Source organism: Henriciella litoralis (assembly GCF_002088935.1).
Classification (GTDB): Bacteria; Pseudomonadota; Alphaproteobacteria; order Caulobacterales; family Hyphomonadaceae; genus Henriciella; species Henriciella litoralis.
In genome coordinates, this window is record NZ_NCSS01000006.1 from 1 (window position 1) to 112,756 (window position 112,756).

Annotated in this window: 108 protein-coding genes, 3 tRNA genes and 1 pseudogene (1 of these 112 cut by a window edge); 66 read left to right on the top strand and 46 right to left on the bottom strand. The window is 59.0% G+C overall.

The window, feature by feature from the left end; genetic code table 11:
* The first annotated feature begins 2 nt into the window (after positions 1 to 2).
* Complete coding sequence (tuf, locus tag B8783_RS03620; protein WP_084417748.1) at positions 3 to 1,193, top strand: elongation factor Tu; 1,191 nt, start codon at positions 3 to 5, stop codon at positions 1,191 to 1,193.
* 127 nt (positions 1,194 to 1,320) lie between these two features.
* Here the strand turns inward: tuf and B8783_RS03625 are convergent, their stop codons facing one another.
* Positions 1,321 to 2,112, bottom strand: coding sequence for an SEL1-like repeat protein (locus B8783_RS03625; protein ID WP_084418432.1), 792 nt, complete (start codon positions 2,110 to 2,112; stop codon positions 1,321 to 1,323).
* 204 nt (positions 2,113 to 2,316) lie between these two features.
* Here B8783_RS03625 and B8783_RS03630 point away from each other — a divergent pair, with 204 nt between their 5' ends.
* The 6 genes from B8783_RS03630 (at position 2,317) to acs (ending at position 9,599) form a co-directional block, all read left to right on the top strand.
* Positions 2,317 to 4,002, top strand: coding sequence for an alpha/beta fold hydrolase (locus B8783_RS03630; RefSeq protein ID WP_139792233.1), 1,686 nt, complete (start codon positions 2,317 to 2,319; stop codon positions 4,000 to 4,002).
* A gap of 138 nt (positions 4,003 to 4,140) precedes the next feature.
* Positions 4,141 to 4,216, top strand: a tRNA-Trp gene (locus B8783_RS03635).
* 79 nt (positions 4,217 to 4,295) lie between these two features.
* The gene (locus tag B8783_RS03640) at positions 4,296 to 4,730 is read left to right on the top strand and encodes a hypothetical protein (RefSeq protein WP_084418434.1); all 435 of its coding nucleotides are present in this window, start codon (positions 4,296 to 4,298) and stop codon (positions 4,728 to 4,730) included.
* An 86-nt stretch (positions 4,731 to 4,816) separates the two neighbouring features.
* Positions 4,817 to 6,673, top strand: coding sequence for a copper resistance system multicopper oxidase (locus tag B8783_RS03645; RefSeq protein ID WP_084418435.1), 1,857 nt, complete (start codon positions 4,817 to 4,819; stop codon positions 6,671 to 6,673).
* A complete protein-coding gene (locus B8783_RS03650) occupies positions 6,673 to 7,467 on the top strand; it encodes a copper resistance protein B (RefSeq protein WP_084418436.1) in 795 nt (264 codons plus the stop codon). The genes B8783_RS03645 and B8783_RS03650 overlap by 1 nt, the downstream gene beginning before the upstream one ends.
* Positions 7,468 to 7,658: 191 nt before the next feature.
* The gene (gene acs, locus B8783_RS03655) at positions 7,659 to 9,599 is read left to right on the top strand and encodes an acetate--CoA ligase (RefSeq protein ID WP_233355662.1); all 1,941 of its coding nucleotides are present in this window, start codon (positions 7,659 to 7,661) and stop codon (positions 9,597 to 9,599) included.
* Between the two features lie 82 nt (positions 9,600 to 9,681).
* Here acs and B8783_RS18450 read toward each other — a convergent pair whose 3' ends face one another.
* Positions 9,682 to 9,828 carry a hypothetical protein gene (locus B8783_RS18450; RefSeq protein ID WP_169711695.1) on the bottom strand — a complete coding sequence of 49 codons (147 nt, stop codon included), beginning with the start codon at positions 9,826 to 9,828 and terminating at the stop codon, positions 9,682 to 9,684.
* 166 nt (positions 9,829 to 9,994) lie between these two features.
* Here B8783_RS18450 and B8783_RS03660 point away from each other — a divergent pair, with 166 nt between their 5' ends.
* The gene (locus B8783_RS03660) at positions 9,995 to 10,378 is read left to right on the top strand and encodes an Hpt domain-containing protein (protein ID WP_084418437.1); all 384 of its coding nucleotides are present in this window, start codon (positions 9,995 to 9,997) and stop codon (positions 10,376 to 10,378) included.
* Here the strand turns inward: B8783_RS03660 and B8783_RS03665 are convergent.
* The 3 genes from B8783_RS03665 to B8783_RS03675 all read right to left on the bottom strand — a co-directional run bounded on the left by B8783_RS03665 (position 10,327) and on the right by B8783_RS03675 (position 12,763).
* On the bottom strand, positions 10,327 to 10,671 hold the full coding sequence (locus B8783_RS03665) for a chorismate mutase (protein WP_084418438.1): 345 nt from the start codon (positions 10,669 to 10,671) through the stop codon (positions 10,327 to 10,329). The two genes, B8783_RS03660 and B8783_RS03665, sit on opposite strands and share 52 nt — an antisense overlap.
* Positions 10,672 to 10,786: 115 nt before the next feature.
* The gene (sppA, locus tag B8783_RS03670) at positions 10,787 to 12,568 is read right to left on the bottom strand and encodes a signal peptide peptidase SppA (RefSeq protein WP_139792234.1); all 1,782 of its coding nucleotides are present in this window, start codon (positions 12,566 to 12,568) and stop codon (positions 10,787 to 10,789) included.
* 118 nt (positions 12,569 to 12,686) lie between these two features.
* A tRNA-Pro gene (locus B8783_RS03675) sits at positions 12,687 to 12,763 on the bottom strand.
* A gap of 149 nt (positions 12,764 to 12,912) precedes the next feature.
* Between B8783_RS03675 and B8783_RS03680 the strand changes: the two genes are divergently transcribed.
* From B8783_RS03680 to B8783_RS03725, 10 genes are all read left to right on the top strand, one after another.
* Positions 12,913 to 12,987: transfer RNA gene (locus B8783_RS03680), tRNA-Gln, on the top strand.
* Positions 12,988 to 13,465: 478 nt separating this feature from the next.
* Positions 13,466 to 14,245, top strand: a complete 780-nt coding sequence (locus tag B8783_RS03685) for a DUF3450 domain-containing protein (RefSeq protein WP_084418439.1) — start codon at positions 13,466 to 13,468, stop codon at positions 14,243 to 14,245.
* A gap of 31 nt (positions 14,246 to 14,276) precedes the next feature.
* The gene (locus tag B8783_RS03690) at positions 14,277 to 15,677 is read left to right on the top strand and encodes a MotA/TolQ/ExbB proton channel family protein (protein WP_084418440.1); all 1,401 of its coding nucleotides are present in this window, start codon (positions 14,277 to 14,279) and stop codon (positions 15,675 to 15,677) included.
* 30 nt (positions 15,678 to 15,707) lie between these two features.
* Complete coding sequence (locus B8783_RS03695) at positions 15,708 to 16,223, top strand: MotA/TolQ/ExbB proton channel family protein (protein ID WP_084418441.1); 516 nt, start codon at positions 15,708 to 15,710, stop codon at positions 16,221 to 16,223.
* Positions 16,223 to 16,630 carry an ExbD/TolR family protein gene (locus B8783_RS03700; RefSeq protein ID WP_084418442.1) on the top strand — a complete coding sequence of 136 codons (408 nt, stop codon included), beginning with the start codon at positions 16,223 to 16,225 and terminating at the stop codon, positions 16,628 to 16,630. The genes B8783_RS03695 and B8783_RS03700 overlap by 1 nt, the downstream gene beginning before the upstream one ends.
* Positions 16,631 to 16,639: 9 nt before the next feature.
* Positions 16,640 to 17,056 carry an ExbD/TolR family protein gene (locus B8783_RS03705; RefSeq protein ID WP_084418443.1) on the top strand — a complete coding sequence of 139 codons (417 nt, stop codon included), beginning with the start codon at positions 16,640 to 16,642 and terminating at the stop codon, positions 17,054 to 17,056.
* Positions 17,057 to 17,065: 9 nt separating this feature from the next.
* Positions 17,066 to 17,692, top strand: a complete 627-nt coding sequence (locus B8783_RS03710; protein WP_084418444.1) for an energy transducer TonB — start codon at positions 17,066 to 17,068, stop codon at positions 17,690 to 17,692.
* Positions 17,693 to 17,811: 119 nt separating this feature from the next.
* Positions 17,812 to 18,435 carry a TonB family protein gene (locus tag B8783_RS03715; protein ID WP_084418445.1) on the top strand — a complete coding sequence of 208 codons (624 nt, stop codon included), beginning with the start codon at positions 17,812 to 17,814 and terminating at the stop codon, positions 18,433 to 18,435.
* A 199-nt stretch (positions 18,436 to 18,634) separates the two neighbouring features.
* The gene (locus tag B8783_RS03720; RefSeq protein WP_233355663.1) at positions 18,635 to 20,023 is read left to right on the top strand and encodes a tetratricopeptide repeat protein; all 1,389 of its coding nucleotides are present in this window, start codon (positions 18,635 to 18,637) and stop codon (positions 20,021 to 20,023) included.
* A gap of 137 nt (positions 20,024 to 20,160) precedes the next feature.
* Complete coding sequence (locus tag B8783_RS03725; protein WP_084418446.1) at positions 20,161 to 21,450, top strand: cystathionine gamma-synthase family protein; 1,290 nt, start codon at positions 20,161 to 20,163, stop codon at positions 21,448 to 21,450.
* Here B8783_RS03725 and B8783_RS03730 read toward each other — a convergent pair.
* Positions 21,447 to 22,196 carry a DUF481 domain-containing protein gene (locus B8783_RS03730; RefSeq protein WP_084418447.1) on the bottom strand — a complete coding sequence of 250 codons (750 nt, stop codon included), beginning with the start codon at positions 22,194 to 22,196 and terminating at the stop codon, positions 21,447 to 21,449. The genes B8783_RS03725 and B8783_RS03730 overlap by 4 nt on opposite strands.
* Positions 22,197 to 22,341: 145 nt before the next feature.
* Between B8783_RS03730 and B8783_RS03735 the strand changes: the two genes are divergently transcribed.
* From B8783_RS03735 to astD, 3 genes are read left to right on the top strand one after another with little or no spacing between them, the layout of a single operon-like run.
* Positions 22,342 to 23,598, top strand: a complete 1,257-nt coding sequence (locus B8783_RS03735) for a hydrolase (RefSeq protein WP_084418448.1) — start codon at positions 22,342 to 22,344, stop codon at positions 23,596 to 23,598.
* Entirely contained in the window at positions 23,595 to 24,617 is a 1,023-nt protein-coding gene (locus tag B8783_RS03740; RefSeq protein WP_084418449.1) for an arginine N-succinyltransferase, read from the top strand. Before B8783_RS03735 ends, B8783_RS03740 begins: the two co-directional genes overlap by 4 nt.
* 3 nt (positions 24,618 to 24,620) lie before the next feature.
* Positions 24,621 to 26,081: a succinylglutamate-semialdehyde dehydrogenase gene (gene astD, locus B8783_RS03745; RefSeq protein ID WP_084418450.1), complete on the top strand. Its 1,461-nt coding sequence runs from the start codon at positions 24,621 to 24,623 to the stop codon at positions 26,079 to 26,081.
* Here the strand turns inward: astD and B8783_RS03750 are convergent.
* A complete protein-coding gene (locus B8783_RS03750) occupies positions 26,078 to 26,614 on the bottom strand; it encodes a DsrE family protein (RefSeq protein ID WP_233355664.1) in 537 nt (178 codons plus the stop codon). The two genes, astD and B8783_RS03750, sit on opposite strands and share 4 nt — an antisense overlap.
* Before the next feature lie 98 nt (positions 26,615 to 26,712).
* On the opposite strand from B8783_RS03750, the gene astB reads away from it, so the two are divergent.
* Positions 26,713 to 28,035, top strand: coding sequence for an N-succinylarginine dihydrolase (gene astB / locus B8783_RS03755; protein WP_084418451.1), 1,323 nt, complete (start codon positions 26,713 to 26,715; stop codon positions 28,033 to 28,035).
* On the opposite strand, the gene B8783_RS03760 is transcribed toward astB, so the two are convergent.
* Complete coding sequence (locus B8783_RS03760; RefSeq protein WP_407646330.1) at positions 28,032 to 28,331, bottom strand: hypothetical protein; 300 nt, start codon at positions 28,329 to 28,331, stop codon at positions 28,032 to 28,034. The genes astB and B8783_RS03760 overlap by 4 nt on opposite strands.
* Positions 28,332 to 28,345: 14 nt before the next feature.
* Complete coding sequence (gene phhA / locus B8783_RS03765) at positions 28,346 to 29,227, bottom strand: phenylalanine 4-monooxygenase (RefSeq protein ID WP_084421864.1); 882 nt, start codon at positions 29,225 to 29,227, stop codon at positions 28,346 to 28,348.
* Between the two features lie 109 nt (positions 29,228 to 29,336).
* On the opposite strand from phhA, the gene B8783_RS03770 reads away from it, so the two are divergent.
* Complete coding sequence (locus tag B8783_RS03770) at positions 29,337 to 30,344, top strand: fumarylacetoacetate hydrolase family protein (RefSeq protein WP_084418453.1); 1,008 nt, start codon at positions 29,337 to 29,339, stop codon at positions 30,342 to 30,344.
* Positions 30,341 to 30,988: a maleylacetoacetate isomerase gene (gene maiA / locus B8783_RS03775; RefSeq protein ID WP_084418454.1), complete on the top strand. Its 648-nt coding sequence runs from the start codon at positions 30,341 to 30,343 to the stop codon at positions 30,986 to 30,988. The genes B8783_RS03770 and maiA overlap by 4 nt, the downstream gene beginning before the upstream one ends.
* Before the next feature lie 3 nt (positions 30,989 to 30,991).
* Here maiA and hspQ read toward each other — a convergent pair whose 3' ends face one another.
* On the bottom strand, positions 30,992 to 31,369 hold the full coding sequence (hspQ, locus tag B8783_RS03780; RefSeq protein WP_139792235.1) for a heat shock protein HspQ: 378 nt from the start codon (positions 31,367 to 31,369) through the stop codon (positions 30,992 to 30,994).
* A 168-nt stretch (positions 31,370 to 31,537) separates the two neighbouring features.
* On the opposite strand from hspQ, the gene B8783_RS03785 reads away from it, so the two are divergent.
* From B8783_RS03785 to B8783_RS03800, 4 genes are read left to right on the top strand one after another with little or no spacing between them, the layout of a single operon-like run.
* Positions 31,538 to 32,650, top strand: a complete 1,113-nt coding sequence (locus tag B8783_RS03785) for a Ppx/GppA phosphatase family protein (RefSeq protein ID WP_084418455.1) — start codon at positions 31,538 to 31,540, stop codon at positions 32,648 to 32,650.
* Entirely contained in the window at positions 32,647 to 33,360 is a 714-nt protein-coding gene (locus B8783_RS03790) for an RlmE family RNA methyltransferase (protein ID WP_084418456.1), read from the top strand. Before B8783_RS03785 ends, B8783_RS03790 begins: the two co-directional genes overlap by 4 nt.
* Positions 33,357 to 34,415 (top strand): ribonuclease E/G, encoded by a 1,059-nt coding sequence (locus B8783_RS03795; RefSeq protein WP_084418457.1) that lies wholly within the window; start codon positions 33,357 to 33,359, stop codon positions 34,413 to 34,415. Before B8783_RS03790 ends, B8783_RS03795 begins: the two co-directional genes overlap by 4 nt.
* Positions 34,412 to 34,597: a DNA gyrase inhibitor YacG gene (locus tag B8783_RS03800; protein ID WP_084418458.1), complete on the top strand. Its 186-nt coding sequence runs from the start codon at positions 34,412 to 34,414 to the stop codon at positions 34,595 to 34,597. Before B8783_RS03795 ends, B8783_RS03800 begins: the two co-directional genes overlap by 4 nt.
* 68 nt (positions 34,598 to 34,665) lie before the next feature.
* Here the strand turns inward: B8783_RS03800 and B8783_RS03805 are convergent, their stop codons facing one another.
* The gene (locus B8783_RS03805; RefSeq protein WP_084418459.1) at positions 34,666 to 35,289 is read right to left on the bottom strand and encodes a hypothetical protein; all 624 of its coding nucleotides are present in this window, start codon (positions 35,287 to 35,289) and stop codon (positions 34,666 to 34,668) included.
* Between the two features lie 115 nt (positions 35,290 to 35,404).
* Here B8783_RS03805 and B8783_RS03810 point away from each other — a divergent pair, with 115 nt between their 5' ends.
* On the top strand, positions 35,405 to 35,824 hold the full coding sequence (locus B8783_RS03810) for a hypothetical protein (RefSeq protein WP_084418460.1): 420 nt from the start codon (positions 35,405 to 35,407) through the stop codon (positions 35,822 to 35,824).
* A 7-nt stretch (positions 35,825 to 35,831) separates the two neighbouring features.
* Here the strand turns inward: B8783_RS03810 and B8783_RS03815 are convergent, their stop codons facing one another.
* The 4 genes from B8783_RS03815 to B8783_RS03830 all read right to left on the bottom strand — a co-directional run bounded on the left by B8783_RS03815 (position 35,832) and on the right by B8783_RS03830 (position 40,306).
* The gene (locus tag B8783_RS03815) at positions 35,832 to 36,947 is read right to left on the bottom strand and encodes a DNA cytosine methyltransferase (RefSeq protein ID WP_084418461.1); all 1,116 of its coding nucleotides are present in this window, start codon (positions 36,945 to 36,947) and stop codon (positions 35,832 to 35,834) included.
* Between the two features lie 19 nt (positions 36,948 to 36,966).
* Positions 36,967 to 37,911 carry an O-methyltransferase gene (locus B8783_RS03820; protein WP_139792236.1) on the bottom strand — a complete coding sequence of 315 codons (945 nt, stop codon included), beginning with the start codon at positions 37,909 to 37,911 and terminating at the stop codon, positions 36,967 to 36,969.
* 1 nt (position 37,912) lies between these two features.
* Positions 37,913 to 39,271, bottom strand: a complete 1,359-nt coding sequence (locus tag B8783_RS03825) for an ATP-binding protein (protein WP_084418463.1) — start codon at positions 39,269 to 39,271, stop codon at positions 37,913 to 37,915.
* Positions 39,272 to 39,460: 189 nt separating this feature from the next.
* Entirely contained in the window at positions 39,461 to 40,306 is an 846-nt protein-coding gene (locus B8783_RS03830) for an enoyl-CoA hydratase (protein ID WP_084418464.1), read from the bottom strand.
* A gap of 175 nt (positions 40,307 to 40,481) precedes the next feature.
* Here B8783_RS03830 and B8783_RS03835 point away from each other — a divergent pair, with 175 nt between their 5' ends.
* The 5 genes from B8783_RS03835 (at position 40,482) to B8783_RS03855 (ending at position 45,147) form a co-directional block, all read left to right on the top strand.
* A complete protein-coding gene (locus tag B8783_RS03835; protein ID WP_084418465.1) occupies positions 40,482 to 41,186 on the top strand; it encodes a hypothetical protein in 705 nt (234 codons plus the stop codon).
* A 56-nt stretch (positions 41,187 to 41,242) separates the two neighbouring features.
* Positions 41,243 to 41,521, top strand: coding sequence for a hypothetical protein (locus tag B8783_RS03840; protein ID WP_084418466.1), 279 nt, complete (start codon positions 41,243 to 41,245; stop codon positions 41,519 to 41,521).
* 101 nt (positions 41,522 to 41,622) lie between these two features.
* Positions 41,623 to 43,794 (top strand): TonB-dependent receptor, encoded by a 2,172-nt coding sequence (locus tag B8783_RS03845; RefSeq protein ID WP_084418467.1) that lies wholly within the window; start codon positions 41,623 to 41,625, stop codon positions 43,792 to 43,794.
* A 19-nt stretch (positions 43,795 to 43,813) separates the two neighbouring features.
* The gene (locus tag B8783_RS03850) at positions 43,814 to 44,950 is read left to right on the top strand and encodes a PepSY-associated TM helix domain-containing protein (RefSeq protein WP_084418468.1); all 1,137 of its coding nucleotides are present in this window, start codon (positions 43,814 to 43,816) and stop codon (positions 44,948 to 44,950) included.
* Entirely contained in the window at positions 44,947 to 45,147 is a 201-nt protein-coding gene (locus B8783_RS03855; RefSeq protein ID WP_084418469.1) for a hypothetical protein, read from the top strand. Before B8783_RS03850 ends, B8783_RS03855 begins: the two co-directional genes overlap by 4 nt.
* A 5-nt stretch (positions 45,148 to 45,152) precedes the next feature.
* On the opposite strand, the gene B8783_RS03860 is transcribed toward B8783_RS03855, so the two are convergent.
* Together B8783_RS03860 and B8783_RS03865 are read right to left on the bottom strand one after the other, a co-directional pair.
* Complete coding sequence (locus B8783_RS03860) at positions 45,153 to 46,901, bottom strand: putative bifunctional diguanylate cyclase/phosphodiesterase (RefSeq protein ID WP_169711696.1); 1,749 nt, start codon at positions 46,899 to 46,901, stop codon at positions 45,153 to 45,155.
* A 179-nt stretch (positions 46,902 to 47,080) separates the two neighbouring features.
* A complete protein-coding gene (locus tag B8783_RS03865) occupies positions 47,081 to 48,277 on the bottom strand; it encodes a PrnB family protein (RefSeq protein WP_084418471.1) in 1,197 nt (398 codons plus the stop codon).
* A 145-nt stretch (positions 48,278 to 48,422) separates the two neighbouring features.
* On the opposite strand from B8783_RS03865, the gene guaB reads away from it, so the two are divergent.
* The 3 genes from guaB (at position 48,423) to B8783_RS03880 (ending at position 51,064) form a co-directional block, all read left to right on the top strand.
* Positions 48,423 to 49,877 (top strand): IMP dehydrogenase, encoded by a 1,455-nt coding sequence (guaB, locus tag B8783_RS03870; RefSeq protein ID WP_084418472.1) that lies wholly within the window; start codon positions 48,423 to 48,425, stop codon positions 49,875 to 49,877.
* 27 nt (positions 49,878 to 49,904) lie between these two features.
* Positions 49,905 to 50,369, top strand: coding sequence for a hypothetical protein (locus B8783_RS03875; RefSeq protein ID WP_084418473.1), 465 nt, complete (start codon positions 49,905 to 49,907; stop codon positions 50,367 to 50,369).
* A 77-nt stretch (positions 50,370 to 50,446) separates the two neighbouring features.
* Entirely contained in the window at positions 50,447 to 51,064 is a 618-nt protein-coding gene (locus B8783_RS03880; protein WP_084418474.1) for a hypothetical protein, read from the top strand.
* A 31-nt stretch (positions 51,065 to 51,095) separates the two neighbouring features.
* On the opposite strand, the gene B8783_RS03885 is transcribed toward B8783_RS03880, so the two are convergent.
* The 4 genes from B8783_RS03885 to B8783_RS03900 form a co-directional block, all read right to left on the bottom strand.
* Entirely contained in the window at positions 51,096 to 51,713 is a 618-nt protein-coding gene (locus B8783_RS03885) for a hypothetical protein (protein ID WP_084418475.1), read from the bottom strand.
* Entirely contained in the window at positions 51,710 to 52,318 is a 609-nt protein-coding gene (locus B8783_RS03890) for a GNAT family N-acetyltransferase (RefSeq protein ID WP_084418476.1), read from the bottom strand. The genes B8783_RS03885 and B8783_RS03890 overlap by 4 nt, the downstream gene beginning before the upstream one ends.
* 70 nt (positions 52,319 to 52,388) lie before the next feature.
* Positions 52,389 to 52,682 carry a DUF1330 domain-containing protein gene (locus B8783_RS03895; protein ID WP_084418477.1) on the bottom strand — a complete coding sequence of 98 codons (294 nt, stop codon included), beginning with the start codon at positions 52,680 to 52,682 and terminating at the stop codon, positions 52,389 to 52,391.
* 85 nt (positions 52,683 to 52,767) lie between these two features.
* A complete protein-coding gene (locus tag B8783_RS03900) occupies positions 52,768 to 53,280 on the bottom strand; it encodes a hypothetical protein (RefSeq protein WP_084418478.1) in 513 nt (170 codons plus the stop codon).
* 56 nt (positions 53,281 to 53,336) lie between these two features.
* Between B8783_RS03900 and B8783_RS03905 the strand changes: the two genes are divergently transcribed.
* Positions 53,337 to 54,644 carry an RsmB/NOP family class I SAM-dependent RNA methyltransferase gene (locus tag B8783_RS03905; protein WP_084418479.1) on the top strand — a complete coding sequence of 436 codons (1,308 nt, stop codon included), beginning with the start codon at positions 53,337 to 53,339 and terminating at the stop codon, positions 54,642 to 54,644.
* A 57-nt stretch (positions 54,645 to 54,701) separates the two neighbouring features.
* Complete coding sequence (locus B8783_RS03910) at positions 54,702 to 55,136, top strand: hypothetical protein (protein ID WP_084418480.1); 435 nt, start codon at positions 54,702 to 54,704, stop codon at positions 55,134 to 55,136.
* Between the two features lie 25 nt (positions 55,137 to 55,161).
* Here the strand turns inward: B8783_RS03910 and B8783_RS03915 are convergent, their stop codons facing one another.
* A complete protein-coding gene (locus B8783_RS03915; RefSeq protein WP_084418481.1) occupies positions 55,162 to 56,157 on the bottom strand; it encodes a PilZ domain-containing protein in 996 nt (331 codons plus the stop codon).
* A 207-nt stretch (positions 56,158 to 56,364) separates the two neighbouring features.
* Between B8783_RS03915 and guaA the strand changes: the two genes are divergently transcribed.
* The gene (gene guaA, locus B8783_RS03920; RefSeq protein WP_084418482.1) at positions 56,365 to 57,945 is read left to right on the top strand and encodes a glutamine-hydrolyzing GMP synthase; all 1,581 of its coding nucleotides are present in this window, start codon (positions 56,365 to 56,367) and stop codon (positions 57,943 to 57,945) included.
* 241 nt (positions 57,946 to 58,186) lie between these two features.
* Positions 58,187 to 58,540 carry a hypothetical protein gene (locus B8783_RS03925; RefSeq protein ID WP_084418483.1) on the top strand — a complete coding sequence of 118 codons (354 nt, stop codon included), beginning with the start codon at positions 58,187 to 58,189 and terminating at the stop codon, positions 58,538 to 58,540.
* Positions 58,541 to 58,676: 136 nt separating this feature from the next.
* On the opposite strand, the pseudogene B8783_RS18835 reads toward B8783_RS03925, so the two are convergent.
* From B8783_RS18835 to B8783_RS03960, 7 genes and pseudogenes are all read right to left on the bottom strand, one after another.
* Positions 58,677 to 58,947, bottom strand: a pseudogene (locus B8783_RS18835) (IS6 family transposase); the annotation flags it as partial.
* Positions 58,948 to 59,075: 128 nt separating this feature from the next.
* The gene (locus B8783_RS03935; RefSeq protein WP_084418484.1) at positions 59,076 to 60,389 is read right to left on the bottom strand and encodes an MFS transporter; all 1,314 of its coding nucleotides are present in this window, start codon (positions 60,387 to 60,389) and stop codon (positions 59,076 to 59,078) included.
* Complete coding sequence (locus B8783_RS03940; protein WP_084418485.1) at positions 60,379 to 60,879, bottom strand: VOC family protein; 501 nt, start codon at positions 60,877 to 60,879, stop codon at positions 60,379 to 60,381. Before B8783_RS03940 ends, B8783_RS03935 begins: the two co-directional genes overlap by 11 nt.
* A gap of 19 nt (positions 60,880 to 60,898) precedes the next feature.
* A complete protein-coding gene (locus B8783_RS03945; RefSeq protein WP_084418486.1) occupies positions 60,899 to 61,537 on the bottom strand; it encodes a 3-oxoacid CoA-transferase subunit B in 639 nt (212 codons plus the stop codon).
* Positions 61,534 to 62,238: a 3-oxoacid CoA-transferase subunit A gene (locus B8783_RS03950; RefSeq protein ID WP_084418487.1), complete on the bottom strand. Its 705-nt coding sequence runs from the start codon at positions 62,236 to 62,238 to the stop codon at positions 61,534 to 61,536. The genes B8783_RS03945 and B8783_RS03950 overlap by 4 nt, the downstream gene beginning before the upstream one ends.
* The gene (locus B8783_RS03955; RefSeq protein WP_084418488.1) at positions 62,235 to 65,600 is read right to left on the bottom strand and encodes an indolepyruvate ferredoxin oxidoreductase family protein; all 3,366 of its coding nucleotides are present in this window, start codon (positions 65,598 to 65,600) and stop codon (positions 62,235 to 62,237) included. The genes B8783_RS03950 and B8783_RS03955 overlap by 4 nt, the downstream gene beginning before the upstream one ends.
* A 2-nt stretch (positions 65,601 to 65,602) precedes the next feature.
* Positions 65,603 to 66,619: an NADP-dependent oxidoreductase gene (locus B8783_RS03960; protein WP_084418489.1), complete on the bottom strand. Its 1,017-nt coding sequence runs from the start codon at positions 66,617 to 66,619 to the stop codon at positions 65,603 to 65,605.
* Positions 66,620 to 66,906: 287 nt separating this feature from the next.
* Here B8783_RS03960 and B8783_RS03965 point away from each other — a divergent pair, with 287 nt between their 5' ends.
* The 5 genes from B8783_RS03965 to B8783_RS03985 all read left to right on the top strand — a co-directional run bounded on the left by B8783_RS03965 (position 66,907) and on the right by B8783_RS03985 (position 72,930).
* Positions 66,907 to 67,341, top strand: coding sequence for a nuclear transport factor 2 family protein (locus B8783_RS03965; protein WP_169711697.1), 435 nt, complete (start codon positions 66,907 to 66,909; stop codon positions 67,339 to 67,341).
* Positions 67,342 to 67,343: 2 nt separating this feature from the next.
* Complete coding sequence (locus tag B8783_RS03970; RefSeq protein WP_084418491.1) at positions 67,344 to 68,189, top strand: fumarylacetoacetate hydrolase family protein; 846 nt, start codon at positions 67,344 to 67,346, stop codon at positions 68,187 to 68,189.
* 3 nt (positions 68,190 to 68,192) lie between these two features.
* Positions 68,193 to 69,905 carry an FAD-dependent monooxygenase gene (locus tag B8783_RS03975; protein ID WP_084418492.1) on the top strand — a complete coding sequence of 571 codons (1,713 nt, stop codon included), beginning with the start codon at positions 68,193 to 68,195 and terminating at the stop codon, positions 69,903 to 69,905.
* The gene (locus B8783_RS03980; RefSeq protein WP_084418493.1) at positions 69,886 to 70,413 is read left to right on the top strand and encodes a carboxymuconolactone decarboxylase family protein; all 528 of its coding nucleotides are present in this window, start codon (positions 69,886 to 69,888) and stop codon (positions 70,411 to 70,413) included. The genes B8783_RS03975 and B8783_RS03980 overlap by 20 nt, the downstream gene beginning before the upstream one ends.
* A gap of 486 nt (positions 70,414 to 70,899) precedes the next feature.
* Positions 70,900 to 72,930, top strand: a complete 2,031-nt coding sequence (locus tag B8783_RS03985; RefSeq protein WP_267889642.1) for a TonB-dependent receptor — start codon at positions 70,900 to 70,902, stop codon at positions 72,928 to 72,930.
* A gap of 150 nt (positions 72,931 to 73,080) precedes the next feature.
* On the opposite strand, the gene B8783_RS03990 is transcribed toward B8783_RS03985, so the two are convergent.
* The gene (locus tag B8783_RS03990) at positions 73,081 to 73,950 is read right to left on the bottom strand and encodes a glutathione S-transferase family protein (RefSeq protein WP_139792238.1); all 870 of its coding nucleotides are present in this window, start codon (positions 73,948 to 73,950) and stop codon (positions 73,081 to 73,083) included.
* An 84-nt stretch (positions 73,951 to 74,034) separates the two neighbouring features.
* Between B8783_RS03990 and B8783_RS03995 the strand changes: the two genes are divergently transcribed.
* Positions 74,035 to 74,643 (top strand): nuclear transport factor 2 family protein, encoded by a 609-nt coding sequence (locus tag B8783_RS03995; protein ID WP_139792239.1) that lies wholly within the window; start codon positions 74,035 to 74,037, stop codon positions 74,641 to 74,643.
* 86 nt (positions 74,644 to 74,729) lie between these two features.
* Here the strand turns inward: B8783_RS03995 and B8783_RS04000 are convergent, their stop codons facing one another.
* Positions 74,730 to 75,527: an SUMF1/EgtB/PvdO family nonheme iron enzyme gene (locus B8783_RS04000; RefSeq protein ID WP_139792420.1), complete on the bottom strand. Its 798-nt coding sequence runs from the start codon at positions 75,525 to 75,527 to the stop codon at positions 74,730 to 74,732.
* A gap of 145 nt (positions 75,528 to 75,672) precedes the next feature.
* A complete protein-coding gene (locus B8783_RS04005) occupies positions 75,673 to 76,404 on the bottom strand; it encodes a GntR family transcriptional regulator (RefSeq protein WP_169711698.1) in 732 nt (243 codons plus the stop codon).
* 368 nt (positions 76,405 to 76,772) lie between these two features.
* On the opposite strand from B8783_RS04005, the gene B8783_RS04010 reads away from it, so the two are divergent.
* The 4 genes from B8783_RS04010 to B8783_RS04025 all read left to right on the top strand — a co-directional run bounded on the left by B8783_RS04010 (position 76,773) and on the right by B8783_RS04025 (position 82,619).
* Positions 76,773 to 78,530 carry an FAD-dependent monooxygenase gene (locus B8783_RS04010; protein WP_169711699.1) on the top strand — a complete coding sequence of 586 codons (1,758 nt, stop codon included), beginning with the start codon at positions 76,773 to 76,775 and terminating at the stop codon, positions 78,528 to 78,530.
* A 229-nt stretch (positions 78,531 to 78,759) separates the two neighbouring features.
* Positions 78,760 to 80,259, top strand: a complete 1,500-nt coding sequence (locus tag B8783_RS04015; protein WP_169711700.1) for a sulfatase-like hydrolase/transferase — start codon at positions 78,760 to 78,762, stop codon at positions 80,257 to 80,259.
* Between the two features lie 66 nt (positions 80,260 to 80,325).
* Positions 80,326 to 80,985 carry a VOC family protein gene (locus B8783_RS04020; RefSeq protein ID WP_084418500.1) on the top strand — a complete coding sequence of 220 codons (660 nt, stop codon included), beginning with the start codon at positions 80,326 to 80,328 and terminating at the stop codon, positions 80,983 to 80,985.
* 44 nt (positions 80,986 to 81,029) lie between these two features.
* Positions 81,030 to 82,619 carry an AMP-binding protein gene (locus B8783_RS04025; protein ID WP_084418501.1) on the top strand — a complete coding sequence of 530 codons (1,590 nt, stop codon included), beginning with the start codon at positions 81,030 to 81,032 and terminating at the stop codon, positions 82,617 to 82,619.
* Positions 82,620 to 82,846: 227 nt separating this feature from the next.
* Here B8783_RS04025 and B8783_RS04030 read toward each other — a convergent pair whose 3' ends face one another.
* Positions 82,847 to 83,716, bottom strand: a complete 870-nt coding sequence (locus B8783_RS04030; protein ID WP_084418502.1) for a LysR family transcriptional regulator — start codon at positions 83,714 to 83,716, stop codon at positions 82,847 to 82,849.
* 114 nt (positions 83,717 to 83,830) lie between these two features.
* Between B8783_RS04030 and B8783_RS04035 the strand changes: the two genes are divergently transcribed.
* From B8783_RS04035 to mmsB, 5 genes are all read left to right on the top strand, one after another.
* Positions 83,831 to 85,327: a CoA-acylating methylmalonate-semialdehyde dehydrogenase gene (locus B8783_RS04035; protein ID WP_084418503.1), complete on the top strand. Its 1,497-nt coding sequence runs from the start codon at positions 83,831 to 83,833 to the stop codon at positions 85,325 to 85,327.
* Between the two features lie 5 nt (positions 85,328 to 85,332).
* Positions 85,333 to 86,109, top strand: coding sequence for an enoyl-CoA hydratase-related protein (locus B8783_RS04040; RefSeq protein ID WP_084418504.1), 777 nt, complete (start codon positions 85,333 to 85,335; stop codon positions 86,107 to 86,109).
* 62 nt (positions 86,110 to 86,171) lie between these two features.
* Positions 86,172 to 87,311, top strand: a complete 1,140-nt coding sequence (locus B8783_RS04045) for an acyl-CoA dehydrogenase family protein (protein WP_084418505.1) — start codon at positions 86,172 to 86,174, stop codon at positions 87,309 to 87,311.
* Complete coding sequence (locus tag B8783_RS04050) at positions 87,308 to 88,333, top strand: enoyl-CoA hydratase/isomerase family protein (protein ID WP_084418506.1); 1,026 nt, start codon at positions 87,308 to 87,310, stop codon at positions 88,331 to 88,333. Before B8783_RS04045 ends, B8783_RS04050 begins: the two co-directional genes overlap by 4 nt.
* A gap of 12 nt (positions 88,334 to 88,345) precedes the next feature.
* Positions 88,346 to 89,236 carry a 3-hydroxyisobutyrate dehydrogenase gene (gene mmsB, locus B8783_RS04055; RefSeq protein WP_084418507.1) on the top strand — a complete coding sequence of 297 codons (891 nt, stop codon included), beginning with the start codon at positions 88,346 to 88,348 and terminating at the stop codon, positions 89,234 to 89,236.
* An 82-nt stretch (positions 89,237 to 89,318) separates the two neighbouring features.
* Here mmsB and B8783_RS04060 read toward each other — a convergent pair whose 3' ends face one another.
* Positions 89,319 to 90,977 carry a SulP family inorganic anion transporter gene (locus tag B8783_RS04060; protein ID WP_233355668.1) on the bottom strand — a complete coding sequence of 553 codons (1,659 nt, stop codon included), beginning with the start codon at positions 90,975 to 90,977 and terminating at the stop codon, positions 89,319 to 89,321.
* Positions 90,978 to 91,004: 27 nt separating this feature from the next.
* Positions 91,005 to 91,673 carry a carbonic anhydrase gene (locus B8783_RS04065; protein WP_084418508.1) on the bottom strand — a complete coding sequence of 223 codons (669 nt, stop codon included), beginning with the start codon at positions 91,671 to 91,673 and terminating at the stop codon, positions 91,005 to 91,007.
* A gap of 378 nt (positions 91,674 to 92,051) precedes the next feature.
* Between B8783_RS04065 and B8783_RS04070 the strand changes: the two genes are divergently transcribed.
* Positions 92,052 to 92,978, top strand: a complete 927-nt coding sequence (locus tag B8783_RS04070) for a hydrogen peroxide-inducible genes activator (RefSeq protein WP_084418509.1) — start codon at positions 92,052 to 92,054, stop codon at positions 92,976 to 92,978.
* Here the strand turns inward: B8783_RS04070 and B8783_RS04075 are convergent.
* A complete protein-coding gene (locus B8783_RS04075; protein ID WP_084418510.1) occupies positions 92,975 to 93,523 on the bottom strand; it encodes a prepilin peptidase in 549 nt (182 codons plus the stop codon). The two genes, B8783_RS04070 and B8783_RS04075, sit on opposite strands and share 4 nt — an antisense overlap.
* A 122-nt stretch (positions 93,524 to 93,645) precedes the next feature.
* On the opposite strand from B8783_RS04075, the gene B8783_RS04080 reads away from it, so the two are divergent.
* Positions 93,646 to 94,644, top strand: a complete 999-nt coding sequence (locus tag B8783_RS04080) for an NADPH:quinone oxidoreductase family protein (RefSeq protein ID WP_084418511.1) — start codon at positions 93,646 to 93,648, stop codon at positions 94,642 to 94,644.
* On the opposite strand, the gene B8783_RS04085 is transcribed toward B8783_RS04080, so the two are convergent.
* The gene (locus B8783_RS04085; RefSeq protein ID WP_233355670.1) at positions 94,625 to 95,818 is read right to left on the bottom strand and encodes an FAD-dependent monooxygenase; all 1,194 of its coding nucleotides are present in this window, start codon (positions 95,816 to 95,818) and stop codon (positions 94,625 to 94,627) included. The two genes, B8783_RS04080 and B8783_RS04085, sit on opposite strands and share 20 nt — an antisense overlap.
* 115 nt (positions 95,819 to 95,933) lie before the next feature.
* Here B8783_RS04085 and B8783_RS04090 point away from each other — a divergent pair, with 115 nt between their 5' ends.
* The 5 genes from B8783_RS04090 (at position 95,934) to der (ending at position 101,257) form a co-directional block, all read left to right on the top strand.
* A complete protein-coding gene (locus B8783_RS04090; RefSeq protein WP_084421871.1) occupies positions 95,934 to 96,521 on the top strand; it encodes an NnrU family protein in 588 nt (195 codons plus the stop codon).
* 82 nt (positions 96,522 to 96,603) lie between these two features.
* A complete protein-coding gene (gene panB / locus B8783_RS04095; protein WP_084418513.1) occupies positions 96,604 to 97,470 on the top strand; it encodes a 3-methyl-2-oxobutanoate hydroxymethyltransferase in 867 nt (288 codons plus the stop codon).
* A 44-nt stretch (positions 97,471 to 97,514) separates the two neighbouring features.
* Positions 97,515 to 98,279: a hypothetical protein gene (locus B8783_RS04100; RefSeq protein WP_084418514.1), complete on the top strand. Its 765-nt coding sequence runs from the start codon at positions 97,515 to 97,517 to the stop codon at positions 98,277 to 98,279.
* The gene (locus B8783_RS04105; RefSeq protein WP_084418515.1) at positions 98,276 to 99,619 is read left to right on the top strand and encodes an outer membrane protein assembly factor BamB family protein; all 1,344 of its coding nucleotides are present in this window, start codon (positions 98,276 to 98,278) and stop codon (positions 99,617 to 99,619) included. Before B8783_RS04100 ends, B8783_RS04105 begins: the two co-directional genes overlap by 4 nt.
* Before the next feature lie 57 nt (positions 99,620 to 99,676).
* Positions 99,677 to 101,257, top strand: a complete 1,581-nt coding sequence (gene der / locus B8783_RS04110; RefSeq protein WP_084418516.1) for a ribosome biogenesis GTPase Der — start codon at positions 99,677 to 99,679, stop codon at positions 101,255 to 101,257.
* Positions 101,258 to 101,292: 35 nt separating this feature from the next.
* Here der and B8783_RS04115 read toward each other — a convergent pair whose 3' ends face one another.
* Genes B8783_RS04115 through radA form a run of 4 tightly spaced genes read right to left on the bottom strand, consistent with a single transcriptional unit; the run spans position 101,293 to position 105,414 of the window.
* Positions 101,293 to 101,991 carry an SDR family NAD(P)-dependent oxidoreductase gene (locus tag B8783_RS04115; protein ID WP_084418517.1) on the bottom strand — a complete coding sequence of 233 codons (699 nt, stop codon included), beginning with the start codon at positions 101,989 to 101,991 and terminating at the stop codon, positions 101,293 to 101,295.
* A gap of 27 nt (positions 101,992 to 102,018) precedes the next feature.
* Complete coding sequence (gene purF, locus B8783_RS04120) at positions 102,019 to 103,458, bottom strand: amidophosphoribosyltransferase (RefSeq protein ID WP_084418518.1); 1,440 nt, start codon at positions 103,456 to 103,458, stop codon at positions 102,019 to 102,021.
* A gap of 43 nt (positions 103,459 to 103,501) precedes the next feature.
* A complete protein-coding gene (locus tag B8783_RS04125) occupies positions 103,502 to 104,038 on the bottom strand; it encodes a CvpA family protein (RefSeq protein WP_233355671.1) in 537 nt (178 codons plus the stop codon).
* The gene (gene radA, locus B8783_RS04130) at positions 104,035 to 105,414 is read right to left on the bottom strand and encodes a DNA repair protein RadA (RefSeq protein WP_084418519.1); all 1,380 of its coding nucleotides are present in this window, start codon (positions 105,412 to 105,414) and stop codon (positions 104,035 to 104,037) included. Before radA ends, B8783_RS04125 begins: the two co-directional genes overlap by 4 nt.
* A gap of 157 nt (positions 105,415 to 105,571) precedes the next feature.
* Between radA and B8783_RS04135 the strand changes: the two genes are divergently transcribed.
* The gene (locus tag B8783_RS04135; protein ID WP_169711701.1) at positions 105,572 to 105,901 is read left to right on the top strand and encodes a UrcA family protein; all 330 of its coding nucleotides are present in this window, start codon (positions 105,572 to 105,574) and stop codon (positions 105,899 to 105,901) included.
* Between the two features lie 257 nt (positions 105,902 to 106,158).
* The gene (locus tag B8783_RS04140) at positions 106,159 to 107,355 is read left to right on the top strand and encodes a TIGR03862 family flavoprotein (RefSeq protein WP_084418521.1); all 1,197 of its coding nucleotides are present in this window, start codon (positions 106,159 to 106,161) and stop codon (positions 107,353 to 107,355) included.
* Positions 107,356 to 107,514: 159 nt separating this feature from the next.
* Here B8783_RS04140 and B8783_RS04145 read toward each other — a convergent pair whose 3' ends face one another.
* The 4 genes from B8783_RS04145 to B8783_RS04160 all read right to left on the bottom strand — a co-directional run bounded on the left by B8783_RS04145 (position 107,515) and on the right by B8783_RS04160 (position 111,037).
* Positions 107,515 to 108,285: an ABC transporter ATP-binding protein gene (locus tag B8783_RS04145; RefSeq protein WP_084418522.1), complete on the bottom strand. Its 771-nt coding sequence runs from the start codon at positions 108,283 to 108,285 to the stop codon at positions 107,515 to 107,517.
* Between the two features lie 4 nt (positions 108,286 to 108,289).
* On the bottom strand, positions 108,290 to 109,105 hold the full coding sequence (locus B8783_RS04150; RefSeq protein ID WP_084418523.1) for an MlaE family ABC transporter permease: 816 nt from the start codon (positions 109,103 to 109,105) through the stop codon (positions 108,290 to 108,292).
* On the bottom strand, positions 109,083 to 110,144 hold the full coding sequence (alr, locus tag B8783_RS04155; protein ID WP_084418524.1) for an alanine racemase: 1,062 nt from the start codon (positions 110,142 to 110,144) through the stop codon (positions 109,083 to 109,085). The genes B8783_RS04150 and alr overlap by 23 nt, the downstream gene beginning before the upstream one ends.
* A 101-nt stretch (positions 110,145 to 110,245) precedes the next feature.
* Positions 110,246 to 111,037, bottom strand: a complete 792-nt coding sequence (locus B8783_RS04160) for a response regulator (RefSeq protein ID WP_084418525.1) — start codon at positions 111,035 to 111,037, stop codon at positions 110,246 to 110,248.
* Between the two features lie 363 nt (positions 111,038 to 111,400).
* Here B8783_RS04160 and B8783_RS04165 point away from each other — a divergent pair, with 363 nt between their 5' ends.
* Positions 111,401 to 112,531: a sensor histidine kinase gene (locus tag B8783_RS04165; RefSeq protein ID WP_169711702.1), complete on the top strand. Its 1,131-nt coding sequence runs from the start codon at positions 111,401 to 111,403 to the stop codon at positions 112,529 to 112,531.
* Between the two features lie 55 nt (positions 112,532 to 112,586).
* Here the strand turns inward: B8783_RS04165 and B8783_RS04170 are convergent, their stop codons facing one another.
* A protein-coding gene (locus tag B8783_RS04170; RefSeq protein ID WP_084418527.1) for a replicative DNA helicase crosses the window boundary here: on the bottom strand, positions 112,587 to 112,756 show its 3' end. 1,318 nt of this gene lie beyond the right edge of the window; the window shows 170 of its 1,488 coding nt (coding positions 1,319-1,488); its start codon lies beyond the right edge, outside the window; the stop codon is at positions 112,587 to 112,589.

A 112,756-nucleotide genomic window follows, 5' to 3' on the forward strand; every position in this document is an offset into this window, starting at 1 on the left:
CCATGGGCAAGGCAAAGTTTGAGCGGAACAAGCCGCACGTAAACATCGGCACGATTGGTCACGTTGACCACGGCAAGACGACGCTGACAGCAGCGATCACGATGACGCTTGCAGAAGTTTATGGCGGCGCGGCGAAGTCCTATGCGGACATCGACAACGCCCCTGAAGAAAAAGCACGCGGCATCACCATCAACACCGCACACGTTGAGTATGAGACGGAAAACCGTCACTACGCTCACGTCGACTGCCCGGGTCACGCTGACTATGTGAAGAACATGATCACCGGTGCGGCTCAGATGGACGGCGCGATCCTGGTTGTGAACGCAGCTGACGGCCCAATGCCGCAGACCCGCGAGCACATCCTGCTGGCCAAGCAGGTCGGTGTGCCTGCGATGGTTGTCTTCATGAACAAGGTCGACCAGGTTGACGACGAGGAGCTTCTTGAGCTCGTCGAGATGGAAGTTCGTGAACTTCTGTCGTCCTACGACTTCCCGGGCGACGAGATTCCGATCATTTCCGGCTCTGCACTCGCTGCTGTTGAAGGCCGCGACGAGAAGATCGGCAAGGAGAAGATCCTCGAGCTGATGAAAGCTGTCGACGAGTACATCCCGACCCCTGAGCGTCCACTGGACAAGCCATTCCTGATGCCGGTTGAGGACGTGTTCTCGATCTCCGGCCGTGGTACGGTTGTGACCGGCCGCGTCGAGACGGGCGTCATCAAGGTTGGTGAAGAAGTCGAGATCGTTGGTATCCGCGACACGCAGAAGACGACCGTTACGGGCGTTGAAATGTTCCGCAAGCTGCTCGACCAGGGCCAGGCTGGCGACAACATCGGCGCGCTGATCCGCGGTATCGACCGTGAGGGTGTTGAGCGCGGCCAGGTTCTCTGTAAGCCAGGCTCGATCACGCCGCACACGACGTTCGAAGCTGAAGCCTACATCCTGACCAAGGAAGAGGGTGGCCGTCACACGCCATTCTTCACCAACTACCGTCCACAGTTCTACTTCCGTACGACGGACGTGACGGGTGTTGTCCAGCTTCCAGCGGACAAGGAAATGGTTCTTCCAGGCGACAACGTCAAAATGGACGTTGAGCTGATCGCGCCAATCGCGATGGACCAGGGCCTGCGCTTCGCCATCCGCGAAGGCGGCCGCACCGTCGGTGCCGGCGTCGTCTCTTCGGTCAAGAAGTAAGACTTTTAACGGTAAGGGGCTGCGGACCTCGCAGCCCTGAACCCGATCCATCGCGATAAGCGGGGATCAAAAACATCAAGGGCCGCTCCTGACGGGGCGGCCCTTTTTCTATGGGGTCAAAAAAAGTCTAGTTTCGGAGGCTATCAAACAGGGTACAGGCATCCGGCCAGCCGAGTTCGCAACCTTTTTTCGAGTATTCCAGCGCGAGAGCAGGGTCTTTCTCCCCGGCGGCCCCACTGGCATAGAGTGTCGCACGGCGATGGCAGCCATAAGCATCCGGATAGGTCGCATCGCAGCCAGCTTTCAGGCCGGAGAGCAGCGCCCGTTTGTCGAATTTGTTGTCATTGAAATCGCCGAGGAAAGTGCAAGCAAATCCGGAGCCGTCGGCGCACAGTTTCATCAGGTCTTCCAGGCTATCGGATTTTTCCGAGAAGCTTCCCATCAGCACGCGGCGACGAGCTGAGATGACCTCGCTCAGCATGTCCTGTTCGCGCGATCCGGCATCGGTGCGCTCGAGCGCCAGGCCGTATGTACGTCTGCAAGCCTCAAGGTTTGGAAAGTCTGCCCGGCAGCCCTCGGAGTAGAGCAGCTCGGCAGTTTCAGGTTCAGGGCTTTCATACACATCGCCAAGCATGAAACAGGCCGTGCCAAGTCCACGGGAAATGCAGGCATCAAAAATGGTGTCGACGCCCATGCTTTGCTGGTTTTCGTCATTCGACTTCAGGAAGCCGTCGAACACGATAAGGGCCGAAACACTCAGCTCTCGTTCCATTGGGGTCGCGAACGGTTCAATTTCAGCCAGGCCAGGCGGGTCATCTGCAGATGCGGAAAACGAGGATGAAAAGCCTATGCAGGTCAGCACGGCCAGTGCCGCGGCTCTGCTGGTAGAGCGGGCTGCTGCCCGCACTGATTGATCCATTCTTTTCAACCCTCTTTGTCTTCTACAATGCCAGATCCCCACCCAGCCTGCAGAAAGCAAATCCAATTTACGCAGTTCAAACGAACCGCACATCACCCCGCGGGGGGATGACGCTTGAAATCTATCACCCTTGGCTAACGTCTTCTGGTGTGGGATTTACAGATCGTGCGATTTGCACGGATTGTTTTTGCTCTTGGCCAGGTGATGTCTCACTCGCAACGTTACTTCGAAATGTTGGGCGCCGCCTATGAGGTTCCATCCGGACCCGACAGGTTCGACGCGTTCCTCGCTGCGGCCATGGCGTATTTCTTTGAAGATGAGGCGGAAGGTCTGCTCGCCGGCGACGTGCCGCGCTATAAGGGCGATGACAAAACGCTCGATACGCATGGCCAGCGGATCGGCGCCCTGATCGAAGAAGCATCCCGGCGGGGCAGCGAAAAATCAGAGCGTTTTCACGCGGTCCTCGATATCTCGGCTCGCTCAGAACTTGTCACCGGCAATACCGCTGCGGCTCACCTGACCGATCGCGACTTCCCCTGTCACCTCTGCGATCTTCCGCTCGACCCGGAGGCGATCTCCGAAATCCGTAAATCCCTGCGCTCTGGTGAGCATCAGCCGCAGGACCGGATCATCCTGGCCAGTGTCGGCGAGCGGCAGGTCCAGGCCTGCCTCGCCCTCATCCAGCGGCCAAAGGACATCGCCGACCGGGTGCAGGTCTCGCTGTCCTATATCGACTGGTCGGATGCCTTGATGACCCGCCTCGGGGAGGCCTTTGGTCTGACGCACAGCGAAACGGAAATCCTTGAGGGTTACCTCGCCAATCTCAGCCAGAAAGAGATCGCGCAGCAGCGCGACAGGTCTCTGGAAACGATCAAGGGCCAGTCCAAGGCGATCCTTCGAAAGACAGGATGTGCGCGCATGTCGGACGTGGTGCAGCTCTGCGCCAGTATCGCTTTCCTGATGCGCCAGCTGCCGGAGCAGGAGACCCCGCCGAGCGCCGAGACCTGGATGACCCCGAAGGAGAATTTGTCGCTCCTGCCACGCCTCAAAGGCCGCAAGCTGGCCTGGTACACGGCCGGTGACGGCGAAAAGCCTGTTCTTTTCATTCATGGCTACCTGCAGGGGCCGTTCTTCACCCCGGCCTTCCGGCGCGCCCTGGCACAAATAAATGTCCGGCTGATCGCCCCCTCAAGGCCGGGCTTTGGCTATACAAGCCCAAGCCCGTCTGACAGTGACTTCAACGAGACGGTGGTCAGGGATGCGCTGGCGCTGGTTGATCATCTTGGCCTGGAGAAAATCAGCCTCTGCGTCCATCAGGGCGGCACGTCGCATGGTTTTCGCATTGCGCGGGCGCTCGGTCGCCGCATGGGCGACATGCTTGTCATCGGGGGCGGCATCCCGATCGATGAGAAGGTGCATCTTTCCCATATGGACCGGCAGACCCGCTTTGCCGCCATGGCAACGCGACATGCGCCCTCGGTGATGAAGATGGTGACGTCGATCGGCTTGCCAGTTTACAGGCGACGCGGCACGCGCGCCTTTCTCGAAAAACAGTTCTCGAAGTCCCCCGCAGATCTCGCAACGCTCTCCAATTCGACCTTGATGAAGGTGCAGGCCGAAGGGCTCTACCATGCCGTAGAGCAGGGGGCTGGCGCCTGGGTGAGGGATGGGGCAGCCGCGATGGCAGACTGGACAGACGATCTGGAGGCGGTCGACTGCCGCCAGATCTGGTTGCAGGCCAATGATGACTCGATCATTTCGGCGCAGGACGTTGCCGCTTGCATTACAAAGCGGACGAATGCCGAGTTTCATATCCTCGACGGGCACGGCACCAATATTCTGCATACCGCTGTTGAAGACATCACGGACGCTTTAGCCCGCCTTCAATGACCCCATCGGTGTGTCGTTCGCTTCGCTGCCAGAGGGGCAGGGACAGGGCTCCAAGCCGCTTGTGAACTGATCTGCAGCGCGATGGCCGGGGACTGTTGCACTTCCCGCCTGTTTCGGGCATTACGGCGCTTCGCCTGAGCGGGTATAGCTCAGTTGGTAGAGCATCGGTCTCCAAAACCGAGGGTCCTGGGTTCAAGTCCTAGTGCCCGTGCCAGGCGGACTTTACCTTCCTCGACATCACGGGCCGCTTTCGCGCCATTGATTGCGCGAGCGAAGCGTCTATTTTCCAGTCCATGATGCAGTCCGTACGCCTTGCTGTTCTCGGCCTTCTGGCGAGCCTGTTCTGTGCGGGACTGATTGGCTGTTCGACAGCGTCTGCGGCAGCATCCGTGCAGCCGGTTCACAAGCCGGCCATGGCGATGGCCGACCATGGCGCGCATTCCGGCCATGCAGGGCATCACGAGCACACGGCGCCCCCGGCGCACCAGCATCATGATGGGCCGTCCAGCTGTGACGCCTGCGCGCAAAGCCTTGTTCAGCGGGTTGCGGCTGCGCCGACGCCTGTTGTCGACCTTGGTCTGGTTGAATACCCGCCCATCCTATCTGTGCAGTCGACGAGCATGTTGCCACTCGCGGAAATTCCGCGTGATGTCGGCTGGCGACGAAGTCCCGGCATCGCCAGGCCTCGCCTGACCCTTACACAGGACCGAATCCGTCTTCTGATCTGATTGATGAGAGCGACTGAAGGTGTTTTCGCGCCAAGCGCGGACACTTTAATTCTGCTTTTAAATCAATTCGATGAGATGGATTATTCATGTTCAATAGACGACATTTTCTCGGCGCGGGTCTTGGCGTGGGCGCGGCATTTGGAGCTGCTGGTTTGCTTCCCGCATGGGCGCGCACCTCAGCCTACGGCAATACAGGCCTTCAGACGCTCACGGGGACGAATTTCGACCTCGATATCACCCAGTTTCCCGTCCGCATTGGTGGCCGGGCGGGCCTCGCGACCGGCGTCAACGGGACGCTGCCCGCGCCGCTGATCCGCTTTCGCGAGGGCGACGAGATCACGATCAATGTCCATAACGGGCTGGAGGTGGATACGTCCATTCACTGGCACGGCCTTCTGGTGCCATTCTACATGGACGGCGTTCCGGGCGTGTCCTTTCCCGGCATTCGCCCAAGAGAGACGTTCCAGTACAAATTCGCCGTCCCGCAGAACGGCACTTATTGGTACCACTCCCATTCAGGGCTGCAGGAGCAGGTCGGACATTACGGGCCGCTGATCATCGATCCGAAGGGCGCCGATCCGGTTAAGGCAGACCGCGAATATGTGCTCGTCCTGTCGGACTGGAGCTTTGAGAACCCGCACCGCATTTTCCAGAAGCTGAAAGCGTCTGCCGAGACGTATAATTTCAATCAGCGCACGCTCGGCGATTTTGCCGACGATGCCGCTGAGCAGGGCCTTGGCGAGGCGTTTGCAGACCGCGCCATGTGGGGGCAGATGCGCATGAGCCCGCGTGATCTGGCGGATGTCACAGGCGCCACCTACACCTACCTCATCAATGGTCACTCCACGGAAGATAACTGGAACGGTCAGTTTGAACCCGGCGAGCGCGTGCGGCTGCGCATCATCAATGCGTCGGCCATGTCGATCTTCAATTTCCGGATTCCCGGTCTGCCGATGACCGTCGTGTCGTCAGATGGTCTGAATGTCAGGCCGATCGAGACCGACGAGTTCCAGATTGGCGTTGCAGAGACCTATGACGTGATTGTTGAGCCGACTGATGCGCGCGCTTATGCGCTGGTCGCTGAATCGATCGATCGGTCGGGGCAGGCGGTCGCAACGCTTGGGCCAAAGCCCGGCATGCGGGCTGTGGCTCCCGAGATGCGCCCAGTGCCCACGCTCAGCATGAAAGACATGGCGATGGACCACAGCGATGCGGATATGGACCATTCCGGGCACGACATGTCCGGCATGGACCACAGCCAGCATGACATGTCCGGCATGGACCATGGCGCCAACAAGCCTGCGCCGGATGGCGGTATGCAGGTGCATGACCACAAACAGGGGCCGGGCGTTGCCAATGTCGCCATGATGCCGGTCAGTCGGCTTGATGAGCCCGGCATCGGCCTTGAGAACGTCGCGCACCGCGTCCTCACCTATGCCGACCTTCGCGCCCTCGAGCCCAATGCCGATACGCGGCCACCCGAACGCGAGCTGCAGATCCACCTGACCTCCAATATGGAGCGGTACATGTGGTCGTTTAACGGCGTGAAGTTTTCCGAGGTCAGGGAAGCCATTCGCCTGAACGAAGGCGAGCGGGTGCGGTTTAACCTCGTCAACGACACGATGATGCCGCATCCGATCCACCTACACGGCATGTTCTTCGAGCTCGAAAATGGCGGCGGCGGTCACCGGCCGCGAAAGCACACCGTAATCGTCAAGCCGGGGGAAAAAGTCGCCTTTGATGTCTCGTCTGAACATGTCGGAGACTGGGCGTTCCACTGCCATCTGCTTTACCACATGCATGCGGGCATGATGAACGTCGTCTCGGTCATCCCGCATGAAGGCAATGTCGAACCCGATCATTCCGGCCACCATGGCATGGACCATAGCGAGAAAGCCGACCCCCATGCCGGGCACGATATGAGCAAGGGAGGGCATCACTGATGAGACACGCATTCAGACTGATCGCGCTCACCGCTGCTATGGCCGGCATCGCAAACGTTTCGCTGGCAGAGCAGGGCGGCGCCCCCTGGTCCATGGCCGACGACTATTACGATGCAACAGAGATGCAGGCGGCCCGAGAGCATCTCCAGCACAGCCATGGCGATATGCGCTCCACCTATTTTCAGGCCGAACGCTTCGAATGGCAGAGCTTCGATGATGAGGAGGTCATCCTGCTCGATGCCAATGCGTGGATCGGCGGCGACATCGACAAGCTCTGGTTCAAGTCCGAGCTGGAATATTTGCCAGATGAAGGTGAGTTTGAGGAGGCTGAGCTTCAGGTCCTCTGGTCGCGCGCCATTTCTCCCTACTTCGATTTCCAGGCCGGGCTGAGACAGGATTTTGAACCCGATGGCCTGACGCATCTCGTCGCCGGGTTTCAGGGGCTCGCGCCCTACCTTTTCGAGCTGGATGCCGCGTCCTTTCTGTCGACGGATGGTGACCTCACTGCGCGGATGGAGGCCGAGTATGAGTTGCTGCTGACGCAGCGCCTTATCCTGCAACCGCGCGCCGAGCTGTCCTTTTCCGCGCAGGACATTCCAGAGCTTGGAAAAGGGGCTGGCCTCACATCACTCAATGCGGGCCTGCGTCTGCGTTACGAGATAGAACGGGAGTTTGCGCCCTATATCGGTGTCGAGTGGCAAAACCGTTTTGGAAAGACGGCCGACTTCGCAGAGGCTGCTGGTGGAGACGCCGGAGAGACCGTCTTTCTGCTCGGAATTCGAGCCTGGTACTAGTCGGTGAGTGAAATCAGACTTTTCTGAGAGCGAACTGTCTTGCGTTTGAGACAGGATGTCATCGATTTGACGATGCGGCCGGGGTTCACAAGGGCCCAAACTGTGCGCATGTTGGCGTCATAGAACGACGTGTGGCCTGCGCGGTCCGCGCCAAAACAGTAAAGGGAGCAATGCCGACCATGAGTCACCACATGTCCAAACATCCGGTCCCCGAGGCTTTTGCGAAGCAAGCCAATCTGACGCCTGAAAAATATCGAGAGATGTACAAGGCTTCAATTGAGGATCCTGAGAGCTTCTGGGCTGAGCACGGCAAGCGCATCAAATGGATGAAGCCATTTACCAAGGTCAAGGACACGTCGTGGGACAAGGATGATGTGCATGTGCGCTGGTTTGCGGATGGCACGCTGAACGTGACCGAAAGCTGCCTCGACCGACAGCTGGAAACACGGGCCGATAAAGCCGCGATCATCTGGGAAGGCGACGAGCCGGAAGACAGCTACACGCTGACCTATCGCCAGCTTTATCACTCGGTCTGCCGCTTCGCGAACGTGCTGAAGGAAATGGGCGTCAAGAAAGGCGACCGCGTCACCATCTACATGCCGATGATCGCCGAAGCTGCGATGGCCATGCTGGCCTGTGCCCGTGTGGGCGCTGTTCACTCGGTGGTATTTGGCGGGTTTTCGCCCGAAGCACTCTCCGGCCGGATCCTCGATTGCGAGTCGGAATTTGTGATTACCGCCGACGAAGGTGTGCGCGGTGGCCGCAAGGTGCCGCTCAAGCAAAATTGCGACCGCGCGTGCGAGCTAGCCAAGGGAATGGTCAAGAAAGTGCTCGTGGTTGAGCGCACGGGCGTTGGCGTGGACATGAAGGAAGGCCGCGACCTGTGGCTGCATGAAGTCGGCGCGGATGTTGCCGACACGTGCCCTGCCGAACCGATGAACGCCGAAGACCCGCTTTTCATCCTCTACACGTCCGGCTCAACCGGCAAACCAAAGGGTGTCCTGCACACCTGCGGCGGCTATCTCGTCTGGGCGTCGATGACGCATGAATACGTCTTCGACCTGAAAGAGGATGATGTTTTCTGGTGCTCGGCCGATGTCGGCTGGGTTACGGGCCATACCTACATTGTCTATGGCCCGCTCGCGAATGGCGCGACGTCCGTCATGTTCGAGGGGGTGCCAACCTATCCAACGGCGTCGCGCTTCTGGGAAGCCTGCGACAAGCATGGCGTGACCATCTTTTATACCGCGCCGACGGCGATTCGCGCGCTGATGCGTGAAGGTGACGGACCGGTGAAATCGACGGACCGGAGCTCAATCCGCCTGCTCGGAACAGTTGGCGAGCCGATCAACCCGGAGGCCTGGGAATGGTATTTCAAAACGGTCGGCGAAGAACGCTGTCCGATCGTGGATACCTGGTGGCAGACAGAGACAGGCGGCACGATGATCGTACCGCTGCCAGGCACGACCGATATGAAGCCGGGCGCAGGCTCCCATCCATTCTTTGGCGTGAAGCCGGAACTGGTCGATGCAGAGGGTGATCTTCTTACCGGTGCGACTGAGGGTAATCTCATTATCACTGATAGCTGGCCGGGCCAGATGCGGACCGTTTATGGAGACCATCAGCGATTCGTAGAGACGTATTTCTCCGCCTATCCCGGCAACTACTTCACCGGCGATGGCTGCCGGCGCGACGAGGACGGCTTCTACTGGATCACCGGCCGCGTGGATGATGTGATCAATGTTTCGGGTCACCGCATGGGCACGGCCGAGGTCGAGAGCGCGCTTGTCTCACACGACGCCGTGGCTGAAGCTGCGGTTGTTGGATATCCTCATGATATCAAGGGGCAGGGCATATATGCTTATGTGACCACCGTTTCGGACGTTGAGCCGAGCGAAGAGCTGAAAGCCGAACTCAAGCTGCATGTGAGGTCCGAAATCGGCCCCATCGCATGCCCGGACCTGGTCCAGTTCGCTCCGGGCCTGCCGAAGACCCGGTCTGGCAAGATCATGCGACGAATTCTGCGCAAGATCGCCGAGGATAGCTTTGATAATCTCGGCGACACCTCGACCCTGGCAGAGCCGGAAGTCGTGGATCAGCTGATTGATGGTCGGCAGAATCGCGCCGACTGATCACGCAAACGCAAAGAAGCGCAGGTTTCGCACCTGCGCTTCTTTCGATAACTTTTGATGATCTTGCCAGCCTGGACGGGGACTAGCGCAGCAGGGCAATCGCCGCAGATTGCGTTGTGGGCGTAGCATCTGTTTGCGCCTGCGTGTCCGTTGGCTCCGAGACAACGCCCAGCCAGCTGATCAATATTGCTACGATAAAATCCCGAAGGGCGACAAGTACGCCAATCATGATCATCCCCTATGCTTACATCTGGCCCCATTTATATGCCGAATTGGGTCTGCGCGCAATCGTCAGAGGTGCGAGAGCCAGCGCGCTGTGTCTTTAACGTCAGCCTAAGCTATGGGCGTGTAGATGATCGGGCGCGCGCCAACTGCGCTTTGCGAAGGATATTACCATGGCGACTGTCGAACTCGATCTTGAGCACCTGCTATCGATGACAGGCGGCGACGTCGATCTGGCCGACGAGGTGATCGGCATATTTCGCCAGCAGGCCGAGATCTGGTCGCGTCTTCTCGATCCCCGCGCGAGTTCGAATCAGTGGGCCGATGCAGCTCATACACTCAAGGGCGCAGCTCTAAGCATTGGCGCTGTGCAATTGGCGGAGACCTGCGCACGGGCAGAGACGGCCGGTCGCGAGAGTCAGCCCAGCCCAGCCGGGGCGGCCCTTATTCTCAATGAAGTGAAAGATGATCTGGCGCAGACGATCGACGCCTGCAGCCGCGCCAGCTATGCCTTGTCGAGACCCGGCTTGAGAGCGTCGAAAGCTTCGAATTCATAAGCGATGCAGCGATCAATCAGCGTGCGCCAGACCGGTTCCGCGATGGAGGGTGACAGACCCTGTTTGCGCGCTTCTGCCAACACTTTGTCCACGACATCTTCAATGCGGGCACGGTCATGCACGACCTTACGCTCACCCTTGATGCGTGCCGCGGCATCCATGAAAGACTGACGTTCTTCCAGAAGTTTGACCAGGGCGCGATCCAGGCGGTCGATCTCATAGCGGACATCCGCCATGGTCTCGGCAGTTTTCCACGTGTGAAGGCGTGTGTCGGGGTCGGCCGTATCGGTCATCAGAGTACCAGTCCTGTTGTCTTGTCTGGCGGATATAGGGCGCCGCTTGGCCGATCAAGTATGTGACGGCTCGACGCACAGCTTGAACTGCACATCGAGCCGCATCTGATTCGTCCTATTTCTCGATAATCATCGGGCCGCGGGCCTGAACCGGCGAGCGGTCGAAGACGCTGCCCTGTTCGATCAGCGCCTGAATACGCTCATCTTCCAGGATCTCTGCGATGCTCGCCAAGCTACCAAGATCGCCGGCAGAGGCTTCGGCAAGCGGGCCAAACCCGGGAATTCCGCCTTGCGGGGCAGGGTAGAATTTCAGGCGCGTGTCTTCATCGGACGCGATGTCTGCAAGTTCACGGGCTTTCGTAATGGCATCCGTCAGTCCGCCAATCTCATCGACCAGACCAACGGCCAGGGCGTCTTCGCCTGACCAGACGCGTCCGCGTGCGATTTCGTTGACTTCCGCTACGGTCTTGCCTCGGCCTTCTGCGACCAGCTCAAGGAAACGGTCATAGCCGCGCTCAAGCCAGGCGTGCAGCAGCTCCTGCTGCTCAGGTGTAAAGCCATCGATTGTAGACAACGCGCCTGCGAAAGGACCGCCGACGGAGATCGCTTCGGCATTGACACCAAACTCACGAAGGCCATCCGCAATGGCGAGCTTGCCGCCAAAAATCCCGATCGAGCCCGTGATGGTTGAGCGGCTGGCCATGATCCAGTCAGCGCCGGTCGAGACATAGTAGCCACCCGAAGCAGCAACAGAGCCCATGGAGACCACGACGGGCTTGTCCAGTTCCTGCACGCGCTTGATGGCGCGCCAGATCTGATCAGAAGCGGTGGGAGACCCGCCGGGGCTGTCGACGCGGAAGACAATGGCTTCCACGTTTTCATCGCGTCCGGCCTCGAGGATCGCGCCTGCTACCATGTCGGACGCAAAGGCGTTCCCGCCATTAAACAGGTCGCCGCCAGGGCCACCGGTCACAATCGGGCCTTCGCCGCCAACGATGGCAATCACCTTGGCGCCGAGCGGGGCCGACTTTGGCTTGTAGGAGAGAATATCCACCAGCTCGCTGCCTTCGCCGGCACGTTCGATGACGGCATCCATGGCATCTTCGGGCCAGCCAAGTTTGTCAGCAAGGCCGGCATCAATCATGACGGCGGGGCTAAGCGGCGCTGTATCAAGCGTGGTACGCACGGCGGACGCGTTCAGGCCGCGGTCTGCCGCAATGTCCTCAATCGATGTCGTCCAGATCGAGTCGGCCAGGACGGTCATCGCTTCTCTGTGCGCGTCTGTGTAGCCGCTTTCCTTGTAGACGTTTGGTGCGTTCTTGTACTCGTAGAACTGGTCAATCTCGGCCCGAACATTGAGTCGGTCCAGCAGATCCTTGAAGAACAATGTCTCGAATGTGATGCCCCCAGGCAGGAAGTCCCCGCCGGGTTGAATCCAGATTTCATCAGCCGCAGCGATTGCCCGAAGGGAGGACGGCCCGCCCGAATAAGTGCCCTGTGAGGAGGCGACAACGAACTTTCCGGAGTCCTTGAGACGATTGATCGCCTCACGCAGCTCTTCGGCGCGTGATGAGCCGACAGACATTTCGCTGGCGCGAATAAAGACGCCTTTGACGCGCTCATCGGTCCGCGCAGCATCAAGCCGCGTCAGGACGTCGATAAAACCTTTCTGGCCGAATATGGCGCCGATCCCGGATGTTGCGGGCTGATCGGCCAGATTCTCGCGCATATCAATCGACAGCACCATGGAGTCTGGATTGGCTTCGCCGCCCGCCAGTGAGGCCGTCGCAGAGTTCACGACGCTGCCGACAATCGCGGAAGCGATGAAGAAAAGCAGGACGGCACCGAGCAGGGTGCCAAGAATTGCGCCGCCGAGCGCTGTGAAAAAGGTTTTCAAGAAAAGACCTCCGAACCGGGAATTTTATCATTAAACGATATGTAGCTTATCGTTTAAAAGTAAAGACCAGATGTGAGTCGATGATCAAATCGAATTTGGAGGGTGCGACATATGGAAGTGGTCGGAACAGGAGGATTCGAACCTCCGACCCCCGCCTCCCGAAGACGGTGCTCTACCAGGCTGAGCTATGTTCCGATCCGAGGGGCGCCGCTATATCGCAATCGCGGTTTGCGTGACAAGCGGGGCCTGAAAAATCAGCTGTAGTCCCCCTCAACTGAAATTGCCTGAGATGGGGAGTTGCATGCCAAGATCGGATTGAGTATGTCCCTGCCTTCGCCAAGAGTTGGGGTGTCGCCAAGTGGTAAGGCATCGGTTTTTGGTATCGACATTCCCAGGTTCGAATCCTGGCACCCCAGCCACTCTTCTCCCGCGCCCGATCGCTGTCAGTGTTACAGTACGTGACTATTGATCGGGCACGAACAGGCTTCGGGATGGCACAATGCGCCCCCGTCACAAAAATTACTTCCAAAAAATACTAAGATTGGCTTGCACTGTGATGCGAGATTGTGCTTGCGGTGCAATTCGGTAAGTTTTTTAAACGGTTAGTGAACACCCATTGATCGCGGGCCTTCGTATTGATAGCGTCCGGCCCGATGGCCTGATCATAAGCTGACGGCTCTTGCCGAAATGGCGAATAAGAGAAGAGTGCAGATAAAAGCACTCCGTACAAAAAGGGGAGATGATGGATGTTTCCAGCATTCACCTCCAAACTGCGGGCTTGTGTGTGTCCGGTTAAGTTAGAGAGTTGCGGCCGCCTGTTCAGGGGGCATGGGCCGCATTGAAGTTTCACCGTGCAGACTGTCTGCACGACCATTCGGAGAGTGAGAGGCAAACCTCATGAAAAAAGTACTGACACCGGCGCGAGGTGCCATTGCGGCGGCACTATTAGTCGGATTGGCATTGCCACCTATGGCGCAGGGCCAGTTGCGCCAGGCGCTGGATACCGGTGAGCAGGCAACGCGCAAGGCTGAGCAGGTACAGGAGCAGATCAACCAGCTGGATGATCAGCGCTCTGATGCGGTAAGCGAATTCCGCACGCTCCTGCAACGCACCCAGGCTGCACAGCTTTATGCGCGCCAGCAGGAAAAAGTCGTTGAGAGCCAGCGCCGCGAACTCGAATCACTGACTGAGCAGCTTGGCCGCGTTGATGAGATCACCGCTCAGACGACGCCAATGCTTCTCGATATGATTTCTGATCTCGAAGCTTTCGTTCAGGCCGACCTTCCATTCCGCATCGACGACCGTACCCAGCGCATTGCTGACCTTCGCGCCGCGATGGAAAATGCGCAGGTGCCAATCGTTGAGCAGTATCGCCTGATCATCGAGGCTTATAAGTCCGAGATGGAATATGGCCGCACGATCGACACATGGCCGGAAGATATCGATGTGGACGGCAAGACCGTCACTGTCGACATGTTCCTCTTTGGTCGCGTCGCACTCGTCTATATGTCGCCAGACCGCAAATACGCTGCCCGTTGGGACCGCGAACAAGCTCAGTGGGTTCCTGTCGAGAGCAAGTTCAAGGAAGATATCGCCCAGGCCATCAAGGTGGCCAAGGGTACGACGACGCCAAGCGTGCTTTACGCACCGGCTACCCGTCTTGATGTCGAGCTTTAAGCAGCGCCAGAGAATCAGAGGATCGAATTAGATGAAAACCATCAATAAAACTCTGCAGACCCTTGGCGCAGCCGCGCTTGTCATGGGATCTGCTATCACTTTCACCGCGCCGGCTGTCGCGCAGAATAATGTGTCGCTGAGCGACATTCTGAACCGCGTTCAGCAGGACTCTCAGCAAATGTCTGCTGAAGATTCGCGCCGCCTGCAGGAGTTCCGTCAGGAAGCTGCCGAGCAGGAGCGTCTGATGGCTGGAGCACGTTCGGATCTGAACGCAGCCGAGGCCCGTGGCCGCGCCCTGTCTTCAGAATTTGACGCGAATGAGCGTCAACTTGGTGAGCTTCAGGCAGAGCTTGAAACCCAGGCCGGCGATTTCGGCGAACTTCTTGGCCAGTTCCGCACCGCGGCTGGTGAGACGATGCCGATCATTCGCGAGTCGCTTGCGAACTTCGAATATGGTGGCCGTGCCGAAAAGCTGGCTGAAGTGTCCGAAGCCCGTTCGCTTCCAAGCCGCGAAGACCTTGATGCACTGCCAAAAGCGATGCTTCAGGAAATGATCGCACAATCCGAGGTGAAAGCCTTCACGACGCCAGTTTCTGGTGCAGGTCCGGAAGGCGAAGTCGTTGATACTGAGCTTATGCGCGTTGGTGTCTTTACCGCAGCGACGACAGATGATGTTCGCTTCGTTGAGGTCATGACCGACGGCGACTCCCCATATCTGCGCGTTCTGAAAGCCCAGCCAGGCGGCAGCTTCCGCTCTGCCATGCAGAAACTGATCAATGCTGATGAGGGCGAAGTCGTCATCACGCCGGTTGACCCGACCAAAGGTCAGCTGTTTGCTGTTGAAGGCGAAATGCCAGGTATTGGCGAACGCATCAATCAGGGCGGTACGGTCGGTTATGTGATCCTTGTCCTGCTTGCGATCGGTATTGCTTTCGCTCTGTTCAAGATCGTTACGCTGTTCCTCATGGGCGCTTCCATGCGCAAGACGGCCAAAACGCGTCAAGCCGGAACCGGCAACCCGCTGGCTCGCGTCTTCGAAGCTTATGAGAACAACAAGCATCAGGATCTGGAATCGCTCGAACTCAAGCTGGACGAACAAATCCTGCGCGAGTCGCCGAAGATCGAACGCTTCAACGATGTGGTCAAAGTGCTTGCAGCTGTTGCACCACTTCTCGGCCTGCTCGGTACGGTTATCGGTATGATCATCACCTTTACCGCCATCACCAACTTCGGTGCCGGCGATCCAAAGCTGATGGCTGGCGGTATCTCGGTGGCCCTGATGACGACCGTTCTTGGTCTCGTCGCTGCCATCCCGCTGCTTCTGCTCCACGCTATCGCGTCGTCCATGGCACGTGGCAACCAGCAGATCCTCGATGAGCAAGCCGCCGGCCTCGTTGCCGAGCGTGCAGAGTCCAACACGGTGACGGCATAATTGCCGTCACCTCCTTCGGGAGGTACCCTTATGGGACTAGGACTGAATGAACTCGAAGACTTCCTGGCGCGTGGCGGACCCGTCCTGCTCGTGATCATGGTGGCCACATTTGTGATGTGGGCGCTGATCCTGGAACGTCTTTTCTACTTTCGATTCGCTCACAAGGCTGTTGCTGAGGAAGCGGTGTCGGAGTGGAATGCCAGATCAGACCGCAAGTCGGTTCTGGCACACTGGGTCCGTGACAAGCTGGTATCGGAAGTGCGTCTCAAAGCTGAGGCAAACGTCCAGATGACCAAGGCCATGGTGGCGCTCGCGCCACTGCTCGGCCTGCTTGGTACGGTGACCGGCATGGTCGCAGTGTTTGACGTCATGGCGATTACGGATGGTGCCGATGCCAAGGCCATGTCAGGGGGCGTGTCGCAAGCCACAATCCCGACCATGGCAGGCATGGTGGCCTCCATTTCTGGGATCCTCTTCACCTCCGGTATGGACCGTAAGGTCAACCGTCTGGTGCAGGGTGTCGAAGACGAAATGGAGATCAGCTAATGCGCGGAAGACAAACCAAAGCTGCCGATGAGGCGAGTGTTGACCTGACGCCGATGCTGGATGTTGTTTTCATCCTGCTCATCTTCTTCATCGTCACCTCGACCTTTATCCAGGAGCGGGCGCTTGGCCTTGAGCCACCGCCACCTCCAAGCCCGGATACTGATCAGCAGCAGAACCAGGCGATCCTTATCTATGTCGGTGAGGATAACCTGATCCAGGTCAACGGTCGTTTCACCGATATTTCGGGTGTTCGTGCGAACATGGAGCGTCTGCGGGCCGAGAACCCTGAAAGTGCCCTGATTATTCAGGCGCACCCACGGGCCCGGACCGGGACAATCGTGAAAATCCGCGACGAGGCATATAATGCCAAAATGGACCGGGTGAACATCGTGCAGAGCGAGGAGTAGGAGACACATATGGCGCGTAGAAAACGAATAAGTGCCGCCGACGCTTCTGGTGATGATGATGTAAACCTCACGCCAATGCTGGATGTCGTGTTTATCCTGCTTATTTTCTTCATCGTGACGGCACAGTTCATCAAGGAACCTGGCGTCACGATCGACAGAACAGAAGTGGATAACCTCGAACGTCAGAACCCTCTTGGTATCCTGATCGCTATCGATGAAAACAGTGACATCTATATCGATAAGGAGAAGGTCCCGCTGCCGGAAGTCAGCTTCCGCGTGAAGGAGCTTCGGGAAGATAACAAGAAGGGCAAGCTGGTCGTCCAGGCTGATCGGGACTCTGAGGCTGGAACGCTGATCTCGCTGATGGAAATCATCAATGAGACGGATGGATCCACCGCCATTCAGGTTTCGGTCGAGGAGGAGTAGGAGAGAAATATGTTTTCAAATCCAATTATCCGGCTGCTCATAGGCATTCCGCTCGCTGTTATCGTCGTCTTCGGTCTGTTCACCTTCATGTACAAGATGATCAACCGTGACTACAAACAGCCGAATGCTGAAGAGCAGCGTGTCCTGGAGCGGATCACGCCTTCGGAAGACGATACAGAGGTGCGCACGCGTAGCCGCAGCAAACCCAAGCGTATCGACTCCGCTGACAAGCCACCGCCACCGCCGAAAATGTCGGCATCGCGGTCGGACATTGATCTGCCAACGCCGAGCATTCAGGGGTCAGCACCAACAGAGCTGAACATTGAGCGTCTGGATTCGCTTGCAATCGATCCGGTTGCAATCTCGGACCGCGACGCCCAGCCAATCCGCCCGCCTGTGCCGACTTATCCGAGCCGCGCTGCTGAGCGGGGCACGGAAGGAAGCTGCGATGTTCGCTTTGACGTGGACACACGTGGTCGCCCTTACAACGTCCAGGCAAATTGCACCGACAGCGTCTTCAAACGTGAAGCTGAACGTGCCGTGAGCCGTGTGGAATTCGCGCCGAAGATCGTTCGTGGTCAACCGGCGGAGCGCCGCAACGTGGTGTACCCATTGGAATTCAGGCTCGACGACTAGGTCGTTTACCAGAGCATATTTGTTGAAAGAGGCCTCATTCGAGGCCTCTTTTTTTTGTCTTCATTGACGTTACGTAATCTAAAGTGTAATGTTGTCACATAACACAAGGGAGAAACGTAATGTTTGAGAATTCTGTCATCCGGCCGATGGTCGGCCTGCCGCTTGCGGCGGTTATCGTATTCGGCCTTTTCACATTCATGTACCGGATGGTTGAAACGGACTTCGTGCCCCCTGAAGAAAGTCCGGTTCGCGTTCTCGAAGCGTTTGTCTATGAAGAGCCGCCAACCGTGCCAGAGCCCACGTCGGAGCCAGGATTTGTGGACGACGCGGTCCAGCCTCCGCCGCCTCCGCCCAAATATGCGGTGTCAGCAACAGACATCGTCTTGCCTGCCCCCACCATCGAAGGCACAGCGCCAAGCACGCTCCCGCTCAACCCTCTAAAGGGGCTCAAGCTCGACGTGGTTGTGATCAGCAACAAGGATGTACAACCCATTCGTCCACCGAGCGTCGTCTATCCAGATGCGATGATGCGCCGTGGGATCGAGGGCGATTGCAACGTCTATCTGGATGTTGACCCGCGTGGCCGGCCTTACAACGTCAAGGCAGAGTGTACTGATCCCGGTTTTCGTAAGGAGGCTGAACGCGCCATCAGCAAGGTGGAATTTGCCCCGCGCGTGCACAGAGGACAGGCTGTTGTGCGTGAAGGTGTCGTTTATCCGATCGAATTCCGGATCAGTCGTTGAGTCCTGCACAAGCTGTTGCGCAAAACGTTGACGTGGCCGCGCTAACCAATCATATCTTAATCAAACCGAAATTTCAGAATGCGCCGACGATAAACATAATAAATCGCCCGACGGATCGTTCAGAGTATCGCGAACGTATTTACAGCTTAGCGTTCGCATCAGAAAATCCGCCTGCAAAGGCGCAAAGGAGTGAGACACCATGAATTTCAGGCATATTCTCAAAGGCGCAGTCATCGCTGGTGCGGTGTCCTGTTTGGGCGCCGGTGCCGCCTTGGCCCAGGCCGGTTGTGAAGCAAATGAGTTCGGCGCCAAGACCGGCGAGATCTATCTCAAGGCTGAGAGCGAACTGCTGCAAAACAAGAACCCGTCTGCAGCACTGACTGAGATCAACAAGCTCAAAAGCCAGGAGCTGAACTGCTACGAGCAGGGCGCCGTTCTGAAGCTTGGCGCAGCCATCAAGATCCAGACGGGCGACTATACGGGCGCTGTTCGCGATCTCGAATCAGCTCTGAACCAAGGCTACATTCCTGCGTCTGAAACCAAGAATACCTATTACAACATCTTCCAGATCTATCTGAACCAGAATGATCTGAACAAGGCGATCGAATATTCTCGCAAGTGGATGAACGCTGGTGGCACGCCAGACCGTGACGGCATGTGGCAGCTGGCCGTGATCAACCAGAAGCTCGAGAACAATCAGGAAGCCCTGAAATGGGCGGAGCGCGTGTTCCAGAAAGACGGCTCGAATGCTGACCGTCAGGTCTACGACTTCCTGATCTATCTCTATGATGCAACGGGCCAGCGCGCGAAGAAAGCTCAACTTCTTGAGCAGCTGCTCGCCAAGAACCCGAACGAGCGCAAACTCTGGGACGCTATCGCGGGTGACTATTTCGCCGGTGATCAGGAGCGCAAGGCGTTCGAGGTCCAGAAAGCCATGTATCTCGGCGGTATCCTCACCAAAGAGGATGAGCTGATGCGGATCGTCAATTTCTACAACCGCTTCAATGCGCCGTATCAGGCGGCCCGCGTCCTTGAAAAAGAGATGAATGCTGGCCGAATCAGCAAAACCTACGAGCACATGGAGCTTCTCGCGAACCTCTATCAGGTTGCTCGCGAGTTCGATAAAGCCATCCCGGTCATTGAAGAAGCTGCCCGCATGAACAATAGCGGCGCGATGTATGAGCGCCTCGGTCGTTCCTATGCCGAGCTTCAGGAGTGGGGCAAAGCTGAAGACGCGCTGACCAAGGCGCTGAACGCTGGTGGCATCAAGGACCGCGGTCTCGCCTGGGTGCTGATTGGCCAGTCCCGCTATGAGCGCGACGACCGGTCCGGTGCACGCGAAGCTTTCAACAACGCAAACAATCGCGCTGGGCGCGGTTGGCTCGACTTCATGCGCTCTGAAGAGCAGACAGAAGTTGCCCTTGTCCGCTTCGAAGCCCAAAGCCTCGTGCAGGACCTGGAAAACGAGCAAAAGCGCTGTAAGCAGCTTGCCGTTCTTGGTGAAGAAAACGCACCAGAAGCTTGCGCGACGGTCGAAGAGCGTCTCGCAGACGCCCAGGCCAAATTTGAAGCGCTTGGCAGCACCTAAGTCCGGCTTCACGATTTGAATTGTTCAACCCCGGTCTCTCGTAGAGGCCGGGGTTTTTCATTGAGGGCCGCCCTGCATGCCTTGAACAGGACGGTTAAACAGTTTCAATTGAAATCAAATGATTGAAAGGCGAATCCATGAGCAAGCCAGAAAAAACCTATCGCAAACGCAAGATTGGCGATCACGTCCTGAAACCGGAATCCCTCGTCATGGGCTACGGCTTCGACCCGTCCATGTCGGAAGGCTCGATCAAGCCGCCAATCTTCATGACGTCGACATTCGCGTTCAAGTCGGCCCGAGACGGCGAGGCTCTCTTCCGCCAGCTCGCTGGCAAGCGTGAGGATGGTGACCCGGAAGAGGCGGACCTCATCTATACCCGCTTCAACAATCCAAACATGGAAGTTCTGGAAGACCGGCTGACGCTTTATGATGCCGGTGATCATGCGCTGGTGTTCTCATCGGGCATGGGCGCGATCACAACCGCGCTGCTGGCCTGCGCTGGCGCCGGGACGACGATCCTTCATTCCAGCCCGCTTTATGGCGGGACGGAAGTCTTCATGCGAACCTTCATGCCGGACTTCGGCGTCACGCCGTTCGAGATGGATGCCTGGGCCACTGAAGATGAAATCCTGGCACGCGCCCGCGAAGCGGCAAAAAAAGGCCCGCTGAGCGTCATCTTCACCGAATCGCCAGCCAATCCAACCTGTGCGCTGGTCGATATCGAAGCTTGCGCCCGTGTTGCAGACAAAATTGAGGAAGAGACAGGCCACCGCCCGATCATCATGTGCGACAACACGATGATGGGCCCGATCGGTCATGTCCCCCTGAAGCATGGCGCCGATGTCGCGCTGTACTCGCTGACCAAATATATTGGCGGCCATTCCGACCTCGTCGCCGGCGCTGCGATCGGGAATGAAGAGGCGATCGCGAAGATCCGCCGTGTGCGGAACTATCTCGGCACGACGCTGGATGCCCACACCTGCTGGCTGGTAACACGCTCGCTTGAAACGGTTCAGCTTCGCATGGAAAAGGCGTTCGCGAATGCGCGCGTTTGTGCGGAGTTCCTGCGCGACCACCCAAAGGTCGGCAAGGTGATGTATCCAGCTTTCCTTGAAGAGGGTGACCCTCAGCGCAAGGTCTATGAAGAGCAATGCGAGGCGGCTGGATCGACCTTCTCATTCGATGTGAACGGCGGCAAGGAAGCGGCCTTCCGTCTGCTCGATTCGCTTCAACTCGTGAAACTTGCCGTGAGCCTTGGCGGGACGGAAAGCCTGATGTGCCATCCCGGCTCGACGACGCATTCTGGTGTGGATGAGGCCATCCGCAAACGTATCGGCTTCACCGATGGCCTGATCCGCTTTTCGGTAGGGATTGAGGCCGCCGACGACTTGATCGCCGACCTCACCCAGGCGCTCGATAAGGTTTAGCCGCCAAACCCGTAGACAAGCGATATCCGTGTCGCCGTATCCGTCGCCTCAAATCCAGGCGGCGGATTGGTGTCGTGGCGCACATCGATTGAGAAGCGGGCCGAGAATTTATCGGTCAGCGCGGCCGTCAGGGCGAGAACATTGCCGATCTGCGTCGATTCCTGCGCATAGATAAAGTCGGTCGTGTTTGTGAGCGAAACCGCGTCATTGAAAGCGTGCGCAAACTCCGATTTGCCGACGAAAGCAAAGGACTCTTCGGTCGTGGCGGGCGTTGTGACGGGCGCGCCATTGACCAGCGTCGTTGTCGCGCGCACTTCATCAATCTTGATGCCGGGGCCACCCTGGACCGACCAGTTCGTCGGCTCACCTTCGAGGATAAGATAGCCAAGCCCGCCGCCCACAAAGAGACGCGAGTCAAAACCGGAAAACTCATCTTTCTCGTAGGAGGTACGGCCGAAGGCGAACAGCTTGTCGCCAATCTGCCGGTCGACCTCACCGGCGAGGAAATATCGGTTCTTGGTCTCGACAGAGTCCGTTTCACCATAATCCGCAGCCGCTTCGCCAGAATAGGTCCAGAAGCCCGACTTGCGGTTTAGCTTGAGGGAGAGGCCGAGATCGGCCGTTTCTGTGTTGCCCGTTGTGTAGCCAGCGCTGAACGCGCCTTCGCCGGTCCAGCCATCCTGCGCGACCGCGATCGGGGCCAGCAGGCAGCTTGCAGCAAGAATTGATGTAATCCGGTATCTCATGGGCTGTCGCTCCTTATTTTTCCGGCCTCCTCCTCTCAAACAGACACGAACAAGGCGTTAACCATGCTGGGGCAGGGCGATGGCGATATGAGGTTCAGCCCCCGGCCGGGCTTGCAGGAATTGATTTCTCATGAAACCAAGGGGCATGACTGATTTGGCAATAAAGACCTCTGACGATGAGGCCGTCTGCGCGCGAATTGCAGACGCTGAAAACGACATCAAGCAGCGTATGCTTGACTGGTCCGCAATCAACACAGGCAGCTGGAACCGCGAAGGTCTGGAGAGGCTCGCGCCGAAGCTTGCAGATGCATTCTCGGCGCTGGATGCCGAGGTCAAACTGCAACCTTCCCTGCCGTTCGAAAAAGTCGACGACAAGGGAAAGGCCGTGGATTTCCAGACCGCGCCAATCCTCCGGGTCAATTCACGCCCCGAGGCGCCGGTTCAGATCATTATGAGCGGGCATTACGACACTGTCTTTCCGCCAGGCACCTTTACTGAGATCACCGAGATGGATGACGGGCGTCTGAACGGGCCGGGTCTGGCCGATATGAAGGGCGGACTGTCCGTCATGCTCGAGGCATTGAAAGCCTTTGAGGCGGGCCCTTTAAAGGACAAGCTTGGCTATCAGATCGTCGTCTCTCCGGATGAGGAGATCGGTAATTTTGCGAGCTCTGGCGCTTTGAAAGAGGCGGCTCAGTCCGGCGCCATGGTCGGGATGACCTATGAGCCATGCATGGAAACGGGCGCGATGTCCGGCGGCCGCAAAGGCTCTGCCGTGTTCGACATCGTCCTGCATGGCCGCTCGGCCCATGCGGGCCGCTCAAAGGAAGATGGCCGTAGCGCCCTCGAGGCCGCTGCCCATATGGTCGTGGACATTGAAGCACTGAACAATCGCCGCGAAGGCGTCTCGTTCAACGTCGGCAGTATCGACGGCGGCAATGCCGTAAATATCGTGCCGGATCTTGCAATTGTCCGCTTCGGGGCCCGCGCGCCCGATGCCGATGCGGCCCAGTGGGCAACATGGGAAGTTGAGCGTCTCTTCAAGGAAGCCACCGTACGCGACGGGATTACCGGACATCTGCATGGCGGGTTCTATCGCCCTCCAAAGCCGCGAAACGAAGCTCAGCAAGCGTTGTTCACTGCTGTCGCCGATACCGGCCGGGCGCTGGATCTTCAGCTTGAGTTCCAGGACACAGGCGGCGTCTGTGAAGGCAACAATATCTTCGCGGCCGGTGTGCCAAATGTCGACACGCTGGGCGTGATGGGCGGACGCATCCACTCGAGTGAAGAATATGTGGTGTTGTCCAGCCTGGTTGAGCGGGCAAGCCTCTCGGCACTCCTTCTGAACCGTTTTGCCGATGGACGTATCGACGCAAACAAGATCAAGGCGCTAATGGAATGAGCTCTTCCTATGTCATGCGGCCGGCCCGGCTGGATGATTTCGACTCCCTAATGACGCTTGCCGAGGAATCCGGGCCAGGCTTCACCAGCTTGCCTGTGCATGAAGGTATTATTCGAGAGCGGCTTGAAAAGTCCGAAAAGGCTTTTTCGGGCAAACTCGATCAGCCGCAATACGGCAAGTATCTCATGATGATGATCGATCATGAGACGGGCGAGGTGGGCGGCTGCAGCGCTGTAAAGGCCGGTGTCGGTATCGAGCAGCCTTTCTTCAATTACCGCGTCATCACGCTGGCTCAGGCCAGCCAGGCAGCTGACCGCCGGTTTGATATGGACGCGCTGGTGCTGACCAATGAATTCGTCGGCTATACGGAAGTCGGTACGCTCTTCCTGCGTCAGTCGCATCGCGGCGGTGGGGCAGGGCGGCTCGCGGCCCAGTCGCGCTATCTGTTGATGGCCTGCGAACCGGAACGCTTCGGCGACATGGTCCTGGCGGAGCTTCGCGGTGTCGTGGACGCCAAGGGCCAGACCCCTTTCTGGGATGCGATAGGACGGCATTTCTTCGGCATGGAATTCGCCGAGGCCGACATCCTGTCTGCCGTCTCAGACAATCAGTTCATCCTGGACCTGATGCCGAAATATCCGATCTATGTGGACCTTCTGCCGCCGGAAGCGCGCGAGGTTATCGGCCGCTGCCATGCAGACGGCGTCGGCGCACTGAAGCTGCTCGAATGGGAAGGTTTCCGTTTCGAGCGGACAGTCGACATTTTTGATGGTGGCCCGCTTGTGGCCGCGCCGCGTGGTCTCATCCGGACGATCCGCGAAAGCCGTCTTGTCAAGCTGGTTGAAGGCGAGGCACGCGGCAGAACGGGCATCGCGTCCAATGATAATTTTGAGGATATCCGCATCTCTCTCCTTGAGGGCGAGCTGCGCGGCGATAGCGAATTCGTCACCTCACAGGCGGTCCTTGATCGCCTCAAGCTGCGATCCGGCAGCGTTGCAAGACTTTGGCTGAGGAGCTGAACAATGTCGAAAGGCGTTTATATCAATGGCAAATGGTCTGCCGGCGACGGCGACTGGTTTGAGAAGACCTGCCCGGCAACTGGCGAAACCAGCTGGGAAGGGCAGGCGGCCAGTGCGTCGCAGGTGAATGCAGCGGTTGAGGCCGCGCAGGCTGCCGGCGTTGCCTGGCGCCACACCCCGCAGCATGACCGCACCCGAATTCTTGAAGCCTATGCCGAAGCTGTGGGCGAGCGCGCTGAACAGATATCTGAGGCGATCAGCCGGGATATGGGCAAGGCGCGCTGGGAATCGATGGGCGAAGCCGGCGCCATGCGCGGCAAGATTGCCGTCTCGATCCAGGCGCAGGTAGAGCGCGCAGGCGGACGACAGGATGAGACGGCCTTCGGCTCCGCGCATCTGACGCACCGCGCGCATGGCGTAATGGCCGTGTTCGGCCCATTCAACTTCCCCGGCCATCTGCCGAACGGGCATATCGTGCCGGCGCTGTTGGCGGGCAATACGGTGGTCTTCAAGCCATCTGAACTGGCCCCGGCCGTCGCTAAGATCATGGTTGAGTGTTTCGAAGCGGCTGGACTTCCGGCAGGCGTGCTGAACGTCATTCATGGCGGGCGCCACACGGGCGCAGCCTTGCTGGATGCCGAGATCAACGGTCTGCTGTTCACCGGGTCTGCAAATACAGGCACGGCATTTCACCGCCACTTTGCCGGTCGCCCGGAAGTGATTCTCGCGCTCGAAATGGGCGGTAACAATCCACTGATCGTATGGGACCCGGCCGATATTGAGGCGGCGGGTGACATCGCAGCTCAGTCGGCCTTTCTGACGACAGGCCAGCGGTGCAGCTGTGCCCGCCGCGTCTACGTCCCGCAAGGCAAGTTCGGCGACAGCGTGATCGAAGCCATTGTCGAGCGCGCCCGTAGCCTCAAGATCGGGGCGTGGGATGAGGATGACGTCTTCATGGGGCCGCTGGTCTCAGAGCAGGCTGCGCAGGCCGCTGTGGACTTTCAGACCATGCTTTCCAAGGCGGGCGGCAAACCGCTACGCCGTCTCAAGCGCATGGATCGCGGCGGCGGTTTCGTCACCGCGGGCGTCATCGATATGACGGACGCCGGGAATGTGCCCGACGAAGAGCTGTTCGGCCCGCTCATGCAGGTGTTCCGCGTGAAAGACTTCGATGCTGCGATCCTGAAGGCAAACGACACGCGCTTTGGTCTCTCAGGTGGCCTCGTCAGCGATGATGATGCGCTGTGGCTGCGGGCTCATAATGAGATGCGGGCAGGTATCCTCAACCGGAACCGGCCAACCGCTGGCGCAGCTGGCAACATGCCGTTCGGCGGACCAGGCCTGTCAGGCAATTTCCGACCCGGCGCCTACTATGCAGCAGACTATTGCGCCTGGCCGCAAGCCAGCCAGGTGGCGGACACCGCAGAGCGTATGTCCGCGCAGGGCTTCGGCAAGAAAGCCTAGAACGGATTGAGCGTATAACCGTCCCGCGCCAGAAGCGCGTGGGCGGTCATCGCCGATAGCGACATCTGCACGCCGGGTAGAAGGTCTTCCTTGGTGATCCCGCGCGCTGCAGCGGTCTGTCCGCACAGATAGATCGGCACACCATTGGCGATCAGCGCTTCGACCAGCTTGGTGGTGTCAGATGCCTCTGCATCTTCAGCAGGCTTTGTCAGATGCGTTGCAGCGCCGCCATGAACGACAATTGCTGGCTTGATGTCCTCCAGCGGAATACCGGCTCGGGCATGCATGTTGATGAAACGTGCCACACTCTCGAACCGCTTGTTCAGCACGTCGTCTTCACTGGCCTCAGCGATATCAAAGACGACCTTGAACTCCGTCCCCTCCGGGATCGCCTGATCCGATTCCACCTGTGCGGTCGGGCCAAACGCCTCAAAAACCGGCCCGGTTGAGAAGCCGTTTTTTGCCGATTGCGCACTTGCCGTGAACGTCAGGGCTGCGCCAAGCAGGGCGCTCATCATCAATCGTTTCATCATGCTCGGTCCTCTGTTCTGCGCAGTCCAGCCTACTACCCGTCTGCACAGAGTCGATAGCGCGTCTTTCCATGCTGGCGCGGCGGGTGTAACCCGCTGAGATGAGCACAGCGTACGAAGTCAATTTCGACGGCCTGATCGGCCCCAGTCACAATTATGGCGGCATGTCGCACGGCAATCTCGCCAGTTCGAAGAACGAGGGCGACGTCTCCAACCCGCGCGAGGCCGCGCTGCAGGGGCTGGAGAAAATGCGCCTGCTTCACCGCGCCGGGCTAAAGCAGGGCATCCTGCCGCCTCTGCCGCGCCCGAATTTTGACCTCCTCGCCAGCGCAGGCTTCGGTGGCTCCGATGCCGCCATGATTGAAGCGGCCGCACAGCAGGCGCCAGCGCTTCTGAAAGCCGCCTATAGCGCCAGCGCGATGTGGGCCGCCAATGCCGCGACCGTCTCGCCCTCGGCGGACGCTGCAGATGGCCGCCTGCACCTCACATCGGCAAATCTGTCGACCATGCTGCACCGCTCTATCGAGCATCCCGACACCACCGCCGCGCTGCTGTCGATCTTTGAGCGTGAGGACATGTTCGCGGTCCATGGCGCGCTGCCGCCGCATGCTGATTTTTCAGACGAAGGCGCCGCCAACCATGTCCGTCTTTGCGCCGAGCATGGCGCGCCCGGCGTCGAGCTCTTCGTCTATGGCCGCGAGCCCGGCGAGAGCACCGTCGGCTTCCCGGCCCGTCAGAGCCTTCTCGCCAGCCAGTCCATCGCCCGAGCCCACGCCCTCAGCCATGACCGGACCGTCTTCGCGCGCCAGTCGACGGCGGCCATTGATGCCGGCGCATTCCACAATGACGTTGTCTGCGTCGGCGCGCTGGAAACGCTCTTCTTCCATGAGCTCGCTTTCGAAGACACCGATGGCATGCTGGAGCAGCTACGCCGGGCCGCGGATGGCTTGTTTGAGCTAAAGCCCGTCATGGTGCCGGAAGCTGAAGTGCCAATTGGCGACGCGATCACGTCTTACCTGTTTAACTCGCAGCTCCTGCAGATGCCCGGCGAAGACCGGCTCGTTCTGCTCGCGCCGCTGGAGACGCAGGAAACCGACAGCACACGTAACTTCTGTGAGCGCATGGTCGCCGGCAATGGCCCGATCGGGCGCGTCCAGTATGTTGATGTGCGCCAGTCCATGCGCAATGGCGGCGGCCCGGCCTGCCTGCGCCTGCGGGTCGTGATGACCGAGGTGGAGCTTGCAAGTTGTCACCAGGACGTACTGGTCAGCGATGAGAAAATCGATGCACTGCAGGCGATTGTTAGCGAAACCTATCGGGACCGCGTCGTCTCCGCTGATCTTGCAGATCCAGCTTTTGCCGATGAGTGCCGTACCGCGCGCGAGCAATTGCTTGAGGAGTTGGGGCTTTCCAGTCTTGCTTAAGGCAGGCCCGGAAACGAGTTCACCATCTTGATCTTGATGTCTGGGAAGCTCTCGACAAACTGAATTTTGAAATCGGGGAAACTCTCGACAAACTGCCACTCGCCGCAATTGCTGGGAAAGCTCTGCACGATTTTGACCTTTAGGTCTGGAAAGCTGTCGACCGTTTTGACTTTGATATCTGGAAAGCTCTCGACAACTTGAACCTTTCCGTTCAGCGCGATGCCGTTGAAGAAGCATGCCTCGTCAATCGTGTCCTCACCGGAGGCTGGCAGCACAGTGAGCGCTGCGACCACCAGAAAGCTGAGGACCTTCACTTCGCGTCCGCATTGGCAAGGCGCCCACCAGACTTTGCGTAGGCCTGCGTACCATGAGTGATGACGGTGTCTTCGCGCTTTATCACATCTTCCGGCGCCTTCGAGAACTTGCCCTGCATACGCTCATAGAGCGGCGCGAAGTCGGTATCGACCGTCGCGCGGAACAGCTGGTCATAGGACTCAATGATGAAATAGGTCTGCTGGAAATCGTCGATGCGGTAGTCGGTCGTCATAAGGCGTTCGAGGTCAAACCCGATACGATTCGGCGAGGCGTCCTCCAGCGCGAAGATGCTTTCGGTCTTGGATGAGACGATCCCGGCGCCATAGATTCGCAGGCCGTCATCGGTCTGGATCAGGCCGAACTCGACCGTGTACCAGTACAGCGCGGCAAGGTTTTTCAGCGCGGCAAAGTTCAGGCTGCGAAGGCCACCCTTGCCATAGGCTTCCATATAGTCGGCGAACACGGGATTGGTCAGCATCGGCACATGGCCAAAGACGTCGTGGAATACGTCCGGCTCCTGCAGGTAGTCGAGCTCATTGCGTTTGCGGATAAACTGGCCTGCCGGAAAGCGCCGGTTCGCCAAATGGTCGAAGAACACCTCATCAGGCACGAGGCCCGGCACAGCGACGACGCGCCAGCCGGTCAGCGCTTCCAGCTCGTCCGATATGATCTCGAAATTCGGAATACCGCCCTTGCCAAGGTCGAGTGCTTTCAGACCGTGCATGAACTCATCAGCGGCGCGTCCGGGCAGGATTTCCATCTGCCTCTTGTACAGCAGATCCCAGACAGCATGTTCTTCTGCAGTGTATTTTTCCCAGCCCTGATCGATGGTCCAGTCAGCGCGGGCATGTGCGGGTTTGTGCAATTGGTTGCTCATGCAACCAATATACATCAAAACACGCTGAATAGAATGGAGCGCCATCATCGCGGATACGCCGCGACGGATTGGTCGCCATTATTGGAAACATCAGGAAGGAAACGGTTTTATGAAACTTGCCAGCCTAAAAGAGGGCCGTGACGGCCGTCTCGTCGTGGTCTCCCGCGATCTCACCAAATGTGCGGATGCCAGCCACATTGCGCCAACCCTTCAGGCCGCGCTGGACGATTGGGCGCAGCTTTCCCCGAAGCTGGAAGCGCTTGCCAGCGACGTAGAGCTTGGCTCTGTCCCGACCGAACGGTTTCACGAGCATGATTGCGCATCGCCGCTTCCGCGCGCCTTCCAGTGGGCTGACGGCTCGGCCTATATCAATCACGTTGAACTGGTGCGCAAAGCCCGCGGCGCGGAAGTGCCGGAAAGCTTCTATTCTGACCCGCTGATGTATCAGGGCGGCTCTGACAGCTTCCTCGGGCCTCGCGACGACATTCCGCTGAAGGACAAAGCCTGGGGGCTCGATTTCGAAGCGGAGGTCTGTGTCGTGACCGATGACGTGCCTATGGGCGTCAGCCCAGAAGACGCGCTATCGAAAGTCCGCCTGGTCATGATCTGTAATGATGTCAGCTTGCGCGGCCTGATCCCGAATGAGCTCGGCAAGGGCTTTGGTTTCTTCCAGTCCAAACCGTCGAGCGCTTTTTCCCCGGTCGCTGTCACCCCGGATGAGCTCGGCGACGCGTGGAGCGACGGAAAACTGCATCTGCCAATGCTGTCCACCTATAATGGCAAGGCGTTCGGCAAGCCGGTCTGCGATGTCGATATGACCTTTGACTTCGGCACGCTGGTGGCCCACGCCGCGAAGACCCGCCCGCTTTGCGCTGGCACGATCATCGGATCAGGCACAATTTCAAACCGTGACGCTGATGGCGGCGCTGGCAAGCCGGTCGCCGATGGCGGCCTTGGCTATTCCTGCATCGCCGAAATCCGCATGATCGAGACGATCCGCGATGGAAAGCCGGAAACCCGCTTCATGGATGTCGGCGATTCGATCCGGATCGAAGTGAAGGACAAGGACGGGCACACGGTCTTCGGCGCCATCGAACAGGATGTGGTCAGCGCATGAGTGAGCTGGTTCTCTACGACTATTGGCGCTCATCCGCGGCCTATCGGCTGCGGATTGCGCTGAACCTCAAAGGCGTCGCCTTTGAGCGGAAGGTGATCAACATTGCGCCGGGCGCGGACGAGCAGTTCGCCGAGAGCTACAAGCTTGTGAACCCTCAGATGCGTGTTCCGTCCATTGAAATCGATGGACGGATCGGCACGCAATCCATGGCGATCCTTGAATGGCTTGAGGAGACGTTTGACGGGCCAGCGCTCTTGCCGGCCGATCCTTGGACGCGGCTACAGGTACGCTCATTTGCCGACACGATTGCCTGCGACATTCATCCGCTCAACAATCTGTCGGTGCTGGCGCGTCTGCGTGAGCACCATGGCGCGGATGCAGATGCCATAGGCGACTGGTACAGGGACTGGATCATCAGAGGCTTCACGGCGCTGGAGGCGACCGTGTCGGCCCACACCGACACCGAATACCTCTTTGGAGACAGCCCGACGCTGGCCGAAATCTGCCTTGTGCCACAGGTCGCGAATGCGCGCCGTTTCGAAACCGAGCTGTCGGCGTTTCCGAGGCTGGTGGAAATAGACGAAAAATGCCGCGCGCTCGACGCGTTTGCCCGGGCGGCGCCGCAGGCGGTCAAACCTGAATAGGTCCTAGTGCGCCTGATTGGGTTTCAGCGTGTAACCGTCATCTGTGCGGTCAAAGAACTGCGCGATGTCGGGATGCCCGACAGGAGTCTCACCTTCGTCAGGGACAAGGTTTCCCTCTGAAACATATGCCACGTAATGTGTGCGGTCGTTCTCAGCGAAGAGGTGGTAGTAGGGCTGGTCCTTGGACGGGCGCAGGTCTTCAGGAATGGCCTCATACCATTCGTCCGAATTGGCAAAGACAGGGTCAACGTCGAAAATAACGCCGCGAAACTCGAAGAGGCGGTGCTTGACGACCTGGCCGATCTGAAATTTTGCCTGACGACGGTCGATGGCAAAATGAGGATAGCCATCCTCGCCATAGGCCTCAGACACCTTTTCCATATTTTCCGGGGGCGCCGGAGCGGGCTCAGGCGCCGATACGTGCGCATGGGTTTGCTCGGACTTCGTCAGTCCGAGAAATTCCGCTATGCGCTTTGTTATGCTGCGTCGATGGCTCATCGCTCGTCAATGTGATAGTGAATGAGCTAACCGACAAGATTTGGGCCTCAGATGGCTGAAAAAAAATCGCGTGGTGGAGCTCGGCCCAACGGCCGCTCATCGCGCAACAACAAGAGGCCTCCGCTCTACGCAGCGGTAGACCTCGGCACGAACAATTGCCGCCTTTTGGTGGCCGCCCCTCACAAGGGCGGTTTTAACGTGGTCGATTCTCATTCCCAGATTGCGCGGCTTGGTGAAGGCCTGGCCCAATCAGGCCGCCTGTCCGAAGCGGCCATGGACCGCGCCTTCAGCGCGCTGGAAGCGATCGCCAAAAAACTGAAAGCAAAACGCGTAGGCCGAATTCGCTGCATTGCGACCGAAGCCTGCCGCAAGGCGGAAAACGGTACTGAGTTCATTGAGCAGATTCGGGAACGCACCGGTCTCACTTTCAAGATCATTGGCGCGCAGGAAGAAGCTCGCCTCGCGCTGATCGGCTGCCACAATCTCATTGAAGAGTCGGCTAAGAACGTCCTGGTGCTGGACATCGGTGGCGGCTCGACCGAACTCTCGCTCGTCGATGCCAAACGAGCGCGCGATAACGGCCTGAACGGCATGCTGCAGCGCGCACCGATCAAGGCCTGGACGAGTGTGCCACTTGGTGTGGTGACGCTGACCGAGGCTTTCGCTCATCTTGATGAGGCGGACGCCTATCCGGCCATGCTGGCCAAGGCGAAAGACTATGTCGAGACATGGGCCAAAGCCCATAATGTCCGCGAGGCACTGGCCGACGGCAGTTCGCACATCATCGGCACATCCGGCACGGTGACCTGCGTGGCGGGGGTCCATTTCGGGCTGGAGAAATACCGGCGGGACATGGTCGATGGCAAATGGATGGATCATGATGGCGGCTATCAGACGATGCAGGCCCTGATTGATGCAGGCCTTGAAGGCCGCGCGCACTTCCCCACAATCGGTGAGGACAGGGCCGGGCTCATGCTGGCAGGTTGCGCGCTCGTCGATGCGGTCTGGTCGCTTGCCCCGCAAGCGCCGATGCGCGTCGCAGATCGCGGCCTTCGCGAAGGATTGCTCCTTTCCATGATGAAGGGGCCAAAGAAAAAGCGTCGCCGTCGTGGTGGCCGCAAAAAGTCCGGCGGTGCCGGCCAGACAGCTGAGGCAAGCTCATGAGCGAAGACGAAAAGCGCCGCTGGAAGGGCCCGCCCAAGAACGAGAAAGCCTCGTCTGGCAGGCGTATGTCCGAGCGGAAGATCATCGCCTACAATGCGAAGGATGAGAGTTCCAAGCGCTGGATCGAGCGCCAGCTCTCCGACCCCTATGTGCAGCGGGCGAAGGCCGACAATTACAGGGCCCGCGCGGCCTACAAGCTTCTCGAAATCGACGAGAAGACACGCATCCTGTCTGGCGCTAAACGCGTCGTCGATCTCGGGAGTGCCCCTGGCGGCTGGCTGCAGGTGTGCCTGCGGCGGGGAACCAAGGAAATCGTCGGGATTGACCTTCTGCCGATCGACCCGGTCCCCGGCGCGCACTTCGTTCAGGGCGATGTGAATGAGCCTGAAGACGTCGAAGCCATGATGAAAGGCCTTTCCGGCCCACCTGATCTGGTGCTGTCGGACATGGCGGCTAATACGACCGGCCATAAGCAGACCGACAGCCTTCGCACGGCGGCGCTCGCCGAGATGGCGCTCTATTTCGCCAGCGAGCATCTGGCGCCCGGCGGAAGTTTTTGCAGCAAAGTTTTCCAGGGCGGCGCGACACCGGATATGCTCAAGCAGATGAAGTCCATGTTCAAAACCGTGAAGCATATCAAACCACCAGCCAGCCGCGCCGGCTCGCCTGAACTCTTCGTTGTCGCACAGGGGTTCAAAGCCAAGTCATGACGGCGCGACGGTCTATCCTGGTTCATCACGCGCCGGGAGAGACGCGCGCGGCCGCTTTTGACGGTGAAGAGCGGCCTTTCCGTCTCTTTGTGCAGCGCTGGGGCGGCGTCGGCGAGGCAGCGCGCCGCGGCGATGTCATCACCGGTCGCCTCCGCCAGCATGCCCCCGAACAGGGCGGCAGCTTTGTCGAGCTCACCGGCGGCGAGAACGTCTTCGTTCGGCTCGCCCCCCGCCAGAAGCCAAGCGAAGGCGCTGAAGTCCACGTAAATATACAAGCAGAGGCGAGGGCGGGGAAACTCGCGCGCGGAAAACTTGTCGCCTCACCCAAGAAGGATGAGCAGACCGCCTTTGAGCGCTGGCGCACCTCGACCGATATTTCTGCTGATAAAGTCGAGATCGTGCGCGACGTCGCCGGACGGGACCAGATCGCGCAGGCCTTCGATGAGGCGCTGGCGGAGGTTTGTGGGCTACCGGGCGGCGGGAATATCCATATCGCGGAGACGCGGGCGCTGATTGCGGTGGATATTGATGCGGCGGGACGGATATCAAAAGGCAGCGCCGGGGCGCGGGCGCTATCGATCAACCGGGAAGCGGCGAGTGAGGCCGCGCGGCAGATGTCGCTTCGAAATCTTGGTGGCCTGATGGCGCTTGATTGCGTGGCGCCGCTTAATGTTTCGGCGGGCGCGAAAGTGACCGATAGCTTCCTTGCCACCTTCAAATCCTGCTCGACCCGGCCGGTTGAGGCGCTGAAACCGTCGCCTTTCGGGTTGATGGAAGCGAAGTTGTCCTGGGGCGAGGCGCCGATTTCGCATTTGATGTTTGATGAAAGCGGGCAGATGCGGCCGGATGCGGAATTGCTCAATCTGTTTCGGGCGGCCGAGCGGGAAACGGTGGCCAATCGCACCGGATTCTACAGGCTGACCCTGTCGAAGCGGGCGCTTTCTGCCTATATCGCGCGTCGGAAACGGTGTGACGATATTCTTCGGGAAACCTTTTCGGGGCGGGTTTCGATCTCGAGCGGGACCGGGGAAACGAGTGTTGTGAGGCGAGAATGAGCAAAGCGAAATGCCCGGTTTGTGAGACCCGCGCGGTGAGCCCGGAATTCAGGCCGTTCTGTTCCAAAAGATGCGCCGATGTGGATCTCTCGCGCTGGCTGAAAGGCGGTTATGCCATTCCGGGGCGCCCGGCAGAGCAGGCCGATGAAACGCCGAGCTACAAGGAAGAGCGCGACGAATAAGCCCGCGCCAGCGGCCGCAGACGCCCAAAGGCGCGCGGCAAAAAAAGACCAATTAAAACAAAAGATAATTAGCTGGAGTTATACCAGCCCGCCAGCACCTCATTGAGGTGGTAGGGAAGCTCTGCTGCGACGCTTGCAAGATCCCGGCTGAGGCCGGAGAGCTGCCTGTGCGGGGGATAGGCCGGGCGGGCCTCGCGGTCTGCCTTCATTCTGGCGAGATAGCGCGCCATGCGCCTTGCGGCCTTTTCTGGCGACTTCAAGGCCGCGAGCAGGGCGGCATGACGGTGTCGTAGCGGTGTTATTTCAGGCAACTTTTCATGTCTGGGCATCGCGCCAAGCCGGGCAAGCCCCTCAAGGCTCGTCTGCGACGGTTCAAGCATCAGCTGAAAAGGGCGCACGCGGCGGCGATGGAGCGCATCATGGCGCGCCTCAGGTGCTTCGTCGGGCGCACACGCCCCCTCATCTGCGCAAACAGGGCCGGGCCGCGAAGGCTCGATCTTGAGAGAGGCCGCCATCAACACAAGGAGGCGGCGCAGAATGGATTCCAGGAGAGCAAGGCGCGCCTTCATCCGGCGATAGCGACCGGGCGAGAGCTGATAGCCGGTATCGAACCCGGCGCGGCAGGCAAGCTCATCGGCGGCACCTTTCAGCGCGTCGAGCCCCCGCCGGACAATATCTGCAAACCGATCCATGGCGGCAAGACTAGGCCGGCGCGCTATCCGGTCGGAAACTTTAAGGCTTGGGGCCGGCAAATCGCATGCTAGGCTGACGCGAACATCACCTGCCCATAGACAAAGGCCAAGCCCCATGCGCGCCCTCATCCTGCCTGCCAGCTTTCTGTTCCTCATCGCCGCCTGCGCCGTGCCCACACCAACCGGGGAGGGGCCGACCGGGGAGGGACCGGTGACGGGTGAGACTGGCTATGCGCCGATCCGGTTTGAGGGCGAGAAAGCGACCCCAGCGGAACGCGCGCGCTGTGAGGCGGCGGGCGGGTCGGTTCAGCGGGCGGGAATGCTCGGCTGGGAAAATTGCATCCAGATGATGCCGGATGCGGGCGAGATGTGCCGCGATAGCTCTGACTGTTTCAGCGAGTGCCGGGTCAGTTCAGAGGCCCCCGCAGACCCCGGCACCCCCACCACCGGCCAATGCGCCCCCACCGACAGCCCGTTCGGCTGCTATCAAAGGGTCAAAGACGGTGTGGCCGATGGGATGATCTGTGTGGATTAGGGGGAGATCAAGCGGCAAATTCAACCGCTGGCGTTCCAATTCGTTCGGCAATTATCTTGAACAAAAAATGCGAGAATGGCGGAGGAACACTGTTCCCAATCATCCGATGGCTATGCCACTTGGTCGGATGAAAGCTAAACCAATCAGGAAAACCTTGGATCCTGGCGGCTTCTCGCACAGTGATGACTCTTGGTTGGTCTGGGTGTATCGGTCGAGCGGATTGAAAAGAACCTTTGTCGGCGCCTGTTCCCGCACGAAGTACATTCGCCGGCTTGTTCCAAGCAAGTCTCTTAAATCGGCTTACTGATTCCTTCTCTCCTTGCTTGGTGTTTGAAAACCTTGAGACTACCAGACTAGAGTGGCGAGTACTCGAGAAACCGCTTACTAGGCCTATCTTCTGTCGTTCGACAAAGCTTCTGTCGCCCAATCCGCTCGGGGCGCGAGACCGAAGTGATTGAGCGTAAGAACTGATTTCAGAATTTTCAGCATAAGACTGCCAGTCGGACTCGTTGGAAGGTTCGCCCAAATCGTATATGGCGTCTTTAGTCGTATGAGGAGCTGAAGCGGCGGCAGCAATCAGAACGTGCGTGTCTAACGGGTTCATGTATTCCGATTTGTAACCGATTATGATAATTCTTTTGCGATCAGTCGCTGCACCGTAGTTAGATGCATTAAGGGTGATTGGGCCGACTATAGAGTACGCATCCGCCACTAGGTTTAGGCCGGTGTCGAGAAAATGCCGGGAGTTTGGCAAAAGCAGCCCAGGAACATTTTCCATGACAAAAAACTTCGGCTGGAGTTCCTGCACCACTTCGAAATATTTGATCAGCAGACTGTTCCGAGGGTCAGAATTGTCGCGCTTTCCAATAGAACTGAAGCCCTGACATGGGGGGCCTCCGATCACTCCGATTGGGCCTTCCTTGCCGAAGAAATGCCGGAAGTCTCTAGGTGATATGCTTGCAAGGTCGCCTGTAAGGACGTTAGTTCTGGGGAAATTGGCTCTATAAGCAGACGAAAGTGTGCTATCTACGTCGATGGCCACGTGTGAGGCGAAGCCCGCATAATGCGCGCCCAATGAGAGTCCGCCGCATCCGCAGAAAAGGTCTAATATTTTTCCAGTCACTGTCGGGACCCTTCTAAGCCTACATCGAGATTTCCGCGTAAGCTGGGTAGTACCTATAAAATCTTTGGAACGCTTCAATCTGTTCGTCGGAAAGGTCAAACCCCAAGCGCTGAACAGCGGCACGCGTCAATTTTCTCGTTCGTGGCAAAGTCGACTGGAGGACTGCTGTTTCGCGCAGTGTCAAAATTGGAGTTACTATCGGGTTGGATATCAAGCCAGGCCAGCGCTTGCTTTTCACTTTTTGTTCAAAGGATTGCCGTTTTTCCTTCGACGGAAGGACGCCACCAAACGTAGTCATCCAGGGCCCGTCGCTATATCTGGCGGAGAATGCAGGTATGAATCCACCCGGCCGGGAAACCTTGATCGCAGCTGAAGACATGTATTTCAGAGCAAGATCGGCAATAGTACTGGACATGGCAACAGATTTTACATCGGATTTGTTTAAATCTGACGGGACTACATCACCAAATGTAAATTTCAGAGTTTTGATTGCGTCCGCAGGTTTGTGGTAGCTTCTACTGTCAGCATTTACGGTGCACAAGATCAGGGAGTTTGAGGGCGCATTCTCTGTTAGCAGCTGCAAGTCCTCAATCATCGTCTCGCCGATAATACCATCATAATCTAACCAAACTATCCAAGGCAGCTTCGATAATTCGGGGTCTCCAGCGAGTTTCTTTAGAATTTCGGTTGATAAGCCATGTTCAACATCAACCGTCTTGAAAGGGCGGTTGAACAGCGCTCTTTTGTAGCCCAGTTCATCGCTCTCGATGGACGTCATTCTGTTAATGCCAAGCTTTTTATGAGCCGCGCTAAAGTCAGTGAACCAAATCGACCCTAGACCGATATAGAACGGATCTTGGATCATCTCTGGGACAAGTTGAGCAATTGCTTCGAAGATGATCGAACGTTGAATGCTTTTGTTGGGTCGAAGACTGTAGTTTATTTTGTTGAAAGAAGAAGACACGTTAGTCACCGACGAAGTCGTCGTAAGCATATGAGAAAGACGTTAGCCCAACGTCTTTTAGCGACATATTTGGATCACCGAATTCAGCTGCAAGCTTGCGATATTTTTTTGTGGGCACACTGTAGGCAATATTAGACATTCGAACCGTTTTTTTATCTGCGGAAAGCTCGGGGAGCTCTACACGTGGCTGTCTTTGAATTGCAAAAACCTCCACAGACTTAGTGCTCCTCTCGTAACCTCGTGCTGCTTCCATCGCTTGTTTTCTGATATTGGTATAATCGATCCAAGTACGAGCTGCTGTTCGCATCTCCGGCAACGACTTCCGAAAGACACTTGATGAATTGTCGATGCTCCTCTTGGTAGTTGTCAGCGGAAGCAGCTCTGCTTGTTGTGCGGAGAAAATAACAAAACCCATAAATCCAGAATATTGGCGATGCCATTTCGGATATCCGGATGTGCCCCAACCTGACAGTGAAGTTTTGTCCGCAGCCAATACTATCCTGCCGTTGCAGACGACATACCAACCCGACCGCGATTCCTCGCCCTCAGATTCCGACGGACCAACGTCCTCGGGCGGTGAGGCTATCATCCCTGCAATAATTTCAACAAATACTTCTCCACCTTGTTCTTTGTAGGTGTGAGATTGGCGCATTGGACTGAAATCTTCGCTTTGCCGGAACTCAATCCGCCACGGCTCCAACTTTTTGCCATTTATGATGATCTGCAATCCGCGATGAAGATGTAGACTATAGTCGCGAGCAATAGTCTTTCTGAGTTGCTCGAGAAAGGCCGGGTCGGCGAACTCGGCTTCGGCTGCTGAAGTGAATTCTTTTACTTCAATTCGGACACCTGGCTCGGGCAGATTATCAGCCTCGAATATATCAAAGTCCCAAGGCGAATGTTCAGGTTGCCTCAGCCATTTGGTAACATTGATCGGCACTTCGAAGGAGTCCACATCTCCGTTCTCAATTGTCGTGCTTCTTATCGAAATTTTTCGACCGAGTTTAAATACTGCGCGTTTCATCCCTATGCCATAAACACCAATGTTATAGCCATCTTGGGGATCATCATCTCTACGTCCGAATGTGAAAGCATAGCTTTCAGCGTCTTCGAGAGTAATGCCGCCACAGTTGTCACTGATCGTAAAGCTGTCAGTATTGATCGATATGTTTATCGTGAAATGATCCAGCCTAGTTTGGTTGTCTAGGGTCAGCGGGCCACCATCCACGCATGCCCAGGCACCATCGACGCTATTGTCTACAAGATCCAGGATACAGTCTTCGAGCGTAATATCGCGCGTGATCATCCGAACAAAAAAGGCTTTCGTCGGATTTGCGTTCGCAGCGCCTCGTTTTGACATCAGTCACCTCCCCAATAGATTCTGAGACACTAAACCATAAATGGGATTGGCACTATCTTGATTTTAGAAGGCCGGTTTGGGTCTGATTTTTGTAGCTTTGGATACGAAATAAGAAATCAATCGATGGGTTTTGAGTAGGACCGCATTAGGTCAAACAAAACAACGTGGTTTGAAAGAAATCCACCCCCGCTACCGCCCCTCAAACGCAGGCGCGCGTTTCTCCACGAAACTTGCAACGCCTTCCTTGAAGTCGAAGCTGGCGAAGCTGTTTTCCATTTCGGTGTCGGCGATGGCGAGGGACTGGGCGAAGGTCTGGGCGTAGGTTTCGCGGATCTGGCGCTTCATGATGGCGAGCGAGCGGGGCGAGACCTGGGTCGCGAGGTGGCTGGCGAGCCCTGTTACATGGTCCATCAGCTCAGCGCCCGGTAGCGCGCGGTTGACGAGGCCGAGCCTCGCCGCCTCGTCGCCCTTGAAGACGCGGGCGGTGAACAGAAGGTCGAGCGCGTGGGCCTCTCCGATGAGGCGCGGCAGGAGCCAGGCGATGCCATGCTCTGCGATCAGGCCGCGCTGAGCAAAAGCGGTGGTGAATTTCGCGTCCTCGGCAGCAAAGCGCATATCGGCATAGAGCGCGAAGATGAGGCCGATGCCGGCGCAGGGGCCGTTGATCGCGGCGATAATGGGCTTTGGGCAGGCATACATATAGCCAAAGCGGCCGGGATAGAGGGCGTCGATGCTGCGCCCCGTGCTGTCTGTGGCGGGGGCGGGCGTAGGCCCCGTCTCGGCCGGGGCGGTGCTCGCCTGGCCTGTATTGCTCGTCTGCTGGAGGCCCGACATGTCGGCGCCTGCGCAGAAGCCGCGGCCAGCGCCGGTGATGACGATGACGCGCACGGCGTCGTCGCTGCCGGCCCTGGTGATCGCGTCCTCGACCTCTGAATGCATCTGGCCGGTCCAGGCGTTGAGCCGGTCTGGCCGGTTCAGCGTGATGGTGAGGACGGCGTCTTTTGTGGCGGTCTCGATCTGTTCATAGGCTGGCATGGGGGCTCCTCCGGGGGTGTTTTGGTTTTGTTGGCGTGAGTGTAGGGGCAATCGCCGTGTTGCCGAAGGGCGCGGGCGCCTTGACGTTGCGCGAGGGCGGGGCGTGCTTGCCGCAGCCGATGTGCGCGGTAATCTGCCGCCTGCATGAGAGGCGATGTGTAGAGGAGGGCGCGGCATGGCAGGTGAGCGCGATAAGGATGTGCTTCTGGAAGAGTATGGCCATATGTGGCGCTACTATAACCAGATCCACGATAACAATCAGAAACTATACGATAATTTCTTCCGGGCGGTATCTGTCTTTGGCGCGGTCGTGGCGATCTCGGCGGCGGTGCTGAATGTTGAGACGATCGATATTGATGTGCCGTTCCAGATGTTGCTCGTCAGCGTGGCAGCGATCGGGATTCTGGGGCTTGGCTTTGTCGGCCACAATTCGATCCTGACCTTCTCGCGCGATGTCGGCAACAGCCAGATCTACCTCGTCAACATGACGCGCATCCGGACGTATCTGTATGAGTCGACGCCGGAGATTGTCGCGGCGGAGTTGCCACGGATCGATGATTTGCGGCGGCCGAAAGTGGAGACCGGGCGGACGACCGTGTCGGATGCGCGCATCCTGATCTTTGTGGCGCTGAACGCGCTGGTCTTTGCGGTCGGGCTGTTCGTGCTGCTCTATTCGGCCTCATATGGGGTTATGCTGGTGCTGGGCGGCGAAGCGGCGGACATGCAGCTTGTCGGGATGGTGTCGATTGGCGCGCTTGTGGTGACGGCGCTGCTGGTGCCGGTGATCTATCTTATTGAGCGCCGGGCAGCGTTTTCGGCGCGCGACAGCTATTTCCAGCAGCGCATCGGCTCACAGCCGACGATTGAGGCGAAAGAGTAGGGGCGCGCTTTGGAGGCGAGTAGGACGGGCGCAGCGTTCATGCTAGATATGAGGCCATGTCCTATGACGTGAATGATGGCGATCTGGTCCTGTGCGTCAATGCGGCGCCCAATCATGTGACGGGTGAGCCTGTGCCGCTGGTCGCAGGGGAGACCTACCGCGTGTGGATGGTGATGCCATTCCTCTGCCCCTGCGGGCGCTCTGACGCCTTGCTGGATGTCGGCGTTGGGTTTGCCTGGTGCCAGACGCGCTTTCGCCTGCTGCCGAAGCCGAAGTCACGCAAGAAGGTGACGCGCAAGGTCTCTGCGCCCACCGAGCTGGAGCCGGTCGAGTAGGGGCCAGCAACAGCGCTTCTTGCCTGCAGGATGGTCTTGAAGTGAGAATGAATTGCATTTACAGGGCGAGCCTTAGGATTGTCTGAAGGGGCTCGTTTGTAATGGCTTTTGGTTTGAGACTGGCGCTGGCTGCCAGCGTTTCGGGTGTGGTGCTTGGTCCGGCCGCGATGGCGCAGGCGGATGATGAGGCGGAGGCCCGCCTCGATACGGTGATCGTGACCGGCGAGGCGTCACAGGTGGAGCTGACCGAGGAATTTGCGGGCGGACAGGTTGCGCGCGGCGGACGAGCCGGCCTGCTTGGCAATCTCGATTTTCTCGACGCGCCGTTTTCAGGGACGGCTTACACGTCTGATCTCGTCAGCGCGCAGCAGGCCGATAGTGTCGGCGACGTGCTGCAGAATGATCCGGTTGTGCGCGTCGCCAAGGGCTTCGGCAACTTCCAGGAAGTCTATGTGATCCGCGGCTTTCCGGTCTATTCCGATGATGTGACGCTGAACGGTGTGTACGGCATCCTGCCGCGCCAGTTCGTGGCGGCAGAATTGCTGGAACGGGTCGAGGTATTTCGCGGGGCGAATGCTTTCATCAATGGCGCTGCGCCCGGCGGCAGCGGGGTTGGCGGCTCGATCAACCTTGTGCCGAAGCGTGCACCGGATGGCGGCATCCGGCGGGTGAGCGTTGGCTATGAGAATGAAGGCCAGGCCTTTGGCGCAGTCGATTTCGGGACACGCTTCGGCGCGTCCGGTGAATGGGGCGTGCGGGTCAATGGCGTCGTGCGCGACGGCGAGACCTCGATTGACGGGCAGGACCGCTCACTTCTGGCGACCTCTATCGGCACCGATTATGATGGCGAGCGCTTCCGCTTTACCGCTGATCTTGGCTATCAGGACAACCGGATCGACGCGCCGCGCCCGCAGGTTACCCCGCTCGGGGATGTGCCGCGCGAGCCCGATGCCGATGTGAACTACGCCCAGCCCTGGACCTATACCGATGAGAAGCAGCTCTTCGGCGTGGTGCGTGGCGAGTACGACATCAGCGATATGGTGACGGTGTGGCTCGGCGCTGGCGCGCGCAATGGCGAAGAGGCCAATGTGCTGGCCAATCCGAGCGCGGCGGCAGACGGCACGACCAGCGCCTACCGCTTCGACAATACGCGTGAGGACAATGTGGTCTCCGCTGACGCAGGGCTGCGGGCCGAGTTCCGGACCGGACCGGTCGGTCACAGGCTGGTTGTTTCAGCCTCCAGCCTCTCGTCTGAATCAAAGAATGCCTATGCGTTCTCGAACTTCGCAGGCTTTGCGGGCGACCTTTACGATCCGTTTGCGGTGACGCCGCCCGTGCCGAACTTCTTTATCGGCGGTGATCTCGATGATCCGTTGGTGACCGAAGAGGTGGACAACCAGTCTTTCGCGATTGCCGACACGCTGTCGCTGTTCGATGACCGGCTGCTCGCCACGATCGGCCTTCGCCAGCAGACCATCGAGACGGCAACCTTTGACTATAACTCCGGCGCGCGCTTGTCTGGCTATGAAGATGACAAGGTGACCCCGGCGCTCGGCCTTGTCTGGAAGGCGACTGAAGCGGTCTCCATCTATGGCAACTATGCCGAGAGCCTCCAGCCTGGCCAGATTGCGCCCGCAACAAGCGGCGGCACGCCGATCGCCAATGCGGGTGAGGTGCTGGATCCATTTACGGGCGAGCAGGTCGAGATTGGCGCGAAATATGATGCCGGTAATTTCGGCGCGACCGTGTCTGTGTTCCAGCTGACGCGTCCGAATGCGATCGTTGAAAACCAGCGGTTCACGGCCTCTGGCGAGCAGGAGAATACAGGCTTCGAGGTGAGCGTGTTCGGCGAGCCGGTGGAGGGCGTGCGCCTGATTGGCGGGGCGACCTTTATCGATGCAGAGCTGTCGCGGACCGAGGGCGGCGTCAATGAGGGCAATGAGCCAATCGGCGTTCCGGATGTGCAGGCCAATCTCAATGCCGAGTGGGATATTGCCGGTGTGCCGGGCCTCACGCTGGACGGGCGGATCGTGCATACGGGCGAGCAGTTCGTGAACGCTGCCAATACGGTTGAGCTCGATGGCTGGACCCGGCTCGATATCGGCGCGCGCTATACGCTGGATGTGGCCGAACGGCCGGTGACGTTGCGCGCACGGATCGAGAATGTCACTGATGAAGCCTACTGGGCCTCGACGGGCGGTTATCCGGGGGCGAACTATCTGATCCTTGGCAATCCGCGCACGCTGATGCTGTCAGCTTCGGTGGACTTCTAGGCAGGAGACGACAGGCGCGATGCAGGCAGGCACGATCAGGGCGTGGGGGTGGATCCATAAATGGACGAGCCTTGTCTGCACCCTGTTCCTGCTGATGCTGTGCCTCACGGGCCTGCCGCTGATCTTCCATGACGAGATCGACGGCGCCCTCAATCCGGATGTCTGGCAGCCAGCCAATCTGGCGGGCGTGCACCTGACGCTGGATGAGGTGCTCGACACCGCGCTGGAGAACCGGCCGGGTGAAGTCCCGATCTTCATGAGCTTCGACATCGACCGGCCCGTGGTGAACGTGACGAGCGGGCCGAGCGCCGATGCGCCCGGCAGCGCAATGCATTTTGCGTCCTTTGATCTGACCAGCGGCAATCTCGTTCCGCCCGCCAATACGGGTGAGAGCGTGATGGAATTCCTGTTACAGCTGCATACCGACATGTTCCTTGGCCTGCCGGGCATGCTGTTTCTTGGGCTGATGGGATTTCTGTTCGTTCTGTCGGTGATTTCGGGCGTCGTTCTCTATGCGCCCTTCATGCGCAAGCTCGATTTCGGCACCGTTCGGCGTGAACAGTCGAAGCGTCTGAAGTGGCTGGATTATCACAATCTTCTCGGTATCGTGGCCGTGGCATGGCTGCTCGTGGTTGGGCTAACCGGCGTGATCAACACGCTGGAGGAGCCGATCATCGAGACGTGGAAGTCCGCAGAGCTGGCCGATCTTATCGCCGAGAATGAAGGGGAGGGAACGGTCACCGCGCGGGCCTCCCTCGATGCAGCGGTGGAGGAGGCTGTTGCGGCGGCGCCGGGCATGGAGCTGCAGTTCGTCGCCTTTCCTGGCAGCGACTTTTCGACAGATGCTCATTATGCCGTCTTCCTGCATGGCCGCTCGCCCGTGACCGAACATGTCATCGCGCCGGTCCTTATCCACGCCTCCACCGGCGATGTGGCGGGGCTTCGTGAGATGCCCTGGTATGCCAAGGCGTTGTCGCTCTCGCGGCCCCTGCATTTCGGGGACTATGGCGGGCTGACGCTGAAGCTTGTCTGGGCTGTGCTGGACCTTCTCACCATCTTCCTGCTGGTCAGCGGCGTCTATCTCTGGCTGGCGCGGGGGCGCCGGTCGCTGCGTCTGGCGCGTGAGGCGGCTTTCAGCGCTGGAGTTCAGTCTTGAGCGGTGCCAGCAGGATACGCCGCAAGTCGGGAAAGCGCCTCAGCGCGATCTTTGCCGTGCCGGGGCTTCTCTTTATCGTCGGCCTGGCTGGACTGGTCGCGGCCCTGCTTGTCGAGGGTGCTGGCGATCTTCCAGCCGCGCTTGCGGCGGGAAGTGGGCTCGCTGTTCTTGTTCTTGTGATCTGCAGGCGGCGCTAAGCGTCTCAGCAAGCGATTTGCGTCAAGCCGGACGGGCGTTCGACGAGGGTTGGTCGCCCAATCCAGAACCCCTGAATTTCATCCGCGCCAAGCCGGGCCATCTGTGCCGCAATCTCTTCAGAGCTGACGCCCTCGACGCAGGATCTGAGGCCAAGCTCCCTCGCGAGCCGGATGGCCCCCTTGAGGATAGCACTGTCCCCCTGACTGCTATCGGCGTGTACGAGGCTCTGATCGATCTTGAGTTTGTCGAGCGGTAGCAGGTCCAGCATTGAAAGTGAGGAGTAGCCGGTGCCGAAATCATCAAGCGCAATGGAGAAGCCGGCCGTGCGGGCATGCGCGAGCACGGCGATGTTTTCCCCCGTATTCCGAAGGGCAACCTTTTCGGTGATTTCGAGGGTGATCTCTTCCGGCTTGACGCCGCGCGTGGTGACGACGCGGAGCAGGGTGTCGATGAAGTCAGGGCTCTGCAGCTGGCCAGGTGAGACATTGATTGCGAGCGAATGCATCTCCTCTGTCCAGCCAGCAAGGGTTTCATCGAGGGTCAGCCAGAGGACGTTGTCGAGCAGGCCGAGCTTTTCCGCGATGGGTATAAAGGCGTCGGGCCCGGGCTGGCGGGCAAGCGAGGGGTCGTCCCAGCGAGAAAGCAGTTCGTAGCCGACAATGGCGTGCGATTTTGCGTCGGCGATGGGTTGCAAGGCCGGGCGTATACGACCGCTGGACAGCGCACGCGGAAAGGAGACCTGAAGCATGTCGGTTTCGATGGTTTCGCCGTCGAGATCTGGCTGGAAACGGGAATGACCAGCGCCATTGGCCTTGGCGCGGCGCATGGCCGCGTCGGCTTCGCTGAGGCAAGTGGACAGGCTTTTGTCACCGCGTGCCAGGCTTGCATAGCCGATCGACGTACCGACCGTGATCGCACGGCCCTGCCAGAAGACATCGCGGGCAAGATCACTGTGAAGGTTGGCCACAGCAGATTCGATGGATAGGGCCTGCAGTGATGGATCAAGGGCGACAGCGAACTCGTCGCCGCCCGGGCGGGCTGCAAAGAGCACGTGGGGCGAGGCATCGAGCCGGGTCGCCACTGCCTTGAGAACCGCGTCGCCCGCCGCATGACCATATTGGTCATTGAGGGGCTTGAAGCCGTTGAGATCAAGAAAGGCAAGCGTGATTGTGTCAACCTCTAGAGCCGCAGCCTCGACACGTTCGAGAAAGGCGCGCCGGTTCAGAAGGCCTGTCAGCGGGTCTGTCGATGCGAGGTGGTCCTTCTCTGCGATGACACGCGACAAGCGGGCATCGGTGGCCTGGCGGGCGATCTGTACGAGCGCGATCAGGACTGGCAGGGCGCCGGAAAGGATGGTGATGGTAATCCCGAGAAGGGTGAGGTCACTGGAGGTGAGAGCAGGCGATAAATACATGCCCGCATAGACGTTAAAGCTCATCCAGATGAGCGCGGCGTGCACGGGTGCGAGGGCGAACTGTAGTCTGAAGTCGAGGCCGATGATGATGAAGACCGGGACGAAGAGAACGAAGAACAGGCTGTCAGCGTCGATCGTGCCACGAAGGAAATCGGTGAAGGTGAAGGCCCAATAGGCGATAAAAAGAAGAAGCAGCCCGCCATGCACCACTCTTTGGGTATGCCAGTCCCGCCGCGAGGCAACCGCGATGGTGCCCAGGATCACCGCATAGGAGCCAGCTTCGAAGAACGAGTTCAGTGTCAGCTGGCCCGTCAGGACCGACTGCATAAATGCCGCCATTACGAGGCATAGCCCCACCACGCCTATACGTAATGCAATCCGTCGGAAACGGTCGTCAAAGTCGCGGCGGCCCGCATTCCCGTCCAGAGATAATTTCACCATAGCCTCTTGTCGCACAAGACGGGCAAAAACCCGGTCAATGTCGACGCGAAGATATGAAAGATACTTGTAAGAAGCTGTTAACGGGCCGCGTTGTGCTTCACATTTAGAAGATGAGCTTCGGCTTCGTCGCGGTGCTTTTTTAGATACTTCATGAAAGGCGTGCCGCCGGTGCCGACATCGGTGTCGTTGCCGGGGGAGTTGCCGGCCTGCTTGTTGATATAGGTCGCGGCGTATTCCAGATGGCGCGTGCGGAAACGGGCGAGTTTCATCACATTGTCATTGTAGAGCTGGCGCGCGGTTGCATCGCCCGAGGTGCTGACCCAGTCGCGAAGCTGGCTGGCGGCGCGGACATCCTCAATGAAGGCGCGGTGGCCAACCGGACGATAGGCGTGCAGCTCATCGAGGTATTGGCGAAGCGGGTCGTTGGCGTGGCTGATCTGGAGCAGGGCGTCCATGGTCGGCACGATGGAGGATTGCGAGCCGGTCTGCCCGCGGAAGGTTTGCGGTGTGTCGCCTGCAGCGGGAACGCCTTCATAGATGAGGCCCGGCCCGAGTGCTGGATTGTCCTTCCAGCCGTGGATGTAGGGGCGCACGCGGTTAAAATAGATGTAGGGGTCGCAGCGCTCCGGCATCCGGTCAAAGATGGCGTTAACCGCGTCCCAACCGTCGCTGAGGCGCTGGAGCGCGGCTTTGACGCCCGCAGCATCATTCGCCTCGCAGGCGGCAATCAGCTCGGGGATGGTGGCCAGCATGTCGCCAGCGCGTGCCTCGATCGCTACGTGGACGAGCACGAACCAGGCTTCATCCTCGCCCGACAGAAAGGGCTGGATCATGTAGACGTTCGAGAGGTCAATCGGGCCGTCGGCGTCGATCTTGGCCCAATTGTCGAGGACGTAGGTCGAGTAGGTCAGGAGCGGCTTGGAATCGAGCGCCTCGGCAAGCTGCCAGCAAGGACGGGCCAGGCATTCAGGCAGCGACGCAGGGGCGTCGCGCTCGCCCCAGACATAGGACTGGACCATGAAGGTGTAGTGGACGAAGGCCTTGCGGATCTGCTGCTCAGTGGCGGTGTTGCAGAAGTCTGCAAGATCAATGACGGGCAGGCGTGACAGGATCTCGCGGACGCGCCCGGTGACGATGGACCGGGGCAGGTGCATCGCGGCTTTGACGGCCGGGTCGAGCAAGGGCGGAAGGTCAACAGCATCGGCATCATGCCGACAGAGAAAGCCGCGCTCACGCGACATGTCATAGGCTTCGAGCGGTTTAAGACTGGCCATGTTTCTTCCCCGATTAGTTTCTTTTGAAACCATTTTCCATCTAGCGGCGGATTCGTAAAGGCTGCAATTCAGCCAAATCTTACGAGAAAAAGGGGTTTTCGAAGCCTTGCGACTCCCTTATTAGGCCGAAAAGGGAGCTCCCCACATGAAAATCCGACAAGCAATTACTTTCGATGACGTGCTTCTGCAGCCCGGCCCGAGCGAGGTCATGCCTGCGAATGTGGACGTCTCGACGTTTCTCACAAAATCCATTCCTCTCAATATCCCGCTACTGTCTGCGGCGATGGACACGGTGACCGAGGCGCGCCTCGCCATTGCCATGGCGCAGGCTGGCGGCATTGGTGTCGTTCACCGCAACCTCACCGTTGAGGAGCAGGCCGGACAGGTCATGCAGGTCAAGAAATATGAGAGCGGCGTGGTGATGAACCCGATCACCATCGCACCGACCGCCAGCCTCAAAGAGCTGAACGACATCAAGGCACGCACGCGCTTCTCCGGTGTGCCGGTGGTTGAGGCCGACGGCACGGTGGTGGGCATCATCACCAATCGCGACACACGCTTCCTCGATGACCCGAATGCGAAGGTCGCTGAGTTGATGACGCGCAATGTCGTCTCGGTGACGATGGACACCCCGATCGAAGAGGCGCGCCAGTTGCTGCACAAGCACCGGATTGAGCGCCTCGTCATCGTTGATGAGGCTGGCAAATGCGTTGGCCTGCTCACCGTGAAGGATATGGAGAAGGCGCAACTCAACCCGAATGCGGCCAAGGATGCGCAAGGGCGGCTTCGCGTTGCGGCGGCGTCCACAGTCGGCGATGCTGGCTATGAGCGCACCCAGGCGCTGATCGATGCGGGCGTCGATGCGGTTGTGATCGATACCGCGCATGGCCATTCGCAATCTGTGCTCGACGCGGTGACGCGGGCGAAGAAGCTTTCCAATTCGGTGCAGATTATTGCTGGCAATGTCGCGACAGGCGACGCCACCAAGGCGCTGATTGATGCGGGCGCGGACTGTGTGAAAGTTGGCATTGGCCCCGGGTCAATCTGTACGACGCGGATTGTCGCCGGTGTGGGCGTGCCGCAGCTGACCGCGATCGAGGATTGTGCGAATGCGGCGTCAAAGACGGGCACGCCGATCATCGCCGACGGCGGCATCAAGTTCTCGGGCGACTTTGCGAAAGCGCTGGCCGCCGGGGCATCGACCGCGATGATGGGCTCTGCCTTTGCCGGGACCGAAGAGGCGCCGGGCGAGGTGTTCCTGTTCCAGGGGCGCAGCTACAAGGCATATCGCGGCATGGGATCGCTTGGTGCGATGTCACGCGGCTCGGCTGACCGGTATTTCCAAAAGGATATCGAGGGCGACAAGCTGGTGCCGGAAGGCATTGAAGGCCAGGTGCCGTTCAAGGGCCCGATTGGCAACATCGTCCACCAGATGGTCGGCGGTCTTCGAGCCGCGATGGGCTATGTCGGCGCCAAAACGATCGACGAGCTGCATGAGAAGGCCGAATTCGTCCAGATCACGGGTGCCGGGCTGTCGGAAAGCCATGTCCACGATGTGATGATGACGCGCGAGGCGCCGAATTATTCGATCGGGCGGTAGGCTCGCATCAGCTGAGGGGACACTGAAATGAAAAGCGCATACGCCGGCCTTTGTCTGGCCGTCATCACGTCAACCATGTTCGCGGGAGCGGCGGTCGCGCAGGGCGATGGTGATTTCTGGACGGGCAAGTGGACTGACCAGACGTTCGAAACGCGGACGATGCCGGACGGATCTGAGACCGAGCGGGAAACGAATGTCGGTTCTGTCTGCATCGATGCAGGCAATGATACGGTCTCGTCGATGGAGGATACATTCCTCAAAGTGTATTCCGACCGTCAGTGCACGATCTCCGATCCGACATTCGAAACGGCAGCGGAAAATATCACCGCTATGAACGGGCAACTGACCTGTGGGCCACTCACCGGAACGCTCATGATCAAATATTCCAATGTGCTGGTCAATGTATCGAGCCTCTTCACGATCAATACCGGCAATGGCGACATGACAGTGCACACGCGGTCCAGATGGGTGCGGACGGGAGACCCTTGCTGAACCGGCTTTGATGCCTGTCTGACCCGATTTGACCTTTCGCTGCGCCTCTTCTGATAGGCAGCGACAAGGCGCAAGTCATGGACCATCACGTTTTTGCCCGTTCACAAATCGGTCCGAAAATGAAGGTTGGTCTGGAGGGCGACCACCTCAGTGTAAGGGTTGGCAAGTCGGCGAAGACGATCTCGCTGACGGATGTGACGGGCGTGCGATGGTATCGCACGACGTCGTTGAACCGGACCGATTTTGGCCTGGTGGTGCAGGGCAGACGGCGCAAACTCGTTATCAACTCATCTGACGTCGTTCCGGATGAGGACCAGACCCAATTTCGTGCGGCAGCGTCAGGCGTCCTGTGGGCTCTGGCCGAAGTACGACCCGGGCTGCAAGTGCGCTATGGGACCAGCGTCGCGACCAGTCTGGCGATGTTTCTGATCATGGGCGTTCCAGCATTTTTCGTTTTGCTATTCGGCATACTGGTGCTGCCTGAACCGGGTGGACCGTTCTACGCGATCGGCGCTCTGGTGATTGGCGCGCCGGCAGCCCTGTTAGCCTGGGGGTGTCGTCCCTGGCAAACACCGGAGCGGTACGGATTGGTGGAACTGGCTGATGCAATCTGGCGGGCACGACCGAGTCGAAGCCCAAGAACTTCGCTTGCGCGCGAAATCGGCCCCCTTTCGAACGCGCCGGGCACCAGATGACTGATTTGCTGACGCACCGAAAGGCTGGTTGTCATTGTGTCGGAGGGGGCGGTGAAGCGCTGGGGCTCGCGCTGGCGCGCCGCCCCATAATCAGCGCGACGAACATCAGGCACGCCACGCCGGTGGCGGCGGGGAAGAGGGCTGTTGTCCAGGAATAGTGCTCCAGGGCGAGGATGACGAAGCCGTTGCGGATGGCGCCAATGGTGAAGAAGAGGGCGTTTTCTTCGTGTGGAAGCGCCCACGCCTTGCGGATCGACGGGCCGAAGCCGAGGAGGTCGACGCTGGTCAGGATGAGCACGGCGGCGAGCGGATCCGAAGTTAGCCACCAGAGGGGCAGGGCCGTCGCGGCGAGGATCAGGAATACCCAGTCCAGACGCATGATCGAGGTGTCGGCCGCCTTCGACAGGGCGAGCAGGGCAACGCCGCCGGTGATGAGCCCAGAGAGCGCGATCGGCCAGGCGCCGACGCCGGCGCCGCCCGCCAGCTGTGCGATGGCGACAGTGAACGTAACCGCCGCCCAGATGAACCACGAGAAGACGTGCGGGCGCGTTCTGCCTTTCAGAATGGCGCGTATATAGGGATAGAAAGCGACAAAGGTCAGCGCCGCAGCAATGGCGCTGAACACTCTCTCATCGATGAGAAAGGTCATGCGGCAGGCTGCGGCGCCCGCCACATCGGGGCCATGGGTGGCCCGTCGGGGCCGACGGCGAATTCGTTGATCTTTTCAAAGCCATGGGCGGCGTAGAAGCCGTGATTGGCGGGGTTGGAGTTCTCCAGATAGGCGGGAATGCCGTCGCGGTCGCAGGCCTCCAGCATGGGGCGCATCAAGGACTTGCCGACGCCCTTGCCGCGGGCCGCGGCCGTCGTGCCGATGGAGAAGAGGTACATGTGCGGCTCTGTCGGGTGGTTCTTTTCCATAAGGTCTGCCAGGTGCAGCGCCCGCTTCATCGCGCCTTTTGAGCCGTGACGCAGCTGGCCAATGGCGAAGACGATTTGCGGCCACAGGCCAAATTTCGGCGCGGCGCCGGGCGGCAGCCACATGGTCGCGCCCTTGTCTTCAAAGAGGTAGCTCTCGCCAACCGGGACATAGACATGGTGGGCAAGTGCCATCATGGCGGCGCGCACGCCTTCAGGTGTGCCAAAGAGGTAGCGGTTCACCGGATCGTCCCGGAACGCCTCGGCGGTGATCTCGCCAACGGCGCGCCAGTCGTGTTTGTCGGCGCGGCGGATGTTGGTCGGCAGATCGATGTTCATGGCGTGCTCCGGCGGAAGGGCGCTCGTGCTTCGACTTCGCTCAGCATGAGCGCGGGATGGATTGCGCGGTTCATGAAGACAGGCCTGCCAGAAGGGCGATGCGGCCGGTGGAGGCGGCGAGCCGGTGCTGCATCAGGGCCTGATAGGCGTCTGATTTGTACCAGGCGAGGGCGGCGTCCCTGTCTGGAAACTCGGCGATGATGGTGCGGGTGCAATCCCACTCGCCTTCGAGGACTGAGGGCGCTTCATCGACTGCGAGGAGCTTTCCGCCATAGGGCGCGAAAATATCCATGAACCCGGCTTCGTATTTGCCGTAGGTTTCACGATCATGGATGGTGATCTGCGCAGTAATATAGGCGCTCATGGCGCGTCCTCCCTCAAGGCTTACATGCATATAAAGCGGTGCTGGCTGGCAAGTAAATTGAAGGCGGGGGATGGGAGGCTGATGGCTAGTCGGCGCAAGTCCATACTTCGCTGTCGATTGAGCGCTTGCAGGTTGTGAACAGAGTTGAAGAGAACCGGACGTCGCAGTCGTGCAGATAGAATTCCGACAAAATTAGTGCGGGGGACGGCGCATCCCGAGGGTCTGGGTAGATATCGGTCAATGCCTCGGGACATATGCCATTCAGTTTGTGGTAAGCCCGTACATTGTCCACGACTTGGTCGCCTCGAACCATGGTTCGCGAGATGGCGATGTCGTCAATTGAAAATGACGCAACGAAGGCGAGCAGGAAGCATCCAGCGCTGCTGGCGTTGGCAAGGGCGTTGTTGAGCTTCGGCCATCGTTGCCGAAAGACAAAATAGATTGAGGAGAACGCCGCAAACAAAAGGTGGCAGGCCGCGATCGGTAGTGCGAGTCCGACCAGTATGCGTGGTGAGCCAAGGCCCTCTGCCCAGCCGGAAAAGACAAGGTAAAGGGCTGCGCAAATCAGGTAGAATGCAACGACTGGCTTGATGCGCATCGTGTCTTCCTTACAGAACGCAATGACACTGCAGAACAATAACGGCGGAAACAAGAATGCGCGACGGCGGACGAATAGCAGCAGCGATTGAAGTCATCGGCGATGTGCTGAACCGGCATCAGCCGGTGAAGTCGGCGGCGCGCGACTGGGGCAAGCGGGCGCGGTATGCCGGGTCAAAGGACCGGGCCTTCGTGTCGGGCCTGGTGCTCGACGCGCTGCGCAAGAAAAACTCGATCGCGCATGCGATGGGCTCTGATGAGCCGCGCGCGCTGATCCTCGGCGCGCTGGCGCATGCCTGGGGCTGGGACATTCGCCGGATCGATGATGCGATGGATGAAGAGCACGCGCCGTCCAAGCTGACGCTGGAAGAGCGCGAGGCGCTGGTCATGGCGCCGGATGTGACGGCCGAGGCGCATGTCTCTGGTGATTATCCTGACTGGATGGAGCCGCACATGGCGCGCGTCTTTGGCGAAGCGCGCACGATTGAAGGCCAGGCCATGGCGGTGCGCGCGGATGTGGATTTGCGGGTCAACACGCTGAAAGTAACCGCTGAGAAGGCCGCGGCGCCGCTGGCCTCAGCCAAGGCCGAACCGTCGACGCTGCTCAAGAACGCGTTTCATATCCCGGCGCGTGACCCGTCTGAGCGCGAAGCCTCGCTGGAGAGCATTCCGGCTTATTCCAAGGGCTGGGTCGAGGTGCAGGATGCGGGCTCTCAGATTGCGGCAGCGGCGGCGAATGCGCAGCCCGGCGATCAGGTGCTCGACTATTGTTCCGGCGGTGGCGGCAAGACGCTGGCGCTTGCGGCGATGATGGGCGGTAAGGGGCAGATCCATGCATATGATGTGGATGGCCGTCGGCTGTCGGCGATCATTCCGCGGCTGAAGCGGTCCGGCGCGCATAATGTGCAACTGGTCCATCCGCGTGAGCCAGAAGCGCTGGAGGCGCTGAAAGGTCAGATGGATGTCGTCTTCGTTGATGCGCCATGTACCGGCACGGGCACGTGGCGGCGCCGGCCTGATGCGAAGTGGCGGCTAAAGCCGAAGCAGCTCGAAAAGCGTATGGAAGAGCAGGCGGACATCCTTCAGAAGGCGAGCGAATTCGTGAAGCCCGGCGGGCGGCTCGTCTATGCGACCTGCTCATTCCTGATTGAGGAAGATGAGGATCAGGTCGCGGCATTTCTGGCGTCAAACGATGCGTTTGAGGAGCTGGATGCGGCAGATGCAGTCGCAGCCTCGGGGCTGCTCACGGAAGATGGCGAAGCAGCGGTGCGCGCCGGCGCGAAGGGCGGCAAGTCTGTTCGTCTGACGCCGCATAGCGCCGGAACGGACGGCTTCTTCTTTTCGGTGATGAAGAAAGAAGCCTAGCACGGCTATCGCGATTGGCTTTGCGGGAACCCGAAGGGTTGGCTAAAGACTTGATCCATGTTGATCCCCGTCTTTGTCATTCTAGTCTTTCCGGTCATTTTCATTGCGATGTGGCTTTTCATCATCGGCGTCTTTGCCTGGCTGGGCGGATGGCAGACGCTCGCATCGACATATCGCGCCCCTGAAAAAGACGGGCGCACTGGCCGCACGATGTTCACAGTGACGATGGGCCGGTTCTCATTCCCGCGTGTGCATTATCGCGGTGTGCTGCAGGTGGCCTATTCAAACGATGTGATGACGCTGTGGCCGAACGTCTTGTTCCGGTTTCGCCATCCGGCGCTGAGCCTGCCAAAGTCTGAGATGATCGTGAGGGACCGCAAGGGCTGGCTTCGCCGCTATGCCGAGGTGCGCATGAAGGCGCATCCCAAAATCCGTATCCATATGCCGATCCATCATTTCCACTGGAGCGACATGATCGCGCCGGAGGCCTGATGTGAGGCCGACGGTGCTGGCTGCGCTAGGCCACTGTTCCGGCGGCCTGCTGGCTGGATTCGGCATTCCGCAGCAATTCGACCTGTCTGTCGTTCAGGCGACGGCGAAGTTTGGCGCCGACATAGGATGAATTGCGCCAGCGAACCTTCAATCTGAGCCATTGCCCGTCAAGCAGAAGGCGGATGTTACGCGCTTTGCCGAGTTCGCCATCATGTTTCAGCTTGATGCCGGCCTCCGTGAAGTCGACGATGATCCCGGCAAACTCGACTTTGCCCCTGCGGACGCGAACAGGCTTATAGCAGGTCTGGCGTTCCTGGCGCCGTCTTGGCCGATGACGACGGCGTCTGGCCCAGAGGCCGAGGCTGAGGCCGAGCAGGGCGAGCAAGGCGAGCACAATCTGGGCGATCCAGCCCCCGGAGATATCCAGGCCTTGAGCGGATTGGACGGGGGCCTGGCTATGGCCAGATGTCCGGCCTCCAGAGGGAGGCGCATCGCCGATTGGCCCGAGGGACTGGGAGGTGGGAGGGTCGTTAGCAGCTGGCTGAGGGGCGGGCGAGGACAATCGCGCTTCAAGTAGCGGCGCCTCAATATAAGCGCGCAAATCCTTGTCCGGGGCACAGGCGTGACGCGCCTGCAGCTGGACGAGCGCCGGGCCGAGGTCTGGAGAGGTCGATGTCTGGACAAGACCTGCGGCCTCGTCCGCGGCGCCGCTCCGATAAGATGTCACGGCGCTCTGAAGTTTCCCGATATAGGCCTGCACCGCGGCGTGTTCCTGATCGAACACTTCAAGGTCTATTCCGCTATAGAGCGGGTCCAGGGAGACCTGCGCGAGATCTGTTTCGAGCGCTGACATCTGATCCGCGTAGAGGCCTTGTTCAGCTTCCGGGGCGGCCTGCAGGGTGCGAACGGTTGAGACGGTGCGCAGCAAATGATCGAAGGCCACACAGGGAGTTTCTGCGACTGCCAGTTCGGCAAGCGCCAGATGAAACCCTCCAAAAATTGCGACATGTCTTCCCGTCATACCAGCAGCAGGCGCTGAAAACCTTGCTGGCTGGTTAATTTGGCCGAAACTGTGTCAGTTAATGAGCTGTTATTAAACGTAAAAAATTAAAAACTCGGGCGTCGGCTACGGCATTGAGCGGCTCAGCCTGTTGTGGATATTACTTCCGCCTGACTCTTGCCTGTTTCAGCCCTTCCAGCCAAACCGATAAACGGGTAGGAGGCTCGCATGGCCAGTTCACACGATTCCGTCGCTGACAAGCACGAGCACGTCCTGATTGTCGATTTCGGCTCTCAGGTCACCCAGCTGATCGCAAGACGTCTGCGCGAGAGCGGCGTCTATTGCGAAATCCATCCCTTCAACAAGGTCGACAAGGCGTTCATTGATGCCTTCGAACCAAAGGCGATCATCCTGTCGGGCGGACCGGCAAGCGTCTACGCCGATGATGCGCCGATGGCCGATCAGGCGATCTTTGAGGCGGGCGCGCCGGTGCTCGGTATTTGTTATGGCCAGCAGGTGATGATGCACCAGCTGGGCGGGCGTGTTGAAGGCGGCACCAGCCGTGAGTTTGGCCGCGCCTTTATCGAGAAGGTGGTGGACGATCCGTTCCTCAATGGCCTGCTGGAAAGCGGCGAGCATGAGCAGGTCTGGATGAGCCATGGTGACCATGTCGCCGAAATGGCCCCTGGCTTTGGCGTCATCGCAAAGTCGCCCGGTGCGCCCTATGCGATTATCGCGGACCCGGAGCGGCGCTTTTACGGCACGCAGTTCCATCCCGAAGTGGTCCACACGACCAACGGCACCCGGCTCTTGCGCAACTTCACCCATGATGTCGCCGGGCTGACCGGGGACTGGACGATGGCCGCTTACCGGGCTGAGGCGATCGAGAAGATCCGCGCGCAGGTCGGCAAGGGCCGTGTGATCTGCGGGCTGTCTGGCGGCGTTGATTCATCGGTTGCGGCTGTGTTGATCCATGAAGCGATTGGTGACCAGTTGACCTGCGTCTATGTCGATCACGGCCTGATGCGAATGAATGAAAGCGAGCAGGTCGTCGGCCTCTTCCGCGACCATTACAATATCCCGTTGGTGCATGTGGACGCGTCCGATCTGTTCCTCGGTGAACTTGAAGGCGTCAGCGACCCGGAGACGAAGCGCAAGACAATCGGACGCCTGTTCATCGATGTGTTCGAGGCTGAAGCCAAGAAGATTGGCGGGGCTGATTTCCTCGCGCAGGGCACGCTCTATCCGGATGTGATCGAAAGCGTGTCGCCGACGGGCGGGCCAAGCGTCACGATCAAGAGCCACCACAATGTTGGCGGCCTGCCTGAGCGCATGAACATGAAACTGGTCGAGCCGCTGCGTGAGCTGTTCAAGGATGAGGTCCGCGCGCTGGGCCGAGAGCTTGGCCTGCCGGAAGCCTTCGTCGGACGCCATCCCTTCCCTGGGCCAGGCCTCGCGATCCGTATTCCGGGCGAGATCACCCGCGAGAAAGCCGACACGCTGCGCAAGGCCGACGCGATCTATATCGAAGAGATCAAGAATGCCGGGCTCTATGATGAGATCTGGCAGGCGTTCTCTGTGCTGCTGCCGGTCAACACGGTCGGCGTGATGGGCGATGTGCGCACCTATGAAGCGGTGCTGGCGCTGCGCGCCGTAACGTCCACCGATGGTATGACGGCAGACTATTATCCGTTCGAGCACGCTTTCCTTGGCCGCGTCGCGACGCGCATCATCAACGAAGTGAGCGGCGTGAACCGGGTCGTCTATGACGTGACCAGCAAGCCGCCCGGCACGATTGAGTGGGAATGATCCGAGGTCTCTCGCGACTTATCGGGTCCGATTGCCGTCCAGCGTTTGCATGTGACGGTATCGGCTGACGGTATCCACCCGGCCTCGCTCATTCCATTTTGGGCTGGGGAAAGGTGGAATCGCTGGCGACCGCCCGCGAAAGGCTCAGGGATGCAAACTGCTGATAGAGCAGGGCGAGTCTTCCGCCACGGAAAAGAAGCGGGAAAAGCAACGCCGCTTCAAAGGCGGGACGTTTGAGGAGATGGCGACGGCCGGGCTCGCGCGGGAGGCAATCGCTGACAGTCCGCGGGACATGCGCCGAGCTATCCTCGAGCGCGACTCGATCGCGGTGATCGGGAACTCGCCCATCCTTTCGAGAGATCGTTGCTTTCAACCGGATCCGGCGTCTCAAGCCCCGCTCTTCGCCATCGGCAATGATGAGGAAGACCCGGCCTGCCTCCTTGCGCGGGCGGCGAATGTCGCAACAACAGGAGCGCTCGAGGCGGCCCGGTGCCAGTTCGAAGAGTCGCTCGCAAGCGTCTCGGTCGCCGATTTGACTGCCGACTGGCGCCCGGAAATGGCGGATTGCGGCTCGAATTCTGACGAAAGGAAATAATGATCTGACTCAATTGACGGGCATCCAATTGAAATCGATTTTCTCTGGCATGTCATGGGCGTCGATGACGCCAAGCTCAAGAATCAGGCCATGTCGATAAGAATGAGTGTCAGGATGCCTGAGGAAACGGCTGAGCTCCCTGTCCCGATATTGCCCCTTGCATTGCCTGCAAAGCGGCTCCGTTGTCTCGTGTTTTCGTAACGTAGCTTTCGAGGGCCGGACAAAGATAGTGGGTCTCACCGTTGATCCACACAGAGCCTCACGCTTTCGTGGCAAACGTCGTCGCCGCGTTCATGGAGCATGTGTTCGACATTGCGAAGCGAAAGCGGAAAGCGCACGTACATCATGACTGCAGGCTGGATGGTTTCGGGCGACGTCTTGAAGTAGCGGAATGGATTTCGAGGTATGCAGCGATGAAAAACGGTATGGGTTAGCCGCTCAATCGCCCCATTCCCCTGACGATCTCAGTGAGTTCAAGATCAGCTCCTCTGGCCGCAAGTGCCTTGCCTTGAGGCGCTATGGCGACCCTGGGTTTTCATGCCGCTTTTGTCTGATCTATCCGGCGATGCATAAACCAGGCGAAAATCATGGCCATGATGGTCGCTCCAATCGCCGTGAGTGCCATTGCATTGGGTAAGGATTGTGCCCCGCCAATCTGATCGCTGAGGCGCGCAACGACGACAGGGCCGAGCCCTTGCCCGAGCAATCCGAGAGAAAGCAGATGCGTCGCCATCAATCTCGCGCGCATTGCGGGTGGCGAAGCCTCCTGAATGACGATGGCAGGCATCACCATCGCCGCGGACAGGAACATATAGGTGACCCCCAGACTGATGAGGAACACCACCGTCTGACCTGACATCAATCCGAAGGTCAGCGAAGCGCCTGCAAGCAACGCAGCAATCCCAATCACAAAGGGTGTATTGCTGCCGCCAAGACCGGCAGCCAGTCGCCGGACGATCAGAGGACCGCACACTGTGCCCACAATGCCAGCTGGGACGCCGACTGAACCGAGTACGATACCAGCTTCTGATAATCCAAAGGAATAGGTTCGAACCAGAAGAGTCGGGGCCCAGGACAGCAAGCCCATAGCAAGCGCGGCAAGTGTGCCGACGCTCAGGAACATCAGGACAAAGAAGCGCCCTTCGTGGAGAAGGTACGACAGGACTTGCTGTGCAGTCGCAATGGGTACCGCCCCTTCATTCTGGACGGCACGGCTTGGCGGGCCAATCAGCAATCCGGCGATAAGCGCGAGAAATAAACCCGGCGTTCCGACGATAATCAGGGTTGTGCGCCAGACATCCATACTTATAGCGGCAGAGAGATGTGTCGCGGCGTCTACGGCAAGGCCTCCGATAAAGAATGAACCCGACCCCATGAGTATGCCGACCGCCATATATATACTGGTCGGCAATGCTCGCTGCGCTTTGGGAAACATGTCGGCAATCACAGCAATAGCGACAGGCGTCAGTGCGGCCTCTCCGACCGCCACGCCAAGACGACCAATGGCGAGATGTAAAAAGCTATCGGCAAAGCCGGATCCAATTGTGGAGACACTCCACAATGTGACCCCGCCAACCAATACCAACCGTCTTGCGCCTGCATCAACGAAATGGGCAAGCGGCAAACCGATCAGCACATAGACAAGCGCAAATCCGATCCCGATGAGCAGCCCGATTTGCGTGTCGCTGATGCCGAGGTCCTGGGTGACGGGGTCGACAAGGAGCGCAAGGATCATCCGGTCAACAAAGGAGATGACATAGAGCGCACACAGCACTGCCACGGCGCTCCACGCCAAAGCTGCTGATTGCGGTTTTCCGAGGCTGACCGGACCGGAAATACTAGCCGGCATTTTCGGATTTCCACTTTTCGTAGATTTCCGAAATTTTCATGGGCCAGCCTATCGGGTTCTCTTCAAATGGAGGATCCATTTCTGGAATCGTGGCAATTCCCTCCGCATAGGAAGGATAGGTTTCAGACCACAGCTCGATGAGATTCTGATCCGGGTCGCGGACATAGATGCCTTTGCCCAGCCTGTGGTCTATGGCCTTTTCAGCTGATGCACCTGCGGCGAGCGCGCGGTCGTAGATCCTCATGGAGTTGTCAAAAGAGCCCGTGTCAATTGCAAAGTGATAGAGGCCGACTTTCTTGACTTGCGGCGGGCCGAAGTCCTTGGCGGCCTGGGCCAAAGCCAGGTCGTGATGTTTTTCCCCGAAGCTCAAGGCGAAAAAGCGCCCCGGTGAACTCGCGAGCACGCGCATGCCAAATACGTTGACATACCAGTCGGCAGTCTTCTGAACATCGGCACAATATAAAGCTACATGGGTGATGAATGGCGTCATTCTGGCTTCCTCCTATTCGTTAATCTTTATGAAGCGGGGCGGCGGTGATGCTTTGCAGGCCCTCGAAATCCGTGCCGAAAATCCTTCGGACGATGAGCCGGTCATCGATGACATCGATGACGGCGTGATCGGTGTAGATGCGATGCACCGCGCCTCGCGCTGTCAGCGGCAATGTGCACTCGGTTACGATTTTTGGTCTCCCGTTTCGAGTGACGTGCTCCATCATCACAAACACCCGGCGAGCGCCTGCTGCGAGGTCCATTGCGCCGCCGACTCCCGGAACGCCCTGTTTGTCTCCGAGCGACCAGTTGGCGAGATCGCCGGCCTCGGAGACCTGGAAGGCGCCAAGTACAGCTGCATCCAGGTGGCCTCCGCGTACGATGGCGAACGAGGTTGCGTGATCGAAATAGGAGCCCCCTTCGAGGAGGGTCACCGGCTGTTTGCCGGCATTGATGAGAAAGTCGGGCTGCGCCTTGCCCGGCGCTGGCCGAGGGCCCATACCGAGAATGCCGTTCTCGCTGTGCAGTATGACTTCACGGCCTGCGGGAATCGCATCGGCGACACTTGTGGGAAGGCCGATGCCGAGGTTGACATGCCAACCCTCCAAAAGATCGTCGGCGACGACTTTCGCCAGTTCCGCGTGTGTCAGAGGCGTCATGACCGGGCCTCCATCAGAAGACGGGCTTCACTCACAGGCGCCGGTATGTGGACGAGCGAATGGACGAATATGCCGGGGGTGACGATTGCCTCCGGGTCAAGGTCACCCAGTTCCGCACGATCGGTGACTTGAGCGATGGTCCGGTCGGCTGCCATCGCCATGACCGGATTGAAATTGCGTGCGGCTGCCCGATAGGTGAGGTTTCCCCACCGGTCCGCAGACTGAGCCTTGATGAGGGCGACATGACCGCGAATGGGGGCTTCGAGAACGTAATCGATCCCGTTGATGCGCCGGGTTTCCTTTCCCTCCGCGAGCAGGGTTCCGACGCCTGTTCTCGTAAAGAAGCCGCCAAGGCCCGCACCGCCTGCGCGGATGGCTTCGGCTAGTGTGCCCTGTGGAAAAAGCTCCAGTTCAATCTTTCCGCTCTCATATAGATCCCGGAATATGTGCGAGGCTGATCCTTTGGGGAAAGAGCACGTGATCCTCCGGACCCGGCCAGTGGACAGCAGCCGGGCGATGCCGATTTCACCATTTCCAGCATTGTTGAGCACAAGTTTGAGATCGCCAGCACCGGACTCGATCAGGGCGTCGACCAGCTCGCTCGGAATGCCCGCTTCGCCGAACCCGCCAATCAGGATGGTGGACCCGTCGGCGACGGGGCCGAGGGCTTCGGCGGGGGTTGCGCAAAACTTGTCGATCATGGCGTCGCCCTGGCAGAGGATCTGGCGCTCCGGGCCCGTTCAAGCTCGTCGTCCTGCTTTCGCCAGTCCTCGTAATTCTGGGCCTTCACATGACCATAGCCCCGAACGTGCTGGACCGCTTCAATCCGCCCCGTCCAGTGGTGCAGGGAGGTGTCGTCCAGGGACGAGATGGCGCGGTCTGCGAGCGCCTCGAATTCAGGGATGAGCTGGCGTTCCAGCTTGCGGTCTTCGGTCCAGCCGAAGGGGTCGAAAGGTGTGCCACGCAGAAAGCTGAACTTCGCAAGGACTTTGAGGCAAGGCCTCATCCACGGTCCGAACTTGATCTTCTGAGGGTGGCCCGAGGGACCGGACTTCCGCGCGATGACAGGCGGCGCCATATGGTAGGAGACCTTCGCCTTGGCACCGTACTTTTCGCGCAGCCGTTGTTCGAACTCCGGTGAGGTCAGGAGGCGGGCGACTTCATACTCATCCTTGTAGGTGAGCAATTTGGCATAGCTGCTCGCAACGGCGTCCGCAAAGCCGTTCGACGTTCCATTAACTTCAGCTTCGGCGGCTTCGGCGCGCTTTACCAGTCGTTCGAAACGCGCGGCCAACTTTGAGCCGCCATAGGACCGCACCTTCTCTGTCAGGAACTGGCGGGACGGAGACAAGGTCTGGGCCGGTTCGCCTGAGCCGACCTTGCTGCCAGCGGCATTTATCTCGCTTCGGCCAAGCTGGAGCGCTGCAAGGTTCTTTCGGACCGAAACGCCAAGCTCCTGGATCGCGGCCTCAATCGATTCGATTTTTACCGGCAAGTATCCGGACTGTGCGGCGGCGCCGAGCAGGATGAGATTGGCCGCATGTGGACCGCCGATCTTTTCACGTGCCAGATCGTGTGCCGACAGGACCGCCAACGCTCGCACGCCGCCTGCCAGATAGGCCTGCACATCGCTTTCGGAGAACTGGAAATCCGGGTCCAGCTGAAAGTGTGCAGTCGGTTCGGCATGTTCGTCAGCGATCGCAATGGTGTGATCCGGATTCAGCATTGGAAAGGCGAGATCCTGCGTTGCCGCGATCGGGTCGCAGGCGATCAGGACATCGGCTTCTCCTGCCTGAATTTGCGGGCTTTCGATCGGCTCGTCATTTCCGATCCGGACATGGGTGACCACTGCTCCGTTCTTCTGGGCAAGACCGGTCATGTCGAAGGTTTGAGCCGTTCGACCTTCAATCTTTGCGGCGCGGGCGATGATCTGACCAAGGGTGACAATGCCCGTACCACCGATGCCTGTAAGCAGGACATTCCAGGTTCTGGTGCTGTCACCGATAAAAGCCGCTGGGGCCTTAATGTCGCCCGTCATTGAAGGCGGGCTTTCAACCTGCTTGCCCTCGATGGATACGAAGGAGGGGCAGAAGCCCTCGAGACAGGAAAAATCCTGATTGCAGCTTGCATGGTCAATGCGGCGCTTCACGCCGAGTGGCGTCTTTAGTGGCGCGATCGAGACGCAGTTCGATTTCTTCGAACAGTCTCCGCATCCCTCGCACACAGCTTCGTTGATCTCGACCTGTTCGGCGGGTGTTTCGAGCTGTCCCCGCTTACGCATGCGGCGCTTCTCCGCGGCGCAAACCTGATCGAAAATCAGAACCGTGACGCCGGGGATGCGGGCGAGTTTCTTCTGGACGGTTTCAAATTCGGTTCGGGGGTAGACCTTTACCTTACCGGGCAGGGGCGTGCGGTAGCGCTTCGGGAATTCCGCAACAATGGCGACTTCGGCAACGCCCTCTGCCAGACACTGACTGGCAATGATCTCAGGCGACAACGCGCCGTCATGTTCCTGGCCGCCCGTCATCGCCACAGCATCATTGAACAGGACCTTGTAGGTGATGTTCACCTTACCCGCCACCGCTTGCCGGATGGCGAGGGTGCCAGAGTGGAAATAGGTCCCATCACCGAGATTCTGAAAGATATGCTGGCGATTTGAGAACGGGGCCATGCCAACCCAGTTCGCCCCTTCGCCGCCCATCTGGGTAGGCGGCAGGGTTTTGCGGTCCATCCACATCGCCATGGTGTGACACCCAATTCCGGAGAGGGCGATCTCGCCCTCTTCGACCTTGGTCGACCGGTTATGGGGGCAGCCCGAACAGAAATAGGGCAGGCGAGAAATTGGGGCAGGCGCATTAAGGCGCGCCGCAACTCCCTGCTCATCAAGGGCTGACGCTCGAGGGGCTTCGATATCCCGGGCGCGCAAGCTGGGAAGAATGGCGCCTGCAACTGTCCTGGCGTCCAGCGATTTTGCTGATGGCAGCTGGTACTGGCCGCTGGACGTCATTTTTCCGCTTATCGCCGGACGCGGTTCGGGCAGATCGTAGAGGGCGGCGCGGATCTGGTCTTCGATGAGGTTCCGCTTCTCCTCCACAATGATCAGTTCATCGTAACCTTCGGCAAAACGCCTCGCCGCATCGGGATCGATAGGCCAGACCAGACCGATCTTGTAGATGCCAATTCCAAGGTCCGCGGCGCTTTTGGGATTGAGGCCGAGCAGATCAAGCGCGTCCAGGACATCACCATAGGCTTTGCCTGATGTGACGATGCCGATGCGTTTGTGCGCCGGGCGGGTGATGACCCGATCGATCTCGTTCGCGCGGGCAAACTCATGGACACGGGGAAGCCTGAACTCATGAAGACGAGCATCAGCCGCCATGGGCTCGTAGCGCCACTGTACATTGACGCCTTCGGGCGGTGCCGGAGCAGCGGCGTGCGGGCGGTGTATCACGGGTGCCGACGGCAGCGGTGATATCGTCGAGGCCTCCGCAAGCTCGTTCACACATTTCAATCCGATCCACAGCCCCGAATACCGGGACATCGCCCATCCCTTCAGGCCAAACTCGATGATTTCAGGAATGGTCGAAGGGGCCAGGACCGGAATGGCAAAGGAGGCCAGCGTGTGATCGCTCTGATGGGCCGTCGTCGATGACTTGCCCTGATGGTCGTCACCAGCAACAACGAGCACACCGCCATGTTCTGCGGCGCCAGCGAGGTTTCCGTGCCTCAGGGCATCGCCCGCGCGGTCGACACCCGGTCCTTTCCCGTACCACATGGCGAAGACACCATCGAACCGATGTTCCTGGAGAACTTGGCCCTGTTGGGATCCCCAAACTGCCGTGGCGGCGAGTTCTTCGTTCACACCAGGCTGAAAAACGATGCTGCGTTCAGCAAACTCAGCTTGCTTGCGTTTGAGCATCTGATCGAGTCCGCCGAGCGGCGAGCCTCTATAGCCGGAAATAAAGGCCGCCGTGTTGAGGTTTGACGCTCGATCGAGATCGGATTGGAGCAGTGGAAGCAAAGCCAAAGCCTCCAGCCCCGAAAGTAGGGTACCATGCTGCATGTCTACGCGACCTCGACCAGAACTTTGCCTTGCGCACGGCCGGCAATCACATCGGCGAGCGCTTGCGGGGCTTTTTCGAAACCCAGTCGGATATCTTCCCGGGCCGTCAGTTCGCCATCACGCCACCAGGCCGCTAGCTGCGCCCGGGCTTCAGGAACCTTGTCGTCAAAGTCTCGGATGAGGAATCCTCTCAGCATTGCCCGCTTTACGAGGATTGTTCTTAGATGCCTTGGCCCGATGTCCGGGCGATCAGGATTGGCGTAGAAATCCATCGTGCCGAAGATGACGACCCGGGCGTGCAAGGCGAGATGGCTCATGGCAGCGTCGTGAATTGGTCCGCCAACGGAATCGAAGAAGACATTGATGCCGTCCGGCGCAGCCTCACGGATCGCGGAGTCCAGATCATCCGTCTTGTAATTGATGGTCGCGTCGGCGCCGATTGACGTCACGAAGCGACATTTCTCGGGGCTGCCCGCGACGCCGATGACCCTACAGCCAAGCTTCTTTGCGATCTGGACGACAAGTGCGCCGACAGCGCCCGATGCAGCCGTAACAAGAACGGTATCGCCCGGTTGAGGCTGTCCAATCTCAGTCAAGGCGAGATAGGCGGACAGCCCGGATGATCCGAGAACACCCAGATTTGCCGAGATGGGCCATGGACCGGTTTCAACGGCTCTGAGCTCACTGGCGCTGACCACGGCTTGCTCTCGCCAGCCGAGCCAGTGTTCTACGATGTCACCAGGTTTGAATTCCTCAGATCGGGAGTCGACGACTTCGCTGAGCGCCCGGCCCGTCATGATCTCACCCAGCTGGACGCTTGCAGCGTAGCTCGACCTATCCATGAGCCGACCCCGCAGAAGAGGCTCGATAGACAAGAAGCGCGCCCTGACCAGCACCTCGCCTTTCTCAAGTTCGGGCAAGCTCACTTTTGAAAGCTCGAAGTGATCGGCCCGCACATCGGTTGTGGGGCGACTGACCAGCTTCCATGCCAGACAATCGGTTTGGGTGACTGTGTTCATAACCGGCCTTTGTGAGAAAAATGCATGCAACTTGACTAATGCATGCAATAATGCTCTGTCAACTCGAACATCTTGCGGTTGGAAAGGGCGGTCCGGTTTGGCCAGGACGAAAGCAATGATCAGCAATCAGGTGCCTGATGCGAGAGCCAGCTCAGCCCCGGCGGGCTTGCTCCAAGGCCATGATCGCCTTTGCTTTTTTAGGGTCTGAGAGATCGCCGTTCAGCAATCGAGATGTTCAACGCCACCGTGTCCAAGAGTGGTGCGTTCAACGTGAAGGGAAGAGTATAATGGATGAGATGCAGCGCGCTTTGATCGAAAAGCAGTGTGAGGGGCTGTCGATCAGATTTGCAAATTATGTGGACCAAGGGCGAGCTGAGGACGTTGCGAATCTGTTTTCGGACGACGGATCATTTTCCCGGGCTGGGCAGGTCCTCGATGGTCCTGACCAGCTACGCGCCTTTCTGGAAAAACGTCCGTCCGCAAGAGTAACCCGTCACATTTGTACGAATATTGAGGTGAACGTGGTGGGCCCGACTGAGGCGACCGGAGTCACTTACTTTCTGTTGTTTGACGGAAGCCGGGAGGCTGATTCCGAGGGCCCGCTGCCTCTCATGTCGCCAGCTGCTCTCGGGGAGTACCACGACACTTTCGTGCTCACGCCGGAGGGCTGGCGGATCAAGGAGAGATCCGCCCGAGCAGTGTTTCGTAAAGCGGAGGGGTAATCATGAAAATCGTTAAATTCTCTTTCAAGAACCTGTTCGGTGAAGGTGTGGTCGAAGGCGATCAGGTTCGTGTCGCGCATCTGTCTGAGGCGCTAGATGCCCTCCAGGCGCCGTTCACCCTGGCATCCAGAACACAAACTGAAATCGACGATCTACTCGCGGATTCCGGCCGAAGCATCCCTTTGAGCGAGGTCGACTTGCTTCCGCCAATCCATGCTGCGTCGAAGCTGATTTGCCTTGGTTTCAACTACAAGACCCATGTCGAGGAAACGCACGCTGACATCGGTGAGGCGCCCGCCTTGTTTGCCAGATGGCAAGACTCGATTGTCGGGCATGGCTCAAATGTCCTGCTTCCGCCAGAATCGGACACGTTCGATTTCGAGGGAGAAATTGCGGTTGTGATTGGCAGGGCAGGGCGTCGGATATTGCCCGACCAAGCCGCAGGTCATGTGTTTGGCTACACATGCTTTTTTGATGGCAGTATCAGGGCGTTTCAGAAACATTCCCCCACGGCGGGAAAGAACTTTCCCAGCTCTGGCAGTCTCGGCCCCTGGATCATGACCGCTGACGAAGCGGGAGATCCGGACGCGTTCGGTCTTGAGACTTACGTCGCCGGCGAACAGATGCAATCCACGCGTGGAGACCTCATGATATTCGGTGTGGCCGATGTCATTTCCTATGTTTCGCAGTTTACGAACCTGTCGCCGGGCGACGTCATTGCGACAGGAACCCCTGGAGGTGTCGGCGCGAAGCGAACTCCGCCCCGGTGGCTGAAGCCAGGTGAAGACGTGGAGGTCAGGATTTCACCGATTGGAAGCCTGAAGAACACCGTTGTTCTGGAAGCCTGATCCATGAAACGCGACATAAAAGATCTACTCATCGTCGGGGCGGGCCCGGCCGGCATTGCTGCGTCCATGTTCGCCTCCAAGCTTGGCCTCACCCACACGGTTGTTGAGCGCCGAAGCGGATTGCATCGCCACCCTCAGGCGCACGTCATCAAGACCCGGTCCCTGGAGATTCTGCGCCGTTTTGGTGTGGATGCCGCCATACATGCGGCGGGAACGCCTGTTGAGCATCAGCGCTTTACAACCTGGTGCACAACACTGTGCGGTCCCGAGTATGGTCGGATCGATTTGCTGGGTCGAAAGGGGCCTTGTGACCGCTTCTTTTCGGTAAGTCCGAGCTATCCGGCGAACCTGTCACAAAACAAGCTTGAGCCGATTTTGTATGACTGTGCGAAAGCGCTCGGCGGCGGCACTTTTCTATTCGATACGGAATGCTTGTCCGCAACAACGCAGGGCGATCATGCGGTCGCAACGCTTCGGTGTAATGATAAGGTCTATGAAGAGCATGCGCGCTTCATCATCGCGGCTGATGGTGCCGCAAGTGGAGTCCGAGCTGGCCTGGGTATCGATTTTGAGGGGCCGAATGCGCTCGCACAATTCTGTGCCGTTCATTTAGAAGCGGATTTTACGCCGCTTGTACAACACATGCCCGGTGTTCTGTATTGGGTCCTCAATCCGGAAATTTCGGGCGTGTTCATTGTGCACGACATGAAGACAACTCAGGTTTTCATGTTTCCGTACGACCCCAAAAAAACCGACAAGGCGAGCTTCACAACAGCATATTGCGAGACCCTGGTGCGAAGTGCGATCGGTTGCGATCACCCTTTCAGGGTTTCGAACGTCGATACCTGGACCATGTCGGCGCAAGTCGCCGAGGAGTATCGAAGCGACCGGGTTCTGCTCGCAGGTGATGCCGCGCACAGATTTCCGCCTACGGGTGGGCTCGGTCTCAATACCGGGCTTCAGGACATCAACAATCTGATGTGGAAGCTGAAGTTTGTTATCGAGGGCCGGGCGCCAATAGAGCTCCTTGACACTTATACGAGGGAGTGCCGCCCGGTTGCTCAGCGAAATTGCCAACGATCCGCGGAAAATCACGAACGAATGGCGCGCGTTGAAGAGATCATCGGCGTGTCTGAAGACCCTGTTGCATTCGAGGCGTCTATTGCCGATCTCTTCAGCGAGAATGGTCGACAGCGCCGACGAGACTTGCAACAGGCGCTTCTCGAACAATTGCCTCATTTTGCCTATCTGGATGTCGAGATGGCCCCGCAGTATGTGGTCGGCGCATTTGGCTCCTCTTTGGCAAGTGAATTGCCGCCGCTGATGACAAAAGAAGGTTACACGCCGGGCTTAAGTCCTGGGTCTGGTTTGCCCCATTTCGAAGTGGAGACTGGGGTGTCGTCGCTCGATGTGCTCGCGTTTGACGCGTTCACACTCTTCGTGTCGAGCACATTTCAGAGAGCTTGGTCGGACGGTCTCCAGGCCGCTCCGGACCTGATGGATATGGTCAGGATTTATCCCGTCAGCGAGCCATTTCGGCATAAATGGGACCGGCTCTGCAACATGGAAGACGTCGCTGTTCTCGTCCGTCCGGATGGGCATATAGGCTGGGTGTTTCCAGCAAGTTGCGAAAAGAAGACTGAACAACTGCGCGTAGCTCTCGATGTGATCCTGCAAAAGCAAGCGGCTGACCTGCATGCGACTGCGCCGGCTTGACAGAGCAGCCCTCTCTGAGCGGCAGAGAGAGGTCGCAGAAAGCATTGCGGCGACCCGGTCGGGTGGTCTTGCGGGTCCGTTCGCGGCCTGGCTCCATGCCCCTGTCGCAGCGAACCTCGCCGAAAAGCTCGGTGCTCACCTTCGTTACGGGACGTCATTGCCTGCGCAGGTGACTGAGTCTGTCATCCTTGCTGTTGCTGCAAGCTGTAATTGCGCGCTTGAGCGCCAAATTCACGAGCCGATCGCAAGGCGCAGCGGCGTCCCTGAAGACCTCATCAGAACGCTGGTCTCAAAGGATATGCTGGAGTGCGAGGGGCCAATGTCAACGGCGGCCCTGGCCGCAAGGCAGATCGTCGAGGGAAACAAACTGAGCGACGAAACTTATAAGGCCTGCGTCGAAGAATTCGGAGAAGCGGGAACAGTCGAGCTGATCCTTGTTGCAGGTTACTATGTTCTGGTGGCTCTGACGATCAATGCCTTTGAAGTCGGCATTGAGGATACGGTTTGATCTGGTCTCCAGAGGTTGAACGGCCAATGAACTCTCAACGGTGATCCCTGCCTCCGCCAGACTTGGCAGGGCAGGGCGCAATTTCGCCGTGGCCATGGCTCTTCCCTCAAGGACCCCCGCGGCCAATTTCTGAAACGTGCGCAACGGGCAGAAAACAGCGCTATAACTGCAATTGACATGCAATAAAGCAAAATGTATGCAATCCATACTTTGCACGCATACGGATGTCTATTTCCTGCACGGGTTCTCAAGAAAGCCCTCACGAGATGACGTGCTTAGACAAGCAATTGTGCATAGGGAGGAAACAAGTTGCTTAAACTAAAACCTGGATACTGCGCTGCCACTTCACTCGTGTCAGCCTTGGTGGCTCTTGTGCCAGCGTCTGCTTACGCACAAGACGCTAGCGCTGAGGATGCGAACGACCAATCGAAAAGATTGGGGACTGTCACGGTCACAGCCCAGAAAAGAGAAGAATCAAGTCAGGACGTGCCCGTCGCGCTGACGGCTTTCTCTGGCGACATGGCAGAAGAAGCAAACATCGTCGCCGTGGAAGATCTGGCGCGTTTCACGCCCGGCCTGAATATCGTTCAGTCGGATGCCGCAAGGACGCGCATCCGGATCAGGGGCGTAGGCAGCCAGAAATTCGACATCGGATCAGATCCGTCGGTGGGTGTCTTTATTGACGAAGTCTACATACCCCGGTTCAGCGGAGCTGAATTCGCATTGCTTGATGTTGAGCGTATCGAAGTTCTAAAGGGGCCTCAGGGCACGCTTTTTGGCCGGAATACGCCTGGCGGCGCGATAAGCGTCATCACAAAGGATCCGTCAGATACATTCGAGGGATTTGTCGAAGCGGGGATCGGCAACAAGGATAGCTATTCCTTCAAGGGACGAGTTGCGGGACCGCTCAGCGACACAGTCAGCGCCAGTCTGAACTATGGTGAGGAGACGGAGGGCGGCTATGTCAAAAACGACCTCACCGGCAACACCAATGACGAGACATCGCGGGCAGCGATCGCGAAGCTCAAATTCGACCCCGACAGCACCCTCTCGATCACGGCCAGCCTGCAGTACACAGACATCGAAGCTGACGCCATCCTGGCCGGTAGCGAAGCTACGCTTCCGAACTCCCAGGCTTTGCCGCTATTCCTGTTTCCCCCCGGCTCGACAGTCACGGTCAATGACGATCCGTTTCTCGCGACGGCGAACATCGATGGTGGTCTCAACATCAAGTCCTTCATGCCGATACTCAGAATCGAGAAGGACTTCGGCGACCTGACTTTGACTTCGATCTCTGCCTATAGGGACAGCGAATTCGATGCCATTGAGGACTTTGACAGAACATCCGCTGATGTTGGTCGGACCGCAATCTACGAAGAATCAACCACCTTCTCGCAAGAGCTTCGCGTTTCGAACGCAAACTTCATTGCTGGGGTGTTCTATTATAATGACGATGCATACCGCTCAGACAGCTTCAACTGGTACAGTGCGTCGGTCCCATACGCTCTGGCTGGCGGCAACGTTGCAAGGGATTCGGCCATTGTTGACCTCGAGACAGAGAGCTGGGCGATATTCGGCCAGTATGAATTCAATTTTACTGACCGTCTCAGCCTGACACTTGGTGGTCGCTACACTGAGGACAAGAAGAATTATACGCTAGCTGCGGAGTCGAATGCTCCGGGTGTTCCGCCCGTGGCCGTGCCTTATGAGACGTCTGGCGATCTGAGCTTTGACAGTTTTGATCCCAAGGCGTCGCTTGAGTTCAATCCGACCGATGATGTGTTGCTGTATGCAAGCTATAATCAAGGCTTCAAGAGCGGCGGCGTGCAGTTCACGGCGTTCCGCGAAGCGCTTGCAGATCTCGTCTTCGAACCGGAAGATATTGATGCCTACGAGATCGGCATGAAGGCGGATCTCCTCAACAACACGCTCCGCGTGAACTCCGCTGCATATCTTTATGATTACGCGAACCTGCAACTACAGCGAGTTGAAGTGGTGGATGGAAGTCCGTCTTCGGTCACCCGCAACGCAGCTGAGGCAGAGATCAAAGGGCTCGAACTGGACGTCACCTGGCTCCCGACGGAGGAGTTGCTGCTGCGCGCTGGCTACAATTACCTCGATGCCACGTTCCAGGATTTTGTTCTGCCTCTGACCGGAGATGATCTGAGCGGAAATACCATGCCTAACAGCCCGGAACATACTTTGTCGGCGACGATCGACTATCAGAAGGAGCTGAGCAATTCGTGGATGCTAGGTCTCGGCGCAGACTGGTTCTGGTCGAGCGAACAGAACCATGACGTTTTTGATGATGATCCTGTCACACAGCAGGATGCCTACAATACCGGACAGCTCAGAATGTCGTTGACGTCGCCAAATGAAGGGATGCGGATTTCGGTCTTTGCCGACAATGTGACGGATGAAACCTATCCCCGAATCCTTCTTCGCCGGCAAACCGAAGTTCTGACGAATTATTCTGATGGTATTCGTTACGGGGCAAAGGTGCGGTTCAGCTTCTAATTCCTCCCGCATCTTGCTGGACTGGCCGCGCTCACGAACCGTGCAGCGCGGCCGCTTTTTTTGGGGGACGCTATCTCTCGCTAGCTGAACTTTGGGCGATAGTCTCATCCGATCCGGCATGACCGCCGGGCCGGCCGCCTTCTGGCGGGATCACTCCGGCCGCAGTATGGCGCGCAATGGCTCACGATAGGCGGCTGCTACAGCGCGCATCGCTTCGTCGGCGGCTTTTGGGGTGCGTGACGTGACGACCGCCTCAAAGGACGGGCGTGATTTGAGGCGTTCCCAGTAGTCGACGGTCTTCGGAACCTCTGGAGACTTCAGGTCAAGGATTCCGAGTATGTCACACCGCAGAAGAAATGGCGTCAGCGCCGCATCAGCAAGGGTATAGCTATCACCGCACAGGAAGGCGCTTTCCCGAAGCGCGACGTCGATGTCGGCAAGCATCTCTCCCAGCACCTGGACGCCTCGATGGACGATCGTCGACTCCAGCCCCTTCATCAGGATATCTCGCCGCTGCGAGCGCTTCACCGGGTCGGAAATGGACTGGAGGCTCCTGTCCACCTTCTCCGAATCGATCGGCATGTACTGATGGCGCATGATGGTCGCATAGGTTGCAGCGCCTAATGCAGGCAAATAGACATCATCGGCGCGCTTCATCCACCAGCGAACCTTTGCTCTGTCGATGGGGGCCGATGGCAGAAGTGCAGGCTTTGCTTTGATCTCGTCGAGATAACTCATGATCACGCTGGATTCGCGCAACACGATTTGACCTGCATCTGAATGCACAACCAGAGTTGGGACAACGCCATCCGGATTGAGTTGCCTGTATTCTGGGCCTGCCAGTTGTTCTCGTGTCACGATGACTTCGTCATACGGGATATCTTTTTCGGCCAGCACCAGCCGAACTTTGGTGCCGCAAGTTGCCTCGTTGAAATGATAAAGCGTGAGCATTCCAGTCCTTTCCAAGCCACATCGTAATCGAAGCGCATTATTGCATGCAAATAATGATTTTGCACTCAATAATGGCGCACATATAGTGAGTTGAATGTTGGATGTTTTGCCTTCGGCGAAACGGAAAAGGACAAATACCTGGAAGGAGGAGAAATGTCAGACAGTGAACAGCTGGACCGGGTCAGGATAGCTCATCTTATCCTCCAGGAACGCGTTGCGCGAGATACTGGCAGGTGGGATCAGATGCGGGCCTGCTATTCGGGCGACGCCCGTGTTGATATTTCCTGGTTCAGGGGAAGCGGTTTCGATTTTGTTGACGCCTCCCGTGAGGCGGCGGACAGCGGCAGTGGCTCGTTCCATAAAATGGAGCCCTGCCTTGTTGATGTAAGAGATGATCGTGCAATTGTTGATGTGGGCGTCGCCATTCACCTGCGGACCTTGATGGATAAGGTTGAGGTGCTGCTCATCGGCCATGGACGTATGCTGTTTCGCGTAGAGCGAACTGGTTCAAACTGGCTTATCAATCATCTGACGGGCATTTATGTCATGGATACACTGCAGCCAGCGGTCCCGGGAGAGGCGGTGAGTTTCGATCGTGAGCGCCTGGCAGCCTATCGCTCTTCATATCGCTATCTCTCCTACCTGCTCGAAATGTCTGGCCGGCCTGTAAGCCAGGACCTGCCTGGCGTGGACAGGCCCGACAGCGTTGACGCCATTCTGACCGCAAACACTGAGTGGTTAAATCAGCAATCTGAACCGTAAAAAGATATCTACTGGTCTAACATCACTTTAGTGTCGCGGCGGCTTTTAGCGACCAGAAATCGGATTTCAATAAACGTGCATTTGGTTCACGCCCCATCGTCCGGCGGGCTGTCCCTCACAACTCTGAAACCGAGATGCGATGTCGAAAAATGGAGTTCCTGGAACTGGCGGGCTTGTGGTCTATACCGGCGACAGAAATTATCCGCGCAAAGATATGATCCGCCTTTAATGGTGAAATTACCTTTGGATGAGGCTGGGGTTTCGGTCCACTCCCACACATTGCCAATCATGTCGTATAGGCCGACTTTGCTGGCCTCAAAGCAGCCGACTGGAGACGTCCCCGAATAGCCATCGGTCACAGTATCGACGAAGGGGAACACACCTTGCCAGGTGTTTGCGACTGGCGCGCCTTCTCGAGTGTAAGCCCCGGAGATTGTGTTTTCCTGATCGGGAAGGCCCAGCTGGGCTGCGTATTCCCACTCGGTCTCAGTCGGAAGCCTGGCATTAGCCCAGGCTGCATAGGCGCGCGCATCAGACAGGGAAACATGTACGACCGGATGTTTTTCGAGCCCCTGAAGCGTCGTTCCCTCACCGCCTGGAGCCCGCCAGTTTGCATTCCGGTCCAACCGCCAGATTTTCCCGGCAGGCGCACCCGGTTGAAAGACTGCAGATCCATTTGCCAAATTGGTATCGGGATCCAGACGCTCGGCATCAGTTACATACCCTGTATCTGTGACAAACTCGCCGAACTCAGCATTCGTAACCTCATGGGTGAGAAACCAGAGCTCGCTCATGTGAAGTTTAATGCCCGCGCTTTCCTCCGGGTATTGAGGCGATTGGCCAAGCACAAATGCGCCGTCGGGGATCAGAGTATATTCTGCAATCGGATGCGCGGCAGAATGACAGCCGGCTTGTGCGGAAGTGCCTGACGCATCGGAGGTAGCGGCAGGGGGCCGGGAGCAGGCTGAAGCCAATATCAGACAAAGCAAAGTGCCCAGCGACACCTGCCAAACGTCTCGGATTTGGGGATCAGTCTTTGACAAGTCGCAGGAACGGATAGCGCTCGACTTCTACGGAGTTCTCCTGAAGAGAGGTGAGAACTCGCTCGAGGTTTTGACGCGCATTATGAATATGCTGCTTCAGGGCGTTTTCAGCCCGCACAGAGTCGCGCGCAACAATCGCCTCGTATACCCATTTATGGTCCTGCTGGGCGCGTTCGATGACGGCCCGTATCGATTGAAAGTCGCGGGTTGTTGCCGCGATGGATTTGGCAGCGGCAAGCGGAATGGATTCGAATTTCTGCATCATTTCGCAAAGGACTTCATTGTCCGCCGCTTTGACGATGGCATTGTGAAATTTTCCGTTGATGTCTGCGAACATCAGGGCGTCTGAATAGTCGAGCTCTTCCTTTAGCAGGAGGCCATCAACCTGAAGAAGGTATCCCTTCAGGTCCGCGTTCATTTCACGCGAAATGCCATTATGAGCTGCCAGCCGGGCCGCCATGCCTTCGAGTGTTTCGCGGACGTCAACAGCAACCATAATATGCTTGATCGAAAAACGCCGGACCACGAAGCCGCGATTTGGCGTGTATTCGAGCAGGCCCTCATTGGCCAGTTCGGTGAGGGCGAGCTTCACCGGCGTCCGGGATGTGTCGAGCATCTCGGCGATATGCTTTTCCTGCATGCGTTGGCCAGCCTCAAACTCGCCCGTCATGAGCAGTTCGCGCAGTTTGGTGACGATGTATTCGGTTTGAGTGGCCACGGAACGTCCCTGCATTTTACCCTGATGCCAGTTTAGACACGTTTGTCTGAATCGACAAGATTGCATGCACGCAAAGCCTGATCGACTTCAACCTGGCCGGTCTTCCTGTGCGGGCACCAGGCCTGCAAGCCGCTGCAGGCGGCCCAACCATCACAATCTTCCTCCGTCTGTCACGTGCTTAACGATCCGAGATTTTTTCAGGTTCTGCGGCGTTCCGTTCTCAGGCTTCGAATTCATGGGTGCGACAGAAAGGTCCACGCGTATCGACAGTTTTGCGGTTGCCAAAAAGCATGCAATAATTAAGAAAGCATGCATAAGGTCGGTTTGTGCCGAAATAGATGAAATTCACAAGGAGAGGAGCGGCGGCCATGAAGGAATTCCCGGTAACAATCGTAGGGGGCGGGCCTTCCGGGCTTCTGGCGTCTGCATTGCTGACGCGCCATGGTATCAAGCACCTCCTGGTTGAGGCCCGCCAAGAACTCCATAGGGCGCCGCAAGCGCACGTCCTGAACACCCGCTCCCTGGAGATATTTCGGCAAATCGGCGTGGATACACAAATTCTGGAAGCTGCGACGGACGTAGAGAAGCAGCAGTACATCACCTATTTCGATCAGCTCACGGGGTTGAGCTATGGAGCTCTGGACATCGGTGCCCGGCGGAGCGGACAGGGCTTCCTGGAGTCGCTTAGCCCGACGCGCGCAGCAAATCTGCCGCAGGACCAGCTTGAGGAGATTCTCTTTGAGAAAGCCCAACAGAGTGAGGTCGCCACGATCCGCTTTGGCACACGATGCACCGGTCACGCGCAAACGTCCGACGGGGTGATCGTCGACCTGTCAGACGAGGACGGACAGGAGTATCAGGTTCGTTCAGACTACCTCATCAGCGCCGAAGGCGCTGGCAGCGGGACGCGGCGTCGAATGGGAATTGAAATGGAGGGACCTGTCGGGATCGCCCATTTCATTACCGTCTATTTCAAAAGCGATCTTGCCGGGCTGTTGAAGGGGAGAGAAGGGGTGGTGCACTGGTGCCTGAACCTTAAGACCCCTGGCATACTGGTCGTGCACGATGACAAGGAACGCTCGGTTCTAATGATCCAGTACGATCCCGAGACCCAGTCCCCGGAAGATTTCACTGAAGCGGTTTGTGCCGACTATCTGCGCAATGTGATTGGAGACGAGTCCCATCCATTTGAAATCAGAAGCCTGGATACCTGGGTGATGAATGCACAGGTGGCCCGGTCCTATGGCGAAGGACGTGTTTTCCTGGTGGGTGACGCCGCTCACCGTTTCCCGCCAACAGGCGGTCTGGGACTGAATACTGGCGCCCAGGACGTGTACAATTTCATCTGGAAACTGAGGGAGGTGCTGAGCGGCAATGCCAAAGCGGACCTGCTGCAGACCTACGAAACCGAGTGCCGCCCGATCGCCCTTGTAAACTGCCAGCACAGCCTGACGAATATGCTGAGAGGCGTAGAGGTGCCAAAGGCGATTGGCCTTGGCGAAGACGCGGCGTCCTCAGAGGCGAATATCGACATCCTGCGGCAAGGTGGTCCCGCTGCGGTCGAAAGGCAGGCAAGGATCCAGGAGGCAATTGAAGGGCAGTTGCAACACTATGTGTCCTACGGACTGGACCTCGGCGGCGTGTACGAGGCGGGTGCCCTGGTCCGGGATGGCGAGGCGATCGTCAAAGCTGAGGAAGATCCGGTCGAGTACAGACCGAATGCCCAGCCCGGAGCGCGGTTTCCCCACTTCTGGGTGGAACAAGCCGGTCATCGAAAATCAGTGCATGACCTGTTGTCCTATGACGGGTTCACGATGATCCTCGGGTCAGATGGCAGTGCCTGGAAGTCGCTGCTCGCCGAACTCGATGAGTGCTCTTTCAAGATCAACCTCGTGGAAATTGGTCCGCAGCAAGTTGTGCAGGACAAGGAGAATGCGTTGTCCCGCCTCTGCGGAATAGCTGAAAACGGCGCCATATTGGTGCGTCCGGATGGCCATGTCGCCTGGCGTGAAAAGTCACTTCCCGGCAATCCCAGGGCCAGTCTGGAACGGGCAATCGCTGCAGCGTTTCCGGCAAGGCTGCGTTGGCGTCATGATGAGCCGGTCGACGCTCACAGAACGGCCTGACGCAAACAGGCCGCGCCGGCGGAAATTTGCGCCCGGGCCTTGCAGTGACGTCATTAGGGTATAGAAAAGCATGCAAAAAAGAATAAGCATGCATTATTGTGCGGTGTGCGAATGAGTAAGGCGCGCCAGCCAGGAGGAGACATAGGTGTTCGAGATGATTAACGGTCGATTTCTTACCGCAGGCAGACCTGTTTTACTCTCCGGCATCTGCGCGCTTGCTTCGGCTTGCATGCCGGCACATAGCCTTGAGCAAAGTGAGGCTGTCGTCGAGCAGGACAGTCGACAGCCGAACATCATCGTTATTCTCGCGGACGACCTTGGCTACAACGATATCTCCCTGAACGGGAATCCGCTCGTTCGAACCCCGAACATAGACCGGCTCGCGACGTCGGGTATTCGCTTCAGTCATGCCTATTCGGCCAATGCGGTATGTGCCCCGTCCAGGGCGGCGCTACTGACCGGGCGACACCAGCAGGCCTTCGGTTTTGAGTTTAATCCGATCATTCCTCCGTATATTGAATCGCTGCCTGCAACCCAGGCGGACGTCACCGAGAGCGGGCCCGAGCACACCGGCGTGTCCAAGGATCAGATTCCGCCCATGAACGAGATCGGCATACCGGCTTCGGAGCTCACGATCGCTGAGCGCTTGAAGACGGCAGGATATTCCACGGCTCTTGTTGGCAAGTGGCATTTGGGCACTGCGCCGGGCAAGCAGCCTGCGGATAAGGGTTTCGACAAGTTCTACGGTTTCCTCGGTGGAGCAGCGCTTTTTGCGCCGGCTGACGGGGACGGTATCGTCAACGCGCATCTCGAAGACCCCTTCGATGCGATGGTCTGGTCGAAAGTGACGAATGCCGTCAGTGACGATGGCGAAATCATCCATCCTGAAAAGCATCTCACCGATGCCTTCGCAGATGAGGCCGTCGAGTTCATCGGTGAGCATAGGCAAGACCCATTCCTGCTCTATCTCGCCTTCAATGCGCCGCATAATCCGCTGCAGGCGCGGCAGGACTATTACGACCGGCTGTCTTTCATCAAGGACCACAAGACGCGCGTTTACTATGCGATGGTCGAACAGCTAGACGACGCGATCGGACGGGTCTTGGACGCCGTCGATGAGGCCGGTTTGTCCGAGGACACGCTGATCATCTTTGCCAGCGACAATGGTGGCGCGTCCTACACCGGCATTCCCATTCACAATCTGCCTTATCGCGGATGGAAGGCGACCTTCTTCGAGGGCGGTATCGTCGTCCCGATGCATGCTTACTGGCCGGGCCATATTCAGCCAGGACAGCTGGTGACCGATCCTGTCAGCCTGCTCGATATCGCGCCGACCATCATGGAAGCAGCAGGATTGCCGATCCCGGAGAAATTCGACGGCAACAGCCTGATCGGCGCGGAGGCAGTCTCCAGCGACCCTGAGGAGAGCCGGCCATTCTTCTGGCGCGCCGAACACTACAGGGTCGTGCGCCAAGGGAAATACAAGCTCCAGATCTCTGAATTCCCGGAAAAAACATGGCTGTTTGATCTGGAGAAGGATCCGGGCGAGCACGTGAATATTGCAGAAGCCAATCCTGACATTGTCAGCCGCCTGACAGAACAGCTCTTGGCCTGGGAGGCCACGCTGGCCGACCCCCTCTGGCCGACAGTCGAGCGGCGGCGAGAGTTTCTGGATGGGTACCAGGACCCTGAAATGCCGGACCAGGAATACATCTATTATCCGCTATGACCGGCAAAGCCGGACGCGCGCGGGTCATTGAAATGCCGATTAGCGGTGAATCTGAGAGGAGCCAAAATGGATACGAAGCTGCAATATAAGCGCTCGCGCGAAGCCAGCGACCGCATTCGCCCCGCCGCACTGGCGCACATCGTTCTGAGGACGGGGCAGCACCAGAAAATGGTGGGCTGGTATGAGCATGTTCTCAACGCGGAGATCGTCTATTCCAACGATCATCTGACATTCCTGACTTATGATGACGAACACCACCGGATCGCTATCGCTAAGCTTCCTGTGACCGGGCGCCGGGACAAGAGCCGCGCAGGTGTCGATCATATCGCCTTCACCTATGAGTCCCTTCCATTGCTCCTGCAGAACTGGAGTCGGCTGCAAGAGGGCGGAATTGAGCCGATATGGTGCATCAATCATGGGCCGACGACGTCCATGTATTATCAGGACCCTGACGGCAACGTGCTTGAGCTGCAGGTCGAGAATTTCGAGTCAGACACCGAAGTCGATGAGTGGATGAGCTCTTCGGATTTCGACATCAATCCAATTGGCGTTGATTTTGATCCGGCCGAAATGAAGCGCAAGTTCGATTCCGGAGTTTCTGTCGAGGAATTGAAGGTCAGGCCCCGGATCGGAAAACGGAGCGCCAGCACAGTTCCAACACCTTATATCGGCAAGTTCGCTGCCACGATGACGCGTATCGCGAAACTGTTCGGCAAGGACGTCTAGACCCCTTCCTGTCGCTCGGGCTGATCCAGGAGTCCCCTTCAAGCATGCTACCTTCGATTACTGACCCCGCCTGCAATCCATTTGCGGGCTGGGATATCCGCACGCTTCTAAACCGTCAGGCCGCGCGGTTCGCCGACAAGCCCTGTCTCATCTGGGAGCCTCTGGATGGCCAAGAAGAGACCTGGACGTATGGCGAGCTCGTTAGTCGGCTGAAGCAAGTTGGCGCGGGCCTTTATGCGCGTGGCATTCGGGCTGGCGACCGGGTCATCGTGCATCTGGACAACTGCCCGGAGCAGATGTTCGCCTGGCTGGGATGTGCCTGGATCGGGGCCGTTGCTGTGACAACGAATGCAAAGTCCAGCGAAGCTGAAATTTCCTACTTTGCCGAAAAGTCGAAGGCACGCGCCGCCATCACGCAGCCAAGGTTCGCCGATCTGATCGCTGACGCTTTCGGCGGCGCGGAATGGATTGTGGTCACCACGACGGATGCGGGTGAGCCGCCGGCAGACATGGCAAGATCCTACGAGCCATTCGAAAGCCTGTATGGTGGAAAGGTGACGCTGCCGGACCGGGACGCCGACTGTACCGCCCCGTTCGGTGTTCAGTTCACCTCCGGCACGACATCACGTCCAAAAGGCGTTGTGTGGACCCATGCGAACGCCCTGTGGGGCGGAAGGGTGAGCGCCCTGCATGAGGGGCTCGGGCCAGAAGACGTCCATCTGGTCTATCTTCCGATGTTTCACACCAACGCGCAGATATATTCTGTCATGGCGGCGCTATGGGTGGGAGCGAGCATCGTGCTGCAACCACGTTTTTCCGCGTCCCGTTTCTGGCCGGTGGCGCTGAAGCATAAGTGCACCTGGACGTCGATGGTGCCGTTCATGGTCCACGCCCTTCTTGAGTATCCTGTTCCCGACAAGCATTCTTTCCGGTTCTGGGGGAATGCTGCCTGTGACCTGCCGTCAGACTCGCATTTCGGTGTGCGGTCGATCGGCTGGTGGGGCATGACGGAAACGATAACGCATGGGATCGTAGGCTCAGTGCATCATGCTGACCGGCCCGGATCCATGGGGCGGGTCGCTCCCGAATACGAAATCGCCATTGTGTCAGCCGATGGCCGTCCGGCGGGATTGGGAGAAACCGGTGACCTCCTGATCAGAGGGCAGCGCGGCTTGTCGCTCTTTCTTGAATATCTTGATGATCCAGTGGCGACGGAGGCGGCCTTCGATGACGATGGCTGGTTCGTCACGGGAGACCGAGTGACGATCTCGGAAGACGGCTGGTTGATCTTTGCGGATCGGTCGAAGGACATGCTCAAGGTCGGCGGGGAGAATGTCGCCGCTTCGGAAGTCGAGAGCGTCATCTCGGCTTTTCCGGACGTTCAGGAAGTCGCCGTGGTCGCGAAACCTCACAAAATGCTTGATGAGGTCCCTGTGGCGTTTGTGCGGCTCAGCGGCCCCGCCGCGCAGGCGGCAGAAGGAATAGCCGACGCCCTCGCGCGCCACTGCCGGAGTGAGCTTGCGAGCTTCAAGGTGCCGGCGGAATTTCACTTCGTCGACGAGTTGCCAAGATCCACGCTCAACAAGATTGCCAAGGCAGAATTGCGTAAGATGTTAGCGACTGAAGGGGACTGAGCCCGACCGTTCGAACGATCGACCAAGCGACGATATCTTTCGGTGGGACAGGTTTGCCAATTCAATCTGAACACTGAACCTTTGTCCCGCAGGTCGGGGAGGGGGCAAGGTCATCTCTTCTTTTGCAGGCCAAGATCGCAACCGCTGTGTAAACTTCAGCAGCATCGAGATGGCGATCGAGTGATAGCGAGCGATCCTGCTGGCCAGGAAATTCGTGCCGTCGGCCCCTATGGCAGGTCCGCCATCAGGTCTCCGAGGAAGTCGATCATCAGGCGGTTGCGGGTGAGGGCGGCGACGTCCTGATGGACGGCGAGCCAGAAGGAGCGAGTGACGAGGATGTCGTCTGGCAGGACTTCGACGAGATCCGGGGAGCGCTCTGCCATGAAGACGGGCAGGATGCCGAGGCCTGCGCCCGAGGCGACAATCTCAAGCTGGGCGACGATGCTGGAGCTGCAGATTTGCGGCGTTAGGCCGGGGAGCAGCTCGTCGAAATAGCGCAGCTGCGTCGAGTAGATGAGATCATCGACATAGCCAACGAGTGTATGGTCCTGCAGGTCCGCGCGCGTCGAGATCGCCTCTGTCTGATCTAGATAGCTTTGCGTCGCATAGAGCCGGAGCGAATAGTCCGACAGTTTGCGCACTTTCAGGCGCCCGGCCGCGGGGCGCGTCAGCAGAACCGACATGTCGGCCTGCCGTTTCGGGACGCTGACAAAGCCTGAAAGGGCGATGAGGTCCACGTCGATCTTGGTGTGAGCCTGTTTGAATTTGCGCAACGCCGGCGCGATGACGGCTGAGCCGAGGCCTTCTGTCACGCCAAGGCGGATGCGCCCGGCCGCGCTCTGCTCGGCGGCGGTTTCAGCGCGAATGTCGAGCGACACCGATTCCATGGCTTCGACCTGCGAGGCGAGGCGTTCACCGGCGGGCGTCAGCACGTGCCCGCGGCGCGTGCGCTCAAACAGAGTGATGCCGAGCTGTTGTTCGAGACGCTTGATGCGGCGACTGATCGTGGTGGCGTCAATCTGCAGATGCGCGGCGGCGCCTTCGAGCTTTTGCTGGCGCGTTACATCGAGAAAGATCTTCAGGTCATCCCAGTTCATGCATGGCTTTTAGGCTGCAATATCGCAGGTGTCATCTGCATTTGTCTCTGTTTACCCGCATTCTCTCAGCGCCTAGTGTGCCGGAAAGATCAAGTAAATCAGGGAGACTGCAGCGTGCGCAACGTCCATCATTTTATTGCCGGCAAGTCCGTCGAAGGCCAGTCGGGCCGGTTCGGCGACATCTATAATCCCAATACGGGCGAGGTTCAGGCAAAGGTTGCGCTGGCAACCGATGCGGAAGTTGATGCCGCCGTTGAGGCCGCCAAGGCAGCGTTGCCGGAATGGTCAGCCACCAATCCGCAGCGCCGCGCACGCGTCCTCTTCAAGTTCAAGGATCTGCTTGAGCAGAATATCGATGAGCTGGCAGAGCTCCTGTCGTCAGAGCACGGCAAGGTTGTTGCCGACTCCAAGGGCGACGTGCAGCGCGGCATCGACGTGGTCGAGTTCGCTTGCGGCATCCCGCACCTTCAAAAGGGCGAGTACACCGAAGGCGCTGGCCCCGGCATCGACGTCTATTCCATGCGCCAGCCGCTGGGTGTCTGCGCGGGCATCACGCCGTTCAACTTTCCGGCCATGATCCCTTGCTGGATGTTCGCGGTCGCGATCGCCTGTGGGAATACATTCGTGCTGAAGCCGTCGGAGAAAGACCCGTCGGTGCCTGTGCGTCTGGCTGAACTGTTCCTCGAAGCCGGTGCGCCGGAAGGCGTGCTGAACGTCGTGCATGGCGACAAGTCATCGGTCGACGCGATCCTCACGCACCCAGACATCAAGGCTGTCAGCTTCGTCGGTTCGTCCGATATTGCGCAATACGTCTATTCGACGGGCACGGCGCACGGAAAGCGCGTGCAAGCCATGGGCGGCGCGAAGAACCACGGCATCATCATGCCGGACGCAAACCTTGAGCAGGCTGTGAAGGATATTGTTGGCGCGGCGTATGGCTCAGCTGGCGAACGCTGCATGGCGCTGCCAGTGGCTGTCACCGTTGGCAAGAAGACGGGCGACGAGTTCGTTGAGCGCATGCTGGAAGCGGCGCAGAACCTGAAAGTTGGCATCTCGACGGATAAGGACGCGCATTATGGCCCGGTTGTCTCAGCTGCGCACAAGGCGAAGGTCGAAGATTATATCCGCATGGGTGTCGAAGAAGGCGCGGAGCTCAAACTCGATGGCCGCGGCCACACGCTACAGGGCCATGAGAATGGTTTCTTCGTCGGCCCGACCCTGTTCGACTATGTGAAGCCTGAAATGAAATCCTATAAGGAAGAGATCTTCGGCCCCGTTCTACAGGTTGTCCGCGCGGAGACGCTGGAAGAAGCCGCCGCGCTGCCGAGCAATCACCAGTATGGCAATGGCGTTGCGATCTTCACCTCCAATGGCCGCGCCGCGCGCGAGTTTGCCGCGCAGGTCAATGTCGGCATGGTCGGCGTGAACGTGCCGATCCCGGTGCCGGTCAGCTATCACACCTTCGGCGGCTGGAAGCGGTCTGCCTTTGGCGACACCAACCAGCACGGCCCGGAAGGCGTGAAGTTCTGGACCAAGATCAAGACCGTCACCCAGCGTTGGCCGGAAGGCGATATCGGCGACCAGGCTTTCATCATTCCAACGATGCAGTAGTCGCAATGACAGACTTCAAGACAATCAAGGTCGAGCTTAAAGGCCGCGTTGCGGTCGTGACGCTCAATCGTCCAGACAGCCTCAACGCGCTGAACGCAGAGGTGATGGCGGAGGTCGCCGCGGCCTTTGCCGAGATCGATCGCAACAAGGACATCGCCGTCAGCGTGCTGACAGGCGAGGGCCGGGCGTTTGCGGCGGGCGCTGACATCAAGGAAATGCAGCCGCAAAGCTTCTCCGACATGTATGTCGAGGATTACTTTGCCGGGTGGGACCGTTTCGCAGCGTGCCGCAAGCCGGTGATCGCGGCGGTGAACGGGTTTGCGCTCGGCGGTGGGTGTGAGCTTGCCATGATGTGCGACCTCATCATCGCGTCGGAAAAGGCGAAATTTGGTCAGCCTGAAATCAAGCTCGGTGTGACGCCGGGCATGGGCGGTTCGATCCGTCTCACCAAGGCGATCGGCAAGGCGAAGGCCATGGATCTCGTTCTGACAGGACGGATGATCGATGGCGAGGAAGCCGACCGGATCGGTCTGGTCAGCCGTGTCGTATCGCATGATGATCTGATGAGTGTGGCGATGGAAGCTGCCGAAACAATTGCCGGCTTTTCCATCCCTTCCATCATGGCGGCCAAGGAAATGGTTGGCCGTGCGCTGGAGCTTCCAACCACGGAAGGCGTCCGCTTCGAGCGGCGCTTGTTCCAGGGACTGTTCGGAACACATGATCAGAAAGAAGGCATGACCGCCTTCACTGAAAAAAGGGCGCCTGGCTTCAAGGATTCCTGACGTCAGCGCCTGAATGGCGTATGGCGGTTACAAGCAGGTTGGACTGAAGCGAGTACGAAAACATGAGCCTCAATGAAGAACAGATAATGATTTCCGACATGGCGAAGAATTTCGCCATGAACGAGCTGCGGCCCAATGCGGCGCAGTGGGATAAGGAAGGCAATCTTGATCGCTCAAAGCTGGAAGCTCTGGGCGAGCTTGGCTTTGGCGGGATCTATACGCAGGAAGAACATGGCGGCTCGGGCCTCGGACGGCTCGATGCGGCGCTGATCTTCGAGCAACTCTCGCGCGGCGACATCAGCCATGCGGCCTTCCTGTCGATCCACAATATGGCGACCTGGATGATCGACAGTTTCGGGGATGATCAGCTGCGCGCTAAATATGTGCCGCGTCTGACGGCGACTGAGCTGATCGCCTCTTACTGCCTGACGGAACCGGGCGCAGGCTCTGATGCCGCAAGCCTCAAGACGACGGCGAAGCTCGATGGTGACGACTACGTCCTCAATGGCGCCAAGGTGTTTATCTCCGGGGCCGGCTTTTCGGACGTCTATGTCGTGATGGCCCGTACCGCCGATAGCGGGGCCAAGGGCGTCTCGACCTTTGTGGTCGACAAGGACGCGCCGGGCCTCTCTTTCGGCAAGCATGAAGACAAGATGGGCTGGCGCGCGCAGCCCACGGCCATGGTCAATTTCGACGATTGCCGCATCCCGGCGACCAACCGGGTCGGCAATGAAGGCCACGGCTTCAAATTCGCCATGGCGGGGCTTGATGGTGGACGGCTGAACATTGCGGCCTGTGCCCTCGGCGGCGCGCAAGATGCGCTCGACCGGGCTTTTGGCTATGTGCAGGAGCGCAAGCAGTTTGGCCGTGCGATCATCGATTTCCAGGCGACGCAGTTCAAACTCGCCGACATGGAGACCGAGCTCTCTGCCGCACGGGCGCTGCTCTACGACGCGGCGCGCAAGGTCGATGCGGGCGCACCGGACAAAACCAAGTGCTGCGCCATGGCCAAGCGCTTTGTCACCGATACGGCGTTCAAGGTCGCCAATGACGCGCTGCAGCTTCATGGCGGGTACGGCTATCTCGGCGACTATGAGGTTGAGCGGATCGTGCGCGACCTGCGGGTCCACCAGATCCTTGAAGGCACAAATGAGATCATGCGCGTTATCGTCGCGCGTGAAATGATGAAGGGGCAGGTATGACCGAGCCAAGTGTAATCGCACGCAAACAAGGCCGGGCAGGTCGGATCACGCTGAACCGGCCAAAGGCGCTGCATGCGCTGAATCTGGACATGTGCGAGCTGATGACCGAGGCGCTGATCGCCTGGCAGGATGATGCGGACGTTGAGCTGATCGTTGTCGATCATGCAGACGGCACGCGCGGGTTTTGCGCGGGCGGCGACATTCGTATGCTGCAGGAGTCCGGCAAGGCTGATGGGCAGGAAGCGCGCGAGTTCTTTGCGTCCGAATATCGGCTCAACACGCTGATCAAGGAATATAACAAGCCCTATGTCGCCCTTCAGGATGGCGTCACGATGGGCGGCGGTGTCGGCATTTCGGTCCATGGGACGTACCGCGTCGCGACGCCAAATACACTATTTGCCATGCCGGAAAGCGGCATTGGCCTTTTCCCGGATGTCGGCGGCGGCTGGTTTCTGCCGCGCCTTGATGGGGCGACAGGCATGTGGCTGGCGCTGACAGGTGCACGCCTGAAAGGTGAGGATGTGCTGGCGGCGGGTGTCGCAACGCATTTTGCTGAGGACCCAGCCGGGCTGGCTGACAAGCTCTGTGAAGACGGCGTGTCCGCGCTCGACGGTCTGAAGACTGAGGCGAGCCGCAGCTATGCCGAACATCAAGAAGAGATCGATGCCTGTTTCGGCAAGGATAGTGTCGAGGACATTGTCGCTGCCCTGGAGACCGGAAGTGATTGGGCCAAGGCGCAGGCCGAGACGCTGGCCTCGAAGTCGCCGCTGACCTTGAAGGTCGCCCATCGTCAGCTGACCGAAGGCGGCAAGATGAGCGATTTCCGCGAGAATATGAAGATGGAGTACCGAATCGGCGGGCGTCTCGTCTGCACCGAAAACTTCATTGAAGGCGTACGCGCCGTGCTGATCGACAAGGATCACAAACCAAACTGGCAGCCGCCAACGCTTGAAGCTGTGACGCCGGAGCTGGTCGACAGCTTTTTCGCGCCGCTTGGGCGTGACGAGCTGACATTCATTTAGGGAGCAAATGCGATGACGAAGATTGCGTTCATTGGCCTTGGTAATATGGGCTCAGGGATGTGTGCCAACCTCGCCAAGGCGGGAAATGAAGTGCGGGCTTTTGACCTTAGCGCCGATGCTATTCGCAAGGCCGAAGAGGCTGGTGCCAAGGGCGCGCCGTCGGTTGGCGCAGCTGTCGAGGGCGCGGAAGTCGTGGTCACGATGCTCCCGGCGGGAAAGCATGTCCATCAGGTGTATTTCGGCGAAGACGGTGTCACATCAAACGCCGCACCGGGCACGCTTTTCATTGATTGCTCGACAATCGCCGTTGAGGAGGCCCGCGAGGCCGCCAGCAAGGCGAGCGAGGCTGGGTTCACCTATATGGATGCGCCTGTATCAGGCGGCACAGCGGCCGCAGATGCCGGGGCGCTGACCTTCATGGTGGGCGGACCTGACGACGGATTCGCGCGGGCCAAGCCTGTGCTCGACATCATGGGCAAGAATGTCTTCCACGCAGGGGCTGCGGGCAACGGACAGGTCGCCAAGATCGCCAACAATATGCTGCTCGGCATTTCGATGATCGGCACATGCGAAGCGTTCAACCTCGCTGAAAAGCTCGGCCTTGATGCGCAGACTTTCTACGATATTTCGTCCACCGCGTCCGGCCAGTGCTGGTCGATGACGAGCTATTGCCCTGCACCGGGCCCGGTGCCGACAGCGCCGTCCAACCGGGACTATCAGCCGGGCTTTGCGGTCGCGATGATGCTGAAGGATCTGAGGCTGGCGCTTGGCGCGGCTGAAGGCGCAGGCGCAGAGACGCCGCTCGGTGGGCATGCGCGCGACATCTATGCCAAGCTGGATGAGGATGGCCATGCCGGGCTGGATTTCTCAGGTGTGATGAAACGCCTGAAGGGCGAGATCTAGACCAAGGTTTCAAAGCCTCCGCAATAAAAAAGGCCGACGTGCAAATGCGCGTCGGCCTTTTCGTTTGGGCGTTAGCAGAGGATCAGGCCGGTTGAGGCTCAGCCGGATCGGACGCCGCATTCTCCGCCGCTTTCAGGGCGTCGAGCCGATCATCGAACGTCTCAATCGTTGCATCGGACGCAGACGTGCTGAACTTCTGCAGCAGGCGGCTGACAGTGTCATTCATGCCGCTCAGATAGACGGCTTTTCCGGCATCTTTGGCATCCTCAAGGATCGTCTCGATGGCCGTGACCGCCGATACGTCGAGGAAAGGCACGCGAGAGAAATCCAGGATCAGGACTTCAGCGCTGTGGCCGGACCGCTGGCGCACATGGTGACCAAGGTCTGCCGCTGCACCGAAGCTCAGCGGGCCGCCAAAGTCGAACATCATGACCTTGCCGCCAGCACGTTCCAGGATGGACACTTCCTCTTCGCTGGAGTTGCGGGGAGCCATCTGGTGCACCGATGCAATCTGGTCGTCTGCAAGGTTCTTGACGAAAGCCAGTGCTGCCAGAACGACGCCAACGGCGACTGCGGTGATCAGATCGACGAACACCGTCAGGAACAGGACCAGCGCCATCAGGGCAAGATCCCAGCGCGGGCCTTTGTGGGCGCGCTTGACGTAGGAGAAGTCGATCGTGTCGTAACCGACCTTAACAAGGATGCCTGCCAGCACGGCATGAGGAATCTGTGAGGCGAGCGGGCCAAGACTCATGACAACCGTCAGCAGGACGAGGGCATGCGTCATGCCAGAGATGCGGGTCTTGCCGCCGGATCTGATGTTGATGACGGTCCGCATGGTGGCGCCAGCGCCGGGGATGGCGCCGAAGAAACCGGCGACAGAGTTACCGATACCCTGACCAATCAGTTCCTTGTTCGACTGATGACGCGTCCGCGTCATGTTGTCGGCGACAAGAGAGGTCAGAAGGCTGTCGATCGAGCCAAGCACGGCAAGGATGAAGGCTGCCTCAATAACGATGAGGATAGAGTCTGCATCGACGCTCGGAATGATGAAGCTCGGCAATCCTGTCGGAATGTCGCCAAGGATCGGTGCGCCCGGAATGAAGACGCTGATCAGCGTGCCGACAATAAGCGCAGCGAGTGGACCGGGGATCCACGCAGCGAGGCGCTTTGGCCAGGTGAAGACGATGAACAGAGACACCGCGGCGATACCGACGGCGATCCAGTTCGGATTCATCACGGCGTCTGGCACAGCCGTGAAGGCCGGGATGGTGCCGCCGCCATCAGGCTCATGCCCGAACAGGCGTGAGAGCTGAAGGGCGATGATGATCACGCCGATACCGCTCATGAAGCCGGAGATCACCGGATAGGGGACGAGCTTCACATATTGGCCGAAGCGCGTGATGCCGAGCAGGATCTGCATGATACCGGCAAGGATAACAGCTGCGAAGACCAGTGATGGATTGCCGCCAAGCGCGGCATAGAGGCCGGCAAAGACAACGACCATTGGGCCGGTCGGTCCGGAGACCTGAGAGCCGGTTCCGCCAAATAATGAGGCGAAGAGACCAACGAAGATCGCGCCCCAAAGACCGGCGATCGGGCCGGCCCCGGAGGCCTCACCAAAGGCGAGGGCCAGTGGCAACGCAACGATACCAGCCGTCAGGCCGCCAAACAGGTCGCCCTTCAGATTGGACAGGGTGAAGTAGCCGCTGAGACCCAGCGGCTTGTCTGATGTGCTCACAATAAAACCTTTCGGTATGTTCGAGGCCTAGGCCGCGCAGTCGCTAGCGCCTGCCAGCTCAGCGATCTCGCTGGCGTAATGGGCGTCGACGCGCGTGAATTTGCCTGTTTGCGGGTCATAGGCATCAACGCCGCCGGTGCGGATGTCGTAGACCCAGCCGTGCAGGTCGAGATCGCCGCGTGCAAGACGACGGGCGACGCTTGGATGCGTGCGAAGATGCTGAAGCTGGAGAAGCACATTTTGCTCAATCAGCATCTGCATGCGGTCATCGTCGCTGCCGTCCGGCGCCAGCTCGTCAACAATGTCGACAGCCGCCTTTGAGTAGCCAAGCCATTTTGCGACGTGCGGCAGGGAGGAAAGCCCTTCAGGATCCATCGCGCCTTTCATGGCGCCGCATCCGGAGTGGCCGCAGACAACGATATGTGGGACTTCAAGCACTGCTACAGCGTATTCAATCGAGGCGGTCATCGCGCCGGTCTGTTCTGTGTGCGGGGGGACGATGTTGCCTGCATTGCGGCAAATGAATAGTTCGCCAGGCTCAGTCTGCGTGATCATCGCCAGCTCGATGCGCGAGTCCGAACATGTGATGAAGAGCGCTTCGGGTGACTGGCCCTGGCTCAACTTCTCGAAGAGATCCTGTTTGTCAGGATAAACATTGTCCTGGAATTTGAGTACGCCGGCTGCGAATTTTGGCATGTGTCACTCCTTGTGCGAGCCATGTCTTAGTGAACTGCAGAAAAGCGGCCCGGCTGCCCTAAGGGGGAAGTGGCAGCCGGGCTTCAGCTACTGTCCGCCGCCTGATGAGAGGGCCGGGCTGAGCGGAGCTTGCCGATGGGTGGTTTGCGGGGTGGTGTCCGGGAGGAAACGATCCGGCCCATCGGTGAAGTAACTGTGCCTTTCAATGACCGATAGCTATGAAGGCCCAGCTCAGCGCGCAAATCGAAAGAAGCTGATCCTTGAATAGGAAGAAGCTATTGAAACGGAAGATTGGTATCTTTATAGCTTATGTGAAACTGGCTTGCCGCGCCGCAAAACTGCGGAAAAACCTCTTGAAAGTAGTTTTAAAACAGTTGAATGCGACCAACTCTTAGACAATTGCAGTACGTGGTGGCAGTCGCCGAAACCGGTCGGTTCAATGAGGCGGCGCGCCTCATGAATGTGAGCCAGCCCAGCCTTTCAGCCCAGATTGCAGAGGCAGAATCACATCTTGGCGTCCGCCTGATCGAGCGTGGCCGCAAAGGCGCGATTCTTACCCCGATTGGTGAGGAGGTCGTGCGGCGGGCGCGGCGCGTCCTGACAGAAGTGGAAGACATCAAGACGGTCGTACGCCGATCCGCGGGCCAGCTCGAAGGACGTTTCCGTCTTGGCACGCTGCCGACACTCGGGCCCTATCTTTTGCCGACCGCAGCCACACAGCTGCACGCCCGCTTTCCACAGCTGCGCCTCAGCGTGCGTGAGGAGGACACGCGCTCGCTGGATGAAAAGCTGAAAGACGGACGGCTGGATATGCTGATCTCGACGGCTGAAGACCATCTCGACACAGCGTCCATGCATCTCTTCGATGAGCAGCTTTTTGTCTGCGCGGCGAATGATCATGAGCTTTCTGCGGAAGACGGGCCGGTCGGGCTCGAGGCGCTGAAGGGCCGTGAAATCCTGACGCTCGGCAATGGTTTTCGCCTGTCAGTGATTGTGCAGGACGTCGCCAGGATGGCGGGAGCGCATATCAGTACAGAATATGAGGGCACGTCGCTGGATGCGATCCGGCAGATGGCGGTTATGGGGGCGGGCGTTGCGATCCTGCCGAGCCTCTATGCGCTGGTCGAAGCGCGCCGCGACCCGTTTCAGGTGGTCCGGCCGCTGGGCTTTCCGGCGGCCCGGCGGGAGATCAGTCTGGTATGGCGGCAGGATTCGCCGCTCGCCGAGAGTATGGAGAGTATCGGCAAGGTGCTGCGGGACGTCGCCGCGAGCATCCTCTCAACAGATGCACCTGTGTCAGACTAGATGGCCGGCACCAGAAGCGGCCCGGCGAGCCAGCAGATCCAGCCAGAGAGCGCGAGCCATGGCCCGAAGGCGAGCGGGGTGTCGCGCTTCAGGCCTCCGTCGCCAAGCTGCGATGCTACGAGCGCCGCGATGAGGCCTGTGCCCGCTGCCACCAGTAGAATGTCCGGCAGCCGCGTCCATCCCACCCAGAGGCCAAGTGCGCCGAGAAGCTTGGCATCCCCGCGCCCGAGTGCGTCTATTCCGCGGACATGGCGGTAGAACAATTCGACAGCCAGCAGGATGAGGTATCCGGCGACCCCGCCAATGAGGTGATGGAGCCAGTCCTCTCGCGCGACCATCCAGATCATCGCAAGGCCAAGCAAGGCAAGAAGCAGGTTTAGCGGGTCTGGCAGGATGAAGGTCCGCCAGTCGATAATGGCGAGTGCGAGCAAGGTCGCGCCCATCGCTATGGACAGGGCAAGCGTGCCGGGCGGGGCAAACGCCCATGCGCTGAGCCCTATGGCGAGCAGGGAGGCTGTCAGAAAGAGGATGTGTTTCGGTGTCATCGCTGGCGCCGCTCATATCCCAATCGGATGGCTCTGGCGACTGGTCGCCGCGACGTCAGCATGGACAGGCGGTGTTCTTGTCCTGCTAGAACGGTGAGCGAAAGACCCCGAGGAGACAGAGCATGACGGCACCGGCACGAATGAAGGCGCTTCTCGTTGAGGCGCTGGGTGAGAATTATAGCGGCTGCTCCGTGACCGAGGTTGAAACGCCAATGCCGGCAGATGGCGAGCTGTTGCTCAAGATCCGCGCCGGCAGTTTAGGCTTTCCCGATCTGTTGATGACGCAAGGCCGCTATCAGCACAAACCGGACCTGCCATTTATTCCTGGCGGCGACGTTTCCGGCGAGGTGGTTGCCGTGGGCGCGGGTGTCGACGGATTTGAGGTCGGCGACCGGGTTGTGACGGGCGGTCTTGGCGGGGCGTTTGCGGAGTACGGGACGTACGCAGCGAGCCGCGCCCGCAAGATACCGGACCATCTTGATTTTGCGGCTGCTGCCTCTGTCGGGTCCGCCTATGTGACGGCATATGTGTCCCTGGTGCGCCGGGCGAATATCCAGCCTGGCGAGTGGCTGCTGGTGCACGGCGCGGCGGGCGGCGTCGGACTGGCGGCCGTCGATCTCGGCAAGCATCTCGGCGCGAGGGTCATTGCTGCCGCTTCCAGTGATGAAAAGCTGGCCATGATCGAAACGGCCTATGCGCCGGAGGTGTGCCTCAATTCCTCAGATGGCTTCCGGCTGAAGGTCAAGGAGATCACCGGCAGCGGCGCTGACGTCATCTATGATCCGGTTGGCGGGGATGTGTTTGACGAAAGTGTGCGCTGCATCGGGTTTGATGGCCGTTTGCTGGTCGTTGGTTTTGCGTCAGGGCGCATTCCGACCGTCAGCGTGAACATGCCGCTGATCAAAGGGTTCTCGGTGGTTGGTGTGCGGGCCGGCGAGTATGGGCGCCGGTTCCCCGAGAAAGGCCGGGAGAATATGGAGGCGGTCTGGAAGCTGGTCGCGGACAAGGCGGTCACCCCGCATGTGCACGGGGTCTACGGTTTGGCGGACTGGCGTGAAGCCTTCTCCGAGATGGATGAGCGGCGCGTTGTTGGCCGTGTGATCATTGATCCGTCGAGGTGACGTCGTAACCGTATATCCAGTCCTGACGAGACCGGACGAAACCGGGAAGGACCTGGCCGGCCGCCCACATCGGAGCATAGGTCGCCAGACGCGAGAGCGGCGTTCGACGATGGAAGGTCTTCATATTGGCGCGTGAGGCCACCTGCACGCGCGTGGCGCGCGGCAAACGCCGCGTTTCATAGAGCTTTAGCGCTGCTGGTGTTTCGACGTCGCGTGATAGCTCTTCGGCCAGCACCCAGGCGTCCTCGATCCCCATGGCCGCGCCCTGCGCCATGAAAGGCAGCATTGGATGGCAGGCATCGCCGAGCAGCGCCACGCGCCCATCGGTCCAGTGAGACAGGGCAGGCCTATCGAACAGTGCCCAGCGGAAATGGCTGTCAGCCTTATTGATGATCTCGGTGAGCGTGAGGTTCCAGCCAGCGTAGTCGGCAAGCATGTCGCGTCGGCTGCCTTCTTCAACCCAGCTTTCGCCCCGCCAGTCTGATCGTTCGACCACGCCAACGAAATTCACAACATCGCCGCCGCAGAGACGGTAGGTGACGGCATGTCTGCCGCGCCCGGCCCAGACGCATGCGGTCGGTGGCGGTGGATTGTTGAGGCGGTGGATCGGGACCGTGACGCGCCAGGCGAGATTGCCGGTGAAGCGCGGTTTCTCAGGGCCCAGCATCTGCGCGCGAAGCGTTGAGTGGATGCCGTCGGCGCCAATGACGATATCAGCGTTCAGCGTTTCGCCAGATTTTGTCGTGACGCTGACGCCGTCTTCGCGGTTTTCGTAGCGTTCAACCGGGCTGTTCAGACGAAGGTCAACATTGCCCGCGCCTTGCGTGGCATCTGCGAGGACGCGCACCAGATCGGCCCGGTGAATATGGAGATAGGGGGCGCCCCAGCGGGTTTCGGCGGCTGAGCCGACCGGAATACGAAAGATGCGCTGGCCTGAGCGGCCAAGGCAAAGTTCCAGAGCTTCGGGCTCGAATGCATCTTTTCGAAGCGGGGCTTCCAGGCCGAGGGCGAGCAAGACACGCGTCGCATTGGGGCTGAGCTGGAGCCCTGCGCCGACATTCTCCAGCGCGCTGGCGGCTTCCAGCACCGTCACTTGCCAGCCCTGTCGCGTCAGGCAAAGTGCGGCCGTCAGACCGCCGATACCGGCGCCGACAATGATGGCGTGTCGAGGCATGTTTCTCATTCCAACTCTGTTAGCGGCAATCGGTGTGAACCGGCAAGCGGTGAGGTTTTGCTTGCTGCAGCTTCAGCTGCAAGGCAGTCTGCAAGAAATTGTCGGGAGAGAATCGATGTTGATCATGCTTGCCGGTCTGGTGCTGTTTTTCGGGCCGCACCTCTTTACGACTTTCCGCACCCGCCAGCCGGGGCAGGACCTCCGGGCGAAGCTCGGCTATGGGCCGTATATGGGGCTCTTCAGCCTGATCACGATCATTGGTGTCGCCCTGATTGCTTACGGATACGGCGCGATGCGCCCGGCCACCGTGCTCTGGTCTCCGCCGACGGCACTGAAACATATCAACGTTCTCATCCAGCTGTTCGCCTTTATCATCCTGTTCGCCGCCTATACGCCGACTGGATACATCAAGAAGACGCTGAAGCATCCGATGCTGGTCGGCGTAAAGCTCTGGGCGTTTGGGCATTTGCTGGCCAATGGTGAGCTTAACTCCATTCTCCTGTTTGGCAGCTTCCTTGCCTATGCCGTGCTTGACCGGATCGTGCTGAAAAAGCGCGGCGATAATGGGCCGCCCGCAGATGTGAAACCGTCGGTATTGGGGGACATATTGGCGGCAGCGATCGGGATCGGTGTCTGGCTGCTCCTGTTGTTGTGGCTGCATCCTATCCTGTTCGGCATGCCGGCTTTGCCGGGGCGTGGCTGACGCGATCAGCGCCGCCGTGGCCAAGTCCTGAGGCCTCTGCTAGGGATCGCTCCACTTACCGGATTCTGTATGGAGAGCGACGATGTCGGCCCAGTCTCAAATACGTCGAAAGACGGTTCGCGATATTGCAGCAGCCAAAGGCGGCGAGCCGCTGGTTTGCCTCACCGCTTATGATGCGCCATCGGCAACGGTGATGGACCCGTTCTGCGACGTGCTGCTTGTCGGCGATAGCGTTGGCATGGTCGTTCACGGTCTGCCATCGACCGTTGGGGTGACCATGGAGATGATGATCCTGCATGGTCAGGCTGTGATGCGCGGATCAGAGCGCGCCTTCGTCGTCGTGGACATGCCGTTCGGAAGCTATGAGACCAATGCCGATCAGGCCTTCCTGAATGCGGCGCGGCTGATGAAAGAAACCGGATGTCAGGCCGTCAAGATTGAGAGCGGGGCCTATGCGGCCGGTCAGATCGCCCATCTGGTTGAGCGGGGCGTGCCGGTCATGGGGCATGTCGGACTGCGTCCGCAGGCGATCAACGTGGTTGGCGGTTTCAAGGCGCAAGGGCGCGACAATGAAGAGCGCGAGCGGGTTATGGCTGAAGCGAAAGCGGCAGCCGATGCGGGCGCATTTGCAATCGTGATCGAAGGGGTCGCTGAAGACCTCGCCGACGAAATTACAAAGGCCGTCAGCGTGCCGACAATCGGCATTGGCGCGTCGGCCAATTGTGACGGCCAGATTCTGGTGACGCAGGACATGCTGGGCCTGTTTGACTGGACGCCAAAATTTGTCCGTCGATATGGCGATATGCGCGGCGAGATGGCAAAATCGGTGGAAGCCTATGCCGCCGATGTGCGATCGCGCGCCTTCCCGGCAGAAGCGGAAACCTACAAGCTGACGAAAGCCACGCCGAAACGGTTATCACGCGTTGCCGGGCGCAAGTCGCGCGGTTAGGGTGCGCCGAGACAAGATTATGATGAATAAGTGGAGCAGGCCAATTGGCGGATATCTTTGAGGAAGTCGAAGAAGGCCTCCGGCAGGACAAGGCCGCGCGCCTGTGGAAGAAATATGGGGTGTTCGCCTATATTGGTGCCGCGCTCCTGATCGGCGGTGTCGCGCTGAACGAGTACTTGCAGGCGCGCAGCGCGCAGACCGTCGAGGAAAGCGCCATTGCGTTTGAAACAGCGGTCGGTGAACTCTCTGACCAGAACTTCGAAGCAGCAGCGAACGATCTTGAAGCCCTTGCCAATTCCGATGCCCGCATCGCGCCAATGGCGAGCAACTATCTTGCGCAAGCCCGGTTGACCGGAAACGGGGACCGCGCAGCGGCGATCAGTGCCCTTGAAGCGGCGGCAAATGACGAAACACCGATCGGCAAGCTGTCGCTGATCAAGGCGGCATATCTGAAATCTCCGGACACAAGCCGCGCGGACCTCGAAGCCTACCTCGGCAATCTGCTGAACGAGACGTCCCAGTTTGGCGCGCTCTCCCTGGAGCTTGTGGCTGCCAAAGCCGCCGAAGAAGGCGACTATGAGTTCGCCCGCAAGACGTTCAACGATCTGCGCTTTCTGGCCAATGTGCCCCCTGGGGTCGTACAGCGCGCGACTGCGGCGCTGGACACGCTGCCACCAGCGTCTGCGGCGGCGGAGCCAGTTCCGGCCGAAACGCCGAGCGAAACAGATACCCCAGCTACTGATGAATCAGCCGCGCCGGCTGCAGAGGCTACCGAAGCAGGCGCCGTGGATGGAGACCAGCCAGAATGAGTAATTCCTATCTTCGTATCGCAGTCTTTTCCGCTTTGACGGTCTCGCTTGCGGGGTGTTCCTATTTCCGCAATCTGAACGCTGAAAAAGAGCGTCTGTCGGAAGAAGAGAAAGCCGGACGCATCGAAATGGTGCTCGGCGACCAGAGTCTGGAGGCAAGCGCTGATCTCGCCGGAACGGCGATTACGTTGCCGGCAGCTGAAACGCTGGCAAGCTGGCCCCAGGCTGGCTCTGGCCCTACCAAGACGGCTGGTCACGTCGCTGCAGCGGCGGATCTTTCCGTGGCCTGGCGCGTGAACGCAGGCAAAGGCTCCACCCGCAAATCTGCGCTAACCACGCCGCCGGTTGCCAGCGAGCAATACATCTTCGTGGTCGATTCCGAGCAGACGGTACGGGCCTTCGATCTCGAAACCGGCCGCAAGATCTGGCAGCGCGAACTGAAATCCGGCAATCGCCGCGACAAGGTCGGCATCGGCGCTGGCATGGCCTATGAAAATGGCCGGCTCGTCGTCGCCAGCGGCTATGGTTTTGTGACGGCGCTGAATGCTGGAGATGGCAGCGAGATCTGGCGCCGCGACATGGAAGCGCCGATGACCGGCGCGCCGACCATCAAGGATGGCCGGGCGTTCGTGTCGTCGAACAATAATGAGATTTTCGCGCTGGACCTGGATGACGGTCAGATCGATTGGACGGACCAGGCGATTGCGGAGTCGGCGCGTGTGCTGGGTTCATCCAGCCCGGCAGCCGTTGAAGACATCGTCATTGCGCCATACTCGTCGGGTGAGATCATTGCTTACCTCGCTGCAAACGGCCGTCGGCTGTGGACCGAGGCCCTGTCGCGCCCTGGCCGCTTCACGCCGATCTCTTCGATCAACGATATTGCCTCGCGTCCTGTGATCGGGGGCGGACTTGTCTTCGCCGCGAACCAGTCAGGCGTCATGGCAGCCATTGACGGGCGCACGGGCTCGCGTCTCTGGGTACAACCAATTGGCTCGACATCAGCGCCATCACTTGTAGGTCCATACCTCTTTGTGTCTGGAACTGACGGCAAGGTTGCTGCCATCGCGGCAGAATCCGGTAAGGTGTATTGGGTCAAGCAGTTGCGCCAGTACGCGAAGAAGAAAAAGAAAAAGGGCCGTATTGCGTATGCCGGCCCAATCGTCGCGTCGGACCAGGTGCTGGTCGTGTCTTCGCGCGGTGAGCTGATTGCACTGTCACCGCAGACCGGCGAACAAACAGGGTCAATCGACCTGAAAGACCCGGTCTACCTCGAGCCGATCTCGGTGGGTGACAAGGTGTTTGTGCTTACAGATGATGCGCGTCTGATCGCGATCCGCTAGGACGGCCCGCGCGCGCTCCGGACGGCCGGGGCCCAGCTTTAAGAAAAGGGGCGGGTCATGCCGTTGAAGATCGCCATTGTCGGGCGCCCGAATGTGGGCAAGTCCACGCTGTTTAACCGGCTTGCCGGAAAGCAGCTCGCGCTGGTCGATGACCAGCCCGGCGTTACCCGTGACCGCAAGGAAGCCTCAGGGCGCCTTGCGGATTTGCCACTTATCCTGATCGATACGGCCGGGTTCGAGGACGTCCATGATGACTCGCTCGAATCGCGCATGCGTATGCAGACCGAAGTTGCGATCCGTGAGGCTGAGCTTGCGCTCTTCCTGATCGATGCGCGTGAAGGCGTAACGCCGATGGATGAACGCTTTGCGGATGTCCTGCGCCGGGCCGACCTGCCGATTGTGCTGGCCGCCAACAAGGCCGAAGGCAATCAGGGCAATGTCGGCATGGCCGAAGCCTGGGGGCTTGGATTCGGGGAACCTGTGGGCCTTTCAGGCGCACATGGCGAAGGCATGGGCGACCTTTATGGCGCGATCCGCGAAGCCCTCGGCGAAGAAGCCTTTCTCGCAGCCTTCACCGAAGAAGATGCCGCCGAAGGCGAAGGCTTCGATGACGCGATCCTCGACCGTATGGCCGAGATCGATGTCGACAATCCCAATATGACGGAAGATGAGCTGACGGCAGCGCTCGAAGCCGCTGGCATTGACGACGCCGCCGAAGCCGAAGCGCAGCTCAGAGCGCGCGAGGAAGCCCGCAAGAAACCCATCCGCCTTGCAATTGTCGGACGCCCGAATGCGGGCAAATCCACGCTGATCAACCAGCTGCTGGGCGAGCAGCGTGTGCTGACCGGCCCGGAAGCCGGCATTACGCGCGACTCGATCTCAGTCGACTGGATGTATGAAGGCCGGAAGGTCAAACTTGTCGACACGGCGGGCCTGCGCCGCAAATCGCGCGTTCAGGAGAAGCTGGAGCGCATGTCGACCGGTGAAACGGTGCGGACGCTGAAATATGCCGATGTGATTGCGCTTGTGATGGATGCTGACGAGGCATTCGAGAAGCAGGATTTGCAGATTGCCGACCTGGCTGTGCGCGAGGGGCGAGGCCTCGTCTTCGTCATCTCCAAATGGGACCTCGTCGACAATCACGCGCAGAAGATGCGTGAGCTGTCGGATATGGCTAAACGCTTGCTGCCAAACGCCAAGGGTGCGCCGGTCGTGACGCTGTCTGGCCTGACGGGCAAGCGGGTTGAGCGCTTCATGCCGACGGTCGCCAAGGTGCATGAAGACTGGTCCGCGCGCGTGAAGACGGGCGACCTCAATCGCTGGCTTCGCTACACGATCGAGCGCCATCCGCCACCATCGATTAATGGCAAGCGGATCAAGCCGCGTTACATGGCGCAGATGAAGTCCCGTCCGCCAACCTTTGTGCTGATCGCGTCACGTGGCGAGCAGATGCCCGAGCAATATAAACGCTTTCTTGTCAACGGGATACGCGAAGGATTTGATCTTCCTGGCGTGCCGATCCGGCTGTTCGTGCGTCAGGGGGCGAACCCCTATGCCGACAAGTACAAGCCGCAGAACCAGAAGAAGACGAGCGGGCGCGGCAAAGGCAAGACGCGCAGCATCAATAAGCGCAAATAGGGCCAGCTAGACCGGCGCTCTGCCGTGCTGCGTCCCTAGTCCTTGAACGAAACCCGTACACCCGTCCGCGTCTCGCTGGCTTCCAGAAGCGGCGCGAGCTTTTGGACGACCTCTTCAGGCGTTGGCAGTGTTGCCGGGTCTTCGCTGGGCATGGCTTCAGCGCGCATGCCGGTGCGAGTTGCGCCCGGGTCATAGATGTTGACGCGTAGCGCCATGTTTTCGTTCTCATCGGCCCAGGCAAGCGCCAGATGCTCCATGCCTGCCTTGGAGGCTTGGTATGGCCCCCAGAAGGCGCGTGGACGCGGCACAACGCCGGAGCTGATGAAGACGGCGCGCGGGGCTTCAGAACGCTGCAGCAGAGGCGCCATCGCACGGATGAGGCGCCAATTGGCCGTGAGGTTCACTTCAATCGTTTCCTCGAAGCTGCGTGGGCCAACCGCTTGAAGCGGCCCCAGCGTGCCGAGAATGCCGGCATTGGCCAGCAGGCCATCAATGCGGCCGAAACGGGTTGCCAGCGCCTGACCGACGGTCTCGAACGCCGTCTTGTCTTTCAGGTCCATGGGGATGAGCGTTGCGCTGCCGCCCAGTTCCTTGATCTCGTCATCTACTTTCTCAAGCGCGAGCTTTGAGCGCGCAATCGCAATGATGTGGTGGTTGCGGCGGACAAGCTCGAGCGCAGCGGCCTTGCCGATCCCGCGCGAGGCGCCTGTGATCAGGGTGATGCGTTTATCCATGAGGGCGGACTAATTGCCTCCGGCGTCCTAGTCCAGCAGCGAGAGCTGTCTGTCCTTGGCACTTTCCTCGCGCGCATTGTCGACGAGACGGGTTGGGTAGCGGCCCGTGAAGCAATGGTCGGAGAATTGTGGCTGGTCGATGTTCCGCTCGATGCCAATTGCGGCATAGAGGCCCTGGACAGACAGGAAGCCGAGGCTCTCGACGTTCAGGAAGTCCCGCATCTGCTCAAGCGAATTATTGGAAGCGAGCAGTTCGGCCTTGGTGGGCATGTCGATGCCGTAGAAATCCGGGTTCACGATGGGCGGGCTGGCCGAGCGCAGGTGCACTTCCTTGGCGCCAGCTTCGCGGACCATCTGGACAATCTTGCGGGACGTGTTGCCGCGCACGATCGAGTCGTCGACCAGAAGCACGCGCTTGCCTTCAAGCACGGCGCGGTTGGGCGAGTGCTTCTTGGAAACGGATTTCTGACGGCCGGTTTGCGTCGGTTCGATGAAGGTTCGCCCGACATAGTGGCTGCGGATGATGCCCAGCTGGAACGGCACGCCGCTTTGCTCTGAAAAGCCGATCGCGGCTGGCACGCCGGAGTCCGGCACAGGCACGATGACATCGACGTCGGCCGGGTTCTCGCGCGCGAGCTGGTGTCCCATGCGGCGGCGAACCTGATAGACACTACGGCCCTGAACGATGCTGTCGGGCCGGGCGAAATAGACATATTCAAACAGGCACGGGCTTTCCGCGCGTTTTGGGAAGGGGTGGAAGCTCTCAACACCATCCTCGGTGATGATGACGACTTCGCCATTCTCAATCTCGCGGACGAACTCGGCGCCGATAATATCAAGCGCGCAGGTTTCCGACGCGAGCACCCAGCCATCGCCAAGCTTGCCAAGAACAAGCGGGCGGATACCGATTGGGTCGCGCGCACCGATGAGCTTCTTGTTGGTCAGGCCGACAAAGGCATAGCCGCCTTCGACGTGGCGCAGAGCTTCCATGAAACGCTCACGCATCAGCGGCTTTGTGCTGCGCGCGACGAGTTGCAGGAGGACTTCAGTGTCCATTGTGGACTGGAAGATCGCCCCTTTCTCGATCAGTTCCTTGCGCAGCGCGCGGGCATTGGTGAGGTTGCCGTTGTGCGCCAGCGCGAAGCCTGAGGAGGCGAGGTCAGCAAAGATGGGCTGGATATTGCGCATCGCAGGTTTGCCCTGCGTAGAATAGCGATTGTGACCGATGCCGGCAGAGCCGGGAAGGCGGGTGGTTAGGTCGCCACCGAAATTCTCGCCCACGAGGCCCATATGGCGCTCATTGTGGAATTTCTTGCCGTCGAATGTGGCGATGCCACAGGCTTCCTGTCCGCGATGCTGGAGGGCGTGAAGGCCTAGGGCGACGAGAAGAGAGGCTTCGGGGTGGTTGAAGACCCCAACAATGCCGCACTCTTCGCGAGGCTTGTCGTCGTCATGGTCCCAGAACATTGACACCTCGCTGTCACAACTTGACTGCGAGGTATGGCCAGCATCAGGATTCGTCAAGTGGTGAGCGCTGCTGAGCGCGCTGTCCAATCTCAGGCGCATGCGTTTCGACGTACACCGCACCCTCCTCCAGGATAGGATAGGTCTGGGCTGTGCGGATCCATTCCGGGATGCGGTCATGGTCGAGGGCCATGCGCATCAGGAAGACAAAAAAGACCAGAACGATCGCGCCGCGCAGAAAGCCAAAGATAGCTCCGGCAAACCGGTCGAAGATGCTGACGCCGTCAGCGCCTTGAATGGATTTCGACAGGTTCGCGCCAAACCAGGCGACCACGACATAGACGATCAGAAAGGCGCCAACGAACAGGATGAGATCTGGCATCCAGGTGGCCGTGCCTTCTGGTAGCACCTGTGCAAGTGGATCACGCAGATAGAGGCGGGCATAGTAGGCTGCCGCGAGTGCGGCGATAAACGCGCCAAGGGTTGCCAGTTCGCGCATGAAGCCGCGTGCTAAGGCCATCAGCGTCGACAGGATCAAGAGAATGACCACAATCGCGTCAAAGGCTGTAAGGGCATCCATCATGCGTCTGGTTCCAGACCAAGTAATTCTACAAGCTCAGATAGGCGCGACACGCTGGTCACGGTCAACCCTTCCGGGGCCGACGAACTGCCATCTGGCACAAATGCGTGCTGAAAGCCAAGTCGCTGGGCTTCCTTGAGGCGCTGATCCATGCGGGCGACAGGCCGGATTGCGCCGGAAAGGGCGATTTCTCCGAAGAAGACCGACTTTTCGGGGGCAGGCTTGTCCGCAAGTGACGTTAAAAGCGCAGCCGCCGCGGCAAGGTCGCCGGCAGGCTCAGTTATACGGTAGCCGCCCGCCACGGAGAGATAGACGTCCCGGCCGCCGAGGGACACGCCGCAGCGCGCTTCGAGGACTGCCAGCACCATGGCGAGACGGTTGGCGTCCCAGCCGACAATGCTGCGCCGCGGCGTACCATAGGCGGATGCGCTGACCAGGGCCTGAACTTCTGCCAGAACAGGCCGCGAGCCTTCCATGGCGCCAAATACGGCTGCGCCGCCGGTTTCACCTGAATCAGACGACAGGAAGAGGGCGGAAGGTTCGCGCGCCGGGGCGAGGCCAAACTGATGCATCTCGAAGATGCCGATCTCGTCGGTCGGACCGAACCGGTTCTTCACGGCGCGCAGGATGCGGAACTGGTGGCCGCGTTCGCCCTCAAAATAGAAGACGGTGTCGACCATATGTTCGACGACGCGAGGGCCAGCGATCTGGCCTTCTTTCGTGACGTGGCCAACCAGGATGAGGGCGGCCCCGGACTTCTTGGCCCATCGCGTCAGCTCCTGTGCGCACGCCCGGACCTGCGCGACAGAGCCGGGGGCGGCTTCTAGACTGTCGGACCACATGGTCTGGATCGAGTCGATCACGACAAAGTCAGGCTTGGCCGTTTTCAGCGAGGCGAGAACTTTGCGGAGGTCTGTCTCAGTGGCGAGGTCAACCGGGCTTTCGGCGACCTTCAGGCGGCGCGCCCTGTCCTGGATCTGGGCGGCAGCTTCCTCGCCCGAGACGTAGACGGTCTTCAGGCCATTCCGGGCAAGCCGGGCGGCGACCTGTAGAAGGAGGGTCGACTTGCCGATTCCTGGATCGCCGCCGATCAATGTGGCCGAGGAGGGCACGAGACCGCCGCCAAAGACGCGGTCCAGCTCATCCACGCCTATTATATGCCGGGGCGGGGCTTCGGTTGTTTCATTGAGCGCGGTGAACTCGACCTTGGCGCCTGCCTTGCGCGAGAGCGACTTCGGCGCGGCCAGTCCGCCGGGGGCCGCCGAGACGGTTTCCTCAACCAGCGTATTCCATTCCCCGCAGGCCTCACAGCGGCCCGACCATTTGGGGTGAACCGCGCCGCAGGACTGGCAGGTAAAAGCTGTAGATGATCGCGCCATAGCCTCTGGCCTAAACTGATGCGGGAGGGGCGAAAAGCATCAATAAGTGTGCGACAGTTGTAACATTACATAGAATTAATTATCGTAAAACAATAAATATGGTATGTAGATGGGGCTCAGGGAACGGGTCGATAAAAACAAGAAAGAAGGTACTAAAATGTCCCAGAAGAAACTTGCAACCGTCATCACCGCAGCCATCCTCGGTTTCGCTGCCGCCCCCGCATTTGCAGATGCGCCATCGGAAATCCGTTCGGTCAGTGTCGATACGTCCGGCATTGATCTGACCACCGAAGCCGGTACCGATGTCATGCTCGCAAAACTCCGCCGGGCCGCTGAAAAGGCCTGTGATCAAAGGACTGGACCGATGTCCCTGTCTGAGCGTAGCGCCTATCAGTCCTGCTACAACGACGCCATGTCCGCCGCGCTGGACTCGCTCACAACGGCCACAGAGCGCCAGGCTGACCTGAAAGCAAAACAGAACGGCTAGTCGCCATTTTCTGTGTAAGATGAGCCATCCGGACGTGCCTGTCCGGATGGCTTTCTGCTGTCTGGGCTTTCGTCTATCCTGCGGCGTCGCTGGCTCAACAGGAGTAGTTACAATTGTAAATTCATGATGTTCATTTGAACGCATTTCTGCAGTCTTTAGGCGCGCTGCGACAACTCTGCTGAGACGTCGTTGGTGAAGCGTCAGTTGTTTGCCCGAGAGCTCTGGCCTGAGACGCATCGGCCCGTTAGATCAGGCGAATGAAACGGATCGCGATCATAGGTGCCGGGCCAGCCGGGCTCATGGCGGCAGAGGCAGCCCTCGAGGCGGGCGCGTCCGTGACGATCTATGATGCGATGCCGAGCGCGGCCCGCAAATTCCTGATGGCCGGCAAGAGCGGGCTCAATATTACCCATTCAGAAGATCAGGCCGCGTTTCAAAGCCGGTACCCAGCGCCAGACAAGCGTTTGCTGGAGATGGTTCAAGCCTTTGGGCCAACCGAATTGATCGCATGGATGGATGGTTTGGAGACGCGAACCTTCACGGGCAGCTCAGGCCGGGTTTTCCCCGAAGAGATGAAGGCCTCGCCTTTGCTTCGCCGCTGGTTGGGCCGTCTATCCGCAGGCGGCGCAGAGCTACTGTTGCGCCATCGCTGGCAGGGATGGAGCGACACGGGCGCTCTGAAGTTCGAAACGCCGAATGGAGATGTGCAGGTCGAGTCGGATGCGACCATACTCGCGCTTGGTGGGGCGAGCTGGTCTCGGCTTGGCTCTGACGGGCGCTGGGCGGACATTCTCGCGGAGAAGGGCGTGGCGCTAGAGCCTTTTGAGCCGTCCAATTGCGGCTTTGCCGTGGACTGGTCGAAGAGGTTGCTTGAGGCGCAGGAAGGCGAGCCGGTCAAAGGGGTATCGCTCTCTGCGGGCGGGGACAGCCAGCGGGGCGACTTTGTTATCACGCGCTATGGCATCGAGAGCGGCGCCGTTTATCCGCTGTCGGGCGCGCTGAGGGCGCAATTGGCAGCGTGCGGCGAGGCCGATCTTTGCATTGACCTGCTGCCCGATGTCGACACCGATACGCTGGTCCGGCGTCTGGCGGCCACGAAGGCGAAGGACTCGATGACGAATCGTCTGCGCAAGGGCGCGCGGCTCGATGCGAGCAAGATTGCGCTGCTGAATGAAGTCACCAGAGGCCAGCCGCCACGTGAGCCTGAGCCGCTTGCCGCGCTCATAAAGGCGCTGCCATTGCGGCTGAGCGGGACAGCACCGCTTGATGCGGCTATTTCCACCGCAGGCGGGGTATCATGGGACGCCCTTGATGATCAGATGATGCTGAAGGCTGTGCCGGGCACCTATTGTGCAGGCGAAATGGTGGCCTGGGACGCACCAACGGGCGGTTATCTGCTGACGGCGTGCCTGGCGATGGGGCGCGCGGTGGGCCTGGCGGCATCGGGTGGGTGATGGTCACTGCATGGGCCTCGTCCTTCGACAGGCTCAGGATGAGGCCTATGGGGCGTTTTTGGCTTCCGTTGCGGCGATTCCAAACCTCATCCTGAGCTTGTCGAAGGATGAAACGACGTGCGTTTAGCCTTTCTCAGGCGACCGTGACCGTCTCTAAACCTAAAGCGCGGGCTGGATCGGCCCTTCGGCGCGGCCATGCACGAACTGGTCGACATACTCGTTGCCTGAATTGTCGATCTTGTCTGCGCTACCGCGCCAGATGATCTTGCCTTCGAACAGCATGGCGATCTCGTCGGCGACCTTGCGGGCAGAGGCCATGTCGTGCGTGATCGTCACGGCAGCCGCGCCGAGCGCTTTGACCTGTTCGAGAATGAGGTCATTGATCGCATCTGCTGTGATCGGGTCGAGGCCGGTCGTCGGTTCGTCGAAGAAGATAAGATCCGGCTCGGTGATAATGGCGCGAGCGAGGGCGACGCGTTTCTGCATGCCGCCCGAAAGCTCGGCTGGGCGCAGGTCTGCCACGGAGGCGCCGAGACGCACTTTCTTGAGCGAGTCTATGGCGCGTTCCTTGGCATCCGCGCGCTTCACTTTGTCGGCATTGAGCAGACGGAAGGCGATATTTTCCCAGACGGTGAGGCTATCGAACAGCGCGCCGGACTGGAACAGCATGCCGACACGGGCCCGCATGGCATCGCGCTCCTTGCCCTGGTCATAGGTCACGTCTTCCCCGTCAAAGAGGATCGTCCCGGCGTCCGGCGTCATCAGACCGAGGGCGTTCTTCAGCATCACGGACTTGCCGGAACCAGAACCGCCAAGAACAACAAGTGAGTTGCCGGGCGCGACATCGAGATCGACGCCGCGCAGGACGTGATTTTTGCCGAAACTCTTTTCGACGCCTTTCAGCTCAAGGATGGGGCGGGTCTTGGTCATGGCCTTAAATCCCGATGCGCACGAAGAGGGTCGACATCATATAGTTGGCCGCAAGGACCAGAACGGCTGCGCCAACCATTGAGAGCGTGGCAGCCCGTCCGACGCCCGTTGCACCAGCCGATGATTTCGAGCCCTGGTAACAGCCCATCAGCGCGATCACCATGCCGAAGATGACGGCTTTGATGACTCCCACCAGGACGTCCTCAAATGTCAGGAAGTCGAGCGTGTTGCGAAGATAGGTGGTCGAATCGAAGTCGAGTGCGAAGACGCTGACGAGCCAGCCGCCCATAACACCGATGACATCTGCAATGAGGACCAGAATTGGCAGGGTCAGCGCCGCAGCCAGGAAGCGCGGGGCATAGAGATAGCGGAAAGGGTTCGCCGAAAGGGTTTTCAGCGCGTCGATCTGTTCTGTCACTTTCATCGCGCCGATTTCGGCAGCAATGCCCGCCGTCACGCGCCCGGCCAGCATCAGGCCGGTAATCGTGGCACCAAGCTCCCGCGTGATGCCGAGGACAACGATGTTTGGCACGAACTGTTCAGCGCCAAAGCGATTGCCGCCGGTATAGATATTGAGGGCCAGAGCTGCGCCAATGAAGACAGCCGACAGACCAACGACGGGCAGCGAGTAAAAACCGACGGCGATGATCTGCTTCCAGATCTGGACCAGATTCCAGGGCGGCGTGAACGCCATGGCGGCTGTGCGGCCCGAAAAGATCGAAAGACGGCCGATCTCGGCAAACAGGCCAATGGCGCCGCGTCCGATCCAGGCGAGCGGATTGGGAAAACCGCCGGATTTAGTCGTAGATGCGTCTGACACGATCGCCGAGCCCCGTTACAAGTTCATAGCCGACAGTGCCGGCCCGTTTCGCCTGATCCTCTAACGGGACCTCAGGTCCGATGAATTGGGCGAATACGCCCGGCTTTGCAAGGTCTCGTGCAGCAGAGACATCGATTGTGATGAGGTCCATCGAAACCCGGCCAACGATCGGGCAGGGCGTTCCGCCGAGACTGGCATAGCCATTGTTGCTGGCCGAGCGCGGAAAGCCGTCGCCATAGCCAAGCGCCACAGTGGCGAGCGTCGCGGGGACTGTCAGCTTGTGCGTGGCCCCATAGCCGACGCTCTCTCCGGCTTTTGCGTGCTGAACCGTCAGGATCGGCGCTTCGAGCGTCATGCCGGGCAGGGGCCGGTGACCTGCAGGTGCAGGAGGGCCGCCGCCATAAAGGCCGATGCCGGGGCGGATGACATCAAACCCGAAGTCGCCGCAGATATAGCAGCCCCCGGTATTGGAGAGGCTCTTGCGCGCGGTCGGGAAGTGCTGGGCCAGCTCACTGAAGGTCTGGCGCTGGGCTGCGTTGAGCGGGCAGGCCGGATCATCGGAGTCGACCAGATGCGACATGATGTGCGCAGGCGGCGCATCTCTGCTGGCGGTGATGAGGGCGGGCACGTCTTCAGACCGGATGCCGAGCCTGTTCATCCCGGTATCGATGTGAACCGCATAAGGCGACGACCGCGCATATTTGATCCAGGTGTCGAGATCAGTGAGTGAATTGAGCACAGGAATAAGGCGAAGCTTTTCGACTTCGATCCGCTCAATCTCTGAGGCACCGTTAAATACGAGGATGTCGGGCCCGTCTCCGACAACGCCGCGGACTTCCATGCCTTCTTCGACATAGGCGACGAAAAAGGTTTGGCAGCCTGCCGCGTGGAGGGCTTTGGCAACCTGGCCTGCACCATGCCCATAGGCGTTCGCCTTTACGACCGCGCCCGCCTCAGCGCCGGGCTGCATGGCACCGATCGCGCGCCAATTGGCGACGATATTTTCAAGATGCACGAGGGCGCGGGGATGAAGGCTCATACAAATTGGCTTAATCAGCGCCGTCGGCCGCGCCAAGAGGCAGCCAGCTTGATTGACAGTTTGCCTGCCCTCTGACCGGGCAAAATTTGCGGGGTCTTTCCTCAGACTGGTGGGAGCAGCGGTGCAAGATCGCTGGTCCCGGCCAGCGGCTCGGATGGGTTTCGCACGTTGAGAAGCGCCTGATAAACGATGGTTGCAAGCACTGCAGGATCGTAGGGTTTTGAAACGAGATAGGCAGGCTCACCCGGATGGCCCTGGCACAGTGTGGCCGGATGACCGGTCACGAAGACAAAGGCGCACCTCGCCTCTGGCGGCACGCTCTTGGCGAAGTCGAGCCCGGTCGGATTGCCGGCGCCAAGATCGATGTCGCAGATAACGATGTCCGGGGACTCGCTTTTAACGATTTCCAGTGCCTCTTCCGCGGTGGCGCAAACGCCGACGACATCATGTCCATGAGACTTCAGCAGGATTTCCTCATCAGCCGCGATGAGGAACTGATCTTCCAGAATAACAATTCGCGCAGGCTCGAGGCCGGAGGCAGGCAGGCGCGCGGCTTGCAGGAGCATTCTGTAATTGTCGGACGCCAGTTGAAGCGCGCTGCGGGCGTCTTCTTCGGTGAAACCGAACACATCCTGCATGAGGACGGCGCGGCGCCCGGGCGAGTCCGCGCGTTCTGGGTTGAAAGCCAGGAAAGTTCTGGAATCGAGAATAGAGCTGACTAGTCCAAAAAGACGGGGGCGAGAGCAGAAATGTTCGACAAGTTCCTGCGAACGGTTGCTGAGAAGGCGGACCGCTTCACTGACGAGCGCGTCGCCGGCCTCCTGAGTGCCGGTGAGGGCACGCGAGAAGCGGCGAAGATCTGGAAGTTCCCGCTCCAGCGTTGCTTCAATCATATCTTTGTCTCGGACCTGTTTGCTCAACGCATTGTCGGGGAAGGATCATTCGTACGTGATTCGGCCGTTTTTTCTAATGAACGCGCAATAATCTGCCAAATTTGCCGCAAGCAGGGCGCGAAAAGGCCAGATCATGCCCGTCTTGATCCCGGCTTTCTTAGAGCGCGAAGTAAGCCCTTATACTTCGCTTCATTGCATGCTTCGAAGAATATAAAATTTTTTAAATTCTATTACAAAACAAAGATATAGGCCTCTGTATTCATAATTCAGAAATAAATATCTCATTATAGGCGCAGCATTATCTGCGGCCTTCGCAACAAAAGTAAAAAACTATACTTTTCCTGTGAGATGGAATTGGGTGATATGCTAAAACTAAACGAAACTGTCTTTCAATCAGACGTGGACGCACTTGCAATCAGTACGCTCGGCGACCTTTCATCCTCCATGCTCGTTGAGGTCCTTTATGCGAGCCCTGATTGCATCAAGATTATTGATGCGGAAGGGCGGCTGGAGTTCATGAACGTCAATGGCCAGTGCGCCATGGAAGTTGATGATTTTGCAATGATCCAGCGCCAGGCCTGGCATACGCTGTGGCCATTGGAGTCGCAGAGCCTGATCTCTAGCTCAATCGAGCGGGCTTTCGCGGGGGCAAAAACACGTTTCGAGGCGTATTGCCCGACGCTAAAGGGAAGCCCGCGCTGGTGGGATATTTCTGTTGCCCCTGTCCTTGATGATAAAGGTCAGATCCAGCGCGTCATCGCGATTTCGCGCGACGTCACTGATCGCATGTCTCGCTATCTGCAGGCTGAGAGCAGCCGAGCCAGTCTTGAAGAGCTCGCCAACATGCAGGCCAATCAGCTTGGGGTGTCATCTGATGCCCTCTGCTATCAGCAATCGCTTCTGAAGGAAGTAGACCTTCGCTTGCGGAGCAGCCACGCCATGACAGCCGGACTGCTAAACTGGCAGTCGCGGATGACAGAGAATGATGATGCCCGCGATCGGTTGAAGAAGGCGTCAGACCGGGTTTCGGCGGTCAGCAAGATCTATGAGTTTCTTTACCGGGATGGCTCGGTGGATGGCATCCAGCTGAAGACATTCATAAGTGCGCTGTGCAATGAGCTGATGCCGAAGTCCGCTATTGGGCGCATTGGGTTGAAGACGAAAATCGCGTCCCGGATGGCAAGCACCAAAGAAGCTGTGGCGCTGGGCGTCGTGTTGACCGAATTTGTCGACAATGCCGTCACGCACGGGCTGGGCTCATGCGAGCACGGCCAAGTCGAGCTCACATTTGAGATGTCGAAAACGAGCTGCGAGCTGATTGTTCGCGACAATGGTCAGGGGCTTGAAGAGGGCTACGACGCTTTCGAAACTGGCGGGTTCGGTCTCCAGTTGGCGAAGCTTTATGCCAATGACCTAAACGGCACGCTAGATCACTCAGACGGCCGCGACGCGGGCAGCTGGTTTCGGCTGAGATATCCAGCCGAGGCGACCTAGCCACAATACGACACCATCATCGTGAAGGGCTCGCAGGTCTGACAGGACGGCGAGCCTATTCGTAATCGTCGTCCGCAGGGGCGCGGTCGAGGTTACCGAAGCGCGTGGTGTTGGCGTCGAAGGCGAGGGTGACGCGGCCGATGGGGCCGTGGCGCTGTTTGCCGATGATGACTTCGGCGGTGCCATAGACTTCATCCATGCGCTGGCGCCACTTGGTCCATTTCT

Bases quoted from the DNA above. Each gene is read 5' to 3' on its own strand.
- B8783_RS18450 (WP_169711695.1), bottom strand. From the start codon at position 9,828: ATGATTGGCGTACTTGTCGCCCTTCGGGATTTTATCGTAGCAATATTG.
- B8783_RS03980 (WP_084418493.1), top strand. From the start codon at position 69,886: ATGCGACTGCGCCGGCTTGACAGAGCAGCCCTCTCTGAGCGGCAGAGA.
- acs (WP_233355662.1), top strand. From the start codon at position 7,659: ATGTCCAAACATCCGGTCCCCGAGGCTTTTGCGAAGCAAGCCAATCTG.
- B8783_RS03900 (WP_084418478.1), bottom strand. From the start codon at position 53,280: ATGCGCATCAAGCCAGTCGTTGCATTCTACCTGATTTGCGCAGCCCTT.
- B8783_RS04115 (WP_084418517.1), bottom strand. From the start codon at position 101,991: ATGGATAAACGCATCACCCTGATCACAGGCGCCTCGCGCGGGATCGGC.
- B8783_RS03880 (WP_084418474.1), top strand. From the start codon at position 50,447: ATGGACCATCACGTTTTTGCCCGTTCACAAATCGGTCCGAAAATGAAG.
- B8783_RS03840 (WP_084418466.1), top strand. From the start codon at position 41,243: ATGTCCTATGACGTGAATGATGGCGATCTGGTCCTGTGCGTCAATGCG.
- B8783_RS03995 (WP_139792239.1), top strand. From the start codon at position 74,035: ATGTCAGACAGTGAACAGCTGGACCGGGTCAGGATAGCTCATCTTATC.
- phhA (WP_084421864.1), bottom strand. From the start codon at position 29,227: ATGAGCAACCAATTGCACAAACCCGCACATGCCCGCGCTGACTGGACC.
- B8783_RS04015 (WP_169711700.1), top strand. From the start codon at position 78,760: ATGCCGGCACATAGCCTTGAGCAAAGTGAGGCTGTCGTCGAGCAGGAC.
- B8783_RS03910 (WP_084418480.1), top strand. From the start codon at position 54,702: ATGTTGATCCCCGTCTTTGTCATTCTAGTCTTTCCGGTCATTTTCATT.
- B8783_RS04135 (WP_169711701.1), top strand. From the start codon at position 105,572: ATGTCCCAGAAGAAACTTGCAACCGTCATCACCGCAGCCATCCTCGGT.
- astD (WP_084418450.1), top strand. From the start codon at position 24,621: ATGTCGAAAGGCGTTTATATCAATGGCAAATGGTCTGCCGGCGACGGC.
- B8783_RS03830 (WP_084418464.1), bottom strand. From the start codon at position 40,306: ATGCCAGCCTATGAACAGATCGAGACCGCCACAAAAGACGCCGTCCTC.
- B8783_RS03795 (WP_084418457.1), top strand. From the start codon at position 33,357: ATGACGGCGCGACGGTCTATCCTGGTTCATCACGCGCCGGGAGAGACG.
- B8783_RS03905 (WP_084418479.1), top strand. From the start codon at position 53,337: ATGCGCGACGGCGGACGAATAGCAGCAGCGATTGAAGTCATCGGCGAT.
- B8783_RS04020 (WP_084418500.1), top strand. From the start codon at position 80,326: ATGGATACGAAGCTGCAATATAAGCGCTCGCGCGAAGCCAGCGACCGC.
- B8783_RS03705 (WP_084418443.1), top strand. From the start codon at position 16,640: ATGGCGCGTAGAAAACGAATAAGTGCCGCCGACGCTTCTGGTGATGAT.
- B8783_RS04090 (WP_084421871.1), top strand. From the start codon at position 95,934: ATGTTGATCATGCTTGCCGGTCTGGTGCTGTTTTTCGGGCCGCACCTC.
- mmsB (WP_084418507.1), top strand. From the start codon at position 88,346: ATGACGAAGATTGCGTTCATTGGCCTTGGTAATATGGGCTCAGGGATG.
- B8783_RS04070 (WP_084418509.1), top strand. From the start codon at position 92,052: ATGCGACCAACTCTTAGACAATTGCAGTACGTGGTGGCAGTCGCCGAA.
- B8783_RS03935 (WP_084418484.1), bottom strand. From the start codon at position 60,389: ATGCCGGCTAGTATTTCCGGTCCGGTCAGCCTCGGAAAACCGCAATCA.
- B8783_RS03955 (WP_084418488.1), bottom strand. From the start codon at position 65,600: ATGCAGCATGGTACCCTACTTTCGGGGCTGGAGGCTTTGGCTTTGCTT.
- B8783_RS03950 (WP_084418487.1), bottom strand. From the start codon at position 62,238: ATGATCGACAAGTTTTGCGCAACCCCCGCCGAAGCCCTCGGCCCCGTC.
- panB (WP_084418513.1), top strand. From the start codon at position 96,604: ATGTCGGCCCAGTCTCAAATACGTCGAAAGACGGTTCGCGATATTGCA.
- B8783_RS04085 (WP_233355670.1), bottom strand. From the start codon at position 95,818: ATGCCTCGACACGCCATCATTGTCGGCGCCGGTATCGGCGGTCTGACG.
- B8783_RS03660 (WP_084418437.1), top strand. From the start codon at position 9,995: ATGGCGACTGTCGAACTCGATCTTGAGCACCTGCTATCGATGACAGGC.
- B8783_RS04040 (WP_084418504.1), top strand. From the start codon at position 85,333: ATGACAGACTTCAAGACAATCAAGGTCGAGCTTAAAGGCCGCGTTGCG.
- B8783_RS03800 (WP_084418458.1), top strand. From the start codon at position 34,412: ATGAGCAAAGCGAAATGCCCGGTTTGTGAGACCCGCGCGGTGAGCCCG.
- B8783_RS03710 (WP_084418444.1), top strand. From the start codon at position 17,066: ATGTTTTCAAATCCAATTATCCGGCTGCTCATAGGCATTCCGCTCGCT.
- B8783_RS03640 (WP_084418434.1), top strand. From the start codon at position 4,296: ATGATGCAGTCCGTACGCCTTGCTGTTCTCGGCCTTCTGGCGAGCCTG.
- B8783_RS03945 (WP_084418486.1), bottom strand. From the start codon at position 61,537: ATGACGCCTCTGACACACGCGGAACTGGCGAAAGTCGTCGCCGACGAT.
- B8783_RS04065 (WP_084418508.1), bottom strand. From the start codon at position 91,673: ATGCCAAAATTCGCAGCCGGCGTACTCAAATTCCAGGACAATGTTTAT.
- B8783_RS04160 (WP_084418525.1), bottom strand. From the start codon at position 111,037: ATGATTGAAGCAACGCTGGAGCGGGAACTTCCAGATCTTCGCCGCTTC.
- tuf (WP_084417748.1), top strand. From the start codon at position 3: ATGGGCAAGGCAAAGTTTGAGCGGAACAAGCCGCACGTAAACATCGGC.
- B8783_RS03750 (WP_233355664.1), bottom strand. From the start codon at position 26,614: ATGATGAAACGATTGATGATGAGCGCCCTGCTTGGCGCAGCCCTGACG.
- B8783_RS03785 (WP_084418455.1), top strand. From the start codon at position 31,538: ATGGCTGAAAAAAAATCGCGTGGTGGAGCTCGGCCCAACGGCCGCTCA.
- B8783_RS03885 (WP_084418475.1), bottom strand. From the start codon at position 51,713: ATGACCTTTCTCATCGATGAGAGAGTGTTCAGCGCCATTGCTGCGGCG.
- B8783_RS04025 (WP_084418501.1), top strand. From the start codon at position 81,030: ATGCTACCTTCGATTACTGACCCCGCCTGCAATCCATTTGCGGGCTGG.
- B8783_RS03685 (WP_084418439.1), top strand. From the start codon at position 13,466: ATGAAAAAAGTACTGACACCGGCGCGAGGTGCCATTGCGGCGGCACTA.
- B8783_RS04105 (WP_084418515.1), top strand. From the start codon at position 98,276: ATGAGTAATTCCTATCTTCGTATCGCAGTCTTTTCCGCTTTGACGGTC.
- B8783_RS03860 (WP_169711696.1), bottom strand. From the start codon at position 46,901: ATGGCGGCATTTATGCAGTCGGTCCTGACGGGCCAGCTGACACTGAAC.
- B8783_RS03625 (WP_084418432.1), bottom strand. From the start codon at position 2,112: ATGGATCAATCAGTGCGGGCAGCAGCCCGCTCTACCAGCAGAGCCGCG.
- B8783_RS03925 (WP_084418483.1), top strand. From the start codon at position 58,187: ATGGCGACGGCCGGGCTCGCGCGGGAGGCAATCGCTGACAGTCCGCGG.
- B8783_RS03650 (WP_084418436.1), top strand. From the start codon at position 6,673: ATGAGACACGCATTCAGACTGATCGCGCTCACCGCTGCTATGGCCGGC.
- B8783_RS04030 (WP_084418502.1), bottom strand. From the start codon at position 83,716: ATGAACTGGGATGACCTGAAGATCTTTCTCGATGTAACGCGCCAGCAA.
- B8783_RS03850 (WP_084418468.1), top strand. From the start codon at position 43,814: ATGCAGGCAGGCACGATCAGGGCGTGGGGGTGGATCCATAAATGGACG.
- B8783_RS03720 (WP_233355663.1), top strand. From the start codon at position 18,635: ATGAATTTCAGGCATATTCTCAAAGGCGCAGTCATCGCTGGTGCGGTG.
- B8783_RS04080 (WP_084418511.1), top strand. From the start codon at position 93,646: ATGACGGCACCGGCACGAATGAAGGCGCTTCTCGTTGAGGCGCTGGGT.
- B8783_RS03915 (WP_084418481.1), bottom strand. From the start codon at position 56,157: ATGACGGGAAGACATGTCGCAATTTTTGGAGGGTTTCATCTGGCGCTT.
- B8783_RS03695 (WP_084418441.1), top strand. From the start codon at position 15,708: ATGGGACTAGGACTGAATGAACTCGAAGACTTCCTGGCGCGTGGCGGA.
- B8783_RS03875 (WP_084418473.1), top strand. From the start codon at position 49,905: ATGAAAAGCGCATACGCCGGCCTTTGTCTGGCCGTCATCACGTCAACC.
- B8783_RS03970 (WP_084418491.1), top strand. From the start codon at position 67,344: ATGAAAATCGTTAAATTCTCTTTCAAGAACCTGTTCGGTGAAGGTGTG.
- astB (WP_084418451.1), top strand. From the start codon at position 26,713: ATGAGCACAGCGTACGAAGTCAATTTCGACGGCCTGATCGGCCCCAGT.
- B8783_RS03825 (WP_084418463.1), bottom strand. From the start codon at position 39,271: ATGTCAAAACGAGGCGCTGCGAACGCAAATCCGACGAAAGCCTTTTTT.
- B8783_RS03960 (WP_084418489.1), bottom strand. From the start codon at position 66,619: ATGAACACAGTCACCCAAACCGATTGTCTGGCATGGAAGCTGGTCAGT.
- B8783_RS03895 (WP_084418477.1), bottom strand. From the start codon at position 52,682: ATGAGCGCCTATATTACTGCGCAGATCACCATCCATGATCGTGAAACC.
- B8783_RS03845 (WP_084418467.1), top strand. From the start codon at position 41,623: ATGGCTTTTGGTTTGAGACTGGCGCTGGCTGCCAGCGTTTCGGGTGTG.
- guaA (WP_084418482.1), top strand. From the start codon at position 56,365: ATGGCCAGTTCACACGATTCCGTCGCTGACAAGCACGAGCACGTCCTG.
- B8783_RS04050 (WP_084418506.1), top strand. From the start codon at position 87,308: ATGACCGAGCCAAGTGTAATCGCACGCAAACAAGGCCGGGCAGGTCGG.
- B8783_RS04075 (WP_084418510.1), bottom strand. From the start codon at position 93,523: ATGACACCGAAACACATCCTCTTTCTGACAGCCTCCCTGCTCGCCATA.
- B8783_RS04045 (WP_084418505.1), top strand. From the start codon at position 86,172: ATGAGCCTCAATGAAGAACAGATAATGATTTCCGACATGGCGAAGAAT.
- B8783_RS04010 (WP_169711699.1), top strand. From the start codon at position 76,773: ATGAAGGAATTCCCGGTAACAATCGTAGGGGGCGGGCCTTCCGGGCTT.
- B8783_RS03805 (WP_084418459.1), bottom strand. From the start codon at position 35,289: ATGGATCGGTTTGCAGATATTGTCCGGCGGGGGCTCGACGCGCTGAAA.
- B8783_RS03940 (WP_084418485.1), bottom strand. From the start codon at position 60,879: ATGACGCCATTCATCACCCATGTAGCTTTATATTGTGCCGATGTTCAG.
- B8783_RS03715 (WP_084418445.1), top strand. From the start codon at position 17,812: ATGTTTGAGAATTCTGTCATCCGGCCGATGGTCGGCCTGCCGCTTGCG.
- B8783_RS03725 (WP_084418446.1), top strand. From the start codon at position 20,161: ATGAGCAAGCCAGAAAAAACCTATCGCAAACGCAAGATTGGCGATCAC.
- B8783_RS03865 (WP_084418471.1), bottom strand. From the start codon at position 48,277: ATGGCCAGTCTTAAACCGCTCGAAGCCTATGACATGTCGCGTGAGCGC.
- B8783_RS03890 (WP_084418476.1), bottom strand. From the start codon at position 52,318: ATGAACATCGATCTGCCGACCAACATCCGCCGCGCCGACAAACACGAC.
- der (WP_084418516.1), top strand. From the start codon at position 99,677: ATGCCGTTGAAGATCGCCATTGTCGGGCGCCCGAATGTGGGCAAGTCC.
- guaB (WP_084418472.1), top strand. From the start codon at position 48,423: ATGAAAATCCGACAAGCAATTACTTTCGATGACGTGCTTCTGCAGCCC.
- B8783_RS04125 (WP_233355671.1), bottom strand. From the start codon at position 104,038: ATGATGGATGCCCTTACAGCCTTTGACGCGATTGTGGTCATTCTCTTG.
- hspQ (WP_139792235.1), bottom strand. From the start codon at position 31,369: ATGGAAAAGGTGTCTGAGGCCTATGGCGAGGATGGCTATCCTCATTTT.
- B8783_RS04145 (WP_084418522.1), bottom strand. From the start codon at position 108,285: ATGACCAAGACCCGCCCCATCCTTGAGCTGAAAGGCGTCGAAAAGAGT.
- B8783_RS03770 (WP_084418453.1), top strand. From the start codon at position 29,337: ATGAAACTTGCCAGCCTAAAAGAGGGCCGTGACGGCCGTCTCGTCGTG.
- alr (WP_084418524.1), bottom strand. From the start codon at position 110,144: ATGAGCCTTCATCCCCGCGCCCTCGTGCATCTTGAAAATATCGTCGCC.
- B8783_RS03645 (WP_084418435.1), top strand. From the start codon at position 4,817: ATGTTCAATAGACGACATTTTCTCGGCGCGGGTCTTGGCGTGGGCGCG.
- B8783_RS03790 (WP_084418456.1), top strand. From the start codon at position 32,647: ATGAGCGAAGACGAAAAGCGCCGCTGGAAGGGCCCGCCCAAGAACGAG.
- purF (WP_084418518.1), bottom strand. From the start codon at position 103,458: ATGTTCTGGGACCATGACGACGACAAGCCTCGCGAAGAGTGCGGCATT.
- B8783_RS03835 (WP_084418465.1), top strand. From the start codon at position 40,482: ATGGCAGGTGAGCGCGATAAGGATGTGCTTCTGGAAGAGTATGGCCAT.
- B8783_RS03700 (WP_084418442.1), top strand. From the start codon at position 16,223: ATGCGCGGAAGACAAACCAAAGCTGCCGATGAGGCGAGTGTTGACCTG.
- B8783_RS03690 (WP_084418440.1), top strand. From the start codon at position 14,277: ATGAAAACCATCAATAAAACTCTGCAGACCCTTGGCGCAGCCGCGCTT.
- B8783_RS03810 (WP_084418460.1), top strand. From the start codon at position 35,405: ATGCGCGCCCTCATCCTGCCTGCCAGCTTTCTGTTCCTCATCGCCGCC.
- B8783_RS03965 (WP_169711697.1), top strand. From the start codon at position 66,907: ATGGATGAGATGCAGCGCGCTTTGATCGAAAAGCAGTGTGAGGGGCTG.
- radA (WP_084418519.1), bottom strand. From the start codon at position 105,414: ATGGCGCGATCATCTACAGCTTTTACCTGCCAGTCCTGCGGCGCGGTT.
- B8783_RS03665 (WP_084418438.1), bottom strand. From the start codon at position 10,671: ATGACCGATACGGCCGACCCCGACACACGCCTTCACACGTGGAAAACT.
- B8783_RS04165 (WP_169711702.1), top strand. From the start codon at position 111,401: ATGCTAAAACTAAACGAAACTGTCTTTCAATCAGACGTGGACGCACTT.
- B8783_RS03975 (WP_084418492.1), top strand. From the start codon at position 68,193: ATGAAACGCGACATAAAAGATCTACTCATCGTCGGGGCGGGCCCGGCC.
- B8783_RS03630 (WP_139792233.1), top strand. From the start codon at position 2,317: ATGTCTCACTCGCAACGTTACTTCGAAATGTTGGGCGCCGCCTATGAG.
- B8783_RS03740 (WP_084418449.1), top strand. From the start codon at position 23,595: ATGAGCTCTTCCTATGTCATGCGGCCGGCCCGGCTGGATGATTTCGAC.
- B8783_RS04140 (WP_084418521.1), top strand. From the start codon at position 106,159: ATGAAACGGATCGCGATCATAGGTGCCGGGCCAGCCGGGCTCATGGCG.
- maiA (WP_084418454.1), top strand. From the start codon at position 30,341: ATGAGTGAGCTGGTTCTCTACGACTATTGGCGCTCATCCGCGGCCTAT.
- B8783_RS03730 (WP_084418447.1), bottom strand. From the start codon at position 22,196: ATGAGATACCGGATTACATCAATTCTTGCTGCAAGCTGCCTGCTGGCC.
- B8783_RS03735 (WP_084418448.1), top strand. From the start codon at position 22,342: ATGACTGATTTGGCAATAAAGACCTCTGACGATGAGGCCGTCTGCGCG.